Consider the following 96,893-nt stretch of genomic DNA (forward strand, 5'->3'; position numbering starts at 1 on the left):
GAGCGTCGGCAGCGAGCCGAATCCGCTGCGGCCCGATCCGGTGCCTCCGATCACACCTGCTCCGCCAGCATCCGCAGCCACCGCGCCCGATCCGGCCACGAGCTCCTCGGCCGCCACGCCAGTGCCCGCGGCCCCGCCGCCGGAGACCGCTACGGCCCCGGTCGCGCCCGCCAGCCCGCCGATGCCGCCCATCTCCCGCTAAAAATTCCAGATGCCGAATGCCGGTCGACAACGCCGCTTGACCATCTAGAGTATCACTCTAGAGTAATGATCTAGTGACGACGGCGATGGCGAATGAGCACGGCACGCGAGGATCTGCTGGAAGCGGGATTGGCGGTGTTCGACCGCGACGGTTTTGAGGGCGCCACTGTGGCTGCCATCAGAACGCGCGCCCGGGCGTCCAATGGCAGCTTTTTCCACTTCTTCGGCTCGAAGAAGGAACTGGCGGGCACACTCTTTCTGGAAATTCTCGCGCGCTACCATGCAGCCGTCATCGCCGCAGTCGATGCGCGCTGCACCGCGCGGGAAGGCGTGGCGCGCCTGATCCGCGCCCATCTCGAATGGGTCGTCGGCTCCAGGCGCGAAGCGCGCTATCTGTTCGAGATTTCCCGCAGCGAGTGGATCGAGGAGATTCGCGGCGCGCAGCGCGCACAGAATTCGCGTCTGGTGGAAGCCGTCGAGCGATGGCGTGCGCCGCTGGTCGAGCGCGGCGAATTGTTGCCGATGACGTCGTCGGTGTTCTTCAGCCAGATCATCGGACCGGCGCAGATATTCTGTCGCGCGTGGCTGTCGGGCCGCGACCGCGCCGATCCAGGAGAGCAAGCCGAAATGCTGATCGCCTGCGCCATCCGCGCGGTGGTCGCGCCCGATAGGGGCCAGCAACCGGGAGAAGCCAGATGAATGCGAACAACGATCCCGACTTCGCCCCGATCGCAACCCGGATCCGCGACAATGTCGGCCGCCAGGGCTTTATGACCCACATCGGTGCTGAACTGTCCGAACTGACGCGCGGCACGTGCACGCTCGAGGTCGACCGTCGGCCGGAGCTGCTGCAGCAGAACGGCCTGTTCCACGGCGGCGTGACCGCCTTTCTCGTCGACAACGCCACCACGATTGCGGCTGCGGCATCGCGCGGCCAATCGGCGCTGACGGCCGAATACAAGCTGAACCTGCTGTCGCCGGCGACAGGCGAGCGCCTGATCTGCCGGGCGCGCGTGATCAAGCCCGGACGTCAGGTTGCCGTGGTCGCGGCCGACGTGTTCTGTGTCACCGATGGTGTCGAGAAGCACACCGCGACTGCCTTGGCCTCGATCGCGATGCTCGACGAGAAGGCGGCCGCCAGAATCCCAAGCCCGGCCTGAGGGGCCGGGCTTGAAGTCGCGATAGAGCGCCGAAACGAAGCGCGTTACTTCTCGGTAGCCGGCGCCGGTGCGGCGTCGTCGTGCTGGGCTTCCGGATCGAAGAACTCGCCGGCGGCGGCGAGCGCCTCGGCGGCGGCGTCCTGGTCTTCCTGACGAGTCGAGATGTCCTCGCCGCGGTTGATGCGCTCGGCTTCATCGGCGCTGCGCGCCACGGTGACGCTGACGTTGACTTCGACTTCCGGGTGCACGGCGATGGCGATCTCGTGCTTGCCGATGATCTTGATCGGCGCATCCAGCAGGACCTGGCTGCGGCTGATGGTGACGCCATCGGCCTCGAAGGAGGTGATGATGTCGCGCACGCTCACCGAACCGAACAACTGGCCGGTTTCAGAGGCCTGACGCAGCACGACCACGTTGCGACCGTCGATCTTCTCCGCGACCTTGGTCGCTTCGCCCTTGGCCTTGAGGTTGTTGGCCTCGAGCTCGGCCTTCATGCCGTCGAACTTGGCGCGGTTGTCGGCGGTGGCGCGCAGCGCCTTGCCGCGCTTGAGCAGAAAGTTGCGGGCATAGCCGTCGCGTACTTTGACGACTTCGCCCATCTGACCGAGCTTGGCAACGCGTTCCAGCAAGATGACTTCCATTTTCGTTCTCCTTTGATGTTCGTATTTCGATTACGTGGATATTGCAGTTTCAGGATGCGGGCAGGGGTGGAGGTTTGCCGCGCAGATAGCGTTGGCGAAGTCCGAAGACGGCGTCGGCAAGTCCGAGCGCGATCATTGCGAGAACGGGCCAGCCGAACACGATAACGATCGCGTAGGCACAGCAGAGCCAGAAGACGCGGCTTTTGAGCGCCAGCGTCAGCGTGTGCAGCACGGCGAAGCCGGTGAGGCCGTAGGCCATCATCAGCGCGGTGGCCGCGATCTGCGCGAACATCGCGGCGAGCCCGCCGATAAAACAAAAGGCCAGCGCGACTGACAGCGCCACCAGCGTCATCGGCGGCAATTCCGCGCTCTTCAGGTCGGGCCACGGCCGCTGCAGCCGGCCCGAGGTCGCCGTGACTTTTCCGGCAAGCCAGAGATTGAGCGTCAGCGTCATCATGGCGACCACCGTTGCGGCCGCGGGAGCAATGATGGCCAGAGCGGTCACCCAGCGCTCGATATCCGCCGACGGCGTGGACCCCCGCGGCGCCAGAATTCGCATGAGACCCCCGCGCAGCACGCCGTTGATGGTCTCCGCGTCGCCACCAAGCGTCAACATGGCCGCGATCGTGGTCAACGCGGCAAAGCCGGCGATCCAGAGCAGGATACGGCCGACCGGATACCATTCGAGCTGAACCGCAGCGGATGCCGAACCGTCTTCGGCGGCGGCGGCAGGCAGCGGCCGTCCAAGCAAAGCGAGATGGCCGAGCCACCAGGCCGGCACGGCCACGGTGATCGCAAAGGCGATGCAATAGGCCAGGCCGAAAATCGCACCGAGGCCTGCGGCCGCGGCGATGCCGCCGATCGTCGCCGCCAGCGGACCCCATCCGAGCGCCACCACCATCAGCGGCAGCGGCGCCAGATAGAACAACAGCAACGAGATCAGCGCGCCCGAGACGATCGAGGCGAACATCAGCGCCGACGCGCAGCCGGCCGCAAGACCAATGAGGACAATGGCGATCATCAGCTGTCCCGCTCCTTTCGAGCGGTTAGAGGTCGTCTCGACCCCAACCATCGGCGACCGGACGACCCGGAAGCCTTATGAATGATAAGGACCGGCGGCGCGGGCGCCGCCGGTCGAAGATGTTAGCGAATGACGTAGGGCAAGAGGCCGAGGAAACGCGAGCGCTTGATGGCGCGCGCGAGTTCGCGCTGCTTCTTGGCGGAGACGGCGGTGATGCGGCTCGGCACGATCTTGCCGCGCTCGGAGACGTAACGCATCAACAGCTTGGAATCCTTGTAGTCGATCTTCGGCGCGTTCGGACCCGTGAACGGGCAGGTCTTGCGGCGACGGAAAAACGGACGGCGTGCACCAGCTTCAGCCATGATTCTTACTCCTCTACCGCTGCTGCGTCGTCTTCGCGCGGACGGCGCGGGCCACGGTCGCCGCGGAAGCCACCGCCTTCACGATCGCCACGGAAGCCACCGCCTTCGCGGTCGCCGCGGAAGCCGCCGCCGCGATCGTCGCGCTCGCGGTCACGATCGGCCTTGCGCATCATCGCCGAGGGACCTTCCTCGTGCTCTTCGACACGGACGGTGAGATAGCGGATGACGTCTTCGGAGATCCGCTCCTGGCGCTCGATCTCGGTGACCGCAGCGGAGGGCGCATCGATGTTCATCAGCACGAAGTGTGCCTTGCGGTTCTTGTTCATGCGGTAGGTGAGGGAGCGCACGCCCCAGTTCTCGGTCTTGGTGACCTTGCCGCCGAGCCCTTCGACGATGCCCGTCATCTGGGTGGTCAGCTCTTCGACCTGCTGGGTGCTCGCATCCTGACGCGCGAGAAAAACATGCTCGTAAAGAGGCATGGGTGTCCTTTCCTAGTGTTGGCGCGGTTCCCGGCGGCAAGCCCTTCGAGGCCTTCGGAAAGGACTCGGAAGATAAGCTCAGAAGGCGAAAGCACGGGACGACGGGCCGACTGGCCCTGCCACATCAATCCGAACGATGAATCGCTGAGACCGTCCGTTCAGCTCCCGGCCGGGATCCACGGATGCGCGGTTTATAAGGATTTCCGCCGCGCTGGCAAGGCTTCTTGCGTTGAAAGAGGACCTTGAGAAAGGCCTCGCCCTGTATCCTGGCCGGGTTCCCGGCCGGTCGGTTGACATCTTTGTTTGTATAGCATACAAGTAACGGATTGGAGGTAAAATGGCCCCCAAATCCGTCTCTACGCCCGCCGAACTACCGGCCGATGATCCCCGGCACGCCGCCCGCGCGACCCGGAGTGCCGGCCGCCAGATGCGTTCGCGCCTCCTCGATGCCGCCAGCCGGCTGTTCAGGGAACGGGGTCTAGCCGGCACCTCGATCTCGGACATCGCGGCAGCAGCCGACGCCTTTCCGAGCCAGATCACCTATTACTTCCGCACCAAGGAGGCGCTGTTCGTCGAGGCCGCCTGCCGCGAGATGCTCTATGTGGCGCGCGCGGCCGAAGAGGCGGCGCTGCAGGCTCACACGCCGCGGGATTACACGCGCGTGCTGGTCGAGACGGTCACGGCAACGGACTCGGTGGCTTTCTTTACCGAAGCGCTGACGCTCACCCGCCGTCGCCAGGATCTTGCGCCGCTGGTCGAGCGCACCATCGAGCGGCTGCACGGCGAAGGCATGCGGGCCTATGCCAGCCAGATCGAGCGGCATGGCTGGAAGAGCCTGCGCGACCCCGACGCCAGTTCGCGGCGGTTCTGGGCGCTCGCGGTCGGCGTCATGGTCGAGGGCTATGCCATGGGCCGTTCGGCCGAAGATCTCTGCGAAGAGATGCTGCGCGTATTGGGCGACCAGGCGGCGACACGGCCGGCCGGCGACGCGGCGCGACTGCATCTCGTCAGCGGCCGCGAAGTTTCCGATTCAGAATCACCCGACGGGGAGAAATCGCCATGACCGCGCTCCGCATGCGTGCCCGCGACTTTCTGAGCGAAGATCAATTGATCGCCGTCCGCGAGCGCGTGACGTGGAAAGGCGTTGCTTTGATCGCCCATGCATGGGCGCTGATTTTGGGCTCGATCACGCTGGTTGCGTGGTGGCCCAACCCGCTGACCTTCCTGCTGGCGGTCGGCATCATCGGATCGCGCCAGCTCGGACTCGCGATCCTGATGCATGACGGCGCGCATGGATGCCTGTCGGCGGACGAGAAGGTCAATCTGATGCTCAGCCAGTGGTTCTGCGCCTATCCGGTCTTTGCCGAGACCCGCGCCTATCGCCGCTATCACCTGCAGCATCATGCGCGCACGCAGCAGGAAGACGATCCCGATCTGATTTTGTCGGCGCCGTTTCCGATCACGTCGATGAGCTATCGGCGCAAGTTCTTCCGCGATATCACCGGCCAGACCGGCTATCAGCAGCGCAAGGCGCAGTTCTTGAACGCACTGGGACCGAAGGAATGGCCGCTGGCGCAACGCGCGGCGCATTTCTGGGAAAAGCTAGGTCCGCAATGCGCGGTCAATGCCGTGATGTTTGCGGGCCTTGCCGCCGCCGGCGTGTGGTGGGCCTATCCGCTGTTGTGGCTATTGCCGCTGCTCACCTGGCAGATGGTGATCACGCGCATCCGCAACATTGCCGAGCATGCCGTCGTTCCCGACTCGAACGATCCCTTGCGCAATACCCGCACCACGCACGCCAACTTCCTCGAGCGGCTGTTCGTCGCGCCGTACTACGTCAACTACCACCTCGAGCATCATCTGCTGTTCTACGTGCCCTGCTACAACCTGCCGCGCGTCCACCGCATTCTCAGTGACAGCCGGTATGCGAAACGGATGGAAGTGCAGCCGAGCTACGCCGCCGTGCTGCGGCTCGCGACCGCCAGGCCCAGCCATGAGGACAGTCCCGGCAAACTGGCAAGCATCGCGCGCCGGGCGCGGGCCGGGGCGGCGGAGGTTGGGGGCGACCAGGCCACTGGCGGGTTCTAGATAGCACCTTGCTTATCCATGGATGTTGGCCTTGAGTGCCATCGGCCGTGGAGGGACCTGCGCCAATGATCGATCTGACGACCTTGCTCGCCTATGTGGCGGTTGTGCTCGGCTTTGTTTTCATTCCGGGGCCTGCCACGCTCCTCACGGTTGCACGGGCAACGAGTTCGGGCACAAGGGCAGGAATCGCTACCGGCTTCGGGATCGCGGCCGGCGACATCATTCATACCTTCACGGCGATCGTCGGTATCTCGGCGATCATCGCCACGTCGGCAGTGCTGTTCAGCATCATCAAGTATATTGGCGCCGCGTATCTCGTTTACCTCGGCATTCGTGCAATTCTTGAGAGAGCGCCGGCAAATCCGACGGCAGGCGCATTGCCGATTTCGGCCGGCAAGGCGTTCAGGCAGGCTATTTTGGCCGAAGTTCTGAACCCAAAAACCGCGCTTTTCTTTCTTGCGTTCCTCCCCCAGTTCGTGGTGCCCAAAAACGGATCGGTCGCGCTCCAGCTGACGATCCTGGGGATCCTTTTCGTCCTGTTGGGGCTTGTCAGCACCGTCGTCTTTGCCGTGTGTGCGGGACGGCTGGGCAACTTTCTCCGTCGAAACCCAACCGTGCTGAAATGGCAGGGCAAGGTCGTCGGCGGTATCTATTGCGCTTTGGGTGCCCGGTTGGCGCTGCAGGAACGCTGAGCCAGCCGGCTCAATTCGCGGCCTGCCAGAGAACGCGTCATCCCGCAGCGCGGCTTGACATCCCGGCCTCGGTCAGTGTCTTACGGCCCCAATCTTATGAGGGAGCGCCGATGACGGCTGCATTTACATTTCCGGGGCAGGGTTCCCAGGCGGTCGGCATGGGCAAGGCCCTCGCTGACGCCTTTCCGGCCGCGCGGGCCGTGTTCGACGAGGTCGATTCGGCGCTCGGCGAGAAGCTGACAGCGATCATCTGGGACGGCCCGGCCGAGACCCTTCAGCTCACCGAAAATGCCCAACCGGCGCTGATGGCTGTATCGATTGCCACGCTGCGGGTGCTGGAGACCGAGGCGGGCTTTTCCGTCGGGCGGGATGCGGCGTTTGTCGCCGGCCATTCGCTCGGCGAATATTCCGCGCTGGCCGCGGCCGGCAGCCTCAGCGTCAGCGACACCGCGCGCCTGCTACGCACCCGTGGCCTTGCGATGCAAAAGGCCGTGCCGGTCGGCGCCGGCGCGATGGCGGCGCTGCTCGGGCTCGATTATGAGGCCGCGATGGCCGTTGCCACCGAAGCCGCGCAAGGGCAGGTCTGCCAGGCAGCCAATGACAATGGCGGCGGGCAGGTGGTGGTGTCCGGCGACAAGGCGGCCGTCGACCGCGCGGTGGAGATCGCCAAAACCAAGGGCGCCAAGCGCGCGATGTTGCTGCCGGTATCGGCGCCCTTCCATTGCAAGTTGATGCAACCCGCCGCCGACGCGATGGCGCAGGCGCTGGCCGGTGTGACGATCAAGGCGCCGGCCTCGCCGCTGGTGTCGAACGTGCTGGCTTCGCCGATCACCGATCCCGACGAGATTCGCCGCCGCCTGATCGAGCAGGTCACCGGCACCGTGCGCTGGCGCGAGTCGGTGGCGTACATGGCAGCGCATGGCGTCACGCGGTTCTTCGAAATCGGCGCCGGCAAGGTGCTGAGCGGGCTGGTGAAGCGTATTGCCGACGGCGCCGTCGGCGTGTCGGTCGCGGGACCGAACGACATTGCCGCTGCCAAGGATGCATTGGCGGCCTCGGCCTAACGCTTCCGGAAGGAGAGATTGATGTTCGATTTGACAGGTAGGACAGCGCTGGTGACCGGCGCGACCGGCGGCATTGGCGGCGCGATTGCGCAAGCGTTGCACGCGCAGGGTGCGACGGTGGCGATTTCCGGCACGCGCCGCGAGGTGCTGGAGTCGTTTGCCGGCAAGCTTGGCGATCGCGTTCACGTGCTGCCCTGCAATCTCTCCGACAGCGCGCAAGTCGAAGGGCTGGTGCCGGCGGCTGAAGCCGCGATGGGGCAGGTCGATATCCTGATCGCCAATGCCGGCATCACGCGCGACAATCTTTTTGTGCAGTTGCGCGACGAGGATTGGGACGACGTCATCCAGGTCAATCTGACTGCGACCTTCCGTCTCGCCCGCGCCGCAACAAAGCTGATGATGCGCAAGCGCTTCGGCCGGATCATCGCGATCACCTCGATCGTCGGGGTGACCGGCAATCCCGGCCAGGCCAACTACACCGCGTCGAAGGCGGGAATCATCGGCCTGATCAAGACGCTCGGCGCCGAATACGCCAAGCGCAATGTGACCGCCAATTGCATCGCGCCGGGATTCATCAAGACGCCGATGACGGATGCGCTCAACGACAAGCAGCGTGAGACCATCCTGGCAAAGGTTCCTGCGGCACGGCTGGGCACGCCCGAGGACATCGCCGCGGCGGCCGTCTATCTCGCCTCGAACGAGGCGGGCTACGTCACCGGGCAGACGATTCACGTCAACGGCGGAATGGCCATGATTTGAGCGAGTTATTGCCCCGATCGATGCGGCCAAAGGCCGTTTCTCCGGGGTGGTGGAGGTTGTAGTCAGGGCTTGGGAAGTATGGTAACCGAACCCCACACGGATGGGCAAACAAGGCCATTGCAGGATTTTGAAACCCTGTATATTGGCGTGGCAACGCCTGCCGTTCGCCGGGGCTTTGTCGGCTACCAACGTGCCGAATCAAGACTATGCGATAGCGAAGGAAGTTTAACGACCACGATAGCTCGTAGCGTTTCTGAAGCGTCTTGGGGTCGGGTCCATTGGAACAAGCACGAGGTTGAACGATGAGTGAGATTGGCGAGCGGGTTAAGAAGATTGTGGTCGAACACCTCGGTGTTGAACCCGATAAGGTTGTCGACAACGCAAGTTTCATCGATGACCTCGGCGCCGACAGTCTCGACACCGTCGAGCTTGTGATGGCATTTGAAGAAGAGTTCGGTTGCGAGATTCCCGACGACGCCGCCGAGACGATTTTGACCGTTGGCGACGCGACGAAGTTTCTCGAGAAGAACGCGAAAAGCTGACGTCCCGGGCGGGTAGAGACAGAGCCGGACGGGCCGTTGTCGAACGGTCCCCCGGTTTCTTGTTTTGGGCCGCCAGTTTCGGGCTGGAGTGTTTGACATGAGGCGTGTTGTCGTCACGGGGCTGGGCATGGTTACGCCGCTCGGCTGCGGCGTTGACACAACGTGGTCGCGCATCCTCAGCGGCCAGAGCGGCGCCAAGAAAATCGACACGTTCGAGGTCGCCGATCTTGCGAGCCAGATCGCTTGCGTCATTCCGCGCGGCGACGGTTCTGACGGCACTTACAATCCCGACCAGTGGATGGAGCCGAAGGAGCAGCGCAAGGTCGACGATTTCATCGTCTTCGCGATGGCTGCGGCGCGCCAGGCGCTCGACGACGCCAACTGGCATCCTTCGACCGAAGAAGACAAATGCGCGACCGGTACGCTGATCGGCTCCGGGATCGGCGGCCTGTCCGGCATCGCCGAGACATCGCTGCTTTTGAAGGAACGCGGACCGCGCCGGGTATCGCCGTTCTTTATCCCGGGACGTTTGATCAATCTTGCGTCCGGCTATGTCTCGATCGAGCACGGCCTCAAGGGCCCCAACCATTCTGTCGTGACCGCCTGTTCGACCGGCGCGCATGCGATCGGCGATGGCGCCCGCCTCATTGCGCTCGGCGATGCCGATGTGATGGTCGCTGGCGGAACGGAATCGCCGATCTGCCGGCTGGCGATGGCGGGCTTTTGCGCCGCCCGCGCGCTCTCGACCGGTTACAACGATGCGCCGCAAAAGGCTTCGCGCCCCTACGACAAGGATCGCGATGGCTTCGTGATGGGCGAGGGCGCCGGCGTCGTCGTGCTCGAGGAATATGAGCACGCGAAAAAGCGCGGCGCGCGAATCTATTGTGAAGTGGTCGGCTACGGCCTGTCGGGCGACGCCTATCATATCACCTCGCCGTCGCCGGACGGCGACGGCGGCTTCCGCAGCATGAGCGCGGCGATCAAGCGCGCCGGCATTGCGGTATCCGATATCGACTACATCAACGCCCACGGCACTTCGACGCAGATCGGCGACGAGATCGAACTCGGCGCGGTCGAGCGGTTGCTTGGCAACGCTGCCTCGAAGGTGTCGATGTCGTCGACGAAATCGTCGACCGGACACCTGCTCGGTGCCGCCGGTGCGATCGAGGCCATTTTCAGTATTCTTGCGATTCGCGATAACATTGCTCCGCCCACTATCAATTTGGAAAATCCGTCGGTGGAAACGGCGATCGATCTGGTGCCGCAGACGGCGCGCAAGCGTGAGATTAGCGTCGCGCTGTCGAATTCCTTCGGTTTCGGGGGCACCAATGCCTCTGTGATCGTTCGGCGTGTGGCTGACTAGCAAGTGTTTCGAACTACTCCACCGTTTTGCCGTATTCGGCGATGACTTCTACATGTGGGCGTATGCTATCGTCCGGGCAGAGGATTGCTCGGCCGCGATTGAACCGACAGGATTCAGGTTGCATCGATGAGTGAGAGGCCGCCCATTTCACCACGAAGCCCGCGCGCTGCGCTGGAGCCCGAGCAGGTGCCGCCGCCGCCGAGGCGGTCAGAGCGCGCCCGCAATCCATTCGTCGTGGTCGGCAATGCCATTTTCACCATCCTGATCATTCTCATGATCGGGGCGGGCACGGTCTATTACTACGGCCGGCAGATTCTGGAAACGCCGGGCCCGCTGAAGGAAGACAAGATCGTCAACATTCCCGCGCGGGCCGGCAAGCGCGACATCGCCGATGTCCTGCTCCGCGAAGGCGTGATCAACGTCAATCCCTGGGCATTCATCGGCGGCGTGTTTGCGCTGAAGGCGAGCTCCGACCTCAAGCCCGGCGAATATTCCTTCCAGAAGAATGCCAGCCTGCGCGATGTCATCGCCACCATCGTCGAGGGCAAGGTGGTGCAGCACGCCGTCACCATTCCCGAAGGCCTGACCTCCGAACAGATCGTGACGCGCCTGCTCGACAACGACATCTTCGCCGGCTCGGTGCGGGAAATACCGCGCGAAGGCACGCTATTGCCCGAGACCTACAAGTTTCCGCGCGGTACCACGCGCGAGCAGGTGATCCAGCGCATGCAGCAGACCCAGAAACGGGTGCTTGCGGAAATCTGGGAGCGCCGCAATCCGGACGTTCTGGTCAGGTCGCCGGAGCAGCTGATCACGCTGGCTTCGATCATCGAGAAGGAAACCGGCCGGGCCGACGAGCGCAGCCGCGTGGCAGCGGTATTCACCAATCGCCTGCGGCAGAGGATCAAGTTGCAGTCGGATCCGACCATCATCTACGGCCTGGTCGGCGGCAAGGGAACGCTGGGCCGGCCGATCAAGCGCTCCGAGATTACGCAGCCGTCGCCCTACAACACCTACGTCATCGAAGGCCTGCCGCCCGGACCGATCGCCAATCCGGGCCGCGCCTCGCTCGAGGCGGCGGCCAACCCGGCGCGCACGCGCGACCTGTTCTTCGTGGCCGACGGAACGGGCGGGCACGCCTTCACCGAAACCTACGACGCGCACCAGAAAAACGTCGCCAAGCTCCGGGCGATGGAAAAGCAGATCCAGAACGACACCGTCGAGCCGTCGGAGGACGCGCCGCCGCCGACGGCGGCTGGAGCCTCGGCCGATACCAACCCGACCGCGGCCACGCCGCGGCCGGCAGGGCAGAAAAAGCCGCCGCGTCCGGCAACACCCCCGGCACCTGCGACGGCACCGTCACCGGCACCGGGCCGCCAGGGTGCCGCGCAGTCGACCACGACGCCGCCGGTGGTTCAGCGCTGACGCCCGGCCGGTTGTGCAGGTGTTCCGGCGACCGTCGGAACGCAATTCCACTTTGGCGGAAATCGGCTTAAGGTTGCGCCGTTCCTTTCGAGTCTCGAAATCCCAGGAGAATGTTACGCGATGGCGCTATCGAGCATGACCGGTTTTGCCCGAAGCCACGGCGCCAGCGGTCCCTACACGTTCGAATGGGAATTGAAGTCGGTCAACGCCAAGGGCTTTGACCTGCGGTTGCGGCTGCCGCCCGGCTGGGACGAACTGGAAGCGTTGGCCAAGAAGCGCGCCGGCGAGGTGTTGTCGCGCGGCACGGTCTACGCCAATCTCAACGTCAAGCGCGCCAACGCGGTCTCGACCGTGCGCATCAATGAAGACGTGCTCGCTTCCGTCGTGAAGGTCGCGGGCGAGCTTGCAGCACGGATCGACGCGGTGGCGCCCAGCATCGACGGGCTGCTCGGCATCAAGGGCGTCATCGAGGTCGTCGAGCCCGAAAGCGACGAGGCGGAAGACAAGGCGGCGAGGGAGGCGGCAGCCATGGCCTTCGAGCAGGCGCTCGGCAACCTCGTCGAGATGCGCCGCCGCGAAGGCGCGACGCTCGGGCAAATCCTCAATCAGCGCATGGACGAGATCGAAAGGCTGGCGAAGAAAGCCGAGGCCGCGCCCGGCCGCAAGCCGGAGGCGATCAGGGCGCGTCTTGCCGAGCAGGTGGCGGCGCTATTGGAAACCTCCGAACGCTTCGATGCTGACAGGCTCAATCAGGAAGCGATCCTGATTGCGACCAAGGCCGACATCCGCGAAGAGCTCGACCGCATCGCCTCGCATGTCGCGCAGGCCCGCGAGATGATCGGCAAGGGCGGACCGGTCGGGCGGCGGCTCGATTTCCTTGCCCAGGAATTCAACCGCGAGGTCAACACCTGCTGCTCCAAGTCGAACGATCTGGAATTGACCCAGACCGGGCTCGAGATGAAAAACGTCGTCGAGCAATTCCGCGAGCAGGTCCAGAATCTGGAGTGACCGATGACGGCTGGTGGTTTCGACGGGGTTGAACGGCGCGGGCTGATGTTCGTGCTGTCCTCGCCCTCCGGCGCGGGCAAGACGACGCTGTCGCGGATGCTGCTTGAGCGCGAGCCCGGGCTGAAGATGTCGGTCTCGGCGACGACGCGCGCGATGCGACCGGGCGAAGTCGAGGGACGCGACTATTTCTTCGTCGACAAGCCGAAATTCGAGAAAATGGTGGAGCAGGGCGAACTGCTCGAATGGGCAACCGTATTCGACAATCTCTACGGTACGCCGCGCGCACCGGTCGAAGCGGCATTGTCGGCGGGGCAGGACGTCCTGTTCGATATCGACTGGCAAGGTACCCAGCAACTGCATCAGAAGGCGAGCGTGGATGTCGTCCGCGTCTTCATCCTGCCGCCGTCCGCCGCCGATCTCGAGAAGCGGCTGCACACGCGGGCGCAGGATTCCGACGAGGTCATTCGTGGCCGCATGAGCCGCGCCACGCACGAACTCAGCCATTGGGCGGAATACGACTATATCGTCGTCAACCAGAACGTCGATGACGCCTTCGCCGAGGTGCAGTCGATCCTCAAGGCCGAGCGGCTCAAGCGTGAGCGCCGCACGGGTCTCACCGAGTTCGTTCGCAAGCTGCAGCGGCAGCTGGAAAAATAGCCGCCGCTTCCGTTTCGGTCAGGTCTGTGCGCTGCGGGCGAGGCGGGCCAGCATTTCAGTCATCTGCTGTTCGCGATCGCGATCCTGCGGTGCGGGGCGCCGCTCCTGAGGGACCCGCGCGCGCTCCTGTGGCACGTATGATCGCTCCTGGGGCGCACGCGGCCGTTCCCGGGGCACGCGCGCCGTTCGTTCCTGCGGAGCGCGGGTTTGCTGCACGTGCTGCACGGTCTCGGCGCGGCGCAGCCGGGCGCCTTCGTCATGGAACATCGGCTGCGGCGAGGGCTGGGGCGCGCGCCTGGTGCGGGCGGAATCCCACATCTTGCGCCGCTTCTTCCGCATGGCGCGGCGGGCCCGCATGCGGCCGATCCTGACCATCGCGCTGACGATGAGGCCGGCCAGCGCCAGCGCGGCGGCGATGACGAGAAACAGCATTTGCAGTGACGCGGTCGGCTTTGCCGTCGTTACCGGTTCTGCCGGAGCGGGCGTGATCTGATCCACTGCTTGCTGCTGCGCTTCGGCGGCCGGCAGCAGCTGGGTTGCGGGCGTGGCGGCGGCGGCGACCTGGAGCGCGGCCGGAGTGGGCGAAGCGCTCGCAGCGGTTGGAGAATCGTTCCAGCGCATCGACGACAGCGGCGCAGGCGCCAGCACGTTCGGCATGCTTACGCGTTGGGTATTCTCGGCGAGCACCGAGCCGGTCGTCCGTGGCTCGGCCTTGGCGGGCTCGGCGCGGGGCAGTTGGGGCTGGGGGACCCATTCGGCGCGCGCGTCGGAGATCGATTTGCGTGCAGCTGATCGCGACGGCGGCGCGGGGTCTGCTGCGGCCGACGCCGGCGCGGGGGCTGATTCGGGTGGCGCTGCGGCGCGGGCGAACTTGTCGTCGGCCTTGTCGCTCTCCTCGCGCAGATACCAGCATTGGCGCTTGGTGGTGCGATCGATGCGATAGTACCAGTGGCTGCCCGCAGGCGTCGCGCCCTTCGGCGACGTCAGGCAGCTATCCGTCGCGGCTTGCGCGACTTGCGTTGAGGCTTCCGCCTCTGGCTCGGCCGACTGCGCCCGGAGATCCGTCACGGTGACCAGGCTGGTTGCTGCCACAATGCCAGCAACGAACGCCGGGACGGACTTCACGGAACGGTACGACATCGACAACCCCGGCAACGCTTACGCAACGCGACGCTTGATGCGCCCAATCTGGTCACAGACTTGGGTCGCAATGAGCCGCAATTTCGGAGCGGTTGGGGTTTAATTGCGGCTCGCGCGCTGCCTCATTTGAGGCGAGCTAAGACCATGAAAGATCTGTGGAAAACAGGGGCGCTACTGTTTAGAAGCGGTCCAACGTCCGGAGCATCCGTCCGACCGCACGAATGAGCCGGAGCCGCTGCGGCCCGAGAAACGCCCGGTATTGGTCCACCTCAAGCCTTGAACGGATCCGCCGCTTCGCGTGGCGCCATTGGCGCTGACCGATCCGGAGCTCAATTCGCCGGAAATCCTGCCTCCGGAGATGACGAATCGCTCGGTGCTGCTGCCGCACGGCGAGCCGACGGCTACCGCAACCCATGAGCCGTCGAAATTACCGCCGCCGCCACCGCCGCTTTTTCCCGACACGCGGCGTGGCTCGTCGGATTCGGACTTGTTGGATTCAGACTTGGCCCGGCGTGCCGGTTTGGAGGGTTCGACCGCGCGCGGCGGCTCGCGCGAACCGGACAGCGACTTTTCCTCATTGCCGATGCTGCCGCCGGCGCTGCCGGACTGCGCTACCGCCGCGCCGCCGATGGCGACGAGAATTGCGAGGGAGAGGAGGCCTGTTCGAAGCGAATGGTGAGCCGGGTATTTCTTCATGAAATGTTCCAATATTTCCCGGCTGCGGGCCAAGCCGCCGCGCTATTGCTTCGACGCCGTCCATGTGCCCGTGCAGCCATCCGATTGCCGGAACGTCCCGCCGCCGCTGCGGCCGGAGAGGCGGCCTGTCGTAATCACGGTAATGCCGCTGTCGTTTGTGGTGGCGTACACCCTTCCGTCCGGACTGACGGTGCCGCGGGCGGTCTGGCCGATGATCTTGCCGCTGGTGACGACGACGGCGTTGCTGCTGGTGCCCTGGCAGGTGGTGCCGCGGGAGTGGACCACCCATGCGCCATCGAAATTGTTGCCGCCGCCACCGTCCTTTCGCGCCGTGGGGCCGGATTCATCCGCCTCCGGTTTGCTGCGCCGTCCGCTTTTTTCCGTTTCATTGCTGCGAGGCGGTTCGCGCGAACCCGACAACGATTTCTCATCATTGCCGATGCTGCCGCCGGCGCTGCCGGATTGCGCGAACGCAAGCTCCGCTCCGCACAGGAGCGCGATCAGGGCAAGGACGGCAATCGAGGGCGAGTGTCGGGCGGCATTTCGCATGAGCAGGCAATTCCAATTTCGCGAACAAAAATTTTTAGCGGCCCGATCCATCGGCACAGACCGCGCCAATAATACGGCAGGACTTGCCGGCCTTGCCGCACTCGTCCAGCGCCGCATCCCTGGCGCGCTGCACGGTGTCGCGCTGGACCAGCGACCATGATTTGTCCGAGATCGCGAATGCGCCGCACCGCGCCCCGTAAAAGCTCAACTCCATCGGACATTTGCTGGTGCCGCAATTCTTGAGCGCGTCATCGATCGCCGCCCGTCGCGACGAATGATTCCAGGACATGCCCCATTTATCGCTGTCGGGCCCGTAGACGATCGAGCCCCACGGCTTCAAATCTTCCATCTTGCGCAGCCGCGTCAGCACGCCTTCGGTGGCGTCGCCGGTCGGGGTCATTTTCACCTTCTCCTGAAACTTGGAGATCGCAACCCGCATGCCGTTCTTGCTGTCGATCGGCTCCGGATCGTAATTGAGCTCGAACAGGCGATCGCTCAATTCGCGCAGCAGAATGGGATCCTTGATCGGCGTGCGATCGGGATCCGGGCGCAGCGTCGAGGTCAGCGGCTCGGGCTGCGGCGCGACGGCGACCTGCTGCGGTGCCGGAGCAGGGGGCACGAAATAGAAATTGCCGTCGATCGGCGAGGAGGACACCCAGGGCTGCTGCGATCCGCCGGTCTGGCGCTTCACGGCGAGGCCGACCTGGTTGAAGGTTTGAAAAATGTCGAGCCCGGCCTGTTTGATCGTCGTGGCAAGCGCCTTCGTATAGGGGCTGTGGCCGTCGGTGCCGTCGAGCGCGACATTGCCGGGCTGCGTCGCATAGGAGATCAGCGTGCCCTCGGGTGCGCGCATCTGCGCCAGACCGCCGTCGGAGGCGCGCAAGCCGCGCGCGCCGAACGGATTGTTCCGGCAGGCATCGAGGATCACCATGTTGAGCCGCGTGCCCGAGCCCTGCATCTGGCGCAGCACGAGATTGACGTCCACCATCTGGAAATCGACATCGGCCTCGCGCACAGGGTTAGCGCTGACCGGGACCAGATAGTTCGAACCGGACACCTGCACGCCGTGGCCGGCATAATAGAACAGCGCGACGTCGGCGCCCTGAACCTGGCGGCCGAAATTCTGCACGGCGATGTCCATCGCGGGCTTGTCGAGGTCGAGCTGGGCGCGGCCGCCGATCAGGGTGAAGCCGAGGCCTGCGAGCGTCTCCGCCATCAGCGCCGCATCGCTGCGCGGGTTATCGAGACGGGTGACATTTTGATAGGCGGAGTTGCCGACAACAAGCGCGACGCGCTTTTCGGCGAAGGCAGGCGTAGCGAAGAGCAGGGCGACCAAAAGCACCAGCGCCGAATACCTCAAGCTACCGTCAAAGGCCCCGCGCATCTCCAGTAAAATCCCTTAAACGAAATGACCGCAGATTATCAGGCGGCGCGTTTTGCGAAAAGCGTTGCGGCGTCGCAAGCCGCGGACCGGGGAGGGTAATGTCGGTACTCCGATGTGCGTATGCTTGTTCTCGATAGATGTGGCCGAATGTTGGATACGGCGTCGCGATCTCGCGGCGCATCGCGCCCGAAGTTATGCCTCTCACGATACCCTCGAAAAGAGAGAGGGCGCAGGGAAAGCCGGGTGCCCATGACACCCGCAGTCGTGCGCACAACAATGCACACGGCAGACCGCAGGTGTGCCGGAACACCCGGCTTTCCCTGCGCAGTGGTTTTAACGGCTTATGCCGCGTTCTCCCCGGAGCCGAATTCCTCTGGCCTCCGTCGCCGACGGATTGACGATTGATCGAAAGCCCGGTCGGGCCCGACAATCTCCATCGGCTTGACACCAGCAACGGGTGCCAGGACCGCGCGGTTTTGCCGTCCACGGCTTCCCCGAAGCCTACGCTTCGTCGGCCCATGTGCTGCCGCGCGAAGTTTCGCCTCAAGGCGTTTAAGCGCCGGTCGTCTGCGCGTGACGTCCGCTCACGGGAAGACCCGCCCTGCGAACCCATCGCGCGCCCGAACGCTGCCGCGTCCACCGCCACCCGCCCCAACGTTCGTGACGCTGGCCAACGCCCCTCTTGGCGGGACGGGATAGCGGGAGTTGTAGGTTTGATTTGGGTGCCGCGTTAAGCGAAAAATGTTGAGCGGGTGGGAATATGTTTCTTGCCAGGAGGGGCAAATCAGTGATTGGGGCGGGGGCACGACTGCTTCAAGTGTGACGGTAACTTGCAATGCACGTCAGATTCCTCTTAGCAACCTAAAAGCGATTGATGCTCTTGCGCAAGCGGACGTCAAGAAAGTGAAATGAAAACACGAGCGGAAGTGGCAATCGTGCTCGTGATCCCATCCATCGTGATCATTGTAGCTGCTTTGAATTACTCGGGGTTCTGTATTCGAACACGAAGTTTCCTCTCGGACGAAGCGGCACTGCAATCCGCACTTCGACATCAAGCCCGCGGATCGATGGTCTGAGCGAATCGCCTACGTCAGCCGAGCTGGATGTGTATCGGAGAGATCATCCGAATTGCTGCATCGTTCTGGGAGAGCCCAACATCCTGAACGATACGGTCGTCGACTACATCACCGGCTTCCGTAAGAGTCCGCTGGCATGGGCTCCATAACGGCCAAGGCAAAGATCGTCGCCCGTACAGATCGCGAGATGACAGTAGAGGCTGATCTGGTTGATGCTCAAGGTGTGACGGTTGCCAAGGCGGCAGCGGAGCTATGTATTCTCGAGAAGAAGTAGGACTATCGACTCCGGGGCATTGCGCGGGTCACAGGTGGATGCGATACAGCCTCAGAGCGCCTCCATCAATTGCGACCGTCATCAACCAGACGCCATCGGCTGACATTTGCAGGGGTCGTTGTGCGATCGAGACGATCCGTTGCCGCTCGCGGCCGGTGGCGCTATCGCGCACGACGAGCTCGCCGGTCTTGCTGTCGTGTCGCCAGAATGCTTCGATGTGCAGGCCGCGGCCCGTCAGAACGCTCCGCGGCAGACTATTCGCCTGGATTGGACTGCGGTTATCGCCTTCGTCGGCGCTGCCGATCAACGCTCCGGTCCGTGTCTCGAAGACGAGCGTTCGGCATATCCAGGATGATGGACCCGCGTCGCTCGGTGCATCCGGCGGCACGCCGCAAAATTTCAACCGGATGGTTTTCTCATCCACCTGACTTTGGCCTGTCTGCGCGGTCAGACTGCCGATCAGTTCCCTGGGCAACGGGACCCTCACGATGTCGCGCTCGCGCGTCAGATCGCGAATCCGAAACGGTGCGGCGCCGTGAGGGAATTGCCACGCCCACACGCTGTCGCCGATCCGTTCGAGCCCTCGGGTCTCGCCGCTCCACGCACCCTCGCCATAGCGCCTGATATCGAGCAGCCGCATCGCAGGCACATCGAGCCGGACTGCCATCGGATCGTCGGGCAGTGGTGCGTTATGTTGGCGGCACACAAGCCACAGGCTCTTGCTGTCATTGGAAAACAGCACTGGCTCGCGGGCGTAGGCATCGAAGCAAGGACCCTCGCTGCTTGAAAACTCTCCGACCAATGTCATGTCCGGCAGCGCGTAGAGCCGCACGCGGCTCTGATACTGCGTATGATGGGTGTTCGGGATCGGCACTGCCGCGCCGTTGCTGCGAAGCGCGAGATAGCGGCCGTCCGGGCTCCAGACGATGGCGTGGCGTACCGACGGCCCAAGCGCGCCGGCCAATTGCCGCACACCCTGGCCGGTCGCAATATCTACCTGCACTAGCGTATGATCGACTGTGCGAACAATCGCGGTCTTTCCATCAGGGGCGATCACGGCCGCAGACATGCGCGCAACCGGAATCGCGACGTCGTGGGAATAGGCCAGAACCGTCTCGCCCTGCGAACTGTCTTGCGATGGCGCAAGGGACATGGCCTTGCGCAGCGCCGGCGCGCCGGCAACAACCCCGCGCGGTCCTGCGAGGTAACCGACGAAGGGCGCCAGAAAAGCGATCAGCAGAGGTGCGATCAGCACCAATAGCAATCCACCAGCGCGATGGGTGGCGAAGACCGGGGCCTCCAACGACGTTGCGTTCCCCATCCGGCGCGTCATCAGCACCACGAAAATTGCCGTGGTCGCGCCCCAGACCGCGCCGACGCCGGAGCGGCCGGCAAGCAGTTGAAAGCGCCGTGTCCAGGACAGGCCGTTGAGGTCCCAATCGTTCGGCGGACGAGGGTCGAGGGTCATTTGGTAGAGCTGCTCGACGATCGTCGAGGCACATGATCCGACGATGGATGCCGCGAAGAAGAGCAGCGTCGCTCGCCGCAGCCCGGAGGCTGTTCCGAGCGCCCACGCAGGAACGAGAGACGTCAGCGCGCTGGTCGCGATCGTCCAGAGCAGAAGCGGCCCCCACGGCAGACCGAGGATGTTCGCCGCGCCCAACGCATCAGCCAGACGTGGGGCCGTCGCGGCGTCTTGAAGCTGGGACTGGGCCCGGAAGCCTGCGTCGATCAGACCCGTCGCCAGCGCGAACAACAGGATGGCCGACAGCAGAATGCAGCAGAACCAGAATAGGAGGCTGAGCTTTGGCAGGACACGCTTGAGCACGATCCCTTGCATCAGCGGAGGAGCCAGCGGCGCGACCAGCATAAGGACCAGAAGACCATTCGCGATCAGCGCCGGGTGCGCCGCATTCCGCGAGATTGGCTTGCCGATGGCCGTTGTGAAAATTGTGCTGAAAACCGGGACGAGGGCGCATACCAGCACCCAGGCGAGCCAGGTGGGCCAGGTAACAGGCCGCAGGAAGTCGGTAGGGGCCCGTTCTGTTGCGTTCATGGAGGAGGTTCTGAAATCCTGGTTTACGAGCGGGACCCGCAAATCCCGGGTTTTCACTGCACAACCAGAGATAAACGTCACGTGCCGGCAGTGGCAAGCGTCATTCGCAGAACAGTTAGGCATTCGGCCGGTCGCGTGTGCGGACTTGTCCGGATCTGTGAGCATCTGTACGGGGCATTAGCGCCAGCCGCGTCGGCGCCGCTGCCATTGCTCATGCACAAAACTTAATGAAGTTGCGATCTGTGGGCGGTCAAAACCGAATGGGCTCGACGGCGACCTGCGCGCCGTTTTTTTTGCGAAGGGCCGGGGCAACGACTGCTGTGGCGGAATACGCCGAACGGGCCGCACCTTGCGCGGTCCGTTCGGCTCCAATCCGCCCTACAGGCTGATTGGCGAAACTGGGATTACGGTGACAGTGCACTCAATAGACGCGTCCAGCATTAGTCGCACCGTCGCCGCAATTGCCTCAGGGAATGCTCTCCGGCCGCACATACCAGTCTTTGGAGGTCGCCTTCCTGTGCAGCGGGAAGGGGTTGAACTGGTTGGCGAGGAAGATTTCGGAAAATCCCTGATCGCACGAGCCAAAGCCAATACTCGCGCACGGCGCTGAGTAAACCCGTAACCTGCCGGCACCCATGTGGGCCTGCCAGTTCGCGGTCACGGCCTGCAAATTGCTCACGGTCACGTCGGGGCCCGAGCTGACTGGGCTCGTTGCGCCGACGCGATCCGTCGCCTGGGCTCGGGTCGCGTAGGTTCCTCCGGGCAGTCCGCATTCCCCGTATTTGAACTTGTCCTGGTTCATGCCTGCGGGTTTTCGTGGCCGCGTTCCCAGTTCGACTTCGACGCTGGCGAGCTGTCCCTCGGGATCGGATGCGGAGCCTGCCACGGTGATACAGTCGCCGCTGACCGAGGCGCTGCTGATCGTGACGCTGGGTGGAGCATTCGGCGGGGGCGATCCAAGCGTGATCGGGTTGCCTGTTATGTTCGTGCTGGCGCCATCATTGTCTTTCGCGGTCGCGACCGGCACGTAGATGGCATCCATCGGCAGATTGTCGAACGTCACGGTCCAGTTGCTGGTCCCTGAGGCGGCTTTCGCCGGTTGAGGAAAGCGGCCATCGAGCCGCACCGTCACGTTCGCAACCGAGCCCGCGGCGGCGGACGCCGTCCCGGTCACGCTGATCGAATTTCCGGTGGCCTGAGCCGCGCTGATCGAGATCGACGGAGGCGGGGCCTCGCGGAACGGATGCGCCTTGAAGAAGGCCCACTGCAACTCGCTGGCGCTCGGCCCGGTCGGATCGGCGAATTGTCCGTTGTTGTCGCCGACCCAATAGTGCGTACCGGTGCCGATGAAATCGCCACGCTTGCCTTCGTAAAATACGGTCTCGACCACGGAGCGCTGCGGGCTGCCATATTTTGTCTGGGTGCAGGGCACGTCTTCAGCCGTACAATCCAGTGTCGCAGTCGGAGAGGGGCTAAGTCCGTAACGGCGGATCCAGGCATCCCGGATGTTCTCGGCGGCCAATTTATTGACGACGCAATCGTTGCGCGAATGAATGGTCATGATCGGAACGGGACGCTGCTCCTCGGGTTGCTGCTGCTCCGCTTTCATCGCGGCTACGTCGGCGGAGACCGGCTTGAAACTCCCCGGATTGACGCAGACGAAACCCACGGCGGAGGAAGTCTCCGCGTAGGGCAAGCCCTCGACAGAGCCGGCCGCGGCAAAATAGTCGCTGTGCGCGACGGCGAGTGCCACCGCCATTCCGGCGCCGGAGGACAGGCCGGTCACATAGCGCCTGATAGGATCGATCTTCAACTCGGCCTCGATCTCGAGCGCGATCTGGTGCAGGTCCTCGACCTCGCCAGCCCCCTTGTGAATGTGCTGGTCGAGAAAGAAACCCCAGCAATTCATCTCCCGCATACCGTCATAGGAGGTGATGAAGGGGTAAACCGCGATGAAGTTGTCGCGCTCCGCCAGCTCCTTGAAGCGCGTCTCGTCGATCATGTTGGCCTCGGTCTGGCGGCAGCCGTGCAAGATCATCACAAGCGGCACCGCGTCCTGTCCGGTGTAGGAAGACGGCACGAAGACCTGATAGTGGCGATCGCGCGAACCCGCGTAGGATTTTGCCGTGAAGACCTTCTGCCGCAACTCGCCGGCAGAAGCAGCTCCGCTGAGCAGCCAGCAAAGAACAAGGGTCAGCAATCGCCACGGGATGGGAGACATTGGACCCCTCCGATCTTCAACCACACCAGTGATGCGACTCCGACTTTTGACGCCCGATCAAGGTTTCGGCGTCGCCAGATCGGTCAGCCGTTGGCAGCAGCGACACTCGCACTGCGGCGATGGCGGTCGTGTGATCCAAACCACAGGTTCAAAGCATCTTTTCTTTGCGAAGAGGCAGTGGAACAAAGGCAAGCTGAGAGGCGACGGAAACGCCGCGCCCAGCGGACAGCGATGCTGCGGCAAGCCATCGATGATGGCTGGGGCCTTTTTCCGTTCCGATGGAATCGCAGTTACGGTTACGGTGACAGTGCGCTCAGTTGAGTATTAAGTGCACTGTCACCGTAATTCTGCGCAGCTCGATAGCCTTACGATAAAGCGCGACTACAACCCCAGCTTCTTTTTAAGTTTGTTAGCTTCACTCTCTATGTTCTTGGCCTCAGAGAGGTCGGGCAGAGGCACCGGAGAATTGCTAGTCGATACGCCGGGAAGCGGTGGCCTTGGTATACTTGTTTCGACGGTCTTGACGAGCTTCGACGCTTGCTCGTGCAATTTCTCCGCCTCATGGGCGATACGCTTAGCTGCATCCAACGGTAGCGGAGGTAGCGGAAGCTTCAAGCTTGGAAAGCCTGGGACATTGTCACGGAGATAGTCACTGGCTGCGCCAAGCGTCTTTCGCGCAACGACGTATGGGTGTTACGGTATCACGGTGACAGTGCGCTCAGCAGCAAGCGTCGCCCGGATGAGCGAAGCGATGTCCGGTACGTTTAGCAGTCCCGCATATCGCGTGGCTCATGCGGACTACCTTGCTTCTGGCTATCGGTGCCTCTGGAAGGGCCCTATCTGACCGTCCACCGTTGGCAGGTACCGGATCCATTCCGCGGGTTGGATGCCCCGCGGGTCGATAGAGCGATGGGAGGCGACATAGTCGATCTCGCCACGCGTCACGCCGATATCCATCAGCTCCATGTCGCTCAGGTGGTCCAGGGCAGCGCGTACCTTCGGGCGTTCATTCCATTCCTGAAGCGCGGCCCAATATTTCCTGAAACCGGATACACGGTGAATCGAAGCCGCTGTCGATCCCAATTCTCGTGCGCTATAGGTCGTACTCATTGCTGCATCTCCCTAAGCGTTGTTTCAGCTCGGGAGAGGCTCCCATGGCGTAACCCGGCTCGCTTGACGTTCGGCTTACATTTTCCTTATCGACAGCTTATTCTTCGGTGCGAGGTACTGCTGAAGCGTCCGCCACCGAAAGGATCGGAAGGTGCGCTATCTCTTCGAGGAGTACACGCTCGACATTGAGCGGCGTGAACTGCATCACGGAGCGGATCTCGTGTCGGTCGCGCCACAGGCGTTCGATCTGCTCGATTACCTGATCCGCAACAGGAAGCGTGTTGTCAGCAAGGACGACCTCATCGGCGCCATTTGGAGCGGTCGAGCCGTCTCGGATGCTGCGCTGACGACTCGCCTCAACTCGGCGCGGGTTGCGATTGGCGATACCGGCGACGAGCAGCGGTTGATCAAGACCTTACCGAGGAAGGGCTTTCGGTTTGTCGGACCAGTGCGCGAACTGGTTGAGGGGGATGATCCTGTAACCTCAAACGGCTCACTCCACGTGCCGACAGCAGCATGTGGCCTGTCCGATAAGCCCTCGATCGCCGTAATGCCATTCGAAAACATCTCGGCCGATCGAGAGCAGGAGTACTTCGCTGATGGCCTGGTTGACGATATCATCACCGCCCTGTCGCGCTTCAGGGCGTTCTTTGTTATCGCTCGCAACTCCTCATTCGCCTACAAGGGCAAAGCGGTCGACATCAAGTGCGTTGGGCAGGAGCTTGGCGTTCGCTATGTGCTGGAAGGCAGCGTACGACGGTCTGGCAAGCAGGTAAGGATCAATGCACAGCTGATCGATGTCGGAACCGGGGCGCACCTTTGGGCCGATCGATTTGACGGCGATCTCGGAGACATTTTCGATCTGCAGGACAAGATCGCACAACAGGTGGTAGGCGCCATTGCGCCGGAAGTTGACCGTGCCGAAATCGAACGAGCGAGCCGAACACGCATCGGAAAAATAGATGCCGTTACGGCTTATTATCGTGGTTCGCAGCATATTCATTTCCCTACCACACCAGAAAACAACGATGTTGCTGAGAAGTATTTCGAACAAGCAATCGCGCTGGATCCCGGCTTTGCGCCGGCATATGGCGGCGCTGCAATTTGCATCGCATGGCGACGCGCCAACAAATGGCCTCAAGACATCGCCGGGGACAATAGCCGGGTACTGCAGCTTGCAGACCGTCTAAAGGAGCTCGGGACAGACGATGCTCTTGCACTGACCGCGGTCGGTTTTCTCCTGTTCTGGTTTGCGCTCGATCAAGACGCGGGGATCGAATTGATGGAGCGCGCGATCCGATCAAACCCAAATTTTGCACGGGCACTTCACTCTCGAGGCCTTGTTCGAAGTTGGCAGGGCGAATCCAGTTCAGCCATTGCGCAGCTTGAACAATCGCTACGCCTTAATCCGCACGATCCATTCAAATATAATGCGCTGCTGGGACTTGCTTTAGCTCATCATAGTGCCGGCAGGCATGACCAGGCGGGTGAGTGGATAGATAAGGCGGTCCGGGCTCTCCCTCCGGCGCATTTTGTCGGAAGGGTTCAGGCCATCCTGTGCTATGTAGGCGCGGAACGATTGGAGGATGCTCGAAAGCTGATGGCAGAGGCCCTCCGTCAGCATTCCGGACTAAGCAGATCAACCTTCGCCGCCCCGCATTTCTCGCCCAAACTTAGAGCCGAACTCTTGGAGGCCCTGATTAAGGCCGGGCTGCCCGAATAGGGTTCGTACCGCACGGAAGTCATGCGTGCGTATGTTGGATTACGTCGCGACTTTGTGGAAGTGCCAAGTGCACTGTCCTCGTAGTGCATACCTCGCGTCCAATGCGAATTTTGCATTGGATGATGCAAATGATGCGAATTAATCTGCGAAGCGACATCCACGACCAGTTCTCAAAGCGCGCTGGAGATGCGGGCCGAGGTTCGACGCCTGTCGAACCGCGGCGCGTTTCCGACACGCCTGTCCCCACGCCGGAGATTTCAGAGTGAAGTGCATCCCCGTCCTGTTGGCCGCCGTGTCCCTCGGCCTCGTCCTGAATAATGGAGCAATCGCCGCGGAGATGGCCGACCTCGTCATCAGCGGCGGGACGATCCACACCGGTGGAGATGAGGCGCCGTTCGTCGGCGATATTGCCGTCACCGAGGACAGGATCGTCTATGTCGGGCCCCATGCCGGCGCACCGACCGGGAAAGCGAGCATCGACGCACAGGGCATGATTGTCGCGCCCGGGTTCATCGACGTTCACACCCATCCGGAGAGCTATCTCCGCTCGAGCGATCCGGCCAAACGGCTGAACGCACCGTGGCAGATGCAGGGTGTTTCAACCACATTCATCGGCGTCGATGGCTGGGGGGTGCCCGAGGTGGCCGCCGATCAGGCACAGCTCGAAGCGCAGAAGATTGGTACCAACGTCGTCAGCTATGTCGGTTTCGGCGCTGTTCGCGAGGCGGTGCTGGGCAAGGATGCCCGTGCGCCCACGCCTTCCGAGCTGGAGCGCATGAAGCAGCTTGTCGCCAAGGGGATGTGCGATGGCGCCATCGGCCTTTCCGCCGGGCTGTTCTATGCACCGCAGAGTTTCGCCAGGACAGACGAGGTGGTTGCGCTGGCAAAAGAGGCCGCCCGGCGTGGCGGCGTCTACGACACCCACCAGCGCGACGAGAGCTCTTACTCCATTGGTCTCATGAACTCGGTGAGGGAGGTGCTGCAGATCGGCCGTGAGGCCGAAATTCCCGTGCATTTCGCGCACCTCAAGGCGCTCGGCATCGATCTGCAAGGCAAAACGCCGGAGGTGATCCGCCTGATCGAGGAGGCACGATCAACCGGCCAGAAGGTGACGGCCGACCAATATCCATGGTTGGCGTCCAGCACCAGCCTCGACGCTGCGCTGGTGCCGCGCTGGGCGGTCGATGGCGGCTATCCGGCCATGATCCAGCGCTTCGACGAGCCGGCGGCGATGGCGAAAATTCGCGTCGAGATGATCGAGAATTTGCGCCGCCGTGGTGGCGCGGATTCGATCCTGCTGACCAGCGTCGACCGGCCCTGGACCGGCAAGCGGCTGTCGGAAATGGCTGAAGAATGGAAGATCGAGCCGGTCGACGCCGCCGTCCGGATTCTCCGCGCCAATCCCCGCGATTCGATCGCCTCGTTCAACATGATCGACAGCGACGTCGACCTGGTCATGAAGCAGCCCTGGGTCGTCACCGGTTCTGACGGCAACGATGGTCATCCCCGTCAGTACGCGACCTTTCCGCGGAAATACGCCGTCTATGTGCAGGAGCGGCATGTCATCGACCTGNAAGACGTTCATCCGTCAATCGACCGGCCTCTCGGCCGACATCTTCAAGCTCGATCGGCGCGGCTACCTGCGGCCCGGCTATTTCGCCGATGTCGTGGTGTTCGATCCCGCGCGCTACGCGCCGAAGGCGGACTATGTGCGCCCGCGCGAACTGAGCGTCGGCGTGCACACACTGCTGATCAACGGCGCGCCGTCCATTCGGGACGGCAAGTTGACCGCCGTCGCTGCCGGCCGGGCGCTCAAGCACACGCCGACGCCCGGGACGTGTCCTTAAGGAGTTTGACTGAAAAAGCGGCCCACATTCAATCCGCGACTCCCGCCGCAAATGCCGCGAGCAATGCTTTCCCCTGCGGCCAATCCTCTAGCCCGCTTGCCTCGTTGATGTGGCCAAGCTCTCCGACTTCGACGATGCCGCTGCCCCACTGGCTCGCTCTTCGGCGAGCATATTCGACCGTGCCGTACGGATCGTTCGCGCTCGCGACGACGAGCGAGGGAAAGCGGAATTTGCTCGATGGCGGATTGGCGAAACTGGCGGCTTCGGCGGGGAAGGCTGGCGCTTCCGGATTCGGAACGGCAACGAGGAATGCGCCCACGACCTGCGCCGTCGACACCCGCTGCCAGTGTGCAACCAACAGACATGCCAGGCTGTGAGCGACGAGCAGCGGCGGTTTTGAAGCTGCGCCGACCGCACGATCCAGCGCTTCGATCCAGCCCCTGAATTGAGGCCGGTCCCAGTCGGCGGGCTGGAAGCGGCGGCAGCGCGGGTCGCTCGTTTCCCACCGGGTTTGCCAGTGCTTCTCGCCCGATCCGCCAATTCCCGGCAGGATGATGAAGTCGGTCATGTCAGCTCCGTCGTTGTTGCAACGGGATGAAACTGCCGGCTTCCGCTATCCTCTGGAATGGGCAATCATCGGAAAAGACGTCCTCTTGCCGATGGATTCAAGGTCTTCATGTCCCGAGAAAGTTTTGTCCCCGCACTGGACCCGACCGATGTCGCGATCATCGAAGCGATGCAGGAGGACGGGCGCATCGCGATTTCAGAGCTTGGCCGCAAAATCGGGCTCTCGCAGCCCGCGACTTCGGAGCGGGTCAAGCGGCTGGAGGAGCGCGGCATCATCACCGGCTATACCGCGAAGATCAATCCGGCCGCGCTCGGCTTGCGGATGATGGCCGTCATCCGCCTGCGCACGACCCATGAGCATATCCAGTCCTGCCTGAAGCAGTTTGCCAAGATGCCTCATGTCATGGAGGTGCTGCGGCTGACCGGCGAGGATTGCTTCATCCTCAAGGTGTTCGTGCCGTCGCCGCAGGAGCTTGAAACGATCGTCGATACGGTTGCGCGGCACGGCGCGGTGACGACGTCGCTGGTGTTGCGCAGCGAGGAGCCGAAGCCGATCGGGCGGGCGTTGATCCAGCGAGCGTAGCTGTCTCGGCGACCGGGCCAAGTGCGCTGCAACATATGATTGAGTGATTGACACGGTGCTCGCGACCAGATGCAATGCTATTCCCAATAGTGTGAATAGCAGGTAGCGTCATGAAATCCGCGTTACTCTCCCGAAAATTATTGCCGATTGTTAGCGCCACAGCCCTTGTCCTGGCGGTCCTGCCGGCCTCGGCCAGCCCCTATACTTCGCTGGTTGTGTTTGGCGACAGCCTTTCCGACAACGGCAACAACGCCCTCGTGATTGGCACCAATTCCAGCCAGGTCATTACGGGCAACACCTACGTTCCGATCCAACCCTACGCCTCCGGCGTCTACAGCAACGGGCCGATTTGGGCATCGGACGTCGCGGCGAAGCTGGGCATCCAGCTCCAACCTTCGCTCGCCGGCGGAACGAATTATGCATTTGGTGGCGCGACTACGGGACCAGCCGGCAACGGCTTTCCGTTCAGCCTGCTCACCCAGGCCGGCCAGTATCTGGCCACCAATACTGTCTCGGCGAACGCGCTATACGTCATCGCTGGTGGCGGCAACGATGCCCGGGCTGCGCTTAACACGATCGCAGCCTGCCAAGGGCAGTGCCTCGGACCAACGGTGGCGAGCACCGCAATGGAATACGCCGCCAACGTCGGCGCCATGGTGGACGCGCTCCAAGCTGGCGGCGCGAAAAACATCATCGTCTGGAATACGCCAAATCTCGGCCTTGCGCCGGCCGTTACCGCTGCGGGCGCCTCCGCGTTGGGAACCTTTCTTGCCAGCAGCATGAATGCCGCGCTCACCGCGGAACTGGCCGGTGAAGCCGGCGTAAAAGTCTTCGACATCTTCGGCCTAGGCACAACGATCGCACTTGATCCGGCAGCGTTTGGCTTCACCAACGTGACCGATGCCTGTGGGGCGATCACGCTGAACTGCAATACCTACGCGTATTGGGACGGAATTCATCCGACAGCCGCCGCGCACATGGTGATCGCCGACGCCTTCGTTGCGGTCGCCGCCGTTCCGGAGCCTTCCACCTGGGCCCTGCTGATCGCCGGGTTCGCCGCGATTGGCTTTGCTGCCTATCGCCGCCGGAATGGCGCGGCGTCGGCTTGCTGAATGCCGATTGGAGCGGGCGGTGCACTAGCCATTGCAAGATGTCTGGCGCACCGCGCTTTCCATGAGCCGCATGCTGACTGCTGGCGCCGCTGACAGCCCGGCCTCAGTTCTTCAGCACGATGCGTCCGACGACTTTCCCGGCCCGCAGTTCGTCGATCCATTTCTGGACGTCGGCCATCGGCTCTTCCTTCATCGGCGTTGGCTTGATCTTGCCGGCGCGGGCGAGCGCCATCAGTTCCTTGCCCTCGGCCAGCGTGCCGACCATAAAACCCTCGATGGTCATGCGCTTGTAGACCCATTGCACCATCGGCAGGCTGAAATTGCCGCCCATCAGGCCGGAGACCACGACCTTGCCGCCGCGCGCGACGGTCGCCACCGCAAACGCCATCGATTTCTCGTTGCCGGCAAAATCGACGACGCCGTCGAAACCACCTTCGGTTTCCTTCAGGATGCGCCTGATGATTTCGGGCTCGGCCGGATCGTAGGCGACCGCCGCGCCATTCTTCAGCGCGGTCTCGCGCGCGGCCGGCGAGAGATCGGCGACCGTGATGTTCTGCTTGAACATGGCCTGCGCGAACGACAGCCCCATCATGCCGACGCCGCCGAGGCCGATCAGCAAGAGATTGCGCTGGCGCGGGCGGTCGACCAGCCGCTTCAGCGCGCCATAGGCTGTCACGCCTGAGCACATCAGCGTCGCCGCCTGGTTGACGGGCAGGGGATCATAGTCGAGCAGATATTTTGCGTCGGGCACCAGCACGTGGGTGGCAAACCCGCCGTCGATGGAGACGCCGAGGAAGCGCTGCTTGACGCAGAGGTTTTCGTCGCCAGCGGCGCAGTCGCGGCACTGGCCGCAGCCGATCCAGGGGAAGACGGCTTGCTTCTTGCCGATCAGCTCCTTCGGCGCATCGGGGCCGACTTCATCGACCACGCCGGCAATCTCGTGCCCGAGCGTGAACGGCAGCGTCATGCCGCGCGTGGTGTCGAGCCGTTTGCCGCCGCCGAGATCGGCATAGCCGTCCTGGATGTGCAGATCGGAATGGCAGAGCCCGCAGCGCTCGATGCGGACCAGAACCTCGCGGCCTTGCGGCTTCGGCGTGTCGATGATGGTTTCGCACAGCGGCGCATCGAACTTGACGAGGGATTGACGGACCATTCGCGCCATGGCGTTCACTCCTTAAACGACGTTTATTTTGTGTTTCGTATATCGGCCAATTCGCGGGCCATGGCAACAAAGCCGGAGATCGGAATGGTTTCGGCGCGCCGTGTCGGATCGATCTGCGCGGCGCCGGCAAGCCGTGCCGGATCGACCGACAGCGATTTCAGGCTCTGCCGCAGCATTTTCCGGCGCTGGCCGAAGGCCGCCGCCGCCACCTGTTCGAGCGCACGGCGGTCGCACGGCTCCGGCGCTGCGCGCGGCACCAGGCGCACCACCGAGGAGGTGACCTTCGGCTGCGGCACGAAGGCGGCGGGCGAAATGTCGAACAGGATCTTGGTCTCGCTACGCCAGTTGGCGAGCACCGCGAGCCTGCCATAGGCCTCGTCATTCTCTCTGGCGACGATCCGCTCGGCGACCTCGCGCTGAAACATCAGCACCATCATGTCATACCAGGGCGGCCATGGCTCGATCGAGAGCCAGTCCACCAGCAGCGCGGTCGCGATATTGTAGGGCAGGTTGGCGACGATCTTTGCGCGTTCACCGCCGAGCATTGGGCGGGGATCGAAGCGTTGCGCGTCGGCGTGCACGATGTCGAGTTGGCCGGGATAGCGCCTGGCGATGTAGTCGAGCGGCGCCAGCGCGCGCTCGTCGCGCTCGACCGCGATGACGCGTTTGGCGCCGAGCGCGAGTAGCGCTCGCGTCAGCCCGCCGGGGCCGGGGCCGACTTCGATGATGGTGGCGCCTTCGAGCGGGCCAGCGGCGCGCGCGATCCGCGCGGTGAGGTTGAGATCGAGCAGAAAGTTCTGGCCGAGCGATTTGCGGGCCGAGAGGGAATGTTCGCGGATGACCTCGCGCAGCGGCGGCAGATCGTCGATCGCGCTCATGCAGGCCTGGTCGCCGCCATGCGCGCGGCGAGCCGCAGCGCCGCGGCGAGACTGGACGGATTGGCCTTGCCGGTGCCGGCAATGTCGAAGGCGGTGCCGTGATCCGGCGATGTCCGGATGAACGGCAGGCCCAGCGTGACGTTGACCGCGTCTTCGAACGCAATGGTCTTGATCGGGATCAGCGCCTGGTCGTGATACATGCAGATGGCGCAGTCGTAGCTCTTGCGCGCCGCGGCGTGGAACATGGTGTCCGCCGGCAGGGGGCCGCGCGCGTCGATGCCTTCCTGGCGCAGGATGTCGACGGCGGGGGCGACGATCTCGATGTCCTCGCGGCCGAGCGAGCCGTCCTCGCCGGCGTGCGGATTGAGGCCCGATAGCGCTAGGCGCGGATGGGCGAGGCCGAAATGCGCCTTCAGATCGGTGGCCGCAATTCGCGCCGTGGTCACGATCAGCTCGGTCGAGAGCTGGGCCAGCGCCTCGCGCAGCGACAGGTGGATGGTGACGGGAACGACGGCGAGCGCCGGCGACCACAGCATCATCACCGGCTGCGGCAGCTTCCCGCCATCGGCGGCAAGTTCGGCGAGAAACTCGGTGTGGCCGGGGTGGCGGAATCCGGCGCGGTACAGCACGCTCTTGGCGATCGGGTTGGTGACGACAGCGCCGGCGCGGCCTTGCCTGACATGGTCGACCGCCTGGCGAATGGAGGCGAGCGCCGCGCTCGCGCTGCTGTCGTCGGGTTGTCCGGGCTGCGCGGTTGCGATTTCGCCGGTCGCGACCACGGGAAGCGCGCTCGCAAACGCCGCGCTCGCTTCCTCAGGGGAGGCATCGGTGAGCTCGACGGATAATCCCAGGATCTTCGCGCGCTCCGCGAAGAAGGCGCGGTCGCCGAGCAGGTAGAACGGCGGCAGATCCAGTTCGCCGCGCCGCCGCCACGCTTCAAGGGCGATGTCGGGGCCGATGCCCGCAGGCTCGCCGGATGTCAGCGCAAGAGGCTTTGCCATGCATCAACGACATTCGATCATTGCGGCCTTGCGGAGGTCGTTCAGATAGGATTTCGACTTCGCCTCGTATTTCTGGGCGTACATCTTTTCCCGGATCTCCCGCTTCTTCGGCGTATCGATCTTGGTCGGCTTCCGTTCGCACAGCGCCACCATTTCCACGCCCTGCTTGGTGATTTCGGGCGGGGTCAGGCGGCCGACCGGCGTCTTGTCCAGGAGTTCGCGCAAGGGGCCCGGAATGTCGGCCGAGGTCTTGGTGACGATGTCGCGGATCGCGGCGTTCTGCATCGACTTGAAGTAGGAGTTGCCCTGCTCGCAGGACTGCACGCGCTCGCGCAGCGATTCCGCCTCCTTGCGCCGCTGATCGATCGCGCCTTGCGCCGAGCCGCGTGGCACGATCAGCACGATCGGCTGCAGCTTGTATTCGAACGCGTCCACCTGGGTGGACTCGCCGCCTTGCTCGGCGGCAGCGTTCACGTCCTTTTCGCCGACTTGCAGGCTCTCCTTGAAGCGGCCGCGCACCAGGCTGCCCCAGACCATCTCGGCCTTGAGGCGGGCCTTCATCGTTTCCGCCCGGACACCCTGGCTCTCCAGCGACTTGGTCAACTGCTCCGGCGTAATCCGCATCCGCTGGGCCATTCCGCCATAGGCCTGATCGAGGTCGCTGCCAGAGGGATCGACGCCGAACCGCTTGGCTTCCTTGATCTTGACCTTGTCGCTGATCAGCTCGTCGATCACTTCCTGCCGCGGCATCTGCTTGCGCGTGGTCAGGAAGTTGAGCTTGGTGCGCTGCTCGATATCAAGGCTGGTGATGGGTTCGCCGTTGATCATGCAGGCCACCTGCTGCGCGGGCAATGGCGAAATGCCGCCCGCCAGCATGGCGAGCGCGATGGCAAAGCCGGCGGTCAGGGACCGAAGCCGGCGATGGAAAAGCGTCATGGTCGTCATGTGATCATTCAGCCGTATCAACCAATCGTACCGCGTTGCGCGGGCACTGTCCGGCAAGGTTAAGGCCTCACGCTACTGGATGCCGTTGCTGCCGGACGTCGTGGACGAATTCGCAATGGTCCGCAGGCCGATCTGCAGCATGAAAGCGTGATTGAGCACAGGCGGCGTCGTCCCGGCCTGGTAGGTATAGGACGTGACGTAGTTGGCGGCCAGCACGAAGCAATCGTCCACATAACCGGCGCCGATGATGTACTGGTTCAGCTTGTTGGCTTCAAGATCCCAGCGCGCACCGCCTGACACCACCCAGTTCGACGCCAGCTTGATCGATGCGGTGCCGAGCAGGCCTTCGCGCCGGGTCAGATAGCCGAGCTCCGGCTGGGCGGCATAGTTGCCGTACAGCATGCTGACCGACCAGCGGTCAAACGAAGCGCGTCCTTCGGCCTCGAAGCGATTGACGTTCCAGGTCGCCTCATCCATGCGCGAGCGCACGCTGAATGTGTAGGTCCGGTTCGGCGAATAATTGACGCGGGCGACGTAGTCGGACCGGGTGTTCTGCAGGCCGGAATCGAGGCCGGTGTTGGTCGCATCCCGCACCGCGTACGAATTCAGGCCGTACAGCTGGTAGGATTGTCCGAACAGCACGTTGACGCTGCCTCCGCGGTCGAATTGCGTGGTCGACTGAACGCCGACATTGGCGCGGCCGCCGCCTTCGACGCGGTCGTAGCCGGAGAACTTGTCGACCGCGAACAGGTTGGAGGCGTCGAACACCATGCTCTGCGCGTCTTCGTTCGGCAGCTTGCCGGCGTAGGTCTCGTTCGGACGAGCGATGACCTGCGCGATCGGCTCGATCGTGGTGGTGCCCCAAGGCTGAACGTTGATGAAGGGGTAGCGATATTCGAGGCCGACCGCCGGCATCAGGCGGAGCGCCTCGGTGTCGCCGACGGGCAGGAAGTTCGAAACGCCGGGCTGGTTCGAGATCGAGGCGCTGATGGCGTCGGCGCGCACGATCGCAAACGGCGTCCAGATCTGGCCGATCGGATCGGTGTACGAGCGCCGCCACTGCGCTTGAGCCGTCAGCCGCGTGTAGGTGCCGGGCATGCCGCGCAGCAGGCACTGCGAAGGGGTCCGGGCCAGCGGATCGGCCGATGCGTTCAGGCACAGGCCGGTGGTGTTGGCCAGCGTCGTAATCGGGTCGAAGGCCGCGGTCGTGCGCGACAGGCTGGTGAAATTCGTCAGGTAGCTGACCTCACCGCCGAGGATCGGGTGGTTGATGACGTTGGAATAGTCGATCACCGGATGGATCACCGGCACCTTGTCCTGGCTGCCGGAGTAGGAGAGGTAATAGATCGTGCGCGCATCGAAGAAGCTGCGATTGCCGACGCCGGTCAGATAGAGCTGCGAGATGGCCTCCGTCGGCAGGCTCAGGAACGAGCCCAGCGGATCCTTGTACTGGGCCAGCCGGTAATCCGAGAAGAAGTAGTAGTCGGACAGCAGGACGCCGTCCCAACCCCACACCCATTTGTCGTTGATCGCGAACTGGCCCTTGGTGTCGATGCCGCCGCGGAACTGGCGGTCGCCGGGCTGGCCGGTGAACGCACTCTGGTCGAGCTGATCGATGCCATAGGCGCGGATCTGATACGAGCCGTTGATCAGGCGCTGGCGGAATTCGCCCTGGAACAGCACGCCCTGCCGCGTCGTGAAACGCGGATTGAAGGTCGCATCGTAATCCGGCGCGATCGCCCAGTAGAACGGGGTTTCGACTGCGTAGCCATAGGTCGAATTGTTGCTGTAGGCCGGCATCAGGAAGCCGGTCTTGCGCTTCACCGTCGGATCGGGCGTCGAGAAATACGGCAGATACGCCATCGGCACGCCGAAGAACTCGAGCTGCGCGTTTTCGAAGTACAGCATCTTGTCGGTCTGGTCGTGGATGATGCGCGCACCCTTGACCTGCCACAGCGGCGGCTTCTTCGGATTGTCCTTGCACGGCGCGCAGGCGGTATAGACGCCGTTTTCGAACACGGTGTAATTGCCGGCCGAGCGGTCGGCGCGCGTCGCCGCCATCCGCGTCGCGTCTGCGGTATCGACGCGCAGCGAATCGACGAACCCATCACGGTAGTCGTCGCTCAGGTCCATGATGTTGGCGTAGGTGACTTTGCCTTCGGCGTCCGTCAGGCGGATGTTGCCTTCCGCGTGCAGTCGCTTGGTCTTCTGGTCGTAGATGACCTTGTCGGCCTCCACGCTGGTGCCGTTGTAGAACATCTGCACGTTGCCGACCGCCGACACGCGCTGATTGTTGTAGTCGTAATCCACCTCGACCGCTTGCACGAGCATGCGGCCGTCATTGTTCGTCGGCCGCGGCGGCGGCTTGGGCGGACGCGGATTGTAGGTGAAGCTTTGCGCGTGAGCCGGCACCGTCAGGGCAAGCTCAAGCGAACCCGCAAACGCCAATCCGGCGAGCAGGGCGATGATGGGGGCGCCAACAGCGGCCAAACGGGCTCGATAGCGGCGCACGGTTGTGCTCCGCCTGAACGCAGGCGACCTCAACTGGCGGGCGGCGACAACGGCCACTACCCGTCCTCCTGGTACAGCAAGGCTAAGAAACCGGTGAGGCCACCCACACAGACGGGCAACCACGCCGCAGCGATGGGGGGCATCAACTCAGCCTTGCTCAAATCCTCAGTAACTTTCGATAGAACATAGAGCAGAAAGCCTGCGCCCACGCCACTTAAAACCATCTTCTGCACGCCGCCCATCCGGAAGAAGCGAAGGCTCACAGAAGCGGCCAACATCACCATTGCAGCCAGCAAAAATGGCTGTGCGATGAGCTTATGGTACTGCAGACGGTAGCCTGCGGTCGCGAAGCCCGAACTCTCGGAAGAGCGGATATAGCCGGGCAGTTGCCAAAAGGACACGGTTTCGGGGGTGGAGAAACTGTTGCGAACCTGGGCCGGGGTCAGCGTCGTCGTGAGGTAAAAGCTCTCTTGATCAACCGGAGGTTTATCTAGGGAGTATCTGCGTACCGATTTGAAGGCCCAGCGGCCTTCCTCAAGGGTGGCTTCGCGCGCCTCGATTCGCTCTTCGAACTGGAGCTTGGCGTCATTTGGTCGTCGATCGTCATGGGCCTGGCTCCAGCGAAATCGGAATACGGTCAGTCCGGTCAGCCGGACACCCTGCTGCTCGCTGCGGGCCGCGTTGATGATCGACTGGCCGTCGCTGTTGACCTGGTTCAGCCAGAAGCCGGATGCATCCTGGATGCCGCCGCCGGGCGCCGAGCCGAACAGTTCGGCCTCCATCCGCTTGGACAATTCGCGCAGGTTCGCCGACATCGGATTGTAGGCGACGGTTGCGAGGGTGCCGAGGATGATCGAGCTTGCCAGCGCGGGCGAGACGAACTGCCAGGCGGAGACGCCGGCCGCGCGGGCGACCACCAGCTCGAGCCGCCGCGACAGCGCCAGATAGCAGGTCATCGCGCCGATCAGGACGCAGAACGGCATCAGCTTTTCGAGCAGTTGCGGCACGCGATAGAGCGAGGTCTGCGCCACCGTGATCGCGGATGCCGACGCCAGCCCGGAGGTCTTGCGCACCATCTCGATGTAATCGACCAGCACCAGCAGCACGAAAATGCTCGCAAACACGCCCACCGCCGAGACCAGGAAGCGGCCGGCAAAATATCGTCCGAGCGTGTTGGTCATCATGCTCATGCGGTGGCCGGCCGTCCAAAGAGCCGCGCGAGGCGTGCGTTCGACCTGTTGATGGCCTCCATCAGCGCGGCCGGCGGCTCCACCACGACGCCGCCGACGATCATCCACAGCCCGATGGCGATGGCGGCGAACAGCATCGAGTACTGGACGAGCGCCATGATCGGCGTCTTCACCGCCATGACCGAGCAGGCAAACCCCGCCATGCGCAGACCGAACACCGCCAGGATGGATCCGCCGATCGAAAAATTGCGGCTCTGCCGCGTCGTGCGCGGGGTGCCGAGGAAGGCAAAGGTCAGGACTGCGAAGGCGAAGGGATAGACCGGGGCCAGCACGCGGTCATGCAGCTCGGCGCGAAACTGCCCGGACAGCTGCTTGAAAACCGGGTCGTCCTCCGAGGGCGAGAACAGCTCCCAGAGATAGCGCTCGCGAATTCCCAGCGCGACGTCGCCGCCGCGATTGGAGAATTTCGACATGTCGAAGGCGTAGCGGCCGAAGGCCACCAGCGCCGGATCGCGCTTGCCCGCCTCGAAACGTTCGAGATTGCCGTCTTCGAGCACCAGATAGGAGCCGCTCCCGTTCTTCAGCACCGTGCCGTGATCGGCGATGATGGTGATACGCTCCTTGGGATCGCGGCGGTCATCGACGAAAATGCCGGCGAGCACGCCCCCCGGCTGACGCTCCCGGATGCGAATCGTCAGGTTAGGGTCGAGCTGGGCGAAACGTCCGGGCTGCAGGATGTTGGTCAGCACGTCGGCCGTGATCTCGGCGTCCCATTGCTTGATCCGGCGCAGGCCGTCGGGAGCGAGATAGGCACCTATGAAGGTGACCAGGGCCGCCACCACACAAGTGGCGAAGAAAAATGGACGGAACAGCCGGTACGGTGAAAAGCCGGCGGCGTTCATCACGATGATTTCGGAATCGGTCGCGAGCTTGTTCAGCGTGTGCGAGATCGCGATCATCAGTGCGATCGGCGCGATGATCAAAACCAGCGCCGGAATCACCAGGCTGGTGATGCCGAGGAAGGTGATGATGGTCTGGCCCTGGCTCGTCATCAGGTCGATGCCGCGCAACGCCTGCGTAATCCAGATCACGCCGGTGAGGCTGACCAGGACCAGCGCAAACGACGCGAGCGTCGTGCGAAAAATGTACCTGTCGATCGACCCCATCGTTACCGCACGATCCCACCTTGTGCGCCCAGATGGCAACTTCCGACCAATCCCTTTTTTGAGGGTTCCCCTTTGGTCGGGCTGCCTTTACTCAGCCGTCTCATTCTCACTACCATCCCTTTGATCCGTCAACAAAATGGCCGCGCCGTGGCACCCCCTGGATATGGATAATAATTCATTTCTTGTGGCCTTCCGGCCACTGCGGCGCTTGGCAGTGGCGCGGCTTGCAGGCCATAGTGGCGAAAACATCAGGTCCGGAGCGATTTGGGCCGTTACCGAGAGAACAATTCCATAAATCCGGGCCGATTCCGGACCCGAAAGACAGCCTTAAATTCTGGAGGATTACCTATGTCCGACGCCGTCAAGGTCGGCTTTGTCGCCTTTTCCACAGCCCTCCGGGGCGTTCTCGTGGTGTTTTGCGACGACGCATTGAAGTTCGGCGAGGCGACGCGGAAGGCGCTGGGGAAGGCATCCGATACCGTCAAACGGGCGGCGGCAGCCAACCAGTTCAAGGGCAAGAGCGGCTCGACGCTCGATATCCCGGCGCCGGAGGGGATCAAGGCGGAGCGCCTGATCGTCGTCGGCGTCGGCAAGGCGGCCGATATCAAGGAGAAGGATTTTCTCAAATTCGGTGGGGTGACGGCGGGCAAGCTCAACGCCGCCAGTGAAGCGGTCACCGTGATCGCCGAACTGCCTGAGGGGGCGATGCAGGCCGATTCTGCCGCCGCGATCGCATCCGGCGTCCGGCTGCGCGCGTACAAGTTCGACCGCTACAAGACCAAGAAGAAAGACGGCGAGAACGGCGAGCTTCGCGCCGACGTTTCGATTGCGGTCGAGGATGTCGCCGCCGCGCGGAAGGCGTTCAACCCGGCGTCCCATGTCGTGGACGGCGTGATCATCGCGCGCGAACTCGTCAACGAGCCGCCGAACGTGTTGTACCCGGTGGAATTCGCGCGCCGCGCGAGCCAGCTCAAGAAGCTCGGCGTCGATGTCGAGGTGCTCGACGTCAAGGAGATGAAGAAGCTCGGCATGGGCGCCTTGCTCGGCGTCGCGCAGGGCTCGACCCAGCCCGGCCGCACCGTGATCATGCGCTGGAACGGCGGCAAGAAGGGCGATCAGCCGGTCGCTTTCGTCGGCAAGGGCGTCTGCTTCGATACCGGCGGCATCTCCATCAAGGGCGCCGCCAGCATGGAGGACATGAAGGGCGACATGGGCGGCGCGGCCTGCGTGGTCGGGCTGATGCACGCGTTGGCCGCGCGCAAGGCGAAGGTCAACGCGGTCGGCGCGATCGGCCTGGTCGAGAACATGCCCGACGGCAACGCGCAGCGCCCCGGCGATATCGTCACCTCGATGTCGGGGCAGACGATCGAGATCATCAACACCGACGCCGAAGGCCGGCTCGTGCTGGCCGACGTGCTCTGGTACGTGGCGAAGAACTTCAAGCCCAAATTCATGGTCGATCTGGCAACGCTCACCGGTGCAATCATGGTTGCGCTCGGAACCGAATATGCCGGCATGTTTTCCAACAACGACGAATTGGCCGACAGGCTGAGCAAGATCGGAACCGAAACCGGCGAACGCGTTTGGCGCATGCCGCTCGGTCCCGAATACGACAAGCAGATCGATTCGCAGTTTGCCGACATGAAGAACACCGGCGGCCGCCACGGCGGTTCGATCACCGCCGCGCAATTTCTGCAGCGGTTCGTCGACAACACGCCGTGGGCGCATCTCGACGTCGCGGGAACCGCGATGGGGGCGCCGAAAACCGACATCAACCACAGTTGGGGATCCGGCTATGGCGTTCGCCTGCTGGATCGGCTGGTCTCGGAATATTACGAAGCTACGAAGTAGCTCGGTCGCAGCCGCATGACGGAAGTCCTGTTCTATCATTTGCAGGGCATGTCGCTCGAAAGCGTATTGCCGCCGCTGTTGGAGAAATCGCTCGAACGCGGCTGGCGCGTGGTCGTGCAATCAACCTCGCCCGAGCGCACCGAGGCGCTCGACGCTCACTTGTGGACCTACAGCGACGATTCGTTCCTGCCGCATGCCACATGGCGTGCCGGCGATGCGCAGGACCAGCCGATCATCCTCTCGATCGAGGACGGCAATCCGAACCGGGCCAATGTCAGGTTCCTGATCGATAACGCGGCGTTGCCGGGCGATTGCGACAGCTACGAGCGGGTGGTGCTGGTCTTCAACGGCGACGATGCCGACGCGCTGACCGCAGCGCGCGGCGCCTGGGCCGATTGCAAGGCGAGGGGTTTCGAGGTGACGTATTGGCAGGCCGATGAACGGGGCCGTTGGCAACGGCGGCAATAGCGAATCCATAGGAATTAATGATAATTTGCGGTTTCTCCACCGGACCTTGCGGGCAGCCATGGTGGTGCCGCAAAGTGATGGTCGGACAAGCCGTTACAGTTGAAAGCGGGAGCGTGGGTTTAGGTGCGGCGCGGAACGATCAATCGAAAACCACTGCTGACGTTGTTGCTGCTCGGACCTGCGCTGGCGGGTTGTTCGGGTGGAACCGACCTTCTCTCGAAGGATGCGGACTGGTTTTCGCGCTCCGGACGCGTGTTCATTCGCAACGTGTCGATCGAGACGCCGCCGCTCACCCCGACCAAACAGGTCGGGCCGGATGAACTGGTCGCGGCCGATGGCGGCTGCCCCGGCATGGCAGCACCCGGCACCGATGCCACTGCGCTGGCCGCCGGCAGCCCGCCGCCCTCGACGACGGGAACGGTGGCGCTCGGTCATACCGAATGCGACGTCGTGCGCGGCATCGGTGCGCCCGACAATGTCAGCCTTTCCAACAATCCGCGCGGCGATCGCGTCGCAGTCGTCACCTATTCGCGCGGTCAGCGGGCCGGCCTCTACACCTTCACCGGCGGACGCCTGACGTCGATCGAGCGCGCACCGGAGTCGGCGGCGCCGGCCAAGGGCGCCAAGCCGAAGAAGAAGCCGGCGGCGTAGCACTCTTGTTTGACGCGTTTTCTTGACGCGAACCGGTCGCCACTTCGCTTGAAAACGCTTTAGGCCGGTTTCAACCTGCCGCTTCGTCGAATTCCGAACTGGCTTCCAGCCAATCTTCCTCGGCGCGCCGCAACGCGCTTTCGGCGCCGGCGCGCGCCTTGCTTAGTTGCGCGGCCTGCTTGGGATCGCGCGTAAAGATATCCGGCAAGGCAAGCGCAGTGTCGATCTTGGCGATGATGCCGTTGATGCGCTCGATTTCGGCCTCGGCTTCGGCGATGCGCTGCTTCAGCGGCGGCCGTCTCTCGCTCCTGACACGCTCGGGCTTGGCGGTCTCTTTGGGACGCTCGCGCGAACCGTTGCGCGCATCGCCGATCGACAACACCATTCGCCGGTAATCGTCGAGGTCACCGTCGTAGCTCGTCACGGTCTGATTGGCGACGACCCACAATTGATCGGCGCAGGCCTCGATCAGATAGCGGTCGTGCGAGACCATGATGACGGCGCCGGGAAAGTCGTTGATCGCCTCCGCCAGCGCCGCACGGCTGTCGATGTCGAGATGGTTGGTCGGCTCGTCGAGGATGATCATATTGGGGGCGAAGAAGGTGGCGAGCCCGAGCAACAGCCGCGCCTTCTCGCCGCCGGACAGACTCCTGACCAGGGTATCGCCGGCCTTGCCGGAAAACCCGATCGCGCCGGTGCGGCCGCGGATCTTGGTTTCGGGCGCGTCCGCCATCAGCCTGCGGACGTGATCGTAGGGCGAGGCATCGAGGTTGAGCTCGTCGACCTGATGCTGCGCGAAATAACCGACCGAGAGTTTGTCCGCGCGCGTGACCCGACCGGAGAAAGGCTGCAGCTTGCCCGCCAACAGCTTGACCAGCGTCGACTTGCCGTTGCCGTTGGAGCCGAGCAGGGCGATGCGGTCGTCGGTATCGACGCGCAGCGTCACGCGATTGAGCACCGGCTTTTTCGGATCGTAGCCGACCGAGACCTCATCGACGGCGATGATCGGCGGCGACAGCATTTTCTCCGGCGTCGGGAACGTAATTTCGCGCACGTCCTGGGTTACCAACGCGGTGACCGGCTTCATCCGTTCCAGCATTTTCACGCGGGATTGCGCCTGGCGGGCCTTGGAAGCCTTGGCCTTGAAACGGTCGACGAAGGCCTGCAGCCGCTTGCGCTCGTCGGCCTGGCGCTTGGCATGCTTGGCGTCCAGCATCTCGCGCATGGCGCGCTGTTCCTCGAACGAGGAATAGGTTCCCTTGTAGAGCGTCAGCTTGCCGCGATCGAGATGCAGGATCTGGTCGACCGAGGTGTCGAGCAGATCGCGGTCGTGGCTGATGACGATGACGGTGCGTGGATAGTTGGCCAGGTGGTCTTCGAGCCACAGCGTGCCTTCGAGGTCGAGATAGTTGGTCGGTTCGTCGAGCAGCAACAAATCGGGCGCCGAAAACAGCGTTGCCGCCAGCGCCACCCGCATGCGCCAGCCGCCGGAGAATTCCGAACACGGTCGCCCCTGGTCCTCGGCGGAAAACCCCAGGCCGCTCAGGATGGCCGCGGCGCGCGCCGGCGCGGAGTGCGCGTCGATGTCGACCAGGCGGGTCTGGATTTCGGCGATCCGGTGCGGATCATCGGCGGTTTCGGCTTCACGGAGCAGGGCGTCGCGCTCCAGGTCGGCCTTCAGCACGACATTGATGAGGCTCTCCGGGCCGTCAGGCGCCTCCTGGGCCAGGCTGCCGATGCGCCAGCGCGGCGGTAGCGTGATGCTTCCGGACTCGATCGGCAGGTCGCCGCGAATCGCATGAAACAGCGTCGATTTGCCGACGCCGTTGCGGCCGACGAAGCCAACGCGCGCGCCGGGCACGATCTGCACCGTGCTGTCGTCGATCAGGAGCCGCCCGGCAATCCGGACCGAAATATCCGTGATGGAAAGCATGCGGCCTTGTCACCGGAGCCGCCGCCAAACGCAACTCCTTTATCGGTAAAATACGGCTATGCAGCGGCCCTCAATGCAACTCGCCGTCGCGGCGGCTCAGCTCGTCGACGAGCTCGCGCAAACGCGGTGGCAGTTCGGTTTCGGTACGCATGTTTTGCTGTAGCCGTTCGCCGATGGCGTCGCAGATCGACACGCAGGTCTTGTGATCGATTTGCTCAAAATCGTTATTGATTCGGGTATCCATGGGCGGCCTCTGACGAGTTCCACCTCGCAGTGCACGCAAGGCTTGAGTTGTATTTGATGAATCAAGTCATGGCGGCGAAAATGGTTTCCCGTGCACAGCTCCATGCATTCGCGTGAAAGTAGTCGAACCACGGGTGGTCAATTGGTTCCACACAAAAAAAGCCCCGGCGCGGCGGCCGGGGCGTCAGTCAGGGGGAAAGCTCAAAAAATCTGGTCAGTAGCAGCGGTTGACCAGCCGCCAGCGAGGGCCCCAGGGGGTCGGAACCAGACGTCGCGCGTAGCAGCCGCCATAGCCGCCGGCGTAATAGGCCGGGCCGCCGATGAAGACGCGCGGGCCACCCCAGCCCCAACCGTGATGATGATGCCAGCCACCATGGTGCCAGCCGCCGGCCGAGGCCGATGTCGGCGCCAGCGCGGCTGCACCCAGCGAGGCCGCGGCCGCTGCAACGAGCGAGAGTTTGCGTAACATGATCGTCTCCTCAAAGTTTCGGTGCCAGTTGGCACCATCCGTGAGATCGGGTCCCGTGACGCCCGGGGCCGGCGGATGCACGTGCCCTGCGTTCGATCGTCCGTAAGGCTACGACTGCGAAGCTGAATGAAGGCGCCACAGCCGTTTCAGACAGGGTTCACCTCCATGAAATTGCGGTAATCTTTGCCGCCTACGGGGCGATGTGCCGCACGAAAGGACGGCAAAAAGGGGTGGCAGGCGCGTCACCGGGTCGCTTGCCGTCCTGAGGTGGCGCCGATATAAGCCCCCGCAACTCTCCCACCAGCGTTGTAAGGACGTAAGCAATGGCGATTGAACGCACTTTCTCGATCATCAAACCGGACGCGACCGAGCGCAATCTGACCGGCGCGGTCAACGCGCTGATCGAGAAGGCGGGCCTGCGGATCGTGGCCCAGAAGCGCATTCGCATGACCCGCGACCAGGCGGAAACCTTCTACGCCGTCCACAAGGCGCGTCCGTTCTTCGGCGAGCTGGTCGAGTTCATGACCTCGGGCCCGGTCGTGGTGCAGGTGCTGGAAGGCGAGGGCGCCATCGCTAAATACCGCGACGTGATGGGCGCCACCGATCCATCGAAGGCGGCGGAAGGCACGATCCGCAAGGCTCATGCGAAATCGATCGGCGAGAACTCGGTGCACGGTTCGGACGCGCCGGAGACCGCCGTGATCGAAATCGCGCAGTTCTTTTCCGGCAACGAAATCGTCGGCTGATCGATTGGAAGCGCGGCACGTGATGCCCGCGCGCAACCGCTAAAAACGTCTGGGGGATAAACGCTGTGAACTGGCTCTTGCAAATCTTTGATCCTGCAACGATCTCGGCTTTCTTCAGCCAGTTCCAGGCCGAGATGCAGCAACCCGCCTTCTGGGTCGCGCTCGGCAAGATCATGTGGATCAACATCCTGCTGTCGGGTGACAACGCGCTCGTCATCGCGATGGCATGCCGGGGCTTGCCGCCGCGCCAGCGGTTCTGGGGAATGATCCTCGGTGCTGGCGTCGCGGTTTTCCTGCGCATCATCTTCACCGGCATCGTCGTGACGTTGATGGCGTTGCCGTTCCTCAAGCTGGTCGGCGGTCTTGCGCTGCTCTTCATCGCGGCGAAACTGCTGGTGCCGGAACACGAGGGCGAGGGCGACACGGAAGCGGCGGCGCATCTGTGGGCGGCCGTGCAGATCGTGGCGATCGCCGACATCGTCATGAGCCTCGACAACGTCATCGCGGTTGCCGCCGCCGCCAATGGCAGCATTCCGCTGCTGGTCATCGGGCTTGCCATCAGCGTTCCCTTGATCGTCGCGGGTGCTGCGCTGATCATGGCGCTGCTGACGCGTCTGCCCGCTTTGGTTTGGGCCGGCGCAGGTCTTTTGGGCTGGATCGCCGGTGAGGTGATGGCGACGGATCCGGTGGTCGAGCCGAGGCTGCACGCTTTCTTCAACGGACCGGTCGGCGTCGGCCTCGATGGCTTCCTCAAATCGCTCGGCATGGGGCCGATGTTCGCCAACGGCGGTCATGGCGGCGAGATCGTGCTCGGGATCATCGGCATCGTCATCGTGCTGATCGCGGGAGCGATCTGGCGCAAGCGCAAGCTCGAGGGTGCGGCCGAGCATTCGGCTGCGGCATAACGCAACCGATTCGATTGCAAATGGCGGCGCGGGCAGCAGCCCGCGCTCGCGGCGCGGATGGCGCCCTGGGCCTCCATGGCCGTTCCACCCGGTAAGGCGTGGGAAATGCCGGGCGGCTGCCGATTGCCTTTGCCGCCACGCGGCTCCATACAGTTTCACATGACCGAACCGTTATTGGGGCGCAGCATCGATCGCCTTGAAGACGCGCGCTTCGTGCAGGGGCGCGGGCGCTACGTCGCCGATCTCGTGGCGCCAAATGCACTTCATGGCGTCGTCGTTCGCTCGCCGCACGCCCATGCCCGCATCGCCGCGATCAGCGCCGACGCGGCGCGGAAGATGCCGGGCGTTGCCGCCGTGCTGACGGGGGCCGACCTGGCCGCCGACGAGATCGGCCCCATGCCGTGCGCAGTGACCGCGATCCCGATGACGACGCCGCTGGTGGTGCCGCCCTATCACGCGCTGGCGCAGGGCGTGGTTCGCCATGTCGGCGAGCCGGTCGCGTTCGTGGTCGCGGCCAGCGCGGAGGCCGCGCGTGATGCCGCCGACGCCGTCGTTGTCGATTACGAACCACTGCCGCCGGTTGTGGCGATCGCAGATGCCATCTCGCCGGACGCAGCGTCGATCTGGCCCGAAGCGAAAAGCAACATCGCGTTCCAGTTCAACCGTGGCGAGATCGGCCCGGTGCAGGCTGCGATCCGTGACGCCGCCCATGTCGTCGAATGCGAACTGGTCAACAACCGCGTCGTCGCCGCGCCGATGGAGACGCGCGGCGCGATCGGGGAGTTCGACGCCGCGAGCGGCCGCCTGCATCTGACTGCCTCGGCCGCCGGGGCGCATGCGATCCGCGATCTGCTGGCCGGCGGCGTCTTTCGCATCGATAGAGAAAAACTTCGCGTCAGCATTCCCGATGTCGGTGGCGGCTTCGGCATGAAGAACGTGCTCTATCCGGAATGGGTGCTGGTGCTGTGGGCGGCGCGCCGGCTCGGCCGCCCCATCAGGTGGATCGGCGACCGAAACGAGGATTTCACCGGCTCCGCGCATGGCCGTGACAGCCTGATCCGCGTCCGCCTTGGACTCGATCGCGACGGCCGTTTCCTGGCGCTCGAGACAAAAGTGTTCGCCAATCTCGGCGCCCATGTCTCCACGGTAGGGCCGGGGGTGCCGACCATGGCGATGGCCAGCGCGATGGGCGGCGTCTACGACATTCCGCTGATCGCGTTCGAGACCAAAGGCGTGTTCACCAACACGACGCCGGTCGATGCCTATCGCGGCGCCGGTAAGCCGGAGGCGAACTATCTGATCGAGCGCTGCATCGATATCGCCGCCCATCAGTTCGGCATGGATGCGCTGAAGCTGCGGCGCAAGAACATCATGCGCCGTTTCCCCTACGCGAGCGCGATGGGGCTTACGGTCGAGCGGGGCAGCTTTGCCCATGCGATCGATCACGCGGCTACTGCCGTGGAGGGCTTCAAGGCGCGCCAGAAAGCTTCGCGCAAGAACGGCCGGCTGCGCGGTCTTGGCCTTGCCTGCTTTCTCGAAACCGCGCGCGGCCAGCCCAATGAAGTGGCGGAGGTGAGCTTTGGCGAGGACGGGCTGATCGACCTGAAAGTCGGCACGCATTCGAGCGGGCAGGGGCACGAGACCACCTACGCCCAGATCGCGGCCGATGCGCTCGGGTTGCCGCTCGAGCGCTTCCGGTTCCGGCAGGGCGATACCGACGATCTTGATTCCGGCGGCGGCCATGGCGGCGCGCGCTCCATGCACCAGGGCGGCACCGCGCTGTTGATGGCGGCGGAAGGGCTGATCGACAATGCGCGGCGACTGGCCGCCCGCCTGCTGCAGGCCGGCGTGGATGCGGTCCAGTATGAAGCAGGCGTGTTGCGCGTGGTCGCGACGGGGCAGGAGATCAGCCTCGACGAGGTGGCGCGCGCCTCCTATCAGTCGGCCGGCGACGACGTCGCGCCCGGGCTGGCGCACAGGGCGACGCATCTATGCGATCGCTACACCTTTCCCAACGGCTGCCACGTTGCCGAAGTCGAGATCGATCCGGCGACCGGTGAGGTAAGGCTCGATCGCTATGTCATCTTCGATGATTACGGCCGTCTGCTCGATCCGCGCCAGACGCTGGGGCAGGTCCATGGCGGCGTGGTGCAGGGCATCGGCCAGGCGCTGTTCGAGCAGGCGCTGTTCGATGCGGAGACCGGGCAGATCCTGTCGGGCTCGCTGATGGATTATGCGCTGCCGCGCGCCGGCGATCTGCCCGCGTTCGAGAGCGATCTCACGCCTGATTTTCCAAGCCGCGCCAACCGGCTTGGCGTCAAGGGCAGCGGCCAGGCCGGCGCCATCGCAGCACCCGCCACCATCATGAACGCGGTGATGAACGCGCTGGTGCCGCTCGGCGTGCGGCATCTCGACATGCCGGCAACGCCCTCCCGCATCTGGCAGGCGATCCAGACGGCGGCGCGCTCGCCGGACTCCGCACGAGCGGCCGCGGCGGACTGACGGGCCGCGGCTTCTGTTTTGCGCCAATGGCTATGTTTGCTGCATTTGAGCCAATCGTTATCCGTTCCTCGAAGGTGCGCCATTACGCGCAATTAAATTAAAGGTGTAAGGCTAAGTCATCCACCGGGCAGACCGCACGGATCCGGCTGCAATACCGTTTGTTAATCGCCGCGCGACCCCTGAGGACTATCGGTGATGAGAACGTCCGATGCGCTCTCGCTGTCCTCCAAACGGAATCGAGCAGATTATGCAGAAGCGGCGCCGTATCAAACAGACAACCACTCTCGAAGAGCGTCTCGCCGAAGAAGCCAAGCAGCTGCGCGCGGAAGCCGGGCTGCTGCCGCCGGGCCCGGTTCGGGACGGCCTGTTGCGGAGAGCTCGTCAGGACGAGACCGCTTCGCACATGACTGAGTGGTTGAACTCGCGGGGCTTGCAGCCGCCGCGAGGGTAATGCCGTTCAAGCGAACGGCTCTGCGTACCGTCGCGCAACCAGATCAAAGGCGAGGCCTTCGGTCGCGCGTGCGTCTCCTTTTGTCGGCCATCGCTTTTCGCTGACGACATAAGCGAGCTCGCCAGTCCTTATCGTCCGCCCCTAATCACAGCAAGGTGACGAATGACCTGATGACGCTGTCGTTGACATGCAGGTATTTACCTGCATATTATGTCCTCCATACGAGTGAGACCGATGCAGGCCGACAAGGTTTTCAAGGCGCTGGGCGACCCGACACGCAGAAAGCTGCTTGACCTTCTTTGCGAGAAGAACGGGCAGACGCTCGGCCAGCTTTGCGAAAACCTCGACATGGCCCGGCAATCCGCCACGCAGCACCTCGAAATCCTCGAGGCGGCCAATCTGGTGAGCACGGTCAGGCGTGGCCGGGAAAAGCTGCATTTCATCAACCCCGTGCCGTTGCACGAGGTCTACGAACGGTGGGTCCGGAAATTCGAACGACAGCGGCTCAGCCTGCTGCACGATCTGAAGAAAGAGCTCGAAGGAGAGTGACGATGAGCAAAGAGACGACCAGCTTTGTCTACGTGACCTATATTCGCTCGACGCCGCAGAAGGTGTTCGAGGCCATCACGAAACCGGACATCGCAAGGCGCTACTGGGGTCACGAGAACGTCTCTGACTGGAATCCCGGATCGAAATGGGAGCACGTCCGGGCCAACGATGAACGGACGGTCCAACTCGTCGGCAAGGTCGTCGAGGTCTCGCCGCCGGCTCGTCTCGTCATCACCTGGGCAAATGCGTCGCAGGCCGCCGATCCTTCCGCCTACAGCCGGGTGACGTTCGAGATCGAAGAATACGAGGACATGGTCCGTCTGACCGTCACCCATGACGAACTCGAAGCCGGCAGCGGGATGGCGAACGGCATCAGGAAGGGTTGGCCGGTCGTCCTCGCCAGCATGAAATCCTTGCTGGAAACCGGCCAAGGCCTCGATGTTTTCGCCAAGCCGAAATCGGCCTGATTTCTTGCCGCATCAAACAGGAACGGGAGAATGACAGTGACCAAGCTTTATGCCGGCGGATGTGCGTGCGGCGCGATCCGTTATGAGACGAGCAGCGAACCCATTGCGGAAAGCCACTGCCAATGCCGCGATTGCCAGAAACGAAGCGGCACGGGACATGGATCCTACCTGGTCTTTCCCCGGCGAGCCGACGTGGCAATTGCGGGCGAAGCGAAGAACTGGCGGGTAGCGGGCGACAGTGGCAACGAAAAGCTCCACGCCTTCTGCCCGACCTGTGGAACGCCGGTCTACCTGACATTCGTCGCCATGCCGGAGCTGATAGCAGTTCACGCCACCAGCCTTGACGACCCCGGCCAATTCCATCCGCAGATGGTCACCTACGGCATCCGCGGCCATGCCTGGGACACGCTGGATGCCTCGTTGCAGAAATTCGAGCGAATGCCGCCCGGATAGCTTCCGCCGGGAGCAAGACCAAACTGCCGACAATGTCAGGCAGGTCCGCGCAGGCTCGTGGCAAGCGGGAATCCTGAACCTAGATCGCGGCGCGCTTGCCCCGCCGCCCGCTTTCTTTCGCAGGCCATCGCCCCGTGTTGACGGCCGAGCGGACCACCTCGATCATGGTTTTGCGCACCTCGAGGAAGGCCTTGGTCCGCGGCCGGTCGGCAAGCGCGACCAGACCGAGCGCGCGCGTCAGCGGCGGATCGACGATGCGGCGCGCGTGATATTTCTCCGCCGCAAGATCGGCGAGAACGGTTGAGCGGGAGAGGATTGCACATCCAAGTCCGGCCTCGAGTGCCATGCGCAAGGCGGGCAGCGAGTCGACTTCGAGCGTTTCGCTCGGGATGATCTGATTGCGGAGGATCTGGGTCTGGATGATGGCGCGCGATGCCGGCAGCGGCGTCAGGCCAAGCACGCTCCGTTGCGGAATCGCGGAGAAGACGACCGGACTGGAAGACCGGCCGATCAGGCCTGGTTGTCCGACGAGGTACAGATCTTCGTCGAGCAGCAACTCGACGTCCAGGCGGGCATCCCTGGGCGGATTATAGGCGAGCGCGAGATCGACCGTGCCTGACAGGACTCGCTCGATCAGCGCCGGCGATAGCGCTTCGACGACCATCAGATGCACGCCTGGCGCGTTGTTGCGGACCGCCTGCATGATATCGAGTGCGACCAGGGCGATGCCGGTATGGCTAAGGCCGATGCAGACCGGACCGGCTGCTGCCTCGTTATAGGTCCGCACATCCTCTTCGGCCTTGCCGAGCGCCGACAACACCGCGCTGGCGTGCTCGTAAAGCCGCCGGCCGGCAGCGGTCAGCGCGATGCCACGCGGCCTTCGCTCCAGCAGCTTGACGCCGAGCTCGGTTTCGAGCGCGGCGACGTGGTGGCTGAGCGCCGACTGCGCGACATTGAGCGCCTCCGCGGCGCGCGACAATACGCCGGCATCGGCGATGGCGATGAAGTAGCGAAGCTGTCGCAATCCAAGCGCCATTGAACCGCTCCTTGCCATCGAATTATCAGAACAATCTGATCTTCATATTATATTTGTCAGATGTCTGGGCGCGCGGCAAGCTGGCCTGCAATCAACAAGGATTATCCCAGGGAGCGCCGGCGCATGGACCTGCCCGATAGCGTCGTCATCACCGAGGAGGGGCCTCGCGAAGGCTGTCAGATCGAGCCCGGCCCGATCGCCACCGCCGACAAGATCGCGCTGATCGACGCGCTCTCCGCCTGCGGCCTGCGCCGGATCCAGGTCGGTTCCTTCGTCAATCCGAAGCATGTGCCGGGTTGGGCCGACGCCGAGGCCGTGATGGAAGGGTTCACTGCGCGCGAAGGCGTCGAATACTCCGCGCTGTGGTTCAATGAGGGCGGGCTAAAGCGCGCGCTCGCGTTCGAGGACAAACTCACGCTCGCCGGATTCATCTCGCTGAGCGCATCCGAGCCATTCGCGATCAAAAACCTCAATCGCGACCGCGCCGGACAGCTCGATGCCATGCGCAACTATGTGCGCGTGCACCGACAAGCCGGTGTGCCGATCGCCAAGATCATCGTGATGGCTGCGTTCGGCTGCAATTTTGCGGGCGACGTCTCGCCGGCGAAGGTCGTCGAGACGGTGGCGGACGGGCTTGCGATTGCCCGCGAGGCCGGCGTGGAGGTGCGCGACGTTTCACTCGCGGATTCCATGGGCTGGGCTACGCCCCGGCGGGTCGCGGCCGCCGTCGGCGCCGTTCGCGAGCGCTGGGACGATTTGCGGATCGCGCTGCACCTCCACGACACCCGCGGGCAGGGCATCGCCTGCGCCTATGAAGGCCTGCGGCTTGGCGTGACTGCATTCGACGCGGCGGTGGCGGGCCTCGGCGGCTGTCCATTCGCCGGCCAGCCGGGCGCGCCGGGCAACATCGCCACCGAAGAACTCGCCTTGCTGTGCGAGGAGATGGGAATTTCCACGGGCCTCGATATCGAGGCGCTGATCGAGGCCGGGCGGCTTGCCGAGCGCATCGTCGGACACCGGCTGCCGAGCGCCGCGCTGCGATCGGGAACGCTCGCCCCATTCAGGAGATGCGCCGCATGACGAACTCTTCCAGGCCGCTTGCGGGGCTGAAGGTGCTCGATTTCGGCCACACCATCATGGGGCCGTGCGCGGGTGTGCTGTTTGCCGATCTCGGCGCCGATGTCGTCAAGATCGAGCCGGCCGACGGCGATCCGACGCGGCGGCTGCCGGGCTTTGCCGCCGGCTTCTTCGCGACCTACAACCGCAACAAGCGCTCGATCGCGATCGACCTGAAACGCCCCGAAGGGCAGGCGGTCGTTCATCGGCTGGTGAAAGACGCCGATGTCGTGCTGGAGAATTTTGGTCCGGGCACCATCGAACGGCTGAAGTGCAGCTGGGAGGATCTGCGCCAAATCAACCCGCGCCTCGTCTACCTCTCGATGAAAGGTTTTCTGAAGGGACCCTACGAGAACCGCGGTGCGTTAGATGAAGTCGTGCAGATGCAGTCCGGGCTCGCCTACATGACGGGACCGCCGGGTCGGCCGCTGCGCGCCGGTGCGCCTGTCATCGACATTCTCGGCGGCGTGTTCGGCGTCGTGGCCGCGTTGTCGGCGCTGCGCGAGCGCGACGTCACCGGCGTGGGGCAGAAGGTTGCAAGTTCGCTGTTCGAGAGCGCGACCTTCATGCTCGGCGCGGTCGTCGTCGGCAGCGCGGTGACGGGCGGGCCGATGCCGCCGATGCCGGCACGGAAAAATGCCTGGGGCGTGTATGACGTTTTCACCGCTTCCGACGGCGGTCAGGTCTTCATCGGCTGCACCTCTGATGGCCACTGGCGGCGCTTTTGCGATGCGTTCGGCTTCGACGAATGGCGCGACGATCCGAGGCTTACCGGCAACGCCAATCGCTGCGAGGCGCGCGAGTGGATGCTTCCCGAACTGGAGCGGCGGATCAGCAAATTGCCGCTGAACGAAATCCTCGAAAAGTGCGAGGCGGCGCGGGTCGCCTATTCGCGGGTGGGGCGGCCTGATGAATTGTCGATCGATCCGCATCTGCTCGCCAATGGCGGGCTGCTTGCGACGGCCGTCTCAGCGTTCGGCGGCGGGCCGCTGGTCGGAATCCCCGCGCTCCCGGTGGAATTCGGCGAGGCGCGCGAGCGGCCGGGCCTTGAGCGCCAGCCGCCGCGGGTCGGCGAGCACGCCGATGAAATCCTGCAATCCGCCGGATATTCGGAGCGTGAAATTGCGGATCTGCGTTCAGCCGGCGTGCTGGCGGCGGTGGTGAGCGTGCCCGCGTAGAAGCGAACAAAAAGAGCGGTTCAACCGCCTTCGCAAAACAAAAATGGTCAGGGAGGAGACGGAACATGATTTCCGACAGGCTGTTTCGAGGGAAGGCACTACGTCTCGGCGTCGCAGTCATCGCGATGGCGCTGGCTGCGGTGATGTCGAGCGCTGGCGCACAGCCATACCCGTCGCGGTCGATCACCATCCTGGTCGGCTATTCCGCGGGCGGGCAGGCCGATGCGCTGGCCCGGATCATCGGCAAGCAGCTCGGCGAGAACCTCAAAGTATCAGTCGTCATCGAGAACAAGACGGGCGCCAACGGCATGATCGCGGCGCAGGCGGCCGCACGGTCCGAGCCTGACGGCTATACGGTTCTGATGGTGACGGATGCGATGGTCACGATCGATCCGCACCTCGCCACCAGCAACCATTTTGACCTTTCGACGGCGATGGAGCCGGTCGTCAACGTCTCATGGTCGCCGCTGCTGCTGGCCGCCGCCAACAATGTGCCGGCGAATTCGGTGGCCGAGCTGGTCGCGCTCGGCAAGCAGAAGACGCAGAATTTGAGTTTCGGCAGCTCGGGCAGCTCGACGCCGCACCGCCTCGCCGGTGAGATGCTGCAGAAGTCCGGCGGCTTCACCATGACCCACATCCCCTACAAGGGAACGGCGGCTTCGGTGAACGACCTCCTGGGAGGGCAGATCCCGCTGCTGTTCGGCGCGCCGACGGCGGTGGAGCCGCTGGCGACCGCGGGGAAGATCAAGGTGCTCGGCGTCACTTCGGAGAAGCGCTATCCGCTGCTGCCCAATGTGCCCGCGATCAGCGAGACGTTCGAAGGCTTCAAGATCATCAGCTATATCGGCTTCATGCTGCCGAAGAAGACCCCGGCGCCCGTGATTGCCACGCTGAACAAGGAAGTGAACCAGATCCTTGGCACAGACACGATGCGCGGCTGGCTGGACAAGCAGGGCATGGTCGCCGTCGGCGGCACGCCCGACGATTTCAAGCGCCAGATCGCGGTCGACTATCAGGCGCGCGGTGAGCTGGTTCGCGCGCTCGGCATTACGGCCGAGTGAGAACGTGCTTGCCGTCGAGCGCTGCCTCAGGCGCTCTTTGATTTCTTCCGAGCGCGTGAGGTCGCGCGCGCCGAAACATTCAGCGCGGCGGCCTCGCGGATGAGCGCCTTCAACGCCTTTTCATCGATCTTGTCGCCCTGGTGGAAATCGATGGCGCGCCGGGTGTTGCCTTCGAGGCTGGAGTTGAAGAGGTCTGTCGGGTCGTCCAGTGCGGCACCCCTGGCGAAGGTCATCTTCACGACCGCCTTGTAAGTCTCGCCGGTGCAGATGATGCCTTCGTGCTCCCACACCGGCACGCCGCGCCATTTCCACTCTTCGACCACGTCGGGAACTGCCTGCTTGATGATGCCCCGGATGCGCGCGAGCGTCTCGCCGCGCCAGTCGCCGAGCTCCTTGATCCGCGCATCGATGTGCTGAGCGGGAGAGCTTCCGCCTTTCGCTTCACTCGCGCCGCTCTTCTTTATCATCATGGTTTTATTCTTCATGGTTGTTGCCGATAACCTTCCGCGACCTTCGCTGACATTCGGTTCAGGGCGATACTTCGCAACCCCAGCCGTCGTATTCGCCGCCGAGCTCAGTAACCTTTCGAAACAACGGAACGACGGTCTCATCGATTCGTACGGGCTGATCTATTCTGTAGAACTCGACGCGGAATTGGCCATTGGCGTCCGGCTCGTCGGGGGCGCTTTCGACGGTGAAACCCTCGCCTTGAACGTAACCTGCAAGCGCGGCTTGTGCCTTCGGGTTCGGAAGCAAGGCAAGGTGATCGATCTTGCGCTCGTTGCTCACGTTGTCGCCGTTCTTTTCCAGTTGCTGACAGACACGGCGGTTCATGATGCGTTGAAAGTCAATTTCTGACGGGTACAAAAAGTCGAAATACGTCTGCCACTCCTGGTCCGCGCGGGTGCCCGTTTCGTACTCGTAGGCAGGAAACTCTCGCATCGCGGCTTTGGCCGTCGTCTCGAAGTTTATGGGATCGGCAACATAGAAATAGAAATCCCTGTTTCCGCTGGACGTGTTTCGACCAACGAAGACCGCCGCTCCATTCTCGACGATCTTTGCCGTTACGCGGTCTTCCAACGCAATGAGATCGTCGAACTCATCCTGGCTGGAGAGGCCGTCCTCCCGTGGGCGGAGCATCAAAACGCGGAGGTAACCCATCGTCGCATGACTTCTGATGGGAGCATCCTTGCTTATTCCCAAGTCGATAAAGATCGACGCCGGCTCGCCGTCGACGCGAAGAGAATAAAAGTCCCAGTCATCGCTCATGCATCACTCACAATCGTTCGCCGGGCAATTGGCTCGCCTGCTTCACCCAGGCGACAAATTGCGCTTCGTCAAGGTCATCCTCATGGATGTCGAGATAGCGCACTTCCTTGTGCTTGGACTCGCCTGAGGGGACAGGGCGCAGCGAGGTGCCGCGGAAGAAAGTCACTTTGACGTACTTGGTGAAGCAATGAAAGCTGAGGAACCAGGGGCCCTGTTCCTCGACACCATAAAACGGCGAATTCCATTTGACCGCCTTGTGCACGCCGGGGACGGTGCGCACGATGAGTGCGTCGAGCTGGCGCCCGAGGTCGCGCTTCCAGCCCGGCATGGCCGCGATGTAGGCCTGTACCGGCGCGTCGCCGTATCCCTTCGCGATCTGAGGGTTGCCGCCCGAGAGCAACGCCGGCTTTGCAGCGGAAGGTTTGGCGGCGGCCTTCTTTGCGGCCTTTGCCGGTCTTTTCGACGTTGTTTGTGCCATGGCGTTCAGTCCTGTCGACGACGCTTCAGCCGCTGCGCCATTTGGCGGCATAGGGCAGCGCGAACATGTACAGGCCGGTGAGCAGAAGCAAGATCAACGGCAGCAGCGCCAGCAGGCCCACCCAGACGGCTGGTTGCCCCTGCGTCATGGCGACGATGTTGGCGATGACGGCCACCGTGAAGGCAATGGATAGCCAACGGTGGATCTGCCGTATCAGATTGTTCCAGTTCAATGAGACCTCCTTTGAAGACGAGTACAAGCGCAACGCGGTGGTTCAATCCGGCCGTGCCACCAGCTCTTCCAGTTTTTCGAAGAACTGCTTCCATCCGGCATGGGCGCCGCCATAGGCCTGCTTCTGATCTGGCCGGAAGCCGGTCTGCTCCATGCGCAGGAGGGTGCCGGTGCGCGTTGGCGTCAACGTGAAGGTCACCACGCTCTGCAGCGCGAAGGCCGCGTCGTCATGGTTGAAATTCCAGGTGTAGGACAGCGCCTTGTTCGGCTCGATGGCGAGCACCTCGCAGTCGAGCACGCCGCCCCATTCGCCGCGCAGATTGAAGCGGTGGCCGACGGCAGGCTTGAAGTCGTTCTTCATCAGCCACTCCTCGATCAGATGCGGCTGTGTGAGCGCGCGCCAGAGCTTTTCCGGCGGATGAGGCATCTCGCGTTCGACGACGACGGAACGCGTTTCGGTCGCAGCACTATTGATCATTGGTCCATCCGTTTGAGCAGGTCTTCGAGATCGTCGAACCGCCGCTGCCAAAACCCCGCCATCTCGCTGGTCCAGTCGATCAGCGGGGCGAGGGCGCCGAGCTGCGCGCTGTAGTGCGTTTGCCGGCCTTCATGGCGGTCGCGCACCAGCCCGGCCTGCTTCAGCACGCCGAGATGTTTTGAGACGGCCGGCTGCGAGATGCCGGCCCGGGCCGTAAGCGCACCAACGGTCTGCTCGCCTTCGCGGCATAGGCGCTCGAAGATCGCCCGGCGGGTCGGATCGGCGAGAGTTCGAAAGAGCACGTCGTGGGTGTTTGGCATCGGAGATCGATAACCTTTGGGTTATTGGTTATCTATAACCGCGGAGCTATGGATTGGTCAAGCCCGGAACGTGCTTGTAAGGTGGATTTTCAAGCTCCGCAAGAAAGGCAGTTTGGCGGGGTCTCTATCCGTGGCAGGTGGGCATATCCCGTTGGTTATGTATCGTCTGGAATCTGATGGTCCGTTGTGGCGGAGCGGGACGCTCATATATTGAACCTCCGATCGGGAGAGTTCGATGGAAGCGACCAGCCGCAAGGCCCATTGGGACAACGTCTACACGACGAAGGGCGAGAACGAGGTCAGCTGGTTTCAGCAAAGCGCGGCGCCTTCGCTCGACCTGATCGTGCAGGCGGGCGCAACGGACGAGTCCGCCATCATCGACATCGGCGGCGGCGCGTCGCGGCTGGTCGACAGTCTCGTCGAGCAGGGCTTTGAGGATGTCACGGTGCTCGACCTGTCCGCCGCGGCCTTGACCGTCGCGCGCGGCCGGCTTGAGAGTCATCTCGGCGCCGGCGCAGACAAGGTCAGGTGGATCGTCGCTGATGTGACGACCTGGAAGCCGGCGAGGGTCTACGATATCTGGCATGACCGGGCCGCGTTCCACTTTCTCACCGACGCCAGCGACCGCGAAGCCTACATCGCCCGCCTGGGGGATGGCCTGAGGATCGGCGGTCACGCCATCATTGCCACCTTCGCGCCCGACGGCCCGGAAAAGTGCAGCGGCCTGCCAGTCGCGCGCTATGACGGCGAAAGTCTCGGACGGACCCTCGGCGCCGCGTATCAGCTGCTGCACACAGAGCGGCACGAGCACGCGACGCCCTGGGGCGCGCGGCAGGCCTTCCAGTTCAGCATCTTCAGGCGCGAGTTCTGATCGCCGTCCTAATGCGCCATGCCGCGGGCGACTTCCTGACAGGCCTCCATGCAGCGGCGGCAGCTTTCGGCGCAGATGCGGCAATGTTCATGCATGGCGGCGTGCTTCTGGCATTCCTCCGCGCACAGCCGGCAGGCGGCGGCGCAGACGCTGAGCATGCGGCGCATCACTTCGTCGTCGGAGCCGGTCCGGCGGGTCATGATGCGGCCGGTGATGTTGCAGATGTCGGCGCAATCGAGATCCAGCCGGATGCACTGGGTCAATTCCTGCACCATGCGCTCGGACAGGCAGGCATCCGCACAGGAAGTGCAGATCTGGGCGCAGGAGTAGCATTCCTCGATGCAGCGGATCAGGGCGTCGTTGACCTCGCCCTGGACGGCCGGGTGGGTGCCGATCATTTCGCGGGCATGCATGGCTTAAACTCCTTGGCTGAAGGCGGACCGCTACCGGGGGCGGCCATCCCTTCAAGTCGCGGCAATCAAAAATGTTCTGACCGGCCCGAATTCGGGCTCGGGGATGGTTGCGACCTTGCTCCGCCTGTTTATGTTAAGGAAACCCGCGACTTCGTGATGGAACTTCGCTTCCCATCACGGGCCTTGGTATGCGAAACTGGCGCCGTGAAACGTTCGATCCATCTTTGCCGGCTGCTGGCGGTCCTCGTGATCGTCGGCCTCGTCATCGCCCCGCTTACGGCGCGGGCGAATACGACTGGCATGGCATCGATGGCGATGACGTCGATGGCCGATGACGCCGCCATGTCCGACGACATGCCGTGCTGCCCGGATAAATCGGTGCCGGCCGATTGCGACCAGTGCCCGTTGATGGCGCTGTGCGTGTCGACGACGTTGCAGGCGCCGCTGTCGGCCGGCGTCACCGAAATCCGGCCCGTGACGCTTCGAACGCTGCTCCCCGGCAGCGATCCCGAAGTGGAAGGCGTTGGATATTCGCCTCCGCCCAAACCTCCCCGATCCCTGGTCCTTTCGGCGTAACGCCGAATCGTGCGCGGCGCCTTGCGGCGCGCGTGCCCCATGCCGCCATGGCGCGGCTGACCCAGGAAATCGAGGATATTACGATGAAGCCCATTCCGTTTTCGCGCGGCCTGCGGGTCGCGCTGACCGGTGCTGCCCTGAGCTGCGCCGCCACCGTCGCGTTCGCCGACATCAAGGATTACGAATTCAAACTGGTCGAGCCGACCGTCAAGGTCGGCCCCGGCCAGACCATCGCGGTCAAGCTGGAAGACAAGCGGACAGGAAAGGCCGTGCCCGACGCGGTGATCTTTGCGACGCGTCTGGATATGGCGCCGGATGCCATGCAGGAGATGGTGAGCGAGCTGACGCCGCTGCCGGGATCGGAGCCGGGCACCTATCGCTTCAAGGCCGATTTCACCATGGCCGGCCGCTGGCAGCTATCGCTCGGCGCCAAGGTGCAGGGCGAAACCGGCACGGTTGACAACAAGCTCGTCATTCAGGCCGACAAATGAAGCGGTCCGTTCAGATTGCGATCGCTGCTGCCGTGACGGCGGCCGTGATCGCCGGCGTTCTCGCGCGTCCCTATCTCTCGCCGGGCGGCGAGACGAAGCATGCGCATGTCATCGCCCAGGCGCGCGAACCGGCGGGCGCTCCGATCTATTATCAGGATCCGGACGGCAAGCCGTTTTATTCGCTGACGCCGAAGAAGACGCCCGACGGCCGCGACTACCGCGCCGTGCCCCGCGGTGCCGACATCAGTTTTGACGATCCGGAGGAGGAGAGCGCGGCGGCCGCGCCGACCGGCCGAAAGATCAGGTACTACCGCAACCCGATGGGCCTGCCGGATGTCTCGCCGACGCCCAAGAAGGACTCGATGGGGATGGATTACATCCCGGTCTATGAGGGCGAGGACAGCGACGACGGATCGGTCAAGGTCTCGCCGGGCAAGATCCAGCGCACCGGCGTCAAATCGGAGCCGGCCGCCCGTCGCGTGATCCGCTCGACGGTTCGCGCGCCCGGCACCATCCAGCTCGATGAACGCCGGGTCTCGGTGATCGCGATGCGCGCCGAGAGCTATGTCCAGAAGATCGCCGACGTCACGACCGGAAGCCACGTCGTCAAGGGCCAGCCGCTGATGGAAATCTATAGCCCCGCGGTTTCATCCGCCGCGGCGGAATACATCTCGACGCTGAACTCAAAAGTCACCGGCGGCGGCGAGGGACCCTATGGCAGGGGATCGCGCCAGCGGCTGATGAATCTCGACGTCCCGGAAGCGGCGATCGTCGCCATCGAGAAAGGCCGCAATGTTCCGATCGGAATCGAATGGACCTCGCCGCGCGACGGCATCGTTCTTGAACGCAACGCCGTCGAGGGCATGCGCGCCCAGCCGGGCGAGACCCTGTTCAGGATCGCCGACCATTCGGTGATGTGGGCCATGATCGACGTCGCCGAACGCGATCTCGGGGCGATGGCCGTGGGCCAGCGCGCGATCGTGCGCGCCAGAAGTTTTCCCGGGCGCGAGTTCGCAGGCAAGATCAACGTGATCTATCCGGCGATCACGAAGGAGACGCGGACGGCGCGGGTGCGGGTCGAACTGTCCAATCCAGATCTGCTGTTGATCCACGACATGTATGTCGACGCCGAGATCGAGACCGGCAGCGGGACGGCCGTGCTCGCCGTTCCGGAAAGCGCTGTCATGGATACCGGCAGCCGGCAGGCGGTGCTGGTCGACAAGGGAGAAGGGCGGTTCGAGCCGCGCGAGGTCAAGCTCGGGCATCGCGGCGATGGCTATGTCGAGATTCGCCAGGGCCTTGCCGACAATGATCCGGTGGTGACGTCAGCCAATTTCCTGATCGATGCCGAAAGCAATTTGAAGGCGGCGCTGAAAGGCTTTGCCGAGGGGACCCAGCCATGATCGCCCGTCTCATCGCGTGGTCGGCGCGCAATTTGCTGCTGGTGTTCTTCGGCACCGGCTTTGCCGCCGCCGCCGGCCTCTATGCGCTTGCACATCTGCCGCTCGATGCCATTCCTGATCTCTCGGACACCCAGGTGATCGTCTACACCGAATATCCGGGGCAGGCGCCGCAGGTGATCGAGGACCAGGTCACCTATCCCCTGACGACGGCGATGCTCACGGTGCCGCGCTCCAAGGTCGTGCGCGGTTTCTCGTTCTTCGGCGTGTCGTTCGTCTATGTCATCTTCGAGGACGGCACCGACATCTACTGGGCGCGCTCGCGCGTGCTCGAATTTCTCAATAGCGCGGCGTCGCGGTTGCCCGCCGGCGTGACGCCGACCATCGGCCCCGACGCCACCGGCGTCGGCTGGGTCTACCAATATGCGGTGATGTCGAAAGAGCTCAATCTCTCCGACACCCGCGCCATCCAGGACTGGAACCTGAAATTCGCGCTCGCGAAAGCGGAAGGCGTCGCCGAGGTCGCGAGCGTCGGCGGCTTCGTGCGGCAATACAACGTCGTGCTCGATCCGCAGCGGATGCGCGATCTCGGCATCACCATGCAGAAGATGCGCGACGCGATCCGCGCCAGCAATGCCGATGTCGGCGGCCGCACCGTCGAACTCTCCGAATTCGAGTATGTGATCCGCGGCAAGGGCTATCTGAAAGGGATCAACGACCTCGGCAACGTCGTACTCAAGGCCAGCAACGGCACGCCGGTGCTGCTGAAGGATATCGCCCGCGTCGAGCTCGGACCGGATGAGCGCCGCGGCATCGGCGAACTCAACGGCGAGGGCGAGGCGGCCAGCGGCATCGTGCTGCAGCGTTTCGGCGTCAACGCGCTGGATGTCATTCAGAACGTCAAGAAGCGCTTTGCGGAGATCGCATCGAGCCTGCCGAAATCGGTCGAGATCGTGCCGGTCTACGACCGCTCGAACCTGATCAACGCCGCCATTGCCACGCTCAAGAACACGTTGCTGGAGGAGTGCATCATCGTTGCGCTGGTATGCATTGTGTTCCTGCTGCACATCCGCAGCGCGCTGGTTGCGATCCTGATGCTGCCGGTCGGCGTGCTAATGGCGTTCGGCGCCATGAAGCTGCTCGGCATCGGCTCCAACATCATGAGCCTGGGCGGGATCGCGATCGCGATCGGCGCGATGGTCGATGCGGCGATTGTCATGATCGAGAATGCCCACAAGCATCTGGAGCGGGCAGAGCCCGGACAATCCCGCGTGACGATCCTGATCGAGGCGGCATCGCAGGTCGGGCCGGCGCTGTTCTTCAGCCTGTTGATCATCACCGTCTCCTTCATGCCGATCTTCACGCTGGAATCGCAGGAGGGGCGGCTGTTCAGCCCGCTCGCCTTCACCAAGACCTTTGCGATGGCGGCGGCGGCGCTGTTGTCAGTGACGCTGGTGCCGGCGCTGATGGTGTTGTTCGTGCGCGGAAAGATCATTCCGGAGCACAGGAATCCGATCAATCGCTTCCTGATCTGGATCTATCGCCCGGTCATCAAGGGCGTGATGCGCGCCAAGATTCTCGTGATCCTGATCGCGGTCGGCATTCTGGCGGTGACGATATGGCCGGCGCGGCAACTCGGCACCGAGTTCATGCCCAACCTGAACGAAGGCACGCTGCTCTATATGCCGACCACGCTGCCGGGGCTCTCCGTTACCAAGGCCAGCGAATTGCTGCAGACGCAGGACCGCATCATCAGGAGCTTTCCCGAGGTTGAGTCGGTCTATGGAAAGGCCGGCCGCGCCGCGACCGCGACCGATCCGGCGCCGACCGAGATGTTCGAGACCATCATCAACCTGAAGCCGAAATCCGAGTGGCGGGCAGGGCTGACGCTCGAGAGCCTGACGGCGGAGATGGACAAGGCGCTGCAGTTTCCCGGCGTCTCCAACGCCTGGACCCAGCCGATCAAGGCGCGCATCGACATGCTCTCGACCGGCATCCGCACGCCGATCGGCGTCAAGGTGATCGGTACCGATCTGGTCGAGATCGACCGTTTAGCCAAACAGGTCGAGCAGGTGCTGCGCACCGTGCCGGGCACATCCTCGGCCTATGCCGAGCGCGGCATCGGCGGCTACTATCTCGACATCGTGCCGGACCGCGCGGCGCTGGCGCGCTACGGCATCGTGGTTCAGGACGTGCAGGACGTCATTGCCACCGCGCTCGGCGGCCAGACGGTGACCACCACGGTCGAGGGCCGTCAGCGCTTCTCCGTCAACATGCGCTATCCCAGAGACCTGCGCAGCGATCCCACGGCCATCGCACGCGAGGTGCTGGTGCCGATGCCGGCCGGTGGCGCGGTGCCGCTCGGCGAGGTCGCCAAGGTCTCGCCGGCGCGCGGGCCGACCACGATCCGTACCGAGAACGGTCAACTCGCGACGTACGTCTATGTCGACATCCGGGATCGCGACATCGGCGGCTATGTCGCCGACGCGCAGGCGGCGGTGAAGGCCAGCATCCAGTTTCCACCCGGCGCCTACGTCATGTGGAGCGGGCAGTATGAATATCTGGAGCGGGCCACGGCGCGGCTCAAGATCGTGGTGCCTGTGACGCTCGCGATCATCTTCCTATTGCTCTATCTCAACTTCCGCTCGCTGACGGAAACGCTGATCGTGATGTTGTCGCTGCCGTTTGCCCTCGTCGGCGGCCTCTGGCTGATGTGGTGGCTCGGCTTCAACCTCTCGGTGGCGGTCGTGGTCGGCTTCATCGCGCTGGCGGGCGTTGCCGCCGAGACCGGCGTGGTGATGCTGATCTATCTCAACCAGGCGCTGGACGAGCGGCGGGCGCGCAAGGCGGCCGAAGGCGGTGCGCTGACGCGCGACGACCTCTACGACGCCATCATGGAAGGCGCGGTGGAGCGCGTGCGTCCGAAGATGATGACCGTGGTCGCGATCATGGCCGGCCTGTTGCCGATCATGTGGAGCACCGGCACCGGCTCGGAGATCATGCAGCGCATCGCCGTGCCGATGATCGGCGGCATGATCTCCTCGACACTGCTGACGCTGATCGTGATCCCGGCGATCTACGCGCTGGTGAAGGGCGCGGAGCTTGGAAAGGTTTCTGTAACGAAAGTTGAACCCGGACAAGCAGGAGCCACTGTAACCTAGGCGCTGTTTGCGACGTGGCTGAACCGGCCGTTTGGTGGTGGGCTTCCACTCCAAACGTGTGATGCGTTTCACCATTGCGGCAAAAGAGATCGGATAGGTTCGGCTTGCCCGGCTGCGCCGGGCGTGGCGTCCGCTGATCCATTCGGATCGCATCCATTTTGGGTCGCATCCATCGTGGGTCCGATTTGCATGCTCCGTTCCAGGAGGAAAACATGCCAGATCCTGCAAGAAGTCATGCCGTGGTCATTGGCGCCGGCATGGCCGGCCTGACCGCCGCTCAGGCGATCTCCAGGCATTTCGGAAAAGTCACGGTCATCGAGCGGGACGTCCTTCCCGCCGAGGCGGCGCCGCGGAGGGGGACGCCGCAATGCCAGCACGCCCACATGCTGCTCGCGGGCGGGTTGAAGGCGCTGCAGACGCTGTTTCCGGGGTTTGAGAACGATCTGGCGGAAGCTGGCGCGGTGAAGATCCGTGCCGGTAAGGATCTTAGGTTCGAGCGCCCCGGGTTCGACCCATTCCCTATTCGCGATCTCGGCTTCGATATTTTCAGCATGTCGCGCCCGCTGCTCGAAGCCGTTACGCGACGGCGCGTCCTGCAGGCCCCGAACATAGGTATTTGCATGCGCTCCCGCGTGACAGGACTTGTCGCCTCGCGCGATGCGAGGCGAATCAAGGCGATCCGTTATGAAACCGGAGATGAGCCTGCTGTGACTGTCGAGGCCGACCTGGTTGTCGAAGCCTCCGGCCGCTGCGGCCTGACGCTGCAACTGCTCGAAGAGCTTTCTCTCGAGAGGCCGGAAGAAACCGAGATCGGCATGGATCAGGCATATGCAAGCACCATCGTCGAGCGGCCGATCGATCACAATGCCGACTGGCTCGGCAATATCGTGCTGCCGTCCGCACCCGCCAGCAGCCGCGGGGCGTTCCTGTTTCCGATCGAGAGCCAGCGATGGCTGCTTTCCGTCGGAGGCAATCATGGCGATGCGCCTCCGGGCGACCGCGCGGGATTTATGGATTTCGTCAGGAGCCTGCGCACGCCGACGATCTATGACGCGGTCAAAGACGCCTGTCCGCTGACGGATATCGTTCGCTATCAGTTGCCGTGCAGCACTCGGCGACATTTCGAGCGCCTGGAGTCGTTTCCGACAGGGCTGCTGGCGATCGGCGATGCGTTCTGCCGCTTCAACCCGGTGTTCGGCCAGGGCATGAGCGTGGCCGCACAGGAAGCCGTGATCCTGGACCGGTTGTTGGCGGAAGACGTCCCCGAGGAGCGGCTGGCGCGTGACTTCTTCGCGGCCATTCAAAACACCATCGCGGCACCGTGGGGCGTTGCCGTCTCCGATTTCGTCTACCCCGCCACGCGCGGTGTCCGGCCCGCCGACTTCGCGCAGCGCTTGCAATACGGCATTGCCTTGACCAAACTCGCCGCTGATGATCCCGAGGTGCATCGCCTGACGGTGGAAGTCTCGCAACTGCTCAAGCCGCAGGCCGCGCTGCGCGAGCCGGCGCTTGCGGCGCGCGTGATGGCGCTGATGTAATTGATTGATACGGGAGAGGCCGCGGTGGAATTTGTTACCGTCCGGAACGGAGCGATCGAACTCAATGTAGCGGTCGCCGGCTCGGGTCCACTGATCGTCTGCGTCCACGGCTTCCCGGAACTCTGGTACTCCTGGCGGCACCAGATCGCGCATTTCGCGGCACGGGGATTCCGGGTGGTCGCGCTCGACGTGCGCGGCTATGGGCGAAGCTCGAAGCCAGGAGAAATCACGGCGTATACGATGCGTCATCTCGCATCCGACGTCGTTGCCGTGATCGAGCACCTGGGAGATGGCCCGGCCATTCTGTTCGGCCACGACTGGGGCGCACCCATCGTGTGGCACACCGCACTGCTTCACCCCGACAGGATCAGGGCGGTCGCCGGCCTCAGCGTGCCGTACCGGCCGCGCGGACCCGTACCCTTCATCGAGCTTGCGCGATCTCTCTACAAGGGGCGCTTCTTCTATCAGCTCTACTTCCAGCAAGAGGGCGTCGCGGAGGCGGAGCTTGATGCGGACGTCGCGAGCGCCCTGCGCAAGACGTATTACGCGCTGTCCGGGGCGGCGCCCCACAACAAGTGGCTCGAGCCGAAGGCTCCGGAGGCAAGGTTGCTCGATGGGCTCGTCGATCCGAAGCCGTTTCCAGGCTGGATGGAGGAGGCCGATCTGGCCGTCTATGTCGATGCCTTCAGGGCAGGCGGCTTCCGCGGCCCGCTCAACCGATACCGCGCGCAAACAATCGACTTTGCCGAGCTGGCCGAATTGAGCGGACGCAACATTACGCAGCCGTCGGCCTTCATCGCCGGCGAACGCGATCCCGTGCGCGCCTTCGTCCCGGGCGTCGACCTTTACGCCGAGCCCGGAATCGCCTGCTCTGATTTTCGCGGCTCCACCATCATCCCCGGTATCGGACATTGGGTGCAGCAGGAAGCGCCAAAGGAAACTAACGCGGCGCTCGAAGCGTTCGTGCGGGGGCTATAGCGCGGGCGGTACCTCGGAAAAGTTCGCACGCAGCCTGCCGGCGCTTGCTGCGGCCAGAAAGCACGATGACAACTTCCAGCGATGGTGGCAGAATGGTGACAGACGTGGTTTGAAACCACGGCGACCAAGAACAACGAAGAAAAAGCGATCGCCGCGGTCACGTCGTCCAAGGGAGGAGATAGCTCATGAAACGCTTGTTTCTGGGAGTAGTCGCCGTTGCCCTGATCGCTTCGGCGTTTGTTGGATCCACCACTGCAGTCATGGCGCAGACGAAGGTGCTGAAGATGCAGGCCACATGGCCGGCGTCGCTTACGCTCTATGACAACTTCACCTACTTCGCCGAGCGGGTGAACAAGCTGTCGGCCGGCGCGCTGAAGATCGAGGCGATGCCCGCTGGTCAGGTCGTGCCGGCGTTCGAGGTGCTGGATGCGACCCACAAAAAGGTACTCGACGGAGCGCATGCGTGGGCCGGCTACTGGACCGGCAAGAACAAGACCGCGATCCTTTTCACCGGCGGCCCCGGCGGCACATTCGGCATGGACTTCATGGACGTGATGGGCTGGCTCTATCACGGCGGCGGCCTCGATCTGTACAACGAGTTCTATCAGAAGGAGCTCAAGCTCAACGTGGTCGTGTTCCCCATCCTGCCTGCAGGGCCGCAGGCGTTCGGCTGGTTCAAGAAGCCGATCCAGACGGTTGAGGACATGAAGGGCATGAAATGCCGCCAGACCGGCATGGCCGGCGAAGTGTGGCAGGCTCTCGGCTTCACGGTGGTCAACATGCCCGGTGGCGAAATCATTCCCTCAGCGCAGCGAGGCGTGATCGACTGCGCGGAATGGGTCGGCGGCATCGAGGACCTGCAGCTCGGCTTCCACAACGTCTGGAAGTATCATTATTCGCCCGGCTTGCATGAAAACGTCACGATCGGCGAAATCGTGATCAACGGCGATGTGTGGAAGGAGCTCAGCGCGCAGCATCAGGAGATCATCAAGTCGGCGGCCAACGAGACATTCCTCGTCTGGTGGACCAAGTGGCAGCGCCAGAACGCCGATGCGCTGATTGAGATGCAGCAGAAGCACGGCGTACAGATCCTGCGCACGCCGACCGAGATCCTGCTGGCCTTCATCAAGAAGTGGGACGAGATCGCGGCGGCGGAGGGCGCCAAGAACCCGTTCTTCAAGAAGGTGCACGACTCCCAGAAGGCCTATGCCAGCGCCGTGGTGCCGTACAAGCGGTCCTATTTCCCGCCGTACTCCTTCATGGCGAACTACTACTTCCCCGTCGAGAAATAGGGCTTCGTCCGAGGGCGGCCGATTCGACCGCCCTCCATTGATGCGACTCATGCGGCCGGCTTGCGTCGTGCCGTAGTGCGCCGCCCGAACGGTCGGTGGGAGGGGGAGGGATGGCAGAGATGACGGGCAGGCAGCCGCCGGCGCTCCTGGCCATGATCAGGATCATCGACGGCTTCACGGACCGGACCGGCACGATCATCTCGTGGCTGTCGGTGCCGCTCGTTCTGGCCGTCGCCTACGAGGTTACAGCGCGCTACCTGTTCAACGCGCCGACCATTTGGGCCTACGACGCAACCTACATGCTCTACGGCTCGCTGTTCATGCTCGGCGCCGCTTACGCGCTGCACAAGGGCGCTCATATCCGCACCGACTTCTTCTGGGAGAAGTTCTCGATCCGCAGGAAGGGGTGGATCGATACGATCTCCTACATCGTCTTCTTCTTTCCGAGCCTGATCATGCTGTTGCTGATCAGCTGGAACGAATTTCACTACGCCTGGGAGATCAACGAGACTTCGGACCAGACGCCGTGGCGGCCCGTGCTGTGGCCGTTCAAGTTCGTCGTACCGCTCGCCTGCCTCCTGCTGCTGATCCAGGGCGTGTCCGAACTGATCAAGAGCATCTACATGGCGCGGACCGGCGTCGAACTCGAGCACAAGGAGAAGGTCGAGATATGACCGCAGAAGCGCTCATCGGCCTCGTCATGCTTCTGGTCCTGCTTGGCGCGATCTTCATCGGCGTGCCGATCTCGTTCACGTTGCTGTTTCTCGCTTTTTCGTTCGGCTACTGGGGCATGGGCGGGACGGTCTTCGAACTTGGCTACTTCCAGACCATCGGCATGATGAAGGAGGAACTGCTGGCCGCCGTGCCGCTGTTCATCTTCATGGGCTTCATCACCGAGCAGGCTGGACTCATGGAGCGCTTATTTACGGCGTTCCGGATGCTACTTGCGCCGGTGCGCGGCGCACTCTTCCTCGTCGTGATCCTGACTTCGACCGTGTTCGCGATGGCGACAGGCATCGTCGGCGCAGCCGTTACTGTGCTTGGCATCATGGCCTCGCCGATCATGACGAAGGCCGGTTATGACGCCAAGCTTTCAGCGGGCACCATCACGGCGGGCGGCACACTCGGCATTCTCATTCCCCCGTCGGTGATGCTGATCGTGATGGGGCCAGTGCTCGGGGTATCGGTCGCCGATCTCTATGCCGCAGCCTTTGGGCCGGGCTTCCTGCTGGCCGGCCTCTACATCGCCTATCTGATGGGCCGCGCCTTCATGAACCCCAAACTCGGACCGCCGGTGCCAATCGACGAGCGAATCTACTCTTTGGGGTACATTGCGCGCGAGGTCATCGTCGGAACGCTGCCGCTGCTCGGGCTCATCACGGCGACGCTCGGCTCGATCATCGGGGGGCTAGCGACGCCGACGGAGGCCGCCGGCATCGGCAGCGTCGGCGCGCTGATCCTGGCCATCGCATATGGCAGGTTCTCGCTCAGCGGACTGCAGCGGGCGCTGACCTCGACGATGGCGACCTCAAGCATGGTCCTGCTGCTGGCGGTCACGTCGAACATTTTTGGTGCGGTGTTCGCTCGCCTCGGCTCTGCGAACTGGATCACCGAGACCATGCTCGGCCTCCAGTTGCCGCCAAGCCTCATGCTGATTGTCGTGCTCCTCCTCATTTTCCTGCTCGGTTGGCCGTTTGAGTGGCCAGCCATCATCCTGGTGTTCCTGCCGATCTTCTATCCCGTCGTGAAGGGCATGGGCATCGACCTCATATGGTTCGGAGCATTGGTTGCGGTGGTGCTGCAGACCGCATTCCTGTCGCCGCCGGTCGCCAGGTCGGCGTATTATCTCAAGCAGGTGGTCAAGGGCTGGAGTCTCGCGACGATTTACGCCGGCATGTTCCAGTTCATGATCCTGCAGGTGATCTGCGTCGGGCTGATGATCGCTTTCCCCGGTATTGCGACCTGGTTCCCGCATACGCTGCACGAAGCATCCCGCAGTCAGGTCATCCCGGAGGAGCACAAGCGAATCCTGGAACAGCAGAAGCTGGCACCGTCCCTGGAGGACGATGACTGGCTGACACCAAAAAAGAAGTAGCCGGCTCGTTGTGCGTCGTAGACGAGGTCGACCATGCGATGCTCGAACCAGCATCAGCTTGCGGCCGCGGAAGTATGTCGCGGGGATCACGCCGGTGCGTGCCGCCGCGAATGCGGGCGCTCTTCCAAGTGTCGAGTTTGAGGTAGCTAGGTAGCGCGCACTCACGGGGAAGTCGCGGCGAGATACCCGCCCCGGCTCCTGGGGGGCTTGGGGGTTCGGAAGGCCAAGACGAATATCTCGACGCAGACCCGCCAGTCCCATACCGGGAGAGCCCGAGCATAGGGGCGACACATGAAACCAAAGAAGTTTCCCTGCCGCTATTGTCCCAACGGACACAGGCCGGACCCGAGGGCGCCCCTCGCGGTATCACGACCAATCGATCGGATTGTAATGCAGTCGACGGCGATCCATTTCCTCGCGCAGCCGTTCTGCGTATTCCTTTACGCCGGGACCGGCAAAGCGATACCTGCCGCCCGCTCGCTGATCCAGCTCGACCTGCTGCCGGACATTTTCATAGAAAGCCAAAAGCCGCTCGTCCTTCATTTGCGAAAAATTCATCGTCAAGCCCAACCCCTCGGCCATATCGGAAAAGAGCGATGGGGGGCTGGTTCCGCCTTAGCCACGTTGACCTAGATCAAACTTCGCCTCGCGGTCCCGGCGTTCGCTGCCGGGCATGACCGCTGAGCCTACGAGCGGCCTCGGCCGAAATTTACGTGCTCTCGGAGTTTGCCAGGCCTGATCGGCCTGAAACCGTCTGAAACATAGATGTCAGGAGGCAAAAATGAGCCGCGGAATGCCATCGATGACTGCGCTCCTTGGGATGCTCGCCCTTGCGGGATATCAAAATCGCGACAAGCTCGCGGAAATATTCAGCGGTGCTGTGGGGTCGCTTTCCAAACCCGAAGGCGGCGGACAGCCGCGGGCGCAGAGTGACGTGCTGAGCAACATGCTGGGCAGCGCGGGAGTCGGAGGCCTACTTGGCGGCGGCCTCGGCGAACTGTTCGAGCAATTCAAGAAGAACGGCCAAGGCGAGGCTGCGGAATCGTGGATCGGCCCCGGCCCCAACAAGGAGATTTCGCCGCCCGAGCTCAAGCAAGCCATCGGTCAGGATGTTTTGGCGACGCTGGCGCAGCAGACGGGGCTTTCGCAAGAAGAGCTTCTCGCCCGACTTTCGCGGGAACTGCCATCAGCCGTCGACAAATACACGCCGGACGGTCGTCTACCTTCGCGCGACGCTTAATTCACCGTGCACAGGGAATTGGTAAGATGAGCATCATCTGGACCATCATTATCGGATTTTTGGCGGGCGTCGTTGCAAAGTTCATCATGCCTGGAAGCAATGAGCCGTCGGGGTTCATTATGACGACCATTCTGGGCATCGTAGGCGCGTTCGTTGCGTCCTATCTCGGGCAAGCTCTCGGATGGTACAAGGCGGGCGAGGGGGCCGGATTCATTGGTGCTGTCGTCGGGGCGATCATCGTGCTGGCGATCTATGGGTTCTTCGCGGGAAAGCAGCGAGCGGCTTGAACTCGATGCCGCGTTATCGGCGGGAGAGACCAGCGTTCACTTCCGCACGATCGAGCCGGCGCGCCCGACCAGGCGCGCCAGTTGCTTGAAGCGGCTGCCGACGCGGTCGGCGACAAGGTCGACCATGCGATGCTCGAACACCAGCATCAGCTTGCGGCCCTGGGTGCGGAAATGCGTCGCGGGTAACACGCCGGTGCGCGCCGCCGAGATCAGGTGCGCGACGCGGAAGGCGGCGCCGAGAAGCCGCGCGCGTTCGTCCATCGCCGGCGGCACCAGCTCGCGGATGCGCTCCGGCGGCTCGTTCTCCTCGCTGAGGCCGGCATAGCGATAAAATACCGACAGCGCGACGAAGGCGCGGCCCTGATGGCTGATCGAGCCGAAATTGCCGTTGGTGATCAGGCTCAGCGTCTCCTCGCCGCGATGATCGGGATGCACCCGCCAGCCGATGTCGGAGAGCAGGCAGGCGGCATGGCGCAGCCGTCGGTCTTCGTCGGTCTCGCGCAGCTTTACGACACGCACCAGCCTGTCGGTCCAAGCGACCAGTTCCTCGGCGTGGCGAGCCGAGCGCGACAGCAGCCCGTTCAGGGTTTGCGCGGCGCAGATAAAACCGTCCTTGGCGCGCTCCTGTTGCGGCAGCATCTCGTAGAGCAGGCCTTCGCGCACGCCGAAGGTCGAGAACACGATTTCCTTCGGCCGGCCGATGCGGATGATGTATTCGAGCACCAGCGCCGCATAGGTCAGCAGCGGACGCCGGGCGTCGGCGACCACTTCGATATCGGCGAGCATGTTGGCGGCCGCGAGCCGGCGCAGGCGCCGGGCGAAATCGAGCGCGTCGGCGGCAGGTATCGAATAGCCGTGCATCACGCGCAGCGGGTAGCCGCTCTGGACGATGTGGATGCGCGCCAGTGCGCGCCAGGTGCCGCCGACGGCATAGAAGGTGCGGCCGTGGGCGGCTTTGAGCTGGGCGACGCCGGACAGATCGTCGCGCACGATGCGCTCGGCGCGCTTCAACGATTTGTCAGACAGATCCTGCAGCGCGAGGCTTCCCAGCGGCAGCGTGACGCCGCCGTGGACGCGGCTCTTCTGAACGTCGATCAGTTCGAGCGAACCGCCGCCGAGATCGCCGACGATGCCGTCGGGATTGTGGATGCCGGAGACGACGCCGAGCGCGGAGAGCTTTGCCTCGCGCGGTCCCGACAGGATTTGAATCGGAGTGCCGCAGATGCGCTCGGCCTTGGCGATGAAGTCAGGACCGTTCTTGGCGTCGCGGCAGGCGGCGGTGGCGATGGCGAAGACGCGCCCCACCTGCTGGATGCGGCACAGCGCCCGGAATCGCCTGAGCGCCGTCAGCGCCTTGGTGACGGCGTCCTCGGCCATCAAGCCGGTGCTCTGCACCTCGCGGCCGAGCCCGCACAGCGCCTTCTCGTTGAATATGGTGACGAGGCTGCGCGCCATCGTCTCATAGACGACGAGACGAACCGAGTTCGAACCGATGTCGATGACGGCGACGCTGGAAGCGCGCTTTCGCGGCCGCTTCACAGCCGCGGCCCCTTATGACGATGGTTGGCGCTCGTTACGGCGCGTGAGCCGGCGCGGCGAAGATTCCTTGAGAGACTTTCCACGACCAGACAGGCTCGGATTCGTCATGAAGTAATTGTGCAAGTTGAACGGCTCTTCGCCTTTCGCGGCCTTCATACGCGTTGAGGACCCGTCCGGCAACAACTGCCAGCTCTGCTCGGTATCCTTCAGGTTCGCGACCATGATCTGTTCGAGAACCTGCTGATGTACCGTGGGATTTTGCAATGGACAGAGCACTTCGACGCGGCGGTCGAGGTTCCGCGGCATCATGTCGGCGGACGAGATATACACAGCCGCCTTCGGGCCAGGCAGGCCCTGACCCATACCAAAGCAGTAGATTCGGCCGTGCTCCAGGAAGCGGCCGATCACCGATTTGACGCGAATATTGTCCGATAGCCCGGGCAGTCCCGGCCGCAGGCAGCAGATGCCGCGCACCACCAGTTCGATCGAGACGCCAGCCTGCGAGGCTTCGTACAGCGCGTCGATGATGTCGGGGTCGACGAGCGAGTTCATCTTCATCCAGATCGCGCCGGGCTTGCCGTGCCTGGCGTGATTGGTCTCGCCCTTGATGTGCTCGATGATGCGCTTGCGCAGCGTCAGCGGCGACACCGCCATCCGCTCGATGTCGCTCGGCTCGGCATAGCCGGTGATGTAGTTGAACACCCGCGCCGCATCGCGGCCGATGATCGGGTCCGAGGTGAAGTAGGAGAGGTCGGTGTAGATGCGTGCGGTGACCGGGTGATAATTGCCGGTGCCGGTGTGCACATAGGTCGTGAGGCTGCCGCCCTCGCGCCGCACCACCATCGACAGCTTGGCGTGCGTCTTCAGTTCGAGGAAGCCGTACACGACCTGAACGCCGGCGCGTTCGAGGTCGCGCGCCCAGCGGATATTGGCTTCCTCGTCGAAGCGCGCCTTCAGCTCGATCAACGCCGTCACCGATTTGCCGGCTTCCGCAGCCTCGGCAAGCGCGCGCACGATCGGCGAATTGTTCGAGGTGCGGTAGAGCGTCTGCTTGATGGCGACGACATCGGGATCGCGCGCCGCCTGCTGCAGGAACTGCACGACGACGTCGAAGGATTCGTAGGGGTGATGGACGATCAGGTCCTTCTGCCGGATCGCGGCGAAGATGTCGCCGCCATGGTCGCGCACCCGCTCGGGATGCCGCGGCACATAGGGCGTGAATTCGAGGTCGGGCCGGTCGAGCCGCGTGAGCTGCGAGAGCTCGTTCATCGCCAGCACGCCGTCGACCAGAAACACCTCGTCGTCCGCCGCCGAAAGCGCCTGCCGTACGAAGGCGCACAGCGCTTCCGGCATCTTGGCTTCCATCTCCAGCCGGATCACCGAACCGCGCCGCCGCCGCTTCAGCGCGGTCTCGAACAGGCGCACCAAGTCCTCGGCCTCTTCCTCGATTTCGAGTTCGGAGTCCCTGATGATGCGGAAGGCGCCCTGGCCCTTGACGGTGTAGCCCGGGAACAGCCGGCCGATGAACAGGCCGGTGGCCTGCTCCAGCGGGATCAGGTGAACGGCGCCGTCCTTGCCCGCGGGCATGCGGATGAAGCGGTCGATCTTGCCGGGCATGCGGATCAGCGCGTTCATCGCCTTGCCGTCGGAGGTCCGCGACAATTGCAGCGCGATGGTGAAGCCCAGGCTCGGGATGAACGGGAAGGGGTGCGCGGGATCGATCGCCAGCGGCGTCAGCAGCGGGAAGATGTTGTGGAGGAAATGATCCTCGAGCCAGCTCCGCTCTGCCTTGGTGAAGTCGTGGCCGTCGACCAGCTTGATGCCGGCGTCCGACAGCGTGGTGCGCAGATCGCGCCAGATCGCCTGCTGGTCGGAGGCGAGTTCCGAAACCGTCTTGTTGATGAGGGCGAGCTGCTCGGACGGCGTCAGGCCATCCGGGCTGCGTTCGGCGATGCCTTCGCGGACCTGTGCCTTGATACCGGCGACGCGGACCATGAAGAACTCATCAAGGTTATTGGCGGAAATCGACAGGAACCGCACCCGTTCCAGCACGGGATGGCCGGGATTGACCGATTCCTCGAGCACCCGGCGGTTGAAATGCAGCCAGGATAGTTCCCGATTGATGAAGCGCTCGGGGCTGGTGGCAATCGCGGGAGGCGCCTCGGCGGCTGGTTCTTTTTCTTTAATATCAATAACTTGAGCCGATTCCATAAGGCTTTGATCCATCTCGGGCTGGGCGCCGGCATTGTTTAAGCGAATGCCGCCCAAACCATGTGATAATCCGATGACGTTTCAATGACATTGATGTTCCGCCCGCAGCCGCCGTCAAGGCGGCAGGACGCAGCACGCACCCCACGCCGTTCAGGCGTTGCGTAGCACTTCCACGGCCAGCGCCCGGGTCACGGGACGGCCGAGCCGCAGCGCCTCGGTGTCCAGGAGTTCGATGGCCCGGCGGGCAGCGGCGTAGGAGCGCTCGATCCGGGTGGCCAGATAGCTCACGACCGTCTCGTCGATGCTCAACTGGCGGTCGGCGCAGAATTTGACGATCAGGCCGCGAAACAACAGGTCGTCCGGCGGCAACAGCGACACGGCGGGGGCGGCGCGCAGCCGCGACCGGAGATCGCGCAATTCGATCTCGAACGAAGCCGGCGGAACGCGAGCCGTGATCAGGATGAAAGCCCCGTCCTCGCGCGCCAGATTCAGGAGGTGAAATATCGCGCGTTCATCGAAGTCTGATGGCTTCAGATCTTCGACCACCAATGCCCCGGTCGTGAGCGCGCCGGGAACGGAGGCGGGGTCAAGCGCATGCGCCGATATCGAGCGCGCGCCGGCCTGTTCGGCCCAGATCGCTGCAAGATGGCTCTTGCCGGAGCCCTCCGGTCCCATCAGCACCATGACGCGGTTCGGCCAATCCGGCCAGCTTTCGATCAGCGATAGCGCGGCTTCATTGGAAGGCCCTTCCAGGAAATTGTCGCGGGTCAGGCTCTCCGCATGCGGCAACGAGAACGCAAGCTGACGAGGTTGAACGCGAACTGCCACGCAAATCTCCAGGCCGGGATATTGCAGCCTTCATAGCGTTTTCGAGCGAAATGGCTACGGGTTCGAAGAAAACGCATCAAATAAAAGACGAAGCTAGCGCGCTTCGATCGTACTCATGTGCCGTACCCACTCGACGAGATAGAGCGAGACGGATACCAGCGTAAAGACGGTTACGAATCCCATCAGGATCACGTCGTACGGCGCCGGCTTGAAGTTGAACCCGAGCGAGGCCAGCACCAGCGCCGCGAACGCTACCTGCGCCACCGTGTTGAGCTTCGACACCATCAGGGGTTTCATCGGAATCGGTTTGTCGAACAGCCATGACACGATTACCGCCGTGACGATCATGATGTCGCGCGACACCACGAGGATGACGAGCCAGCGCGGAACCGCACCCCAGATGCCGAGCGCCACGAAGATCGAAACCAGCAGCGCCTTGTCGGCGAGCGGGTCGAGCAGGGCGCCGAGCTCGCTCGACATGTTGAAGCGCTTGGCGAGAAAGCCGTCGACGGCGTCGCTGACGCCTGCAATGACGAAGATCGCAAACGCAATTTCCATCTGGCTGGAAACGATCGCCCAGACGATGACGGGCACCAGAATGATGCGCCCCAGCGTAATGATATTCGGAATACTCAACTCGGTCGCTTCCCGGCTCCCGGCCTTAGATCCGGCCCCTGGCGGGTTCAGCCGGCTCTTATCTACATAGTATATGCGCCAAGCGCTTGCGAGCCATTGCAGGATCGCTGAATTCCTCGTAACCAGCGGTCATCATACTGGAATTTGGGCATGAACGACCGCAAAAACGGGCTGACTTACGCGGATTCGGGGGTCGATATCGACGCGGGCAACCGTCTGGTCGACCTCATCAAGCCGATGGTGCGCGCCACGGCCCGGGCCGGTGCGGACGCCGAAATCGGCGGATTCGGCGGCCTGTTCGACCTCAAGGCGGCCGGGTTCAAGGATCCCGTCCTGGTGGCGGCGACCGATGGCGTCGGGACCAAGGTCAAGATTGCGATCGAGACCGGGCTGCATGGCGGCATCGGCATCGACCTGGTGGCGATGTCGGTCAATGACCTCGTGGTGCAGGGCGCGGAACCGCTGTTCTTCCTCGACTATTTTGCCTGCGGCAAGCTGGATCCCGAGGCCGCGGCGGCCATCGTGGCCGGCGTCGCCGAGGGTTGCCGGGAATCAGGCTGCGCCCTGATCGGCGGTGAGACCGCGGAAATGCCGGGGCTCTACAAGGACGGGGATTACGACCTCGCAGGCTTTGCGGTCGGGGCCGCCGAGCGCGGTACGCTGCTGCCGAGCGCGGATATCGCCGTGGGCGACGCCGTGATCGGGCTGGCCTCGTCAGGCGTTCACTCCAATGGTTTTTCGCTGGTCCGCAAGATCGTCGAGCAATCCCGCGTGGCTTTCGATGCGCCGGCGCCGTTCTCGCCGGTGATGACGCTCGGCGGCGCGCTGCTGGCCCCGACGCGGCTCTATGTCAAATCCTGCCTGCGCGCGATCCGCGAGACCGGCGCGATCAAGGGCCTCGCCCACATCACCGGCGGCGGCTTCACCGACAACATCCCGCGCGTGCTGCCGAAGCATCTTGGCGTCGGCATCGACCTGGCGCGGCTGCCGGTACTGCCGGTGTTCAAGTGGCTCGCCGAGCAGGGCGGTATCGCTGAGCTCGAATTGCTACGCACCTTCAACTGCGGCATCGGCATGATCGCGATCGTCAAGCCGGATGCGGTCGAGAAGGTGACGGAGATCCTCACCGAAAGCGGCGAGACCGTTGCCTTGCTCGGCGAAGTGATCCCGGCGGCGGGCGAACATCGCGTGGTCTATAACGGCCATCTCGACCTCGCCCCATGAAGCGCCGTGTCGCCATCCTGATCTCCGGGCGCGGGTCGAACATGGCCGCGCTGATCGACGCGGCAAAAGCTGCGGACTTTCCGGCCGAGATCGTCGCCGTCATCTCCAACCGCACCGATGCGCTGGGGCTGGAGAGGGCAGCCGCGAACGGCATCCCGACTGTGGTCATCGAGAGCAAGCCGTTCGGCAAGGATCGCGCCGGCTTCGAAGCGGTCCTGCAGCGGGCGCTGGACGAGAAGAAGGTCGAACTGATCTGCCTCGGCGGCTTCATGCGGCTGTTCACCGCGGAGTTCGTGCAGCGCTGGTATGGCAAGATGCTCAACATCCATCCCTCGCTGCTGCCGTCCTTCCCGGGCCTCGATCCGCACGGCCAGGCGCTCAAGGCCGGCGTGAAGCTCTCGGGCGCTACCGTGCATTTTGTCATTCCCGAAACCGACGCCGGCCCGATCGTGATGCAGGGCGCGGTGGAGGTGGCCGATGACGATACGCCGGAGGCGCTGTCACAGCGCATTCTCGGCATCGAGCATCGCATCTATCCCGAGGCGCTGCGTTTGCTGGCGAGCGGCAAGCTTCGCCTCGAAGGCGACATCTGCAGGACCGCCGGCGGGGCCGACCGCGACGGCACCCTGATTTCGCCGCGGACGATCTGATATTATCTGCCGGGGCAGGCGAACGAGCGCGAGAGCCGCGCTCCGCTAGGATATATCGAGGTTCCATGATCACGCTCTATGGCTCCGGCCCCAATTTTGGCCTTCCCGACGCAAGCCCCTTCGTGACCAAGGCCGAGACCTTGCTGCGGATGTCGAAGCTGCCGTTCGAAAAGGCGCTGATGAGTTTTTCCAAGGCGCCGAAGGGCAAGATTCCCTACATCGAGGACGACGGCCAGTTGCTCGGCGACTCCACGCTGATCCGCTGGCACCTCGAAAAGAAATACGGAATTGATTTCGACCAGGGCCTCAGCGCCGAGCAACTCGCGGTCGCCTGGGCGTTCGAGAAGATGGCGGAGGATAATTTATACTGGGCCAGCGTCTACTTCCGCTGGATGATCGACGACAATTTCCGCAAAGGTCCGGTCAACTTCTTCAAGGGCGTGCCTGCGCCGGTCCGGCCTGTCGTCGTTTCGATGATCCGCCGCCGCCTGCGCAAGACGCTGCACGGCCAGGGAATCGGCCGTCACTCCGCCGACGAGATCACGGCGATCGGAATCCGCTCGATCGATGCGATGGCGGCCTATCTTGGCGACAAGCCGTTCTTCATGGGAAAGGAACCCACCGGCATCGACGCGACGATGTTTGCCTTCGCGGTCAGCGCGATCTGTCCGCTGTTCGAATCGGAATTGCAGCGGGCGGCGGCGGGCCACGACAATTTGCGGCGCTATGTCAGCCGGATGACTGCGCGATTCTATCCGGAACTCCGCGAGATCGCGGGATGCGAGGCGGCGGCCTGAAGGCTGGAAACAGAAACCCCCGGCAAAGCCGGGGGTAGTCAGTGTGGACGAAGTCTTAGGTGACCTTGAGATTTTCCGCTGATGTCTTGCCGCGGTTTTCGACAAGGTCGTACTCAATGTGCTGGTTCTCGTTGAGAGTGGTGAGCCCCGCGCGCTCGACGGCCGAGATGTGGACGAATACGTCCTTCTCGCCGACCGCCGGCTTGATGAACCCATACCCCTTGGTGGGGTTGAACCACTTGACGCTGCCTTTCTGCATCGCCTGTCTCCAAGTTTAGACTAGATACAAAAAAGACGCGGCCACGTTTTCCACGTGCCACGCCACAAACGGGCTCCCCGGTAGCTGCTAGATTTCCTGCTCGCGAAACGCACAGACGAACGGCCTGAATCCGATTGTGCTTCGGATTGCAACACGAAATTTGGGCATTCGCAAGGTTCTGGCACACACTGGCAACTTGGTCACGATGTCGCGCGAGCTGTGGCAGCCGAACAACAATGACGCGTATTCAGTGACGGGCTGGGTGGCTGACCGATTGACCCTTTGGGTGAACCGGGTGCAAATCGCTGCAGTTGATCGGGATTTTTGCATTTTTCGGGCCGCGCTTCTGCCCTTGGGAATTGGATTGCATGCGCTGCTCATGGCGGCTTTGGCGGGCACGAAGAAGGGGGGCCTGTCGCGCGCTCGCCCGGCTGCTCGCGATGGCGTTCGTTCTGGTCGCCGTGATGTCGACGGCGCAGGCGCAATCGCCGACACCCACGCCCACCCCGACACCCACGCCTTCGCCGACGCCGAGCCCGACACCGACGGTGATCAACTCGACGGTCTCGTCCGGCGCGGCGCTGACCAATCTCGGCAGCAATTTCCTGGAGCGGCTGGGCAACCAGTCGAGCAACGGCTTCAACCGCCTGCAGCGGACCAATCCGGGCGGCGGCGGCGCCTCCGAGAGCACGGAAGCGCCGCGCTACCGGACCTGGTTCGAGGCTTACGGGAACTCGACGAGGAACGGCGCGGTCGGCGATTTCGTCGGCGACAAGAGAAAGACCTGGGGCGGCGTGGCCGGCATCGGGGCGCGGGTGGCGCCGGGCATCAATATCGGCTTCTCGGTCGATCAGAGCCGGTCATCGATCGACATTCCGCTGGCGCTGCAATCGGCGACGATCGACCTGACCCAGCTCGGTTTCACCGCCTCCGTCGACAGCGGGCCGTGGACCTGGGCCAGCGCGGTGGTGCACGGCTTTGGCAATGTCAATTCGCGCCGCGACACCGGCCTTGGGCTGGCGACCGCCGGATACAATGCGCGGCTCGACGGTGTCCTGAGCGAGATCAGCTATTACTGGTCCAAGGACCAGGGCCGCATCGTGCCGAAGGGCGCGTTCGAATATGTCCGCGCCCAGACCGGGGCGCTGCAGGAGATCGGCGGCCTCGATCCCGTAGCGGCGACCGGCGCCACCGTGCAGCGTGCGCGGCTCCTGATCGGCGCAGAGATCGGCCATTACTGGATCTTCGACAGCAAGATTCTCGACCTGTCGGGCTACGGCAAGTTCGTCGACAATGTCGTGCAGAATTTCTCCGACATCACGGTCAGCCAGGGCGTGCAGAGCATTACGTTCCAGGGCATTGGCGAGAGCCGGTACGGCGCCGACGCCGGTGCCTCGGCATCGCTGAGCCTCACCAACACCGCGCGGCTCTACGTCAATTACGACGCCAAAGTCCGCGCCGCGATGCAGTCGCATCAGGGCACGATGGGGATCGAGTTGAAGTGGTGAGAGGGCGCTGAATTCGGGAAACGCGGTCGGCCATCCAGACCAGCCGGTAGTTTCGTTGTTGCCCCTCTCCCCTTGTGGGAGAGGGTGGATCGAATGAGCGATAGCTCATTCGAGACGTGAGAGGTTCTATCCGCGGAGAAAGACCCCTCATCCGGCACGGACTTCGTCCGCGCCACCTTCTCCCACAAGGGNGAAAGCTACATCGCGTAATTCGGCTCTAGGCCCGGTCGACCCTTACGACGCGGCCTTTTTCGATCGCGAGTGCGAGCCTGCCGTGCTTCAGCGCAATCGCCGCCTCGCCGAATAGCTCACGGCGCCAGCCGTGCAGTGCAGGAACGTCGGCGTGGTCGTCGGCGGCGATCTGGTCGAGGTCGTCGACGGTGGCGATCACCTTGCTGGCGACGGCGTGACGCTCCGAGGTCATCCGCAGCAGCACCTTCAGGAGCTCGACGGTCGCTGCGCCGTTCGAATTGCCGCGCGGCTTTTCGATCTTCGGCAGCGTGTAGGGATCGCGGGCGAGGCCGCGCTGGACGGCGGCGATGATGTCGGTGCCCCATTTCGAGCGGTCAAAGCCCTTCGGCAGCGAGCGCAGGCTGGCGAGGCGTTCCAGGGAGGTCGGCGCATGGGTGGCGATGTCGCCGACCGCATCGTCCTTCATGACGCGCGAGCGCGGCACGTCGCGGCTTTGCGCTTCCTGCTCGCGCCAGGCCGCGACTTCCATCAGCACCGCGAGTTCCTTCGGCTTGCGCACCCGGGTCTTGAGCCGCTCCCAGGCGCGCTCGGGGTGGAAATCGTACGTCCTGGGCGAGGTCAGGATTTCCATCTCCTCGCTGACCCAGTCGTTGCGGCCGCGCTTCTTCAGATCGGCGTCCAGCGCCGCAAAGACGTCGCGCAGATGGGTGACGTCGGAGACCGCGTAATGCATCTGCTCGGGCGTCAGCGGGCGGCGCGACCAGTCGGTGAAGCGGTGGGTCTTGTCGGGCCGGTGGCCGGTGACGCGCTCGACGAGCTGGTCATAGGCGATGCTGTCGCCATAACCCAGCACCATGGCCGCGACCTGGGTATCGAAGATCGGGTGCGGAATGGTGCCGGACTGGTGCCAGACGATTTCGATGTCCTGACGGGCGGCGTGGAACACCTTCAGCACCGCCTCGTTCCCCATCAGCTCGAAGAACGGCTTGAGGTCGATCCCGGGCGCCAGCGTGTCGATCACGACAGCCTCGTCCGGGCTCGCCATCTGCACGACGCAGAGCAGGGGATAGTAGGTCGTCTCCCGCAGGAACTCGGTGTCGACCGTGATGACCTTGTGCTGGGCGAGCCGGGAGCAGGCGGCGGCGAGGTCGGAAGTGGTAGTAATCAGATCCATGAACAATCCATGACGCGTCGGACAGGCGTTCTGCCGAAAACGCTGATATGTCAAGGGTGTCGCGATGGATTTGAGCCCTGCATTTGAGCCTGGGCATGGCTTTTTTGCGTCCCAACCGCGGCCGGGTGAGGTCCGGGCAGCCGTTCAGGGCGTCAGGGAGCCCACGGGGTGGAAAACGTCACTCGTAACGGATGTGCCGCGACCGGCGCCGGCCCGACGGGATCGCCAGCACGGCGAGACACAGCGCAATCATCACCATTCCCATGAATCCGAAAGCAAAGGCGTCCATGGCAATTCTCCCACAATAAACCGTTAGAGTTGTGGGGCGCGCGTTGACGGGTTCTTAACAGGTGCGGAGTGCGTCGCCGAATGGTGGATAGGCGCTTAAGGAGTTCGGTTAACGGCAGCGCGTAGGATGGGTAGAGCGCAGCGAAACCCATCAGCCGCGTGCGTCGTATTGATGGGTTTCGCTGCGCGCTCTACCCATCCTACGATTTGCGCGAGTAGCGCAAACTTCGCTTCACGTCCCGCAGAACGTCCGCAGCACGCGCTGATCCGGCAAGGGCGGCTCTGTGTACGCCGCGAACTCCGGCTGGTCCTCGTACGGCTTCGACAGCACCGTCAGCAATTCCTCGAACGGCGCGTAATCGTTGTTGACGGCGGCGGCGATCACGGCTTCGACGCGGTGGTTGCGCGGGATGAAGGCCGGATTGACCGCGCGCATCGCAGCCTTTCGCTCGGCGGCGGATTGCGGCTCCTCCGTCAGGCGCTTTCGCCAGCGTGTCGCCCACTCATCGAACGCGGAGGGATCGGTGAACTGCGCTCTCACGCTATCGTCGTCGGGATCTGCGGCGGCATCGCTCAGGCGGCGGAAGGTGAGGGTGAAGTCGGCCGCATTCTTGGCCATCGCGTCGAGCAGGTCCTGGATCAACGCTTCGTCGCCGTCGCGTTCGGTGAACAGGCCGATCTTCTTGCGCAGGCCGGCCTGATAGGCGGCGGTGAATTTTTCGGCGAAGTCGCCAAGGATGAATTGCGCCTGTTCGATCGCCTTGTCCTGGTCGTCGGAAAACAGCCGCAGCAGGCATTCGGCGAGCCGCGTCAGATTCCACAGCGCGATACGCGGCTGGTTGGCGTAGGCGTAGCGGCCCATCTCGTCGATCGAGGAGAACACCTGCGCGGGGTTGTATTCATCCATGAAGGCGCAGGGGCCGTAGTCGATGGTCTCGCCCGATATGGACGTGTTGTCGGTGTTCATCACGCCATGGATGAAGCCGACCAGAAGCCAGCGCGCGACAAGATCGGCCTGGCGGGCGACGACGCCTTCGAGCAGCGCGTGATAGGGGCGCTCGGCGTTGGCGATATCCGGATAGTGCCTGGCGATGACATGGTCGGCGAGCGCGCGCACGCCGTCGGTGTCGCCGCGGGCGGCGAAGAACTGGAAGGTGCCGACGCGGATGTGGCTTGCGGCGACGCGCGTCAGCACGGCGCCGGGCAGCATGGTCTCGCGCATCACATTCTCGCCCGAGGTCACGGCGGCCAGCGAACGGGTGGTGGGGATGCCCAGCGCAAACATCGCCTCGCTGACGATGTACTCGCGCAGGACCGGGCCGAGCGCGGCGCGGCCGTCGCCCCGGCGCGAGAACGGGGTCGGCCCGCTGCCCTTGAGCTGAATGTCGCGGCGGACGCCGTCCTTGTCGATGACCTCGCCGAGCAGAATGGCCCGGCCGTCGCCGAGCTGGGGCACGAACTGGCCGAACTGGTGGCCGGCATAGGCCATGGCGATCGGGTCGGCGCCCTCAGGCAGGCGCTTTCCGGCGAGGATTTCCGCTCCCTCAGGGCTGTCCAGCAGGTCGGGATCGAGGCCGAGATGGACGGCCAGGGCCCGGTTCAGCTTGATCAGCCGGGGGCTGGCCACGGGCGTCGGTGCCACGCGGGCGAAAAAGTTCGGCGGCAGGGCCGAATAGGTGTTCTGGAACGGGAAATGGACGGTCATGGGCTAAAGATAGGCGCGGGCAGGGAATAGGCAAACGGTTCAGATGCGGTCGTGCCGAAATGGCTGTTTTTGAGCCGAAAACAGCCCCGCCATTGGTTGCCGCCCCCGGCGGTGTCGGGTAAACCCTCCCGCAACTTCGGACCGGCTTTGGCCTCCGATTCTCAGACCTCCGACATCTGCTTTTTGGGACTTCCATGCATCGCTACCGGTCACATACATGCGGCGCGCTCCGCGACAGCGACATTGGGCAGACCGCCCGCCTTTCCGGCTGGTGCCATCGCATCCGCGACCATGGCGGCGTGCTGTTCATCGACCTGCGCGACCATTACGGCATCACCCAGTGCGTGGCCGACCCGGATTCGCCGGCGTTCAAGGAAGTGGAAAAGTTCCGCTCGGAATGGGTGGTGCGGATCGACGGCAAGGTGCGCAAGCGCCCCGAGGGTACCGATAATCCGGAACTGCCGACCGGCGCGGTGGAAGTTTACGTTAGCGAGATCGAGGTGCTGGGACCTGCCGGCGAACTGCCGCTGCCGGTGTTCGGCGAGCAGGAATATCCTGAAGATATCAGGCTCAAGTACCGCTTCCTCGACCTGCGTCGCGAGAAGCTGCACCAGAACATCATGACCCGCGGCGCCATCGTCGATTCCATGCGCAAGCGGATGAAGGAGCAGGGCTTCTTCGAGTTCCAGACCCCGATCCTGACGGCGTCCTCGCCGGAAGGCGCGCGCGACTTCCTGGTGCCCTCGCGCATTCATCCCGGCAAGTTCTATGCGCTGCCGCAGGCGCCGCAGCAGTACAAGCAGCTCTTGATGATGTCGGGCTTCGACCGCTACTTCCAGATCGCGCCGTGCTTCCGCGACGAGGACCCGCGCGCCGACCGTCTGCCGGGCGAGTTCTATCAGCTCGACCTCGAAATGAGCTTTGTCGAGCAGGAGGACGTGTTCGCGGCAGTCGAGCCCGTCATGACCGGCGTGTTCGAGGAATTCGCCAAGGGCAAGCCGGTGACCAAAGGCTGGCCGCGGATTCCATTCGCCGAGGCGCTGAAGAAATACGGCAGCGACAAGCCGGACCTGCGCAACCCGATCGTGATGCAGGACGTCTCCGAGCACTTCCGCGGCTCCGGCTTCAAGGTGTTCGCGCGGATGCTGGAAGACCCGAAGAACCAGGTCTGGGCGATCCCGGGCACCGGCGGCGGCTCACGCGCGTTCTGCGACCGCATGAACTCGTGGGCGCAGGGCGAAGGCCAGCCCGGCCTCGGCTACATCATGTGGCGCGAGGGCGGTGAGGGGGCGGGCCCGCTTGCCAACAACATCGGTGCGGAGCGGACCGCGGCGATCCGCGCGCAGCTCGGCATGAAGGAGGGCGACGCGGCGTTCTTCGTTGCGGGCGACCCGGAAAAATTCTGGAAGTTCTCAGGCCTCGCCCGCACCAAGGTGGGCGAGGAGTTGAACCTGATCGACAAGGATCGGTTCGAACTCGCCTGGATCGTCGACTTCCCGATGTACGAGTACAACGAGGAAGACAAGAAGGTCGACTTCTCGCACAACCCGTTCTCTATGCCGCAGGGCGGCCTCGATGCGCTCAAGGGGCAGGACCCGCTGACCATCAAGGCCTTCCAGTACGACATCACCTGCAACGGCTACGAGATCGCCTCCGGCGGCATCCGCAACCACAAGCCGGAAGCGATGGTGAAGGCGTTCGAGATCGCGGGCTATGGCGAGAAGGATGTCGTCGAGCGTTTCGGCGGCATGTATCGCGCGTTCCAGTACGGCGCCCCGCCACATGGCGGCATGGCGGCCGGCGTCGACCGCATCGTGATGCTGCTCTGCGGCACCACGAATTTGCGCGAGATCTCGCTGTTCCCGATGAACCAGCAGGCCGTGGACCTCCTGATGGGCGCGCCATCGGAGGTCACGACCAAGCAGCTTCGCGAGCTCCATATCCGGCTCAATCTGCCGGACAAGGGCTAGCTCACAGCCCCGTCGAAGCCTCGATCTTGAATTTCGCCAGCGCGAGGAGCGGATCGGTCTTCAGCATCTGGAATAGCTGCATCGCCGGTACCTTGCCGACCGGCGTGAGCTTGATGACCAGCGTTTGTCCCGGGCTTTCGACAAAACGCGCGAGCGCCTGCACGGCGTTCGCGGCATCGGGGTTGGCCGCGGCGACGTCCTGGCTGCTGGCCCTGATGCTTTCGACGATTGCTTGCCGAGCGGCGTCGCGGCCGACGTTCTGGGCGCGGGCGTACTGGACGACCCCGACATCGACGCTGCCGAGATCGCGCACCGTCAGCTCGATTCCGCCGGCCTCGATCTGTGCTGCCGCGCCGATCGCCTGAGCCGCGTTGGCCGAAAAGGTCTGCCGCGGCACATTGGCAAGCATGATCCGCGCCGATGCGTTCAGGAGCCCGCCGAGTTCGAGCTTCGGGACCTCCACGACGAAGCTGCGGGCCGCCTCGGTCCATTCCGCGCCGATATCGCCATCGACCGATAGCTTGTCGAGTCCGGCCGCAATGAGCGGTTTCATCGCGGGATCGGTTGCATCGACCGGCCCGGTTATTTTCGCGGTCAGGCGCGCCTTGCTCGGGATCGGGCCGACGAATTGCCCCCAGTTCACGTCGAAGCCGTCGAGGTTGACGAACTTGCCGGTGTTCTTGAACGGCGCCGTCACACCCTTGATCTCGACGCCCTCAATCAGCGGAAACAGCCCTGCGATCAGTTCGGGCGAGGGCGGCTGTCCGGGGCCGGCGAACTGCGCCGAGATCCGCATGAAGTTGGCGATATCAAGCGATTTTAGTGCGAAGCGTCCAAGCTTGACGGGTCCTTTCGGCGTATTTGCATCAAGGCCTTCAAATGCAAACTCACCGACCTTGCCGTTTTCCAGGTTGAACCTGATCGCCGCGAGCTTGAACGGCCCCTGCGGCGTTTCGGCCGAAAGGCCGCGCATCTCGGCCGTTCCGATCCGCATCCCCTCGTAGATCGCAGCCGCCTTTTCGAGCAGTTCACGCGCCTGCGCGGGCGAAGGCTGCGCGGTTCCCGACGCTTGGAGCATCGCGAGCATCGCCGGAAGTTGCACCCGCGACGGACGTACGCCGACCTCGTCGATCGTCATCGCGTCGATGCGCATGCGAAGTCCGAGCGCGGAAGTCACGCTGTAGGGACCGGCGGTCGTCTTGCCATAGGCCCGGATATAGCGATCGTCGTTCACCTTTTGCGGATCCAGGATGGAAGCGAGCGCGGCGATATCGAAGTCGCTTGTGGCGAGTTTGAGCATTTCGCCGGTCATCTTGTCGTTCTTGCCGGTCTGCTGCGTGTTGACCGTAAAATTGACCCGCTCGATCTGTATGGCCGCGATCTTGCCGGCCTTGATGTCGCGCAGCGCCGTGCCGGAATAGGCGAACTCGCCCGACATGGCTGGGCCGAAGTTGATCGTTCCTGTAAGGCTCGGAGCTTCGACCGAAGTCGCCGAGACGGTTGCGAATTGCTCCAGCACCGATCGATACGCGTCGATGGTCGACGCTGAAGCCTGTGGCTGTTTCAGATTCGCCGGACCGGAGTAATCCTTCATGACGAGCCGCGGCATCTTGTAGATCAGGTTCCCGCCTGCGGGGCCCGTCATACCGAACTCGATGTCCACCGCGTCGATGCTGTCGGCCGAGAACCGGCCCGTATCCGGCTGGCCGACACCCGAGGCGACGACGCTGGCAATCTTCATACTGACCGGCGGCTGGGTGGCCGATTCGGCCTTGATGTCGGCGACGGTGATGGTTCGGCTCTTCAGGTCGAACGACACCTTGCCGTGGCTTGCCTTGCCGCCGCCGGCTCTGAGCTGCTCGAACGCAGCGTCGACCTCGCCCGCGACGCGCTGCTGCGTATAGAACTCGAAGCCGAAGAAGCCGCCCACCGCGATAACGACCGCGGCGACCAGACCCAGCAGTATCTTTACCATTAGTTGTGCTCCGGACGCCGACATCTGCGGGAGGCAAAATTGCCATATGTCGGTCAAGGGGACAGGGTAGGGAGGATATTATGCTACCGGCTTTGCCGCGTTGCGTCGATGCCCCCTGTTGATGGGAATGCTCTCGGATGTTGCATCCAAGTGGTTGCCCATGCTTCACATCCGGCTCAATCTGCCGCAAAACTAACGGTTCACATCAAGACCGGCCTCGGCACCTAATTCGGGGTCGTTGAAGCCCGTGGGGGGAGTGTATGTCGTCCTATTCTGAAGAGCTCCATTCCGCGGCGCTTGCGTATCACAGGCTGCCGCGCCCGGGTAAACTCGAGATCCAGGCGACCAAGCCGCTCGCCAACCAGCGCGACCTCGCGCTGGCCTATTCGCCGGGCGTTGCGGCCGCCTGTACCGAAATCGCCAACAATCCGGCGGAAGCGGCGGCGCTGACCTCGCGGGCGAATCTGGTGGCCGTGGTTTCCAACGGTACCGCAGTGTTGGGGCTCGGCAATATCGGCCCGCTCGCCTCGAAGCCCGTCATGGAGGGCAAGGCGGTCCTGTTCAAGAAATTCGCCGGGATCGACGTCTTCGACATCGAAATCGCCGCCGACACCATCGAGCGCGTGGTCGAGACGGTGGCGGCGCTGGAGCCGACCTTCGGCGGCATCAATCTGGAGGACATCAAGGGACCGGAGTGCTTCGAGATCGAGGCGCAGCTCAAGGAGCGCATGAAGATTCCGGTGTTCCATGATGACCAGCACGGCACGGCGATCATCGTGGGCGCCGCCATCGTCAACGGTCTGCTGCTGAACGGCAAGAAGCTGTCGGACGTGAAGATCGTCTGCTCCGGCGCCGGCGCCGCGGCGATCGCGTGCCTTAATCTCCTGGTATCGATGGGCGCGCAGCGCAAGAACATCTGGGTCTGCGACATCGACGGCGTCGTGCATGAGGGACGCAACACGCTGATGGATCGCTGGAAGGCGGTCTACGCGCAGAAGACCAGCGCGCGCGTGCTGGCGGACGTGATCGGCGGTGCCGATATCTTCCTCGGGCTTTCAGCGCCCAACGTGCTGAAGCCCGAGATGGTCCAGTCGATGGCGGACAAGCCGCTGGTGATGGCGCTCGCCAACCCGAACCCGGAAATCATGCCGGACGAGGCGCGGAAAGCGCGTCCCGATGCGATGATCTGCACCGGACGTTCCGACTTTCCGAACCAGGTCAACAACGTCCTGTGCTTCCCGTTCATCTTCCGCGGCGCGCTCGATGTCGGCGCCACCGGGATCAACGAGGCAATGAAACATGCGGCCGTCGAGGCGATCGCGCAGCTCGCGCGCGATCCGCCGTCGGATGCGGTGGCCCAGGGTTTCGACAGCGGCGAGACGCAGGGGTTTGGGCCTGGCTCGCTGATCCCGAGCCCATTCGATCCGCGGCTGATCCTGCGCATCGCGCCGGCGGTGGCGAGGGCTGCGATGGAATCCGGCGTTGCCACGCGTCCGATCAAGAATTTCGAGGAATACACCGCGCTGCTGGAGCGCTTCGCCTTCCGCTCCGGCCTGACCATGAAGCCGGTGTTTGCCAAGGCGAAGACCCAGCCGGTCCGCGTGATCTATGCCGAGGGCGAGGACCAGCGCGTGCTGCGCGCGACGCAGGTCGTGCTGGAGGAGAAACTGGCGCGGCCGATTTTGGTCGGGCGGCCTTCCGTGGTCGAAGCGCGGATCAAGCGGTTCGGCCTCTCGATCAAGGCCGGCAAGGATTTCGACCTCGTCAATCCCGAGGACGATCCGCGCTACCGCTCCTATGTGCAGACCTATATCGACGTCGCCGGACGGCGCGGCGTCACGCCCGAGGCGGCGCGTACCGTGGTTCGCACCAACAACACCGTGATCGCCGCGCTTGCCGTGGTCCGCGGGGAGGCCGACGCCATGCTCTGCGGCGTCGAAGGCCGCTACATGAGCCATCTGCGCCATGTCCGGGAGATCGTCGGCTTTCAGCACGGCGTCAGCGATTTCGCGGCGCTGTCGATGATGATCACCAGCAAGGGTTCCTATTTCCTCGCCGATACGCAGGTGCGGCCCAATCCGAGCGCCGAGGAACTTGCGGAAGTGGCCTCGCTGGCGGCGAACCACGTGCAGCGCTTCAACATGAAGCCGCGCGTCGCGTTCGTGTCACATTCCGATTTCGGAAGTTATGATACGGAATCCTCGCGCAAGATGCGACGCGCCACCGCGCTGCTGAAGGAAAAGCATCCGGAGATCGAGGCCGACGGCGAGATGCAGGGCGACACTGCGCTCTCCGCCGCCGCGCGCAAACTCGTGCTGCCGCATTCGAAGCTGGAAGGCGACGCCAACATCCTGATCATGCCGAACCTCGACACCGCCAACGTCGCCTACCAGATGATCAAGACGCTAGCGGACGCGCTGCCGGTGGGCCCGATCCTGATCGGTCCGGCGCGGCCGGCGCATATCCTCACCCCCGGCGTGACCGCACGCGGCGTACTCAACATGACGGCGGTGGCTGCCGTCGAAGCCCAGGAGCGCGCCGGCCGCCAGCAGCCGACCCTGTTCGGATAGATCTCGGTTCAGATTGATTCAAAATCGGGATCTAGCCGCTTGCTCTGACGCGTTTTCTTCGAGCGAAATCCCGCCGCCCCGGACAAGTCTGGGGAGGCATGCTTTGCGCGAAACGCTATGATCAAGAAAGCGCCTTGGTTCTGCTTCTATCGGTAGGTCTGGTGGAGCCGCGCGCAGGTCCCTGCGCGGACGGTTTCGATTTGAGCGTTTGAAAAGCGGACACGAAACGCCCATAATCGTTTCGCGCCGCCTGCTATCTTTTGCAAGCTATTCAGTGAGGCCGATCCCATGCCAGCGTTAGTTACCTTCGGGCGAGTCCTGTTCGCCGTGCTCTTCATGTACACGGGGGCGACCAAGCTTTTCGCGATTCAGCCGACGGCGGACTTCATCGCATCCAAGGTGGCCATTCCGACGGTGCTTGTGCCCTATACCGGGCAGCTCGAAACCATGACGGGCATGCCGACGCCGCAATTGCTGGCGGTGGCGGCCGGCGGCTTCGAGATCCTTGCCGGGTTGATGATCGCGGTCAATTTCGCCGCGCGCTTCTTTGCGATCCTGCTGATCTTCTTCGTGATCGCCACGACCTTCTACTTCCACGATTTCTGGAATCAGCCGGCGCCCGAGAATGCCAAGACGCTGATCGACGCCCTGAAGAACCTGTCGATCATCGGCGCGCTGTTCATGATCGCGGGCTATGGCAAGGGCCCGCGGCCGAATGAACCAGCCTACGGGGACATCTAACCGGGTCAAAAATTCCGGATCGCCACCCGTGAACCGTCGAGCGTCGCCGCCGCATTTTGCGGCGGCGCGAGCTGCTCGATCTGCGCGGTACGCGCCGCGATCCGGCGCGCCTGCAGCCAGTTGGGGAACCACATCGCAATCGCCGGGAAGATCAGCACCAGCGCGACGCAAACGCACTGGATCACCATGAAATCGGCCATGCCGCGGTAGATCAGCCGCAGATTCCATTCCTTGACGACCTGCTTGAGATAATAGGCCGACATCGCGACCGGCGGTGACAGGAACGCGGTTTGCAGCACGACGGCGACGATGCAGCCGAACCAGACCATGTCGTAGCCGAGGCCCTTGGCGACCGGCGCCAGCATCGGCAGGAAGATGAAGACGATGGCCGGCCATTCGAACGGCCAGCCGAGCAGGAAGATCAGGGTCAGCAGCAGGGACATCGTGCCCCAGGCCGGCAGCGGCGAAGCCAGCAGCGCCTTGGTCATCCAGGTCGCGGTGCCGAGCCAGGCGAAGACGGCGCCGAACACGTTGGAGGCAACCGCGAGCAGCAGCACCATGCTGGTCGTCGCCAGCGTGGCGTAGCAGGCATCCAGCAATCCCCGCAACGTGAACTTGCCATAGGCGATGACGAGGAGAATCGCGCCGAGTGCACCGAATGCCGCCGCCTCCGCCGCCGTCGTGATGCCGACGAGGATGGCGCCGAGCGTCACGACCGTCAGCACGGTCACCGGCACGAGGCCGATCAGGCATTCCCACAGCACGACCCGCATCGATTCCGGCCGCTCCTCGACCGGCACCGGCGGGCCGAGCTTCGGATTGAAGTGGCAGCGGATCAGGGTGTAGGCGATGAACATCGCCGACAGCAGGAATCCCGGGCCGAACGCCGCCGCATAGAGATCGATGATCGAGATATCGAGCACGGGCGCCATCACGACCAGCATCACCGATGGCGGAATCAGGATGCCGAGCGTGCCGCCGGCGGCAATGGCACCGGCCGACATCCGCACGTCATAGCCCGAGCGGATCATCATCGGCCCGGCCATGATGCCGAGCAGGGCAACGGTTGCGCCGACGGTCCCCGCGGCGATCCCGAACAGTGTCGCCGTGAGAATGACGACGACATAGAGCGCGCCCTTGAGCGGCGCGAACAGATCGCGGAACGCCTTGAACAGCCGCTCCATCAGCCCGGCCTGATCGCAGATGAATCCCATCAGGATGAACATCGGCACGGCGACGAGTTCGTCCTGCTTCATCAGGCCGATGGTCTGCAGATAGGCGAGGTTGAAGACGCGCTCGCCCATGCCGACATAGCCGAACGACAGCGCCAGGAACAACAGCGTGAAGCTGATCGGCAGGCCGATGAAGATCACCCCCAGCATCACCAGGAGCATGACAAGTCCGAGGAGCTCGAGTCCGGTCATATCTCGATCTTTTCCTTGTGCACGAACTCACGCCCGAACCGGATCTGGTACCAGCACTTCAGCACCTCCGAGATGCCCTGGATCATCAGAAGGAGGGCCGCCAGCGGGATGGTGGCGCGGAACGGCCACATGATCACGCGCCATACGCTTTCCTGGGATCGCTCCCCGGTATCGTAGGAATGCCAGGCGTCGTCGATGCTGATCAGCATGAACGTGATCATGGCGGGATAGAAAAACGCCAGATAGGAAATCAGGTCGACGACGCCCTTCTTCCGCTCCGAGTAATTCTCCCAATAGATATCGGTGCGAACATGGGCGCCTTTCAGCAGCGCATACGCAGCGCCGAGCATGAAGGCGGCGCCATTGGCCATGAAGCTCGATTCATAGACCCAGATGGTCGGCGCGCCGAAGCCGTAGCGCATGACGACTTCATACGAAATCGTCACCACGAGAAACAGCATCGTCATGGCGATGAGCTTGCCGGTGACGTCCGTAAAGCGGTCGATCGCGCGAATGACCGCGTAGAACGCGCGCGGGAATTGGTCGCCCGTATTGTCCGTCGCTGCAGCACGGATGGTGTCCGACGACATGATCGCTCCCCCTTGAGGCCGTGCTGGCGTCCCCTGGTGCGGACGCCAGCAGCTCCGCTAGATGCGAAGAGAGATCACTTCTTGGTCAGGTAGATCTTGTTCTTCCAGTAATACTCGCCGGCAAAGTTGTACGGCGGGAACCAGGAGAGCTTGAACGGCACGATCTGTTCGGCATAGGCCTTCTGACTGTCGATCACCTTCCGGTAGAACGGATTCTTGGCCGCGTGCTCGGTCTGAATCTTCTCCCACTCGTCGAGGAAGTTCTTCAGGATCTCGTCGGGCGTGCGATGCATCTGGACGCCCGCCTTGATCAGGTCCTGGCAAGCCTGCGCCGTCTCGCGGTTGAACGCGAAATTGCGCTGCGTCGTGGCGTAGACGCTCGCCACCTTGATGATTTCCTGCAAGTCGGGCGAGAGCTTCTTCCAGACATCGCCGTTGATCATCAACTGCCCGCCGGTGACGGGCTCGTGCATGCCCGGCGTGTAGTAGTGCTTGGCGACCTGATGCAGGCCGAGCTTCTTGTCTTCCTCGCAGTTGATCCACTCGGCGCCCTCGATCACGCCGCGCTCCATCGCCGGCACGATCTCGCCGCCGGGAATGGTCACGACCGAAACGCCAAGGCGGCCGTAGGTTTCCGCGCCGATACCGTAGATCCGGTACTTCATGCCTTTGAGATCGCCGAGGCTGTTGATCTCCTTCTTGAACCAGCCCAACCCTTGCGGATAGTCGGTCGGGATCGGGAAGCCGACGACGTTCAGCTTGAGAACGTCCTTGTAGAACTCGTCGAGCAGCTTCATGCCGCCGCCGTCATAGTACCAGGCCCAGTAATCCGAGCCGTCCATGCCGTACAGCGGGCCATGCGACATCGGTATTGTCGCGGTGTTGCGGCCGAGGATGTAGCCGAACGGCCCCATGCCGACATCGAGCACGTTCTTGGAGGTGGCATCGAACACCTCGAACGGCGGCACGATCGCTCCCGCCGGAAGCGTCTCGATCTTGAGGCGTCCGGCCGTCATCTTTTCGACGGTCTCCGCCCACAATTTGAAGATGAGATGGAAGTTCGAGGATGCGGGGTGGGTCGACTGACCCTTCAGAACGAGCGGCTTTTCGGCAGTTTGAGCGTAAACCGGTTCAGCAAAGACGGTGACCATTCCAAGAGTCACCGCTGCAACCATGGTTGAAGCGTACCTCAACATGTTGTTGGTCCTCCCGATGATGATGTGTGTCTTTTTTCTTTTCAGGGTGGAACCGCGCCCGCGTGCTGTCAAGCGACCTCTAGCCGCAGGCGGGCTTGCAGCGAGACCGATTTGAGCGAAAGGATTACGCCTTAGGCGTTGCGCCGCCACGGTGTGACGCTGACTTCAGCGGCCGTATCGAGCATCTGCGGCTCTCCGGCACGCAAGCCATGTGCGCTCAGGATGTCCTGCGGCGAACGCGCAGGCACGCCCGGGAAGCAAGGCTCGCCGCCGGGCAGGTGGACATGCGGTGCGGTCGACAGCCAGAACGCGTCGTAGCGGTCCATGAACATGCCGAACACGCCGGGACCGCCGATGACGGCGACGGTGCCGGACGTGACGCCGGCCTGCTGGCAGGCGGCCTCGAACGAAGCACCCGCGGGATTCCACAACGTCGCTTTCGGATTGGTCGGATCGGGCGCAATCGCATCGACCTTGCGCGTCAGGATGACCCGCTTGCGCCGCGGCGAGTTCGGCTGGTCTTCGTAGGAGTTGCGGCCGTGCAGGATCAAATCGGCGCGGTCAAGGGCGTCGGTGAAAAACACCTTGTCGCCCTCGAACTTCAATTCGTCAGGCATGACGTTGCGGGCATCCGCCAGCATGCCGTCGGCGGAGACGATGACATAGCCTTCGATGCGCAGCGCCACCTGTGCGTCGCGCCGCTTTTATTCCGAGATCGTCTGGACGACGCTGGAGACCGGGCGCGAGCTCACGGTCGGCAGCTTGAGATCCTTGACGATGTCCTCGTCATATTGCGCGATGGTCTGGATCGGCGCCTTGGCGCGCATCGCGACCACCTTGTAGCCGCCTTCCTTCAGCTTCTTGAGCAGTTCGGGCAGCGCTTCGGCGGTATGTTTCTGGAAGTCGTGCATCAGGATGATGCCCTTGCCGTTCTTTTCGACCTTGCGCATCACGTTGTCGATGATCGTCTGCGCCTTGCTGGCCTTGAAGTCGAACGAGTCGAGGTCGCAGGAGAAGATCGCGATGTTGCGGGTGCCGAGATAGGTCACCATCTCCGGCGGGTGCTGCAACGCCGGGAAACGGAAGAACGGCGCCGGCGCCTTGCCGCCCAGCGCCCATTTCACGGCGCTGAAGCCTTTTTCGATTTCATCCTTGCGCTGCTGCTCGGTCAGCTTCTTGTTGACGAGGGCGGCATGCGACCAGGTGTGCGATCCGATGGAATGGCCGGCCGCCATCACCTGCCTGAGGATTTCGGGATAGTAGGTGGCGTGCTTGCCGATCGGGAAGAAGATGCCGGTGGTGCATTCCTCCGCGAGCGTCTTCAGCACCGACGGCGTATTCACCGGCCACGGACCGTCGTCGAAGGTCAGCACCACCTCCTTGTCGCGCAGGAAGTCGAGCTCCTTGAAATGCTCGAAGCCGAAGCCTGGACCGCCCGTGGTGTCGATCTCGACGGTGCGGCCGATACCGAGCGCGTTGGGATTGTTGCAGGGCGGACGGGTCGAGACCGGTGCTGGCGGCGGGGCGGGGGCTGGCGCCGCCGCGGGAGCGGCCTGAGGAGCGGCC

The 96,893-nt window shown here is 63.5% G+C and carries 92 protein-coding genes and 1 pseudogene; 49 read left to right on the forward strand and 44 right to left on the reverse strand.

Annotated features, from left to right (window positions below; translation table 11 throughout):
* Nucleotides 1-192 (reverse strand): annotated as a pseudogene (locus CQ14_RS45235) (hypothetical protein); the annotation flags it as partial.
* A 102-nt stretch (nucleotides 193-294) separates the two neighbouring features.
* Between CQ14_RS45235 and CQ14_RS10205 the strand changes: the two are divergent.
* The gene (locus CQ14_RS10205) at nucleotides 295-900 is read left to right on the forward strand and encodes a TetR/AcrR family transcriptional regulator (protein ID WP_057857772.1); all 606 of its coding nucleotides are present in this window, start codon (nucleotides 295-297) and stop codon (nucleotides 898-900) included.
* Nucleotides 897-1,361: a PaaI family thioesterase gene (locus CQ14_RS10210; protein WP_057857773.1), complete on the forward strand. Its 465-nt coding sequence runs from the start codon at nucleotides 897-899 to the stop codon at nucleotides 1,359-1,361. The genes CQ14_RS10205 and CQ14_RS10210 overlap by 4 nt, the downstream gene beginning before the upstream one ends.
* A gap of 44 nt (nucleotides 1,362-1,405) precedes the next feature.
* Here the strand turns inward: CQ14_RS10210 and rplI are convergent, their stop codons facing one another.
* The 4 genes from rplI to rpsF form a co-directional block, all read right to left on the reverse strand.
* A complete protein-coding gene (gene rplI, locus CQ14_RS10215; protein WP_057857774.1) occupies nucleotides 1,406-2,002 on the reverse strand; it encodes a 50S ribosomal protein L9 in 597 nt (198 codons plus the stop codon).
* A 49-nt stretch (nucleotides 2,003-2,051) separates the two neighbouring features.
* On the reverse strand, nucleotides 2,052-3,023 hold the full coding sequence (locus CQ14_RS10220; RefSeq protein ID WP_057857775.1) for a hypothetical protein: 972 nt from the start codon (nucleotides 3,021-3,023) through the stop codon (nucleotides 2,052-2,054).
* Between the two features lie 122 nt (nucleotides 3,024-3,145).
* Nucleotides 3,146-3,385, reverse strand: a complete 240-nt coding sequence (gene rpsR / locus CQ14_RS10225) for a 30S ribosomal protein S18 (RefSeq protein ID WP_002711478.1) — start codon at nucleotides 3,383-3,385, stop codon at nucleotides 3,146-3,148.
* Nucleotides 3,386-3,390: 5 nt separating this feature from the next.
* Nucleotides 3,391-3,864 (reverse strand): 30S ribosomal protein S6, encoded by a 474-nt coding sequence (gene rpsF, locus CQ14_RS10230; protein WP_057840035.1) that lies wholly within the window; start codon nucleotides 3,862-3,864, stop codon nucleotides 3,391-3,393.
* 337 nt (nucleotides 3,865-4,201) lie between these two features.
* Here rpsF and CQ14_RS10235 point away from each other — a divergent pair, with 337 nt between their 5' ends.
* The 10 genes from CQ14_RS10235 to gmk all read left to right on the forward strand — a co-directional run bounded on the left by CQ14_RS10235 (nucleotide 4,202) and on the right by gmk (nucleotide 13,462).
* Nucleotides 4,202-4,927: a TetR/AcrR family transcriptional regulator C-terminal domain-containing protein gene (locus CQ14_RS10235; protein ID WP_057857776.1), complete on the forward strand. Its 726-nt coding sequence runs from the start codon at nucleotides 4,202-4,204 to the stop codon at nucleotides 4,925-4,927.
* Complete coding sequence (locus CQ14_RS10240) at nucleotides 4,924-5,952, forward strand: fatty acid desaturase family protein (RefSeq protein ID WP_057857777.1); 1,029 nt, start codon at nucleotides 4,924-4,926, stop codon at nucleotides 5,950-5,952. The genes CQ14_RS10235 and CQ14_RS10240 overlap by 4 nt, the downstream gene beginning before the upstream one ends.
* 65 nt (nucleotides 5,953-6,017) lie before the next feature.
* A complete protein-coding gene (locus tag CQ14_RS10245) occupies nucleotides 6,018-6,644 on the forward strand; it encodes a LysE family translocator (RefSeq protein ID WP_057857778.1) in 627 nt (208 codons plus the stop codon).
* Between the two features lie 110 nt (nucleotides 6,645-6,754).
* Nucleotides 6,755-7,708, forward strand: coding sequence for an ACP S-malonyltransferase (gene fabD / locus CQ14_RS10250; RefSeq protein ID WP_057857779.1), 954 nt, complete (start codon nucleotides 6,755-6,757; stop codon nucleotides 7,706-7,708).
* 21 nt (nucleotides 7,709-7,729) lie between these two features.
* Nucleotides 7,730-8,467, forward strand: coding sequence for a 3-oxoacyl-[acyl-carrier-protein] reductase (fabG, locus tag CQ14_RS10255; RefSeq protein WP_057857780.1), 738 nt, complete (start codon nucleotides 7,730-7,732; stop codon nucleotides 8,465-8,467).
* A gap of 302 nt (nucleotides 8,468-8,769) precedes the next feature.
* On the forward strand, nucleotides 8,770-9,009 hold the full coding sequence (locus tag CQ14_RS10260) for an acyl carrier protein (protein ID WP_008969609.1): 240 nt from the start codon (nucleotides 8,770-8,772) through the stop codon (nucleotides 9,007-9,009).
* Nucleotides 9,010-9,106: 97 nt separating this feature from the next.
* The gene (gene fabF / locus CQ14_RS10265) at nucleotides 9,107-10,372 is read left to right on the forward strand and encodes a beta-ketoacyl-ACP synthase II (protein WP_057857781.1); all 1,266 of its coding nucleotides are present in this window, start codon (nucleotides 9,107-9,109) and stop codon (nucleotides 10,370-10,372) included.
* 126 nt (nucleotides 10,373-10,498) lie between these two features.
* Nucleotides 10,499-11,797: an endolytic transglycosylase MltG gene (mltG, locus tag CQ14_RS10270; RefSeq protein WP_057857782.1), complete on the forward strand. Its 1,299-nt coding sequence runs from the start codon at nucleotides 10,499-10,501 to the stop codon at nucleotides 11,795-11,797.
* A 120-nt stretch (nucleotides 11,798-11,917) separates the two neighbouring features.
* The gene (locus CQ14_RS10275; RefSeq protein ID WP_057857783.1) at nucleotides 11,918-12,805 is read left to right on the forward strand and encodes a YicC/YloC family endoribonuclease; all 888 of its coding nucleotides are present in this window, start codon (nucleotides 11,918-11,920) and stop codon (nucleotides 12,803-12,805) included.
* Nucleotides 12,806-12,808: 3 nt separating this feature from the next.
* The gene (gene gmk / locus CQ14_RS10280; protein ID WP_057857784.1) at nucleotides 12,809-13,462 is read left to right on the forward strand and encodes a guanylate kinase; all 654 of its coding nucleotides are present in this window, start codon (nucleotides 12,809-12,811) and stop codon (nucleotides 13,460-13,462) included.
* Between the two features lie 18 nt (nucleotides 13,463-13,480).
* Here the strand turns inward: gmk and CQ14_RS10285 are convergent, their stop codons facing one another.
* Nucleotides 13,481-14,602: a hypothetical protein gene (locus CQ14_RS10285; RefSeq protein ID WP_057857785.1), complete on the reverse strand. Its 1,122-nt coding sequence runs from the start codon at nucleotides 14,600-14,602 to the stop codon at nucleotides 13,481-13,483.
* Between the two features lie 307 nt (nucleotides 14,603-14,909).
* On the opposite strand from CQ14_RS10285, the gene CQ14_RS47795 reads away from it, so the two are divergent.
* The gene (locus CQ14_RS47795) at nucleotides 14,910-15,281 is read left to right on the forward strand and encodes a hypothetical protein (RefSeq protein WP_156434841.1); all 372 of its coding nucleotides are present in this window, start codon (nucleotides 14,910-14,912) and stop codon (nucleotides 15,279-15,281) included.
* A 59-nt stretch (nucleotides 15,282-15,340) separates the two neighbouring features.
* Here CQ14_RS47795 and CQ14_RS10295 read toward each other — a convergent pair whose 3' ends face one another.
* Together CQ14_RS10295 and CQ14_RS10300 are read right to left on the reverse strand one after the other, a co-directional pair.
* Nucleotides 15,341-15,847 (reverse strand): hypothetical protein, encoded by a 507-nt coding sequence (locus CQ14_RS10295; RefSeq protein ID WP_057857786.1) that lies wholly within the window; start codon nucleotides 15,845-15,847, stop codon nucleotides 15,341-15,343.
* 34 nt (nucleotides 15,848-15,881) lie between these two features.
* Nucleotides 15,882-17,207, reverse strand: coding sequence for a caspase family protein (locus CQ14_RS10300; RefSeq protein WP_057857852.1), 1,326 nt, complete (start codon nucleotides 17,205-17,207; stop codon nucleotides 15,882-15,884).
* 1,236 nt (nucleotides 17,208-18,443) lie between these two features.
* On the opposite strand from CQ14_RS10300, the gene CQ14_RS43450 reads away from it, so the two are divergent.
* Complete coding sequence (locus CQ14_RS43450) at nucleotides 18,444-18,581, forward strand: hypothetical protein (protein ID WP_156434843.1); 138 nt, start codon at nucleotides 18,444-18,446, stop codon at nucleotides 18,579-18,581.
* A 28-nt stretch (nucleotides 18,582-18,609) separates the two neighbouring features.
* Here CQ14_RS43450 and CQ14_RS10305 read toward each other — a convergent pair whose 3' ends face one another.
* From CQ14_RS10305 to CQ14_RS10315, 3 genes are all read right to left on the reverse strand, one after another.
* Entirely contained in the window at nucleotides 18,610-20,802 is a 2,193-nt protein-coding gene (locus CQ14_RS10305) for a WD40 repeat domain-containing protein (RefSeq protein WP_156434845.1), read from the reverse strand.
* 301 nt (nucleotides 20,803-21,103) lie between these two features.
* On the reverse strand, nucleotides 21,104-22,858 hold the full coding sequence (locus CQ14_RS10310) for an extracellular catalytic domain type 1 short-chain-length polyhydroxyalkanoate depolymerase (protein ID WP_082649802.1): 1,755 nt from the start codon (nucleotides 22,856-22,858) through the stop codon (nucleotides 21,104-21,106).
* An 813-nt stretch (nucleotides 22,859-23,671) separates the two neighbouring features.
* Nucleotides 23,672-23,968, reverse strand: a complete 297-nt coding sequence (locus tag CQ14_RS10315) for a DUF1127 domain-containing protein (RefSeq protein ID WP_057857789.1) — start codon at nucleotides 23,966-23,968, stop codon at nucleotides 23,672-23,674.
* A gap of 151 nt (nucleotides 23,969-24,119) precedes the next feature.
* On the opposite strand from CQ14_RS10315, the gene CQ14_RS10320 reads away from it, so the two are divergent.
* Together CQ14_RS10320 and CQ14_RS45240 are read left to right on the forward strand one after the other, a co-directional pair.
* Complete coding sequence (locus CQ14_RS10320) at nucleotides 24,120-25,691, forward strand: winged helix-turn-helix domain-containing tetratricopeptide repeat protein (RefSeq protein ID WP_057857790.1); 1,572 nt, start codon at nucleotides 24,120-24,122, stop codon at nucleotides 25,689-25,691.
* A gap of 262 nt (nucleotides 25,692-25,953) precedes the next feature.
* Nucleotides 25,954-27,264, forward strand: a 1,311-nt coding sequence (locus CQ14_RS45240; RefSeq protein ID WP_210183156.1) for an N-acyl-D-amino-acid deacylase family protein, incomplete at its 3' end; no start/stop codon positions are given.
* Between the two features lie 302 nt (nucleotides 27,265-27,566).
* Here CQ14_RS45240 and CQ14_RS42115 read toward each other — a convergent pair.
* Nucleotides 27,567-28,106: an RBBP9/YdeN family alpha/beta hydrolase gene (locus tag CQ14_RS42115; protein ID WP_082649803.1), complete on the reverse strand. Its 540-nt coding sequence runs from the start codon at nucleotides 28,104-28,106 to the stop codon at nucleotides 27,567-27,569.
* Between the two features lie 108 nt (nucleotides 28,107-28,214).
* On the opposite strand from CQ14_RS42115, the gene CQ14_RS10330 reads away from it, so the two are divergent.
* Complete coding sequence (locus CQ14_RS10330) at nucleotides 28,215-28,688, forward strand: Lrp/AsnC family transcriptional regulator (RefSeq protein ID WP_057857853.1); 474 nt, start codon at nucleotides 28,215-28,217, stop codon at nucleotides 28,686-28,688.
* 110 nt (nucleotides 28,689-28,798) lie between these two features.
* The gene (locus CQ14_RS10335) at nucleotides 28,799-29,800 is read left to right on the forward strand and encodes an SGNH/GDSL hydrolase family protein (protein ID WP_082649804.1); all 1,002 of its coding nucleotides are present in this window, start codon (nucleotides 28,799-28,801) and stop codon (nucleotides 29,798-29,800) included.
* 103 nt (nucleotides 29,801-29,903) lie between these two features.
* On the opposite strand, the gene CQ14_RS10340 is transcribed toward CQ14_RS10335, so the two are convergent.
* The 7 genes from CQ14_RS10340 to lptF all read right to left on the reverse strand — a co-directional run bounded on the left by CQ14_RS10340 (nucleotide 29,904) and on the right by lptF (nucleotide 38,653).
* The gene (locus CQ14_RS10340) at nucleotides 29,904-30,962 is read right to left on the reverse strand and encodes an alcohol dehydrogenase (RefSeq protein WP_057857793.1); all 1,059 of its coding nucleotides are present in this window, start codon (nucleotides 30,960-30,962) and stop codon (nucleotides 29,904-29,906) included.
* 23 nt (nucleotides 30,963-30,985) lie between these two features.
* A complete protein-coding gene (gene rsmA / locus CQ14_RS10345; protein WP_057857794.1) occupies nucleotides 30,986-31,840 on the reverse strand; it encodes a 16S rRNA (adenine(1518)-N(6)/adenine(1519)-N(6))-dimethyltransferase RsmA in 855 nt (284 codons plus the stop codon).
* Nucleotides 31,837-32,841: a 4-hydroxythreonine-4-phosphate dehydrogenase PdxA gene (gene pdxA, locus CQ14_RS10350; protein WP_057857795.1), complete on the reverse strand. Its 1,005-nt coding sequence runs from the start codon at nucleotides 32,839-32,841 to the stop codon at nucleotides 31,837-31,839. The genes rsmA and pdxA overlap by 4 nt, the downstream gene beginning before the upstream one ends.
* Before the next feature lie 3 nt (nucleotides 32,842-32,844).
* A complete protein-coding gene (locus CQ14_RS10355) occupies nucleotides 32,845-33,786 on the reverse strand; it encodes a peptidylprolyl isomerase (protein ID WP_430650162.1) in 942 nt (313 codons plus the stop codon).
* 72 nt (nucleotides 33,787-33,858) lie between these two features.
* The gene (locus CQ14_RS10360) at nucleotides 33,859-36,255 is read right to left on the reverse strand and encodes an LPS-assembly protein LptD (protein ID WP_430650166.1); all 2,397 of its coding nucleotides are present in this window, start codon (nucleotides 36,253-36,255) and stop codon (nucleotides 33,859-33,861) included.
* A gap of 98 nt (nucleotides 36,256-36,353) precedes the next feature.
* Nucleotides 36,354-37,487 carry an LPS export ABC transporter permease LptG gene (lptG, locus tag CQ14_RS10365; RefSeq protein ID WP_057857796.1) on the reverse strand — a complete coding sequence of 378 codons (1,134 nt, stop codon included), beginning with the start codon at nucleotides 37,485-37,487 and terminating at the stop codon, nucleotides 36,354-36,356.
* Nucleotides 37,484-38,653, reverse strand: a complete 1,170-nt coding sequence (gene lptF / locus CQ14_RS10370; RefSeq protein WP_057857797.1) for an LPS export ABC transporter permease LptF — start codon at nucleotides 38,651-38,653, stop codon at nucleotides 37,484-37,486. The genes lptG and lptF overlap by 4 nt, the downstream gene beginning before the upstream one ends.
* A gap of 348 nt (nucleotides 38,654-39,001) precedes the next feature.
* Between lptF and CQ14_RS10375 the strand changes: the two genes are divergently transcribed.
* From CQ14_RS10375 to CQ14_RS10385, 3 genes are all read left to right on the forward strand, one after another.
* Complete coding sequence (locus CQ14_RS10375) at nucleotides 39,002-40,504, forward strand: leucyl aminopeptidase (RefSeq protein WP_057857798.1); 1,503 nt, start codon at nucleotides 39,002-39,004, stop codon at nucleotides 40,502-40,504.
* Between the two features lie 15 nt (nucleotides 40,505-40,519).
* Nucleotides 40,520-40,972, forward strand: coding sequence for a DNA polymerase III subunit chi (locus CQ14_RS10380; RefSeq protein WP_057857799.1), 453 nt, complete (start codon nucleotides 40,520-40,522; stop codon nucleotides 40,970-40,972).
* A gap of 123 nt (nucleotides 40,973-41,095) precedes the next feature.
* Nucleotides 41,096-41,623: a hypothetical protein gene (locus CQ14_RS10385; protein ID WP_057857800.1), complete on the forward strand. Its 528-nt coding sequence runs from the start codon at nucleotides 41,096-41,098 to the stop codon at nucleotides 41,621-41,623.
* A gap of 70 nt (nucleotides 41,624-41,693) precedes the next feature.
* Here the strand turns inward: CQ14_RS10385 and CQ14_RS10390 are convergent, their stop codons facing one another.
* The 3 genes from CQ14_RS10390 to CQ14_RS10395 form a co-directional block, all read right to left on the reverse strand.
* Nucleotides 41,694-43,556 carry an ABC-F family ATP-binding cassette domain-containing protein gene (locus CQ14_RS10390; protein WP_057857801.1) on the reverse strand — a complete coding sequence of 621 codons (1,863 nt, stop codon included), beginning with the start codon at nucleotides 43,554-43,556 and terminating at the stop codon, nucleotides 41,694-41,696.
* 70 nt (nucleotides 43,557-43,626) lie between these two features.
* The gene (locus CQ14_RS44565; RefSeq protein ID WP_199805497.1) at nucleotides 43,627-43,800 is read right to left on the reverse strand and encodes a hypothetical protein; all 174 of its coding nucleotides are present in this window, start codon (nucleotides 43,798-43,800) and stop codon (nucleotides 43,627-43,629) included.
* Nucleotides 43,801-44,013: 213 nt separating this feature from the next.
* Nucleotides 44,014-44,268 (reverse strand): hypothetical protein, encoded by a 255-nt coding sequence (locus CQ14_RS10395; protein WP_057857856.1) that lies wholly within the window; start codon nucleotides 44,266-44,268, stop codon nucleotides 44,014-44,016.
* Nucleotides 44,269-44,591: 323 nt separating this feature from the next.
* On the opposite strand from CQ14_RS10395, the gene ndk reads away from it, so the two are divergent.
* From ndk to CQ14_RS10430, 6 genes are all read left to right on the forward strand, one after another.
* Nucleotides 44,592-45,014 carry a nucleoside-diphosphate kinase gene (gene ndk / locus CQ14_RS10400; RefSeq protein ID WP_057857802.1) on the forward strand — a complete coding sequence of 141 codons (423 nt, stop codon included), beginning with the start codon at nucleotides 44,592-44,594 and terminating at the stop codon, nucleotides 45,012-45,014.
* A 65-nt stretch (nucleotides 45,015-45,079) separates the two neighbouring features.
* Nucleotides 45,080-45,919, forward strand: coding sequence for a TerC family protein (locus CQ14_RS10405; protein WP_057857803.1), 840 nt, complete (start codon nucleotides 45,080-45,082; stop codon nucleotides 45,917-45,919).
* Between the two features lie 159 nt (nucleotides 45,920-46,078).
* Nucleotides 46,079-48,421, forward strand: coding sequence for a xanthine dehydrogenase family protein molybdopterin-binding subunit (locus CQ14_RS10410; RefSeq protein ID WP_057857804.1), 2,343 nt, complete (start codon nucleotides 46,079-46,081; stop codon nucleotides 48,419-48,421).
* Between the two features lie 685 nt (nucleotides 48,422-49,106).
* Nucleotides 49,107-49,421: an ArsR/SmtB family transcription factor gene (locus CQ14_RS10420; protein ID WP_028346460.1), complete on the forward strand. Its 315-nt coding sequence runs from the start codon at nucleotides 49,107-49,109 to the stop codon at nucleotides 49,419-49,421.
* A gap of 2 nt (nucleotides 49,422-49,423) precedes the next feature.
* Nucleotides 49,424-49,888 carry an SRPBCC family protein gene (locus CQ14_RS10425; protein ID WP_057857806.1) on the forward strand — a complete coding sequence of 155 codons (465 nt, stop codon included), beginning with the start codon at nucleotides 49,424-49,426 and terminating at the stop codon, nucleotides 49,886-49,888.
* 36 nt (nucleotides 49,889-49,924) lie between these two features.
* Complete coding sequence (locus tag CQ14_RS10430) at nucleotides 49,925-50,341, forward strand: GFA family protein (protein ID WP_057857857.1); 417 nt, start codon at nucleotides 49,925-49,927, stop codon at nucleotides 50,339-50,341.
* 79 nt (nucleotides 50,342-50,420) lie between these two features.
* Here the strand turns inward: CQ14_RS10430 and CQ14_RS10435 are convergent, their stop codons facing one another.
* The gene (locus CQ14_RS10435; RefSeq protein ID WP_057857807.1) at nucleotides 50,421-51,377 is read right to left on the reverse strand and encodes a LysR family transcriptional regulator; all 957 of its coding nucleotides are present in this window, start codon (nucleotides 51,375-51,377) and stop codon (nucleotides 50,421-50,423) included.
* Nucleotides 51,378-51,500: 123 nt separating this feature from the next.
* Between CQ14_RS10435 and CQ14_RS10440 the strand changes: the two genes are divergently transcribed.
* The 3 genes from CQ14_RS10440 to CQ14_RS10450 all read left to right on the forward strand — a co-directional run bounded on the left by CQ14_RS10440 (nucleotide 51,501) and on the right by CQ14_RS10450 (nucleotide 54,732).
* Nucleotides 51,501-52,457, forward strand: a complete 957-nt coding sequence (locus CQ14_RS10440) for a hydroxymethylglutaryl-CoA lyase (protein ID WP_057857858.1) — start codon at nucleotides 51,501-51,503, stop codon at nucleotides 52,455-52,457.
* Nucleotides 52,454-53,671 carry a CaiB/BaiF CoA transferase family protein gene (locus tag CQ14_RS10445; protein ID WP_057857859.1) on the forward strand — a complete coding sequence of 406 codons (1,218 nt, stop codon included), beginning with the start codon at nucleotides 52,454-52,456 and terminating at the stop codon, nucleotides 53,669-53,671. The genes CQ14_RS10440 and CQ14_RS10445 overlap by 4 nt, the downstream gene beginning before the upstream one ends.
* 65 nt (nucleotides 53,672-53,736) lie before the next feature.
* Nucleotides 53,737-54,732 (forward strand): Bug family tripartite tricarboxylate transporter substrate binding protein, encoded by a 996-nt coding sequence (locus tag CQ14_RS10450; RefSeq protein ID WP_057857808.1) that lies wholly within the window; start codon nucleotides 53,737-53,739, stop codon nucleotides 54,730-54,732.
* Between the two features lie 26 nt (nucleotides 54,733-54,758).
* Here the strand turns inward: CQ14_RS10450 and CQ14_RS10455 are convergent, their stop codons facing one another.
* The 6 genes from CQ14_RS10455 to CQ14_RS10480 are packed head-to-tail and all read right to left on the reverse strand — an operon-like array spanning nucleotide 54,759 to nucleotide 57,508.
* A complete protein-coding gene (locus tag CQ14_RS10455; protein WP_057857809.1) occupies nucleotides 54,759-55,217 on the reverse strand; it encodes a DUF1801 domain-containing protein in 459 nt (152 codons plus the stop codon).
* Nucleotides 55,218-55,260: 43 nt separating this feature from the next.
* Nucleotides 55,261-56,001: a DUF695 domain-containing protein gene (locus CQ14_RS10460; protein WP_057857810.1), complete on the reverse strand. Its 741-nt coding sequence runs from the start codon at nucleotides 55,999-56,001 to the stop codon at nucleotides 55,261-55,263.
* Between the two features lie 7 nt (nucleotides 56,002-56,008).
* The gene (locus tag CQ14_RS10465; protein WP_057857811.1) at nucleotides 56,009-56,479 is read right to left on the reverse strand and encodes a DUF1801 domain-containing protein; all 471 of its coding nucleotides are present in this window, start codon (nucleotides 56,477-56,479) and stop codon (nucleotides 56,009-56,011) included.
* Between the two features lie 25 nt (nucleotides 56,480-56,504).
* A complete protein-coding gene (locus CQ14_RS10470; RefSeq protein ID WP_057857812.1) occupies nucleotides 56,505-56,711 on the reverse strand; it encodes a hypothetical protein in 207 nt (68 codons plus the stop codon).
* 42 nt (nucleotides 56,712-56,753) lie between these two features.
* Nucleotides 56,754-57,188, reverse strand: a complete 435-nt coding sequence (locus tag CQ14_RS10475; RefSeq protein WP_430650163.1) for an SRPBCC family protein — start codon at nucleotides 57,186-57,188, stop codon at nucleotides 56,754-56,756.
* The gene (locus tag CQ14_RS10480) at nucleotides 57,185-57,508 is read right to left on the reverse strand and encodes an ArsR/SmtB family transcription factor (RefSeq protein ID WP_057839992.1); all 324 of its coding nucleotides are present in this window, start codon (nucleotides 57,506-57,508) and stop codon (nucleotides 57,185-57,187) included. The genes CQ14_RS10475 and CQ14_RS10480 overlap by 4 nt, the downstream gene beginning before the upstream one ends.
* Nucleotides 57,509-57,743: 235 nt before the next feature.
* Between CQ14_RS10480 and CQ14_RS10485 the strand changes: the two genes are divergently transcribed.
* Nucleotides 57,744-58,379, forward strand: a complete 636-nt coding sequence (locus CQ14_RS10485; protein WP_057857813.1) for a class I SAM-dependent methyltransferase — start codon at nucleotides 57,744-57,746, stop codon at nucleotides 58,377-58,379.
* Nucleotides 58,380-58,387: 8 nt separating this feature from the next.
* On the opposite strand, the gene CQ14_RS10490 is transcribed toward CQ14_RS10485, so the two are convergent.
* A complete protein-coding gene (locus CQ14_RS10490; RefSeq protein WP_057857814.1) occupies nucleotides 58,388-58,792 on the reverse strand; it encodes a four-helix bundle copper-binding protein in 405 nt (134 codons plus the stop codon).
* 204 nt (nucleotides 58,793-58,996) lie between these two features.
* Here CQ14_RS10490 and CQ14_RS10495 point away from each other — a divergent pair, with 204 nt between their 5' ends.
* The 9 genes from CQ14_RS10495 (at nucleotide 58,997) to CQ14_RS10535 (ending at nucleotide 70,323) form a co-directional block, all read left to right on the forward strand.
* A complete protein-coding gene (locus tag CQ14_RS10495) occupies nucleotides 58,997-59,368 on the forward strand; it encodes a hypothetical protein (protein WP_057857815.1) in 372 nt (123 codons plus the stop codon).
* A gap of 83 nt (nucleotides 59,369-59,451) precedes the next feature.
* On the forward strand, nucleotides 59,452-59,859 hold the full coding sequence (locus CQ14_RS10500; RefSeq protein ID WP_057857861.1) for a FixH family protein: 408 nt from the start codon (nucleotides 59,452-59,454) through the stop codon (nucleotides 59,857-59,859).
* Nucleotides 59,856-61,262: an efflux RND transporter periplasmic adaptor subunit gene (locus CQ14_RS10505; RefSeq protein ID WP_057857816.1), complete on the forward strand. Its 1,407-nt coding sequence runs from the start codon at nucleotides 59,856-59,858 to the stop codon at nucleotides 61,260-61,262. The genes CQ14_RS10500 and CQ14_RS10505 overlap by 4 nt, the downstream gene beginning before the upstream one ends.
* Nucleotides 61,259-64,420 (forward strand): efflux RND transporter permease subunit, encoded by a 3,162-nt coding sequence (locus tag CQ14_RS10510; RefSeq protein ID WP_057857817.1) that lies wholly within the window; start codon nucleotides 61,259-61,261, stop codon nucleotides 64,418-64,420. The genes CQ14_RS10505 and CQ14_RS10510 overlap by 4 nt, the downstream gene beginning before the upstream one ends.
* A 212-nt stretch (nucleotides 64,421-64,632) precedes the next feature.
* Nucleotides 64,633-65,958, forward strand: coding sequence for an FAD-dependent oxidoreductase (locus CQ14_RS10515; RefSeq protein WP_063800330.1), 1,326 nt, complete (start codon nucleotides 64,633-64,635; stop codon nucleotides 65,956-65,958).
* 24 nt (nucleotides 65,959-65,982) lie between these two features.
* A complete protein-coding gene (locus CQ14_RS10520) occupies nucleotides 65,983-66,936 on the forward strand; it encodes an alpha/beta fold hydrolase (protein WP_057857862.1) in 954 nt (317 codons plus the stop codon).
* 185 nt (nucleotides 66,937-67,121) lie between these two features.
* Entirely contained in the window at nucleotides 67,122-68,228 is a 1,107-nt protein-coding gene (locus tag CQ14_RS10525) for a TRAP transporter substrate-binding protein (RefSeq protein ID WP_057857819.1), read from the forward strand.
* A 110-nt stretch (nucleotides 68,229-68,338) separates the two neighbouring features.
* Nucleotides 68,339-68,902 (forward strand): TRAP transporter small permease subunit, encoded by a 564-nt coding sequence (locus CQ14_RS10530; protein ID WP_057857820.1) that lies wholly within the window; start codon nucleotides 68,339-68,341, stop codon nucleotides 68,900-68,902.
* On the forward strand, nucleotides 68,899-70,323 hold the full coding sequence (locus CQ14_RS10535; RefSeq protein WP_063800331.1) for a TRAP transporter large permease: 1,425 nt from the start codon (nucleotides 68,899-68,901) through the stop codon (nucleotides 70,321-70,323). Before CQ14_RS10530 ends, CQ14_RS10535 begins: the two co-directional genes overlap by 4 nt.
* Before the next feature lie 366 nt (nucleotides 70,324-70,689).
* Here CQ14_RS10535 and CQ14_RS10540 read toward each other — a convergent pair whose 3' ends face one another.
* Entirely contained in the window at nucleotides 70,690-70,866 is a 177-nt protein-coding gene (locus tag CQ14_RS10540) for a hypothetical protein (protein ID WP_199805498.1), read from the reverse strand.
* A gap of 238 nt (nucleotides 70,867-71,104) precedes the next feature.
* Here CQ14_RS10540 and CQ14_RS10545 point away from each other — a divergent pair, with 238 nt between their 5' ends.
* Together CQ14_RS10545 and CQ14_RS10550 are read left to right on the forward strand one after the other, a co-directional pair.
* Nucleotides 71,105-71,563: a YidB family protein gene (locus CQ14_RS10545; protein WP_057857821.1), complete on the forward strand. Its 459-nt coding sequence runs from the start codon at nucleotides 71,105-71,107 to the stop codon at nucleotides 71,561-71,563.
* A 26-nt stretch (nucleotides 71,564-71,589) separates the two neighbouring features.
* Entirely contained in the window at nucleotides 71,590-71,850 is a 261-nt protein-coding gene (locus CQ14_RS10550; protein ID WP_057857822.1) for a GlsB/YeaQ/YmgE family stress response membrane protein, read from the forward strand.
* Nucleotides 71,851-71,886: 36 nt separating this feature from the next.
* On the opposite strand, the gene ppx is transcribed toward CQ14_RS10550, so the two are convergent.
* From ppx to CQ14_RS10570, 4 genes are all read right to left on the reverse strand, one after another.
* On the reverse strand, nucleotides 71,887-73,389 hold the full coding sequence (gene ppx / locus CQ14_RS10555; protein ID WP_057857823.1) for an exopolyphosphatase: 1,503 nt from the start codon (nucleotides 73,387-73,389) through the stop codon (nucleotides 71,887-71,889).
* 12 nt (nucleotides 73,390-73,401) lie between these two features.
* Complete coding sequence (locus tag CQ14_RS10560) at nucleotides 73,402-75,600, reverse strand: RNA degradosome polyphosphate kinase (protein WP_057857824.1); 2,199 nt, start codon at nucleotides 75,598-75,600, stop codon at nucleotides 73,402-73,404.
* A 150-nt stretch (nucleotides 75,601-75,750) separates the two neighbouring features.
* Nucleotides 75,751-76,428, reverse strand: coding sequence for a P-loop NTPase family protein (locus CQ14_RS10565; protein WP_057857825.1), 678 nt, complete (start codon nucleotides 76,426-76,428; stop codon nucleotides 75,751-75,753).
* A 93-nt stretch (nucleotides 76,429-76,521) separates the two neighbouring features.
* Entirely contained in the window at nucleotides 76,522-77,064 is a 543-nt protein-coding gene (locus CQ14_RS10570; protein ID WP_028346428.1) for a CDP-alcohol phosphatidyltransferase family protein, read from the reverse strand.
* 150 nt (nucleotides 77,065-77,214) lie between these two features.
* Between CQ14_RS10570 and purM the strand changes: the two genes are divergently transcribed.
* The 3 genes from purM to CQ14_RS10585 all read left to right on the forward strand — a co-directional run bounded on the left by purM (nucleotide 77,215) and on the right by CQ14_RS10585 (nucleotide 79,735).
* Nucleotides 77,215-78,288 (forward strand): phosphoribosylformylglycinamidine cyclo-ligase, encoded by a 1,074-nt coding sequence (gene purM, locus CQ14_RS10575; RefSeq protein WP_057857826.1) that lies wholly within the window; start codon nucleotides 77,215-77,217, stop codon nucleotides 78,286-78,288.
* Nucleotides 78,285-78,938: a phosphoribosylglycinamide formyltransferase gene (purN, locus tag CQ14_RS10580; RefSeq protein WP_057857827.1), complete on the forward strand. Its 654-nt coding sequence runs from the start codon at nucleotides 78,285-78,287 to the stop codon at nucleotides 78,936-78,938. Before purM ends, purN begins: the two co-directional genes overlap by 4 nt.
* A gap of 65 nt (nucleotides 78,939-79,003) precedes the next feature.
* Nucleotides 79,004-79,735, forward strand: coding sequence for a glutathione S-transferase family protein (locus tag CQ14_RS10585; protein WP_057857828.1), 732 nt, complete (start codon nucleotides 79,004-79,006; stop codon nucleotides 79,733-79,735).
* Between the two features lie 55 nt (nucleotides 79,736-79,790).
* Here CQ14_RS10585 and CQ14_RS10590 read toward each other — a convergent pair whose 3' ends face one another.
* Nucleotides 79,791-79,994, reverse strand: a complete 204-nt coding sequence (locus CQ14_RS10590) for a cold-shock protein (protein WP_057857829.1) — start codon at nucleotides 79,992-79,994, stop codon at nucleotides 79,791-79,793.
* A gap of 368 nt (nucleotides 79,995-80,362) precedes the next feature.
* On the opposite strand from CQ14_RS10590, the gene CQ14_RS10595 reads away from it, so the two are divergent.
* Nucleotides 80,363-81,502, forward strand: a complete 1,140-nt coding sequence (locus CQ14_RS10595) for an autotransporter outer membrane beta-barrel domain-containing protein (RefSeq protein ID WP_057857830.1) — start codon at nucleotides 80,363-80,365, stop codon at nucleotides 81,500-81,502.
* A gap of 217 nt (nucleotides 81,503-81,719) precedes the next feature.
* On the opposite strand, the gene rnd is transcribed toward CQ14_RS10595, so the two are convergent.
* Nucleotides 81,720-82,868 (reverse strand): ribonuclease D, encoded by a 1,149-nt coding sequence (gene rnd, locus CQ14_RS10600; RefSeq protein WP_057857831.1) that lies wholly within the window; start codon nucleotides 82,866-82,868, stop codon nucleotides 81,720-81,722.
* Between the two features lie 520 nt (nucleotides 82,869-83,388).
* On the reverse strand, nucleotides 83,389-84,861 hold the full coding sequence (locus CQ14_RS10605; RefSeq protein ID WP_057857832.1) for a protein adenylyltransferase SelO: 1,473 nt from the start codon (nucleotides 84,859-84,861) through the stop codon (nucleotides 83,389-83,391).
* Between the two features lie 194 nt (nucleotides 84,862-85,055).
* Between CQ14_RS10605 and aspS the strand changes: the two genes are divergently transcribed.
* Nucleotides 85,056-86,831: an aspartate--tRNA ligase gene (gene aspS / locus CQ14_RS10610; RefSeq protein WP_057857833.1), complete on the forward strand. Its 1,776-nt coding sequence runs from the start codon at nucleotides 85,056-85,058 to the stop codon at nucleotides 86,829-86,831.
* 1 nt (nucleotide 86,832) lies between these two features.
* Here the strand turns inward: aspS and CQ14_RS10615 are convergent, their stop codons facing one another.
* Nucleotides 86,833-88,806 carry a hypothetical protein gene (locus tag CQ14_RS10615; protein ID WP_057857834.1) on the reverse strand — a complete coding sequence of 658 codons (1,974 nt, stop codon included), beginning with the start codon at nucleotides 88,804-88,806 and terminating at the stop codon, nucleotides 86,833-86,835.
* Between the two features lie 260 nt (nucleotides 88,807-89,066).
* Between CQ14_RS10615 and CQ14_RS10620 the strand changes: the two genes are divergently transcribed.
* Nucleotides 89,067-91,376 carry an NADP-dependent malic enzyme gene (locus CQ14_RS10620; RefSeq protein WP_057857835.1) on the forward strand — a complete coding sequence of 770 codons (2,310 nt, stop codon included), beginning with the start codon at nucleotides 89,067-89,069 and terminating at the stop codon, nucleotides 91,374-91,376.
* Nucleotides 91,377-91,664: 288 nt separating this feature from the next.
* Complete coding sequence (locus CQ14_RS10625; protein ID WP_057857836.1) at nucleotides 91,665-92,117, forward strand: DoxX family protein; 453 nt, start codon at nucleotides 91,665-91,667, stop codon at nucleotides 92,115-92,117.
* Between the two features lie 5 nt (nucleotides 92,118-92,122).
* Here the strand turns inward: CQ14_RS10625 and CQ14_RS10630 are convergent, their stop codons facing one another.
* The 5 genes from CQ14_RS10630 to CQ14_RS10650 form a co-directional block, all read right to left on the reverse strand.
* Nucleotides 92,123-93,541, reverse strand: coding sequence for a TRAP transporter large permease (locus CQ14_RS10630; RefSeq protein WP_063800332.1), 1,419 nt, complete (start codon nucleotides 93,539-93,541; stop codon nucleotides 92,123-92,125).
* Nucleotides 93,538-94,131: a TRAP transporter small permease subunit gene (locus CQ14_RS10635; protein WP_057857837.1), complete on the reverse strand. Its 594-nt coding sequence runs from the start codon at nucleotides 94,129-94,131 to the stop codon at nucleotides 93,538-93,540. The genes CQ14_RS10630 and CQ14_RS10635 overlap by 4 nt, the downstream gene beginning before the upstream one ends.
* Before the next feature lie 74 nt (nucleotides 94,132-94,205).
* Complete coding sequence (locus tag CQ14_RS10640) at nucleotides 94,206-95,282, reverse strand: TRAP transporter substrate-binding protein (RefSeq protein WP_199805499.1); 1,077 nt, start codon at nucleotides 95,280-95,282, stop codon at nucleotides 94,206-94,208.
* A 176-nt stretch (nucleotides 95,283-95,458) separates the two neighbouring features.
* A complete protein-coding gene (locus CQ14_RS10645) occupies nucleotides 95,459-95,968 on the reverse strand; it encodes a dihydrofolate reductase family protein (protein WP_057857864.1) in 510 nt (169 codons plus the stop codon).
* Nucleotides 95,969-96,031: 63 nt separating this feature from the next.
* The coding region (locus CQ14_RS10650; protein ID WP_057857839.1) for a polysaccharide deacetylase family protein at nucleotides 96,032-96,893 on the reverse strand (862 nt) is incomplete at its 5' end.

Source organism: Bradyrhizobium lablabi (genome assembly GCF_001440475.1).
Lineage (GTDB): Bacteria > Pseudomonadota > Alphaproteobacteria > Rhizobiales > Xanthobacteraceae > Bradyrhizobium > Bradyrhizobium lablabi.

Excerpts from the sequence above, each read along its gene's own strand:
- CQ14_RS10205 (WP_057857772.1), top strand. The coding sequence starts at position 295 with ATGAGCACGGCACGCGAGGATCTGCTGGAAGCGGGATTGGCGGTGTTC.
- CQ14_RS10210 (WP_057857773.1), top strand. The coding sequence starts at position 897 with ATGAATGCGAACAACGATCCCGACTTCGCCCCGATCGCAACCCGGATC.
- rplI (WP_057857774.1), bottom strand. The coding sequence starts at position 2,002 with ATGGAAGTCATCTTGCTGGAACGCGTTGCCAAGCTCGGTCAGATGGGC.
- CQ14_RS10220 (WP_057857775.1), bottom strand. The coding sequence starts at position 3,023 with ATGATCGCCATTGTCCTCATTGGTCTTGCGGCCGGCTGCGCGTCGGCG.
- rpsR (WP_002711478.1), bottom strand. The coding sequence starts at position 3,385 with ATGGCTGAAGCTGGTGCACGCCGTCCGTTTTTCCGTCGCCGCAAGACC.
- rpsF (WP_057840035.1), bottom strand. The coding sequence starts at position 3,864 with ATGCCTCTTTACGAGCATGTTTTTCTCGCGCGTCAGGATGCGAGCACC.
- CQ14_RS10235 (WP_057857776.1), top strand. The coding sequence starts at position 4,202 with ATGGCCCCCAAATCCGTCTCTACGCCCGCCGAACTACCGGCCGATGAT.
- CQ14_RS10240 (WP_057857777.1), top strand. The coding sequence starts at position 4,924 with ATGACCGCGCTCCGCATGCGTGCCCGCGACTTTCTGAGCGAAGATCAA.
- CQ14_RS10245 (WP_057857778.1), top strand. The coding sequence starts at position 6,018 with ATGATCGATCTGACGACCTTGCTCGCCTATGTGGCGGTTGTGCTCGGC.
- fabD (WP_057857779.1), top strand. The coding sequence starts at position 6,755 with ATGACGGCTGCATTTACATTTCCGGGGCAGGGTTCCCAGGCGGTCGGC.
- fabG (WP_057857780.1), top strand. The coding sequence starts at position 7,730 with ATGTTCGATTTGACAGGTAGGACAGCGCTGGTGACCGGCGCGACCGGC.
- CQ14_RS10260 (WP_008969609.1), top strand. The coding sequence starts at position 8,770 with ATGAGTGAGATTGGCGAGCGGGTTAAGAAGATTGTGGTCGAACACCTC.
- fabF (WP_057857781.1), top strand. The coding sequence starts at position 9,107 with ATGAGGCGTGTTGTCGTCACGGGGCTGGGCATGGTTACGCCGCTCGGC.
- mltG (WP_057857782.1), top strand. The coding sequence starts at position 10,499 with ATGAGTGAGAGGCCGCCCATTTCACCACGAAGCCCGCGCGCTGCGCTG.
- CQ14_RS10275 (WP_057857783.1), top strand. The coding sequence starts at position 11,918 with ATGGCGCTATCGAGCATGACCGGTTTTGCCCGAAGCCACGGCGCCAGC.
- gmk (WP_057857784.1), top strand. The coding sequence starts at position 12,809 with ATGACGGCTGGTGGTTTCGACGGGGTTGAACGGCGCGGGCTGATGTTC.
- CQ14_RS10285 (WP_057857785.1), bottom strand. The coding sequence starts at position 14,602 with ATGTCGTACCGTTCCGTGAAGTCCGTCCCGGCGTTCGTTGCTGGCATT.
- CQ14_RS10295 (WP_057857786.1), bottom strand. The coding sequence starts at position 15,847 with ATGCGAAATGCCGCCCGACACTCGCCCTCGATTGCCGTCCTTGCCCTG.
- CQ14_RS43450 (WP_156434843.1), top strand. The coding sequence starts at position 18,444 with ATGGGCTCCATAACGGCCAAGGCAAAGATCGTCGCCCGTACAGATCGC.
- CQ14_RS10305 (WP_156434845.1), bottom strand. The coding sequence starts at position 20,802 with ATGCTCACAGATCCGGACAAGTCCGCACACGCGACCGGCCGAATGCCT.
- CQ14_RS10310 (WP_082649802.1), bottom strand. The coding sequence starts at position 22,858 with ATGTCTCCCATCCCGTGGCGATTGCTGACCCTTGTTCTTTGCTGGCTG.
- CQ14_RS10315 (WP_057857789.1), bottom strand. The coding sequence starts at position 23,968 with ATGAGTACGACCTATAGCGCACGAGAATTGGGATCGACAGCGGCTTCG.
- CQ14_RS42115 (WP_082649803.1), bottom strand. The coding sequence starts at position 28,106 with ATGACCGACTTCATCATCCTGCCGGGAATTGGCGGATCGGGCGAGAAG.
- CQ14_RS10330 (WP_057857853.1), top strand. The coding sequence starts at position 28,215 with ATGTCCCGAGAAAGTTTTGTCCCCGCACTGGACCCGACCGATGTCGCG.
- CQ14_RS10335 (WP_082649804.1), top strand. The coding sequence starts at position 28,799 with ATGAAATCCGCGTTACTCTCCCGAAAATTATTGCCGATTGTTAGCGCC.
- CQ14_RS10340 (WP_057857793.1), bottom strand. The coding sequence starts at position 30,962 with ATGGCGCGAATGGTCCGTCAATCCCTCGTCAAGTTCGATGCGCCGCTG.
- rsmA (WP_057857794.1), bottom strand. The coding sequence starts at position 31,840 with ATGAGCGCGATCGACGATCTGCCGCCGCTGCGCGAGGTCATCCGCGAA.
- pdxA (WP_057857795.1), bottom strand. The coding sequence starts at position 32,841 with ATGGCAAAGCCTCTTGCGCTGACATCCGGCGAGCCTGCGGGCATCGGC.
- CQ14_RS10355 (WP_430650162.1), bottom strand. The coding sequence starts at position 33,786 with ATGACGACCATGACGCTTTTCCATCGCCGGCTTCGGTCCCTGACCGCC.
- lptG (WP_057857796.1), bottom strand. The coding sequence starts at position 37,487 with ATGAGCATGATGACCAACACGCTCGGACGATATTTTGCCGGCCGCTTC.
- lptF (WP_057857797.1), bottom strand. The coding sequence starts at position 38,653 with ATGGGGTCGATCGACAGGTACATTTTTCGCACGACGCTCGCGTCGTTT.
- CQ14_RS10375 (WP_057857798.1), top strand. The coding sequence starts at position 39,002 with ATGTCCGACGCCGTCAAGGTCGGCTTTGTCGCCTTTTCCACAGCCCTC.
- CQ14_RS10380 (WP_057857799.1), top strand. The coding sequence starts at position 40,520 with ATGACGGAAGTCCTGTTCTATCATTTGCAGGGCATGTCGCTCGAAAGC.
- CQ14_RS10390 (WP_057857801.1), bottom strand. The coding sequence starts at position 43,556 with ATGCTTTCCATCACGGATATTTCGGTCCGGATTGCCGGGCGGCTCCTG.
- CQ14_RS44565 (WP_199805497.1), bottom strand. The coding sequence starts at position 43,800 with ATGGATACCCGAATCAATAACGATTTTGAGCAAATCGATCACAAGACC.
- CQ14_RS10395 (WP_057857856.1), bottom strand. The coding sequence starts at position 44,268 with ATGTTACGCAAACTCTCGCTCGTTGCAGCGGCCGCGGCCTCGCTGGGT.
- ndk (WP_057857802.1), top strand. The coding sequence starts at position 44,592 with ATGGCGATTGAACGCACTTTCTCGATCATCAAACCGGACGCGACCGAG.
- CQ14_RS10410 (WP_057857804.1), top strand. The coding sequence starts at position 46,079 with ATGACCGAACCGTTATTGGGGCGCAGCATCGATCGCCTTGAAGACGCG.
- CQ14_RS10420 (WP_028346460.1), top strand. The coding sequence starts at position 49,107 with ATGCAGGCCGACAAGGTTTTCAAGGCGCTGGGCGACCCGACACGCAGA.
- CQ14_RS10425 (WP_057857806.1), top strand. The coding sequence starts at position 49,424 with ATGAGCAAAGAGACGACCAGCTTTGTCTACGTGACCTATATTCGCTCG.
- CQ14_RS10435 (WP_057857807.1), bottom strand. The coding sequence starts at position 51,377 with ATGGCGCTTGGATTGCGACAGCTTCGCTACTTCATCGCCATCGCCGAT.
- CQ14_RS10440 (WP_057857858.1), top strand. The coding sequence starts at position 51,501 with ATGGACCTGCCCGATAGCGTCGTCATCACCGAGGAGGGGCCTCGCGAA.
- CQ14_RS10445 (WP_057857859.1), top strand. The coding sequence starts at position 52,454 with ATGACGAACTCTTCCAGGCCGCTTGCGGGGCTGAAGGTGCTCGATTTC.
- CQ14_RS10450 (WP_057857808.1), top strand. The coding sequence starts at position 53,737 with ATGATTTCCGACAGGCTGTTTCGAGGGAAGGCACTACGTCTCGGCGTC.
- CQ14_RS10455 (WP_057857809.1), bottom strand. The coding sequence starts at position 55,217 with ATGAAGAATAAAACCATGATGATAAAGAAGAGCGGCGCGAGTGAAGCG.
- CQ14_RS10460 (WP_057857810.1), bottom strand. The coding sequence starts at position 56,001 with ATGAGCGATGACTGGGACTTTTATTCTCTTCGCGTCGACGGCGAGCCG.
- CQ14_RS10465 (WP_057857811.1), bottom strand. The coding sequence starts at position 56,479 with ATGGCACAAACAACGTCGAAAAGACCGGCAAAGGCCGCAAAGAAGGCC.
- CQ14_RS10475 (WP_430650163.1), bottom strand. The coding sequence starts at position 57,188 with ATGATCAATAGTGCTGCGACCGAAACGCGTTCCGTCGTCGTCGAACGC.
- CQ14_RS10480 (WP_057839992.1), bottom strand. The coding sequence starts at position 57,508 with ATGCCAAACACCCACGACGTGCTCTTTCGAACTCTCGCCGATCCGACC.
- CQ14_RS10485 (WP_057857813.1), top strand. The coding sequence starts at position 57,744 with ATGGAAGCGACCAGCCGCAAGGCCCATTGGGACAACGTCTACACGACG.
- CQ14_RS10490 (WP_057857814.1), bottom strand. The coding sequence starts at position 58,792 with ATGCATGCCCGCGAAATGATCGGCACCCACCCGGCCGTCCAGGGCGAG.
- CQ14_RS10500 (WP_057857861.1), top strand. The coding sequence starts at position 59,452 with ATGAAGCCCATTCCGTTTTCGCGCGGCCTGCGGGTCGCGCTGACCGGT.
- CQ14_RS10505 (WP_057857816.1), top strand. The coding sequence starts at position 59,856 with ATGAAGCGGTCCGTTCAGATTGCGATCGCTGCTGCCGTGACGGCGGCC.
- CQ14_RS10510 (WP_057857817.1), top strand. The coding sequence starts at position 61,259 with ATGATCGCCCGTCTCATCGCGTGGTCGGCGCGCAATTTGCTGCTGGTG.
- CQ14_RS10515 (WP_063800330.1), top strand. The coding sequence starts at position 64,633 with ATGCCAGATCCTGCAAGAAGTCATGCCGTGGTCATTGGCGCCGGCATG.
- CQ14_RS10525 (WP_057857819.1), top strand. The coding sequence starts at position 67,122 with ATGAAACGCTTGTTTCTGGGAGTAGTCGCCGTTGCCCTGATCGCTTCG.
- CQ14_RS10530 (WP_057857820.1), top strand. The coding sequence starts at position 68,339 with ATGGCAGAGATGACGGGCAGGCAGCCGCCGGCGCTCCTGGCCATGATC.
- CQ14_RS10535 (WP_063800331.1), top strand. The coding sequence starts at position 68,899 with ATGACCGCAGAAGCGCTCATCGGCCTCGTCATGCTTCTGGTCCTGCTT.
- CQ14_RS10540 (WP_199805498.1), bottom strand. The coding sequence starts at position 70,866 with ATGAAGGACGAGCGGCTTTTGGCTTTCTATGAAAATGTCCGGCAGCAG.
- CQ14_RS10545 (WP_057857821.1), top strand. The coding sequence starts at position 71,105 with ATGAGCCGCGGAATGCCATCGATGACTGCGCTCCTTGGGATGCTCGCC.
- CQ14_RS10550 (WP_057857822.1), top strand. The coding sequence starts at position 71,590 with ATGAGCATCATCTGGACCATCATTATCGGATTTTTGGCGGGCGTCGTT.
- CQ14_RS10560 (WP_057857824.1), bottom strand. The coding sequence starts at position 75,600 with ATGGAATCGGCTCAAGTTATTGATATTAAAGAAAAAGAACCAGCCGCC.
- purM (WP_057857826.1), top strand. The coding sequence starts at position 77,215 with ATGAACGACCGCAAAAACGGGCTGACTTACGCGGATTCGGGGGTCGAT.
- purN (WP_057857827.1), top strand. The coding sequence starts at position 78,285 with ATGAAGCGCCGTGTCGCCATCCTGATCTCCGGGCGCGGGTCGAACATG.
- CQ14_RS10585 (WP_057857828.1), top strand. The coding sequence starts at position 79,004 with ATGATCACGCTCTATGGCTCCGGCCCCAATTTTGGCCTTCCCGACGCA.
- CQ14_RS10590 (WP_057857829.1), bottom strand. The coding sequence starts at position 79,994 with ATGCAGAAAGGCAGCGTCAAGTGGTTCAACCCCACCAAGGGGTATGGG.
- CQ14_RS10595 (WP_057857830.1), top strand. The coding sequence starts at position 80,363 with ATGCGCTGCTCATGGCGGCTTTGGCGGGCACGAAGAAGGGGGGCCTGT.
- rnd (WP_057857831.1), bottom strand. The coding sequence starts at position 82,868 with ATGGATCTGATTACTACCACTTCCGACCTCGCCGCCGCCTGCTCCCGG.
- CQ14_RS10605 (WP_057857832.1), bottom strand. The coding sequence starts at position 84,861 with ATGACCGTCCATTTCCCGTTCCAGAACACCTATTCGGCCCTGCCGCCG.
- aspS (WP_057857833.1), top strand. The coding sequence starts at position 85,056 with ATGCATCGCTACCGGTCACATACATGCGGCGCGCTCCGCGACAGCGAC.
- CQ14_RS10615 (WP_057857834.1), bottom strand. The coding sequence starts at position 88,806 with ATGGTAAAGATACTGCTGGGTCTGGTCGCCGCGGTCGTTATCGCGGTG.
- CQ14_RS10620 (WP_057857835.1), top strand. The coding sequence starts at position 89,067 with ATGTCGTCCTATTCTGAAGAGCTCCATTCCGCGGCGCTTGCGTATCAC.
- CQ14_RS10625 (WP_057857836.1), top strand. The coding sequence starts at position 91,665 with ATGCCAGCGTTAGTTACCTTCGGGCGAGTCCTGTTCGCCGTGCTCTTC.
- CQ14_RS10630 (WP_063800332.1), bottom strand. The coding sequence starts at position 93,541 with ATGACCGGACTCGAGCTCCTCGGACTTGTCATGCTCCTGGTGATGCTG.
- CQ14_RS10635 (WP_057857837.1), bottom strand. The coding sequence starts at position 94,131 with ATGTCGTCGGACACCATCCGTGCTGCAGCGACGGACAATACGGGCGAC.
- CQ14_RS10640 (WP_199805499.1), bottom strand. The coding sequence starts at position 95,282 with ATGGTCACCGTCTTTGCTGAACCGGTTTACGCTCAAACTGCCGAAAAG.
- CQ14_RS10645 (WP_057857864.1), bottom strand. The coding sequence starts at position 95,968 with ATGCTGGCGGATGCCCGCAACGTCATGCCTGACGAATTGAAGTTCGAG.